The organism is Natrarchaeobaculum aegyptiacum (genome assembly GCF_002156705.1).
Classification (GTDB): Archaea; Halobacteriota; Halobacteria; order Halobacteriales; family Natrialbaceae; genus Natrarchaeobaculum; species Natrarchaeobaculum aegyptiacum.
Map to the genome: position 1 here is coordinate 57,672 of NZ_CP019893.1, position 113,673 is coordinate 171,344.

General features: G+C 64.2%; 102 protein-coding genes, 4 tRNA genes, 3 rRNA genes and 2 pseudogenes (2 of these 111 running past the window's edge). 58 read left to right on the forward strand and 53 right to left on the reverse strand.

Annotated elements, in window-relative coordinates; translation table 11 throughout:
- Together B1756_RS00265 and B1756_RS19495 are read right to left on the reverse strand one after the other, a co-directional pair.
- Positions 1-1,172: the 5' portion of an ATP-binding protein gene (locus B1756_RS00265; protein WP_228434425.1), read on the reverse strand. 397 nt of this gene lie to the left of the window's left edge; only the first 1,172 of its 1,569 coding nucleotides appear in the window; the start codon lies at positions 1,170-1,172; the stop codon falls past the left edge of the window.
- Positions 1,173-1,531: 359 nt separating this feature from the next.
- On the reverse strand, positions 1,532-1,699 hold the full coding sequence (locus B1756_RS19495) for a hypothetical protein (RefSeq protein ID WP_186336484.1): 168 nt from the start codon (positions 1,697-1,699) through the stop codon (positions 1,532-1,534).
- Positions 1,700-1,864: 165 nt separating this feature from the next.
- Here B1756_RS19495 and B1756_RS00270 point away from each other — a divergent pair, with 165 nt between their 5' ends.
- The 5 genes and pseudogenes from B1756_RS00270 (at position 1,865) to B1756_RS00285 (ending at position 5,897) form a co-directional block, all read left to right on the forward strand.
- A complete protein-coding gene (locus tag B1756_RS00270) occupies positions 1,865-2,404 on the forward strand; it encodes a macro domain-containing protein (protein ID WP_086886726.1) in 540 nt (179 codons plus the stop codon).
- A gap of 401 nt (positions 2,405-2,805) precedes the next feature.
- Positions 2,806-3,273 (forward strand): annotated as a pseudogene (locus B1756_RS19755) (tripartite tricarboxylate transporter substrate-binding protein); the annotation flags it as partial.
- A 199-nt stretch (positions 3,274-3,472) separates the two neighbouring features.
- A complete protein-coding gene (locus B1756_RS19760) occupies positions 3,473-3,832 on the forward strand; it encodes a type 2 periplasmic-binding domain-containing protein (RefSeq protein ID WP_228434648.1) in 360 nt (119 codons plus the stop codon).
- A 5-nt stretch (positions 3,833-3,837) separates the two neighbouring features.
- On the forward strand, positions 3,838-4,398 hold the full coding sequence (locus B1756_RS00280; protein ID WP_086886727.1) for a tripartite tricarboxylate transporter TctB family protein: 561 nt from the start codon (positions 3,838-3,840) through the stop codon (positions 4,396-4,398).
- On the forward strand, positions 4,398-5,897 hold the full coding sequence (locus B1756_RS00285) for a tripartite tricarboxylate transporter permease (RefSeq protein ID WP_228434426.1): 1,500 nt from the start codon (positions 4,398-4,400) through the stop codon (positions 5,895-5,897). The genes B1756_RS00280 and B1756_RS00285 overlap by 1 nt, the downstream gene beginning before the upstream one ends.
- On the opposite strand, the gene B1756_RS00290 is transcribed toward B1756_RS00285, so the two are convergent.
- The 5 genes from B1756_RS00290 to B1756_RS00310 all read right to left on the reverse strand — a co-directional run bounded on the left by B1756_RS00290 (position 5,886) and on the right by B1756_RS00310 (position 10,938).
- Complete coding sequence (locus B1756_RS00290; RefSeq protein WP_086886728.1) at positions 5,886-6,350, reverse strand: hypothetical protein; 465 nt, start codon at positions 6,348-6,350, stop codon at positions 5,886-5,888. The genes B1756_RS00285 and B1756_RS00290 overlap by 12 nt on opposite strands.
- A gap of 40 nt (positions 6,351-6,390) precedes the next feature.
- Entirely contained in the window at positions 6,391-7,107 is a 717-nt protein-coding gene (locus tag B1756_RS00295; RefSeq protein ID WP_086886729.1) for a phosphoadenosine phosphosulfate reductase family protein, read from the reverse strand.
- Between the two features lie 346 nt (positions 7,108-7,453).
- A complete protein-coding gene (gene purM, locus B1756_RS00300; protein ID WP_086886730.1) occupies positions 7,454-8,440 on the reverse strand; it encodes a phosphoribosylformylglycinamidine cyclo-ligase in 987 nt (328 codons plus the stop codon).
- A gap of 99 nt (positions 8,441-8,539) precedes the next feature.
- On the reverse strand, positions 8,540-9,166 hold the full coding sequence (locus tag B1756_RS00305; protein WP_086886731.1) for a zinc metalloprotease: 627 nt from the start codon (positions 9,164-9,166) through the stop codon (positions 8,540-8,542).
- Entirely contained in the window at positions 9,163-10,938 is a 1,776-nt protein-coding gene (locus B1756_RS00310) for a TraB/GumN family protein (protein ID WP_086886732.1), read from the reverse strand. The genes B1756_RS00305 and B1756_RS00310 overlap by 4 nt, the downstream gene beginning before the upstream one ends.
- Before the next feature lie 169 nt (positions 10,939-11,107).
- On the opposite strand from B1756_RS00310, the gene B1756_RS00315 reads away from it, so the two are divergent.
- Positions 11,108-11,551: an acyl-CoA thioesterase gene (locus B1756_RS00315; RefSeq protein WP_086886733.1), complete on the forward strand. Its 444-nt coding sequence runs from the start codon at positions 11,108-11,110 to the stop codon at positions 11,549-11,551.
- Positions 11,552-11,598: 47 nt separating this feature from the next.
- Here B1756_RS00315 and B1756_RS00320 read toward each other — a convergent pair whose 3' ends face one another.
- Positions 11,599-12,378: an HAD-IIA family hydrolase gene (locus tag B1756_RS00320; protein ID WP_086886734.1), complete on the reverse strand. Its 780-nt coding sequence runs from the start codon at positions 12,376-12,378 to the stop codon at positions 11,599-11,601.
- Positions 12,379-12,437: 59 nt separating this feature from the next.
- The gene (locus B1756_RS00325) at positions 12,438-12,836 is read right to left on the reverse strand and encodes an SHOCT domain-containing protein (RefSeq protein ID WP_086886735.1); all 399 of its coding nucleotides are present in this window, start codon (positions 12,834-12,836) and stop codon (positions 12,438-12,440) included.
- Positions 12,837-12,933: 97 nt separating this feature from the next.
- On the opposite strand from B1756_RS00325, the gene B1756_RS00330 reads away from it, so the two are divergent.
- The gene (locus B1756_RS00330) at positions 12,934-13,404 is read left to right on the forward strand and encodes a DUF7992 family protein (RefSeq protein WP_086886736.1); all 471 of its coding nucleotides are present in this window, start codon (positions 12,934-12,936) and stop codon (positions 13,402-13,404) included.
- Between the two features lie 6 nt (positions 13,405-13,410).
- Here the strand turns inward: B1756_RS00330 and B1756_RS18930 are convergent, their stop codons facing one another.
- From B1756_RS18930 to B1756_RS00345, 5 genes are all read right to left on the reverse strand, one after another.
- Complete coding sequence (locus B1756_RS18930) at positions 13,411-13,551, reverse strand: rubrerythrin-like domain-containing protein (RefSeq protein ID WP_120649684.1); 141 nt, start codon at positions 13,549-13,551, stop codon at positions 13,411-13,413.
- 252 nt (positions 13,552-13,803) lie between these two features.
- Entirely contained in the window at positions 13,804-13,980 is a 177-nt protein-coding gene (locus tag B1756_RS19500) for a DUF7501 family protein (protein ID WP_186336485.1), read from the reverse strand.
- Positions 13,981-14,157: 177 nt separating this feature from the next.
- Positions 14,158-15,990, reverse strand: a complete 1,833-nt coding sequence (locus B1756_RS00335; RefSeq protein WP_086886737.1) for an acetyl-CoA carboxylase biotin carboxylase subunit — start codon at positions 15,988-15,990, stop codon at positions 14,158-14,160.
- Positions 15,991-16,134: 144 nt separating this feature from the next.
- Entirely contained in the window at positions 16,135-16,479 is a 345-nt protein-coding gene (locus tag B1756_RS00340) for a DUF8022 family protein (protein WP_120649685.1), read from the reverse strand.
- 6 nt (positions 16,480-16,485) lie between these two features.
- Entirely contained in the window at positions 16,486-18,030 is a 1,545-nt protein-coding gene (locus B1756_RS00345; protein WP_086889974.1) for an acyl-CoA carboxylase subunit beta, read from the reverse strand.
- A gap of 504 nt (positions 18,031-18,534) precedes the next feature.
- Here B1756_RS00345 and B1756_RS00355 point away from each other — a divergent pair.
- Positions 18,535-19,794 (forward strand): ABC transporter substrate-binding protein, encoded by a 1,260-nt coding sequence (locus tag B1756_RS00355; protein WP_086886739.1) that lies wholly within the window; start codon positions 18,535-18,537, stop codon positions 19,792-19,794.
- Positions 19,795-19,968: 174 nt separating this feature from the next.
- Here B1756_RS00355 and B1756_RS00360 read toward each other — a convergent pair whose 3' ends face one another.
- Genes B1756_RS00360 through B1756_RS00375 form a run of 4 tightly spaced genes read right to left on the reverse strand, consistent with a single transcriptional unit; the run spans position 19,969 to position 23,969 of the window.
- Positions 19,969-20,673 carry an ABC transporter ATP-binding protein gene (locus B1756_RS00360; protein WP_086886740.1) on the reverse strand — a complete coding sequence of 235 codons (705 nt, stop codon included), beginning with the start codon at positions 20,671-20,673 and terminating at the stop codon, positions 19,969-19,971.
- Positions 20,673-21,530, reverse strand: a complete 858-nt coding sequence (locus B1756_RS00365) for an ABC transporter ATP-binding protein (RefSeq protein WP_086886741.1) — start codon at positions 21,528-21,530, stop codon at positions 20,673-20,675. The genes B1756_RS00360 and B1756_RS00365 overlap by 1 nt, the downstream gene beginning before the upstream one ends.
- Complete coding sequence (locus B1756_RS00370; RefSeq protein ID WP_086886742.1) at positions 21,523-22,851, reverse strand: branched-chain amino acid ABC transporter permease; 1,329 nt, start codon at positions 22,849-22,851, stop codon at positions 21,523-21,525. Before B1756_RS00370 ends, B1756_RS00365 begins: the two co-directional genes overlap by 8 nt.
- A complete protein-coding gene (locus tag B1756_RS00375; RefSeq protein ID WP_086886743.1) occupies positions 22,848-23,969 on the reverse strand; it encodes a branched-chain amino acid ABC transporter permease in 1,122 nt (373 codons plus the stop codon). The genes B1756_RS00370 and B1756_RS00375 overlap by 4 nt, the downstream gene beginning before the upstream one ends.
- 402 nt (positions 23,970-24,371) lie before the next feature.
- Between B1756_RS00375 and B1756_RS00380 the strand changes: the two genes are divergently transcribed.
- The 9 genes from B1756_RS00380 to B1756_RS00415 all read left to right on the forward strand — a co-directional run bounded on the left by B1756_RS00380 (position 24,372) and on the right by B1756_RS00415 (position 32,725).
- The gene (locus B1756_RS00380) at positions 24,372-26,021 is read left to right on the forward strand and encodes a 4Fe-4S ferredoxin N-terminal domain-containing protein (protein ID WP_086886744.1); all 1,650 of its coding nucleotides are present in this window, start codon (positions 24,372-24,374) and stop codon (positions 26,019-26,021) included.
- On the forward strand, positions 26,018-27,385 hold the full coding sequence (gene nrfD, locus B1756_RS00385; RefSeq protein WP_086886745.1) for an NrfD/PsrC family molybdoenzyme membrane anchor subunit: 1,368 nt from the start codon (positions 26,018-26,020) through the stop codon (positions 27,383-27,385). Before B1756_RS00380 ends, nrfD begins: the two co-directional genes overlap by 4 nt.
- Complete coding sequence (locus tag B1756_RS00390; protein ID WP_086886746.1) at positions 27,382-27,687, forward strand: hypothetical protein; 306 nt, start codon at positions 27,382-27,384, stop codon at positions 27,685-27,687. Before nrfD ends, B1756_RS00390 begins: the two co-directional genes overlap by 4 nt.
- Positions 27,688-27,875: 188 nt before the next feature.
- A complete protein-coding gene (locus B1756_RS00395) occupies positions 27,876-28,181 on the forward strand; it encodes a hypothetical protein (RefSeq protein WP_086886747.1) in 306 nt (101 codons plus the stop codon).
- 75 nt (positions 28,182-28,256) lie between these two features.
- Positions 28,257-29,348: an Mrp/NBP35 family ATP-binding protein gene (locus tag B1756_RS00400; RefSeq protein WP_086886748.1), complete on the forward strand. Its 1,092-nt coding sequence runs from the start codon at positions 28,257-28,259 to the stop codon at positions 29,346-29,348.
- An 88-nt stretch (positions 29,349-29,436) separates the two neighbouring features.
- Positions 29,437-29,772: a cupin domain-containing protein gene (locus tag B1756_RS00405; RefSeq protein WP_086886749.1), complete on the forward strand. Its 336-nt coding sequence runs from the start codon at positions 29,437-29,439 to the stop codon at positions 29,770-29,772.
- A gap of 263 nt (positions 29,773-30,035) precedes the next feature.
- Complete coding sequence (locus B1756_RS00410) at positions 30,036-31,214, forward strand: ICP22 family protein (protein WP_086886750.1); 1,179 nt, start codon at positions 30,036-30,038, stop codon at positions 31,212-31,214.
- A gap of 471 nt (positions 31,215-31,685) precedes the next feature.
- Positions 31,686-31,862 carry a hypothetical protein gene (locus B1756_RS19290; RefSeq protein WP_161493133.1) on the forward strand — a complete coding sequence of 59 codons (177 nt, stop codon included), beginning with the start codon at positions 31,686-31,688 and terminating at the stop codon, positions 31,860-31,862.
- Positions 31,863-32,044: 182 nt separating this feature from the next.
- Positions 32,045-32,725, forward strand: coding sequence for a LysE family translocator (locus B1756_RS00415; RefSeq protein WP_086886751.1), 681 nt, complete (start codon positions 32,045-32,047; stop codon positions 32,723-32,725).
- 67 nt (positions 32,726-32,792) lie between these two features.
- On the opposite strand, the gene B1756_RS00420 is transcribed toward B1756_RS00415, so the two are convergent.
- The 3 genes from B1756_RS00420 to B1756_RS00430 all read right to left on the reverse strand — a co-directional run bounded on the left by B1756_RS00420 (position 32,793) and on the right by B1756_RS00430 (position 36,065).
- On the reverse strand, positions 32,793-33,749 hold the full coding sequence (locus tag B1756_RS00420; RefSeq protein ID WP_086886752.1) for a TIGR03557 family F420-dependent LLM class oxidoreductase: 957 nt from the start codon (positions 33,747-33,749) through the stop codon (positions 32,793-32,795).
- Between the two features lie 96 nt (positions 33,750-33,845).
- On the reverse strand, positions 33,846-34,922 hold the full coding sequence (locus B1756_RS00425) for a GNAT family N-acetyltransferase (RefSeq protein WP_086886753.1): 1,077 nt from the start codon (positions 34,920-34,922) through the stop codon (positions 33,846-33,848).
- 96 nt (positions 34,923-35,018) lie between these two features.
- A complete protein-coding gene (locus tag B1756_RS00430) occupies positions 35,019-36,065 on the reverse strand; it encodes an aliphatic amidase (protein WP_086886754.1) in 1,047 nt (348 codons plus the stop codon).
- Positions 36,066-36,399: 334 nt separating this feature from the next.
- On the opposite strand from B1756_RS00430, the gene B1756_RS00435 reads away from it, so the two are divergent.
- Both B1756_RS00435 and B1756_RS00440 read left to right on the forward strand, forming a co-directional pair.
- Positions 36,400-37,479, forward strand: a complete 1,080-nt coding sequence (locus tag B1756_RS00435) for an ABC transporter ATP-binding protein (protein ID WP_086886755.1) — start codon at positions 36,400-36,402, stop codon at positions 37,477-37,479.
- Positions 37,476-38,249 carry an ABC transporter permease gene (locus tag B1756_RS00440; protein ID WP_086886756.1) on the forward strand — a complete coding sequence of 258 codons (774 nt, stop codon included), beginning with the start codon at positions 37,476-37,478 and terminating at the stop codon, positions 38,247-38,249. The genes B1756_RS00435 and B1756_RS00440 overlap by 4 nt, the downstream gene beginning before the upstream one ends.
- A 34-nt stretch (positions 38,250-38,283) precedes the next feature.
- On the opposite strand, the gene B1756_RS20325 is transcribed toward B1756_RS00440, so the two are convergent.
- The 3 genes and pseudogenes from B1756_RS20325 to trmB all read right to left on the reverse strand — a co-directional run bounded on the left by B1756_RS20325 (position 38,284) and on the right by trmB (position 42,024).
- Positions 38,284-39,720 carry a sensor histidine kinase gene (locus B1756_RS20325; RefSeq protein ID WP_479687232.1) on the reverse strand — a complete coding sequence of 479 codons (1,437 nt, stop codon included), beginning with the start codon at positions 39,718-39,720 and terminating at the stop codon, positions 38,284-38,286.
- 33 nt (positions 39,721-39,753) lie between these two features.
- Positions 39,754-40,917, reverse strand: a pseudogene (locus B1756_RS20330) (PAS domain-containing protein); the annotation flags it as partial.
- Positions 40,918-40,959: 42 nt separating this feature from the next.
- The gene (trmB, locus tag B1756_RS00450; protein WP_086886758.1) at positions 40,960-42,024 is read right to left on the reverse strand and encodes an HTH-type sugar sensing transcriptional regulator TrmB; all 1,065 of its coding nucleotides are present in this window, start codon (positions 42,022-42,024) and stop codon (positions 40,960-40,962) included.
- A gap of 263 nt (positions 42,025-42,287) precedes the next feature.
- On the opposite strand from trmB, the gene B1756_RS00455 reads away from it, so the two are divergent.
- Positions 42,288-43,262 carry a mechanosensitive ion channel family protein gene (locus B1756_RS00455; protein ID WP_228434641.1) on the forward strand — a complete coding sequence of 325 codons (975 nt, stop codon included), beginning with the start codon at positions 42,288-42,290 and terminating at the stop codon, positions 43,260-43,262.
- Between the two features lie 73 nt (positions 43,263-43,335).
- Positions 43,336-43,767: a universal stress protein gene (locus B1756_RS00460; RefSeq protein ID WP_086886760.1), complete on the forward strand. Its 432-nt coding sequence runs from the start codon at positions 43,336-43,338 to the stop codon at positions 43,765-43,767.
- Between the two features lie 32 nt (positions 43,768-43,799).
- Here B1756_RS00460 and B1756_RS00465 read toward each other — a convergent pair whose 3' ends face one another.
- Positions 43,800-44,210 (reverse strand): universal stress protein, encoded by a 411-nt coding sequence (locus tag B1756_RS00465; RefSeq protein ID WP_086886761.1) that lies wholly within the window; start codon positions 44,208-44,210, stop codon positions 43,800-43,802.
- A 180-nt stretch (positions 44,211-44,390) separates the two neighbouring features.
- Between B1756_RS00465 and B1756_RS00470 the strand changes: the two genes are divergently transcribed.
- Together B1756_RS00470 and B1756_RS00475 are read left to right on the forward strand one after the other, a co-directional pair.
- A complete protein-coding gene (locus B1756_RS00470; RefSeq protein ID WP_086886762.1) occupies positions 44,391-44,630 on the forward strand; it encodes a DUF5816 domain-containing protein in 240 nt (79 codons plus the stop codon).
- A gap of 228 nt (positions 44,631-44,858) precedes the next feature.
- Positions 44,859-45,173 (forward strand): DUF7116 family protein, encoded by a 315-nt coding sequence (locus B1756_RS00475; RefSeq protein ID WP_086886763.1) that lies wholly within the window; start codon positions 44,859-44,861, stop codon positions 45,171-45,173.
- Between the two features lie 44 nt (positions 45,174-45,217).
- Here the strand turns inward: B1756_RS00475 and B1756_RS00480 are convergent, their stop codons facing one another.
- A complete protein-coding gene (locus B1756_RS00480; RefSeq protein ID WP_086886764.1) occupies positions 45,218-46,426 on the reverse strand; it encodes a pyridoxal-phosphate-dependent aminotransferase family protein in 1,209 nt (402 codons plus the stop codon).
- Between the two features lie 164 nt (positions 46,427-46,590).
- Here B1756_RS00480 and B1756_RS00485 point away from each other — a divergent pair, with 164 nt between their 5' ends.
- Complete coding sequence (locus tag B1756_RS00485; RefSeq protein ID WP_086886765.1) at positions 46,591-46,791, forward strand: dodecin; 201 nt, start codon at positions 46,591-46,593, stop codon at positions 46,789-46,791.
- A gap of 4 nt (positions 46,792-46,795) precedes the next feature.
- Here the strand turns inward: B1756_RS00485 and B1756_RS00490 are convergent, their stop codons facing one another.
- The 3 genes from B1756_RS00490 to B1756_RS00500 are packed head-to-tail and all read right to left on the reverse strand — an operon-like array spanning position 46,796 to position 48,784.
- Positions 46,796-47,167 (reverse strand): HesB/IscA family protein, encoded by a 372-nt coding sequence (locus tag B1756_RS00490; RefSeq protein WP_086886766.1) that lies wholly within the window; start codon positions 47,165-47,167, stop codon positions 46,796-46,798.
- Between the two features lie 53 nt (positions 47,168-47,220).
- On the reverse strand, positions 47,221-48,525 hold the full coding sequence (gene hisD / locus B1756_RS00495) for a histidinol dehydrogenase (protein WP_086886767.1): 1,305 nt from the start codon (positions 48,523-48,525) through the stop codon (positions 47,221-47,223).
- A gap of 37 nt (positions 48,526-48,562) precedes the next feature.
- Positions 48,563-48,784, reverse strand: coding sequence for a hypothetical protein (locus B1756_RS00500; protein ID WP_086886768.1), 222 nt, complete (start codon positions 48,782-48,784; stop codon positions 48,563-48,565).
- A gap of 744 nt (positions 48,785-49,528) precedes the next feature.
- Between B1756_RS00500 and B1756_RS00505 the strand changes: the two genes are divergently transcribed.
- From B1756_RS00505 to B1756_RS00525, 5 genes are all read left to right on the forward strand, one after another.
- Positions 49,529-51,002 (forward strand): 16S ribosomal RNA (locus B1756_RS00505).
- 162 nt (positions 51,003-51,164) lie between these two features.
- Positions 51,165-51,236 (forward strand) — tRNA-Ala (locus tag B1756_RS00510).
- Positions 51,237-51,458: 222 nt separating this feature from the next.
- Positions 51,459-54,375: ribosomal RNA gene (locus B1756_RS00515) — 23S ribosomal RNA — on the forward strand.
- Between the two features lie 147 nt (positions 54,376-54,522).
- A 5S ribosomal RNA gene (gene rrf / locus B1756_RS00520) occupies positions 54,523-54,644 on the forward strand.
- Together the 16S, 23S and 5S rRNA genes with 1 tRNA gene alongside form the textbook arrangement of a ribosomal RNA operon.
- A gap of 184 nt (positions 54,645-54,828) precedes the next feature.
- Positions 54,829-55,194, forward strand: a complete 366-nt coding sequence (locus B1756_RS00525; RefSeq protein ID WP_086886769.1) for a DUF7344 domain-containing protein — start codon at positions 54,829-54,831, stop codon at positions 55,192-55,194.
- Positions 55,195-55,488: 294 nt separating this feature from the next.
- Here B1756_RS00525 and B1756_RS00530 read toward each other — a convergent pair whose 3' ends face one another.
- Both B1756_RS00530 and B1756_RS00535 read right to left on the reverse strand, forming a co-directional pair.
- Positions 55,489-57,363 (reverse strand): globin-coupled sensor protein, encoded by a 1,875-nt coding sequence (locus B1756_RS00530; protein WP_086886770.1) that lies wholly within the window; start codon positions 57,361-57,363, stop codon positions 55,489-55,491.
- A gap of 173 nt (positions 57,364-57,536) precedes the next feature.
- Positions 57,537-58,928: an NAD(P)/FAD-dependent oxidoreductase gene (locus B1756_RS00535; RefSeq protein WP_086886771.1), complete on the reverse strand. Its 1,392-nt coding sequence runs from the start codon at positions 58,926-58,928 to the stop codon at positions 57,537-57,539.
- A 192-nt stretch (positions 58,929-59,120) separates the two neighbouring features.
- Here B1756_RS00535 and B1756_RS00540 point away from each other — a divergent pair, with 192 nt between their 5' ends.
- Together B1756_RS00540 and B1756_RS00545 are read left to right on the forward strand one after the other, a co-directional pair.
- On the forward strand, positions 59,121-60,074 hold the full coding sequence (locus B1756_RS00540; protein ID WP_228434586.1) for an NAD(P)-dependent oxidoreductase: 954 nt from the start codon (positions 59,121-59,123) through the stop codon (positions 60,072-60,074).
- A 174-nt stretch (positions 60,075-60,248) separates the two neighbouring features.
- On the forward strand, positions 60,249-60,680 hold the full coding sequence (locus B1756_RS00545) for a universal stress protein (RefSeq protein WP_086889976.1): 432 nt from the start codon (positions 60,249-60,251) through the stop codon (positions 60,678-60,680).
- Between the two features lie 28 nt (positions 60,681-60,708).
- Here the strand turns inward: B1756_RS00545 and B1756_RS00550 are convergent, their stop codons facing one another.
- Together B1756_RS00550 and asd are read right to left on the reverse strand one after the other, a co-directional pair.
- The gene (locus tag B1756_RS00550; protein WP_086886772.1) at positions 60,709-61,089 is read right to left on the reverse strand and encodes a DUF7344 domain-containing protein; all 381 of its coding nucleotides are present in this window, start codon (positions 61,087-61,089) and stop codon (positions 60,709-60,711) included.
- 450 nt (positions 61,090-61,539) lie between these two features.
- The gene (asd, locus tag B1756_RS00560) at positions 61,540-62,574 is read right to left on the reverse strand and encodes an aspartate-semialdehyde dehydrogenase (protein ID WP_086886774.1); all 1,035 of its coding nucleotides are present in this window, start codon (positions 62,572-62,574) and stop codon (positions 61,540-61,542) included.
- Positions 62,575-62,772: 198 nt separating this feature from the next.
- Here asd and B1756_RS00565 point away from each other — a divergent pair, with 198 nt between their 5' ends.
- Positions 62,773-63,030 carry a hypothetical protein gene (locus B1756_RS00565; RefSeq protein ID WP_152031241.1) on the forward strand — a complete coding sequence of 86 codons (258 nt, stop codon included), beginning with the start codon at positions 62,773-62,775 and terminating at the stop codon, positions 63,028-63,030.
- A gap of 200 nt (positions 63,031-63,230) precedes the next feature.
- Here B1756_RS00565 and B1756_RS00570 read toward each other — a convergent pair whose 3' ends face one another.
- Positions 63,231-63,425: a 30S ribosomal protein S17e gene (locus tag B1756_RS00570; RefSeq protein WP_086886776.1), complete on the reverse strand. Its 195-nt coding sequence runs from the start codon at positions 63,423-63,425 to the stop codon at positions 63,231-63,233.
- A 342-nt stretch (positions 63,426-63,767) separates the two neighbouring features.
- Between B1756_RS00570 and B1756_RS00575 the strand changes: the two genes are divergently transcribed.
- The 5 genes from B1756_RS00575 to B1756_RS00595 all read left to right on the forward strand — a co-directional run bounded on the left by B1756_RS00575 (position 63,768) and on the right by B1756_RS00595 (position 69,497).
- A complete protein-coding gene (locus B1756_RS00575; RefSeq protein WP_086886777.1) occupies positions 63,768-64,454 on the forward strand; it encodes a PHP domain-containing protein in 687 nt (228 codons plus the stop codon).
- The gene (locus B1756_RS00580) at positions 64,451-65,635 is read left to right on the forward strand and encodes an asparagine synthase C-terminal domain-containing protein (protein ID WP_086886778.1); all 1,185 of its coding nucleotides are present in this window, start codon (positions 64,451-64,453) and stop codon (positions 65,633-65,635) included. The genes B1756_RS00575 and B1756_RS00580 overlap by 4 nt, the downstream gene beginning before the upstream one ends.
- Positions 65,636-65,701: 66 nt before the next feature.
- On the forward strand, positions 65,702-67,528 hold the full coding sequence (locus B1756_RS00585) for a S9 family peptidase (protein WP_086886779.1): 1,827 nt from the start codon (positions 65,702-65,704) through the stop codon (positions 67,526-67,528).
- A 153-nt stretch (positions 67,529-67,681) separates the two neighbouring features.
- Positions 67,682-68,353 (forward strand): molybdenum cofactor guanylyltransferase, encoded by a 672-nt coding sequence (locus tag B1756_RS00590; RefSeq protein WP_086886780.1) that lies wholly within the window; start codon positions 67,682-67,684, stop codon positions 68,351-68,353.
- Positions 68,354-68,477: 124 nt separating this feature from the next.
- The gene (locus B1756_RS00595; protein ID WP_086886781.1) at positions 68,478-69,497 is read left to right on the forward strand and encodes a lysylphosphatidylglycerol synthase transmembrane domain-containing protein; all 1,020 of its coding nucleotides are present in this window, start codon (positions 68,478-68,480) and stop codon (positions 69,495-69,497) included.
- 89 nt (positions 69,498-69,586) lie between these two features.
- Here the strand turns inward: B1756_RS00595 and B1756_RS00600 are convergent, their stop codons facing one another.
- From B1756_RS00600 to B1756_RS00610, 3 genes are all read right to left on the reverse strand, one after another.
- Complete coding sequence (locus B1756_RS00600; protein ID WP_086889977.1) at positions 69,587-71,308, reverse strand: acetate--CoA ligase; 1,722 nt, start codon at positions 71,306-71,308, stop codon at positions 69,587-69,589.
- A gap of 5 nt (positions 71,309-71,313) precedes the next feature.
- Complete coding sequence (locus tag B1756_RS00605) at positions 71,314-72,279, reverse strand: cyclase family protein (RefSeq protein ID WP_228434427.1); 966 nt, start codon at positions 72,277-72,279, stop codon at positions 71,314-71,316.
- A gap of 201 nt (positions 72,280-72,480) precedes the next feature.
- A complete protein-coding gene (locus B1756_RS00610; protein WP_086886783.1) occupies positions 72,481-73,542 on the reverse strand; it encodes an NAD(P)-dependent glycerol-1-phosphate dehydrogenase in 1,062 nt (353 codons plus the stop codon).
- A 209-nt stretch (positions 73,543-73,751) separates the two neighbouring features.
- On the opposite strand from B1756_RS00610, the gene B1756_RS19135 reads away from it, so the two are divergent.
- The 4 genes from B1756_RS19135 (at position 73,752) to B1756_RS00640 (ending at position 77,080) form a co-directional block, all read left to right on the forward strand.
- Positions 73,752-75,482 carry a hypothetical protein gene (locus tag B1756_RS19135; RefSeq protein WP_152031242.1) on the forward strand — a complete coding sequence of 577 codons (1,731 nt, stop codon included), beginning with the start codon at positions 73,752-73,754 and terminating at the stop codon, positions 75,480-75,482.
- 113 nt (positions 75,483-75,595) lie between these two features.
- Positions 75,596-76,009, forward strand: coding sequence for a GIY-YIG nuclease family protein (locus tag B1756_RS00630; RefSeq protein ID WP_086886787.1), 414 nt, complete (start codon positions 75,596-75,598; stop codon positions 76,007-76,009).
- A gap of 61 nt (positions 76,010-76,070) precedes the next feature.
- On the forward strand, positions 76,071-76,664 hold the full coding sequence (locus B1756_RS00635; protein WP_086886788.1) for a peroxidase-related enzyme: 594 nt from the start codon (positions 76,071-76,073) through the stop codon (positions 76,662-76,664).
- Between the two features lie 113 nt (positions 76,665-76,777).
- Complete coding sequence (locus B1756_RS00640) at positions 76,778-77,080, forward strand: hypothetical protein (protein WP_086886789.1); 303 nt, start codon at positions 76,778-76,780, stop codon at positions 77,078-77,080.
- A gap of 9 nt (positions 77,081-77,089) precedes the next feature.
- Here the strand turns inward: B1756_RS00640 and gltB are convergent, their stop codons facing one another.
- The 3 genes from gltB to B1756_RS00655 all read right to left on the reverse strand — a co-directional run bounded on the left by gltB (position 77,090) and on the right by B1756_RS00655 (position 83,684).
- Entirely contained in the window at positions 77,090-81,643 is a 4,554-nt protein-coding gene (gene gltB / locus B1756_RS00645; protein ID WP_086886790.1) for a glutamate synthase large subunit, read from the reverse strand.
- 607 nt (positions 81,644-82,250) lie between these two features.
- Positions 82,251-82,325, reverse strand: a tRNA-Glu gene (locus B1756_RS00650).
- Between the two features lie 81 nt (positions 82,326-82,406).
- Complete coding sequence (locus tag B1756_RS00655; protein ID WP_086886791.1) at positions 82,407-83,684, reverse strand: helix-turn-helix transcriptional regulator; 1,278 nt, start codon at positions 83,682-83,684, stop codon at positions 82,407-82,409.
- Positions 83,685-83,804: 120 nt separating this feature from the next.
- Between B1756_RS00655 and B1756_RS00660 the strand changes: the two genes are divergently transcribed.
- Entirely contained in the window at positions 83,805-84,383 is a 579-nt protein-coding gene (locus tag B1756_RS00660) for an MBL fold metallo-hydrolase (protein WP_086886792.1), read from the forward strand.
- A gap of 74 nt (positions 84,384-84,457) precedes the next feature.
- On the opposite strand, the gene B1756_RS00665 is transcribed toward B1756_RS00660, so the two are convergent.
- Positions 84,458-84,727 carry a DUF5827 family protein gene (locus B1756_RS00665; RefSeq protein WP_086886793.1) on the reverse strand — a complete coding sequence of 90 codons (270 nt, stop codon included), beginning with the start codon at positions 84,725-84,727 and terminating at the stop codon, positions 84,458-84,460.
- 324 nt (positions 84,728-85,051) lie between these two features.
- Positions 85,052-85,126: transfer RNA gene (locus B1756_RS00670), tRNA-Val, on the reverse strand.
- Between the two features lie 178 nt (positions 85,127-85,304).
- On the opposite strand from B1756_RS00670, the gene trpD reads away from it, so the two are divergent.
- Genes trpD through trpG form a run of 4 tightly spaced genes read left to right on the forward strand, consistent with a single transcriptional unit; the run spans position 85,305 to position 89,390 of the window.
- The gene (gene trpD / locus B1756_RS00675) at positions 85,305-86,327 is read left to right on the forward strand and encodes an anthranilate phosphoribosyltransferase (protein WP_086886794.1); all 1,023 of its coding nucleotides are present in this window, start codon (positions 85,305-85,307) and stop codon (positions 86,325-86,327) included.
- A complete protein-coding gene (locus tag B1756_RS00680) occupies positions 86,324-87,037 on the forward strand; it encodes a phosphoribosylanthranilate isomerase (RefSeq protein ID WP_086886795.1) in 714 nt (237 codons plus the stop codon). Before trpD ends, B1756_RS00680 begins: the two co-directional genes overlap by 4 nt.
- An 8-nt stretch (positions 87,038-87,045) precedes the next feature.
- Complete coding sequence (gene trpE / locus B1756_RS00685; protein WP_086889978.1) at positions 87,046-88,758, forward strand: anthranilate synthase component I; 1,713 nt, start codon at positions 87,046-87,048, stop codon at positions 88,756-88,758.
- Positions 88,755-89,390 carry an anthranilate synthase component II gene (gene trpG / locus B1756_RS00690; protein ID WP_086886796.1) on the forward strand — a complete coding sequence of 212 codons (636 nt, stop codon included), beginning with the start codon at positions 88,755-88,757 and terminating at the stop codon, positions 89,388-89,390. The genes trpE and trpG overlap by 4 nt, the downstream gene beginning before the upstream one ends.
- Positions 89,391-89,408: 18 nt before the next feature.
- On the opposite strand, the gene B1756_RS00695 is transcribed toward trpG, so the two are convergent.
- The gene (locus B1756_RS00695) at positions 89,409-89,588 is read right to left on the reverse strand and encodes a hypothetical protein (RefSeq protein ID WP_086886797.1); all 180 of its coding nucleotides are present in this window, start codon (positions 89,586-89,588) and stop codon (positions 89,409-89,411) included.
- 467 nt (positions 89,589-90,055) lie between these two features.
- On the opposite strand from B1756_RS00695, the gene B1756_RS00700 reads away from it, so the two are divergent.
- Positions 90,056-93,214 (forward strand): adenosylcobalamin-dependent ribonucleoside-diphosphate reductase, encoded by a 3,159-nt coding sequence (locus B1756_RS00700; RefSeq protein ID WP_086886798.1) that lies wholly within the window; start codon positions 90,056-90,058, stop codon positions 93,212-93,214.
- 101 nt (positions 93,215-93,315) lie between these two features.
- Positions 93,316-93,462 (forward strand): HVO_2523 family zinc finger protein, encoded by a 147-nt coding sequence (locus B1756_RS20125; RefSeq protein ID WP_323368199.1) that lies wholly within the window; start codon positions 93,316-93,318, stop codon positions 93,460-93,462.
- A 30-nt stretch (positions 93,463-93,492) separates the two neighbouring features.
- Here B1756_RS20125 and B1756_RS00705 read toward each other — a convergent pair whose 3' ends face one another.
- Positions 93,493-94,224 (reverse strand): TVP38/TMEM64 family protein, encoded by a 732-nt coding sequence (locus tag B1756_RS00705; RefSeq protein ID WP_086886799.1) that lies wholly within the window; start codon positions 94,222-94,224, stop codon positions 93,493-93,495.
- A gap of 97 nt (positions 94,225-94,321) precedes the next feature.
- Here B1756_RS00705 and B1756_RS00710 point away from each other — a divergent pair, with 97 nt between their 5' ends.
- The gene (locus tag B1756_RS00710) at positions 94,322-94,744 is read left to right on the forward strand and encodes a DUF5830 family protein (protein WP_120649686.1); all 423 of its coding nucleotides are present in this window, start codon (positions 94,322-94,324) and stop codon (positions 94,742-94,744) included.
- A gap of 28 nt (positions 94,745-94,772) precedes the next feature.
- Here the strand turns inward: B1756_RS00710 and B1756_RS00715 are convergent, their stop codons facing one another.
- Positions 94,773-95,939 (reverse strand): DUF7115 domain-containing protein, encoded by a 1,167-nt coding sequence (locus tag B1756_RS00715; RefSeq protein ID WP_086886800.1) that lies wholly within the window; start codon positions 95,937-95,939, stop codon positions 94,773-94,775.
- A 153-nt stretch (positions 95,940-96,092) separates the two neighbouring features.
- On the opposite strand from B1756_RS00715, the gene B1756_RS19140 reads away from it, so the two are divergent.
- Positions 96,093-96,244, forward strand: a tRNA-Met gene (locus B1756_RS19140).
- Positions 96,245-96,482: 238 nt separating this feature from the next.
- Here the strand turns inward: B1756_RS19140 and B1756_RS00720 are convergent.
- From B1756_RS00720 to coxB, 4 genes are all read right to left on the reverse strand, one after another.
- Positions 96,483-97,217 carry an SDR family NAD(P)-dependent oxidoreductase gene (locus B1756_RS00720; RefSeq protein WP_086886801.1) on the reverse strand — a complete coding sequence of 245 codons (735 nt, stop codon included), beginning with the start codon at positions 97,215-97,217 and terminating at the stop codon, positions 96,483-96,485.
- Between the two features lie 600 nt (positions 97,218-97,817).
- Positions 97,818-98,084, reverse strand: a complete 267-nt coding sequence (locus tag B1756_RS00725) for a cytochrome C oxidase subunit IV family protein (protein ID WP_086886802.1) — start codon at positions 98,082-98,084, stop codon at positions 97,818-97,820.
- A gap of 265 nt (positions 98,085-98,349) precedes the next feature.
- A complete protein-coding gene (locus B1756_RS00730; protein ID WP_086886803.1) occupies positions 98,350-100,821 on the reverse strand; it encodes a cbb3-type cytochrome c oxidase subunit I in 2,472 nt (823 codons plus the stop codon).
- Positions 100,818-101,855 carry a cytochrome c oxidase subunit II gene (gene coxB, locus B1756_RS00735; protein WP_086886804.1) on the reverse strand — a complete coding sequence of 346 codons (1,038 nt, stop codon included), beginning with the start codon at positions 101,853-101,855 and terminating at the stop codon, positions 100,818-100,820. Before coxB ends, B1756_RS00730 begins: the two co-directional genes overlap by 4 nt.
- Before the next feature lie 308 nt (positions 101,856-102,163).
- On the opposite strand from coxB, the gene B1756_RS00740 reads away from it, so the two are divergent.
- Entirely contained in the window at positions 102,164-102,454 is a 291-nt protein-coding gene (locus tag B1756_RS00740) for an amphi-Trp domain-containing protein (RefSeq protein ID WP_086886805.1), read from the forward strand.
- Between the two features lie 99 nt (positions 102,455-102,553).
- Positions 102,554-103,189 carry an adenylate kinase gene (locus B1756_RS00745; RefSeq protein ID WP_086886806.1) on the forward strand — a complete coding sequence of 212 codons (636 nt, stop codon included), beginning with the start codon at positions 102,554-102,556 and terminating at the stop codon, positions 103,187-103,189.
- A 2-nt stretch (positions 103,190-103,191) separates the two neighbouring features.
- Here B1756_RS00745 and B1756_RS00750 read toward each other — a convergent pair whose 3' ends face one another.
- Positions 103,192-104,673, reverse strand: coding sequence for a DUF7289 family protein (locus B1756_RS00750; protein ID WP_086889980.1), 1,482 nt, complete (start codon positions 104,671-104,673; stop codon positions 103,192-103,194).
- Between the two features lie 416 nt (positions 104,674-105,089).
- Here B1756_RS00750 and B1756_RS00755 point away from each other — a divergent pair, with 416 nt between their 5' ends.
- The 3 genes from B1756_RS00755 to B1756_RS00765 all read left to right on the forward strand — a co-directional run bounded on the left by B1756_RS00755 (position 105,090) and on the right by B1756_RS00765 (position 106,965).
- The gene (locus B1756_RS00755) at positions 105,090-105,350 is read left to right on the forward strand and encodes a hypothetical protein (RefSeq protein WP_086889981.1); all 261 of its coding nucleotides are present in this window, start codon (positions 105,090-105,092) and stop codon (positions 105,348-105,350) included.
- 84 nt (positions 105,351-105,434) lie between these two features.
- Complete coding sequence (locus B1756_RS00760; protein WP_086889982.1) at positions 105,435-106,262, forward strand: Nmad3 family putative nucleotide modification protein; 828 nt, start codon at positions 105,435-105,437, stop codon at positions 106,260-106,262.
- Positions 106,263-106,344: 82 nt separating this feature from the next.
- Positions 106,345-106,965 (forward strand): acyltransferase, encoded by a 621-nt coding sequence (locus tag B1756_RS00765; protein WP_086889983.1) that lies wholly within the window; start codon positions 106,345-106,347, stop codon positions 106,963-106,965.
- A gap of 193 nt (positions 106,966-107,158) precedes the next feature.
- Here B1756_RS00765 and B1756_RS00770 read toward each other — a convergent pair whose 3' ends face one another.
- Together B1756_RS00770 and rocF are read right to left on the reverse strand one after the other, a co-directional pair.
- Positions 107,159-108,328, reverse strand: a complete 1,170-nt coding sequence (locus tag B1756_RS00770; RefSeq protein ID WP_086886807.1) for an NAD(P)/FAD-dependent oxidoreductase — start codon at positions 108,326-108,328, stop codon at positions 107,159-107,161.
- 118 nt (positions 108,329-108,446) lie between these two features.
- Positions 108,447-109,364, reverse strand: coding sequence for an arginase (rocF, locus tag B1756_RS00775; RefSeq protein ID WP_086886808.1), 918 nt, complete (start codon positions 109,362-109,364; stop codon positions 108,447-108,449).
- A 114-nt stretch (positions 109,365-109,478) separates the two neighbouring features.
- On the opposite strand from rocF, the gene B1756_RS00780 reads away from it, so the two are divergent.
- From B1756_RS00780 to B1756_RS00790, 3 genes are all read left to right on the forward strand, one after another.
- On the forward strand, positions 109,479-110,165 hold the full coding sequence (locus B1756_RS00780; RefSeq protein ID WP_086886809.1) for a metal-dependent transcriptional regulator: 687 nt from the start codon (positions 109,479-109,481) through the stop codon (positions 110,163-110,165).
- Positions 110,166-110,322: 157 nt separating this feature from the next.
- On the forward strand, positions 110,323-111,258 hold the full coding sequence (locus B1756_RS00785) for a ZIP family metal transporter (protein ID WP_086886810.1): 936 nt from the start codon (positions 110,323-110,325) through the stop codon (positions 111,256-111,258).
- Positions 111,259-111,492: 234 nt separating this feature from the next.
- Positions 111,493-112,026: an Rrf2 family transcriptional regulator gene (locus B1756_RS00790; protein ID WP_086886811.1), complete on the forward strand. Its 534-nt coding sequence runs from the start codon at positions 111,493-111,495 to the stop codon at positions 112,024-112,026.
- A 231-nt stretch (positions 112,027-112,257) separates the two neighbouring features.
- Here B1756_RS00790 and gyrA read toward each other — a convergent pair whose 3' ends face one another.
- A protein-coding gene (gene gyrA, locus B1756_RS00795) for a DNA gyrase subunit A (protein ID WP_086886812.1) crosses the window boundary here: on the reverse strand, positions 112,258-113,673 show its 3' portion. Its footprint extends 1,083 nt past the window's final position; the window shows 1,416 of its 2,499 coding nt (coding positions 1,084-2,499); its start codon lies beyond the right edge, outside the window — the gene reads right to left on this strand; it ends in the stop codon at positions 112,258-112,260.

The window sequence follows — 113,673 nt, forward strand, 5'->3', positions numbered from 1 at the left end:
GTGTCGACCATCCCCCAGGCCTTCCACGCGATGGCCTCGAGGTCGACCCGGGTCACGTCTGCGGGGTCGACCGCGTCGTCTGCCCGGGCGAACGCGAGGAGGTCGCTGATCAGGACCTCCATGCGCTGGTGGGAGGCCTCGACTTCCGCGAGCGCGTCGCTGTCGCACGCGTCCTGTGCGACCTCGAGATAGCCCTGGGCGACGCTGAGCGGGTTTCGGAGGTCGTGGGAGACGATGCTCGAGAACTCCTCGAGGCGGTCGTTCTGGCGCTCGAGGGCACGTCGCTGACTGCGAAGTTCCGACTCCCTGTCGACGCGGTCGAGGACGGCTCCAGCCGCAGAGGCGAGGAGTTTGGCCGTCGAGACGTCGACGTCGTCGAACGCGTCTGGTTCGCGGGAGCCGACGTTGAGCACGCCGTGGGTTCCGAGCGGGAGGATCATCTCGCTTCGGACGGGCGTATCCTCGTTGTAACGTCCCGGCTCTTCTCGCAGGTCGGGGAAGACGTGCGTGGATCCGTTCTCGAACGCCTCCCAGGAGAGTCCCTCGCCGGCACGGTAGACCGGTGGCTCTTCGAAGACGGCGGCGCCATCGTCCGTGATGGCCACCGGATCGAGGGTGTTCGATTCCTCGTCGTAGAGCCACGCGGCGGTAAAGGGCATCTCGAGTTCGGAGGCCGCGAGGTCGACGATGAGTTCGCAGACGTCGTCGTGGGTTTCGGCCTCGACGAAGCGGCTGGTCGCCCGCTGGAGGGCCTCGATGCGGTCGGCCCGGCGCTGGTTACGAACGTCGTAGACGCCGACGAGGAAGCCGCCCAGTGCGCCGCCGGTCGCAGCAGTCGCGAGCTGGAAGCCGGCGTCGGCCGGGAGGTGGCCGGCCAGTAACTGGTGAGCGGTGATCGTCCCGACGACGGCGGTGATCGCGACAGCGCCGAGCGCGGTCCACACGCCGAGTCGGACGGTGTATCCGGCTGCAAATCGCCGTCGAATCGCCCAGACCGCGGCGTAGCACAGGACGAGTGAGAGTGCGAGTGGGAAGACGACACCGACGACGGTCGCGAGAAGCGGTTTGTCGTGGACGACGACGTGGGCGACGTGGAGACTCGAGAGGAGCAGTCCGAGCAGCCCAACGAGAAGAGCGGCGACGAAATCGGTCGGACGAATCCTCTCGGTCACTGTTGAACTGGACAATCGTACCCACGCACGGTATAGAAGTGTATCGACCGACGAACTGTCATCGAAGAAATCAGTCCGTTCGACAGCCGAGGACCATCTTCCATACGTTGCTCGAGCGTCCGAATCGGGCGAAACGCGACGGTCGAGCCGGTTCGGGACTCGAGTCGTCGCTGGACTGGGAAGTCGGCGTCGGTGGGCCGGATGTCACTGGAACTGTTGTCGGTGGTTCGAACGGCTCTAGAATCGGTGCTGTGGGAGGCGACGACGAACCGGGGGGACGTCCGCCGATGCCGAAGCGGTGGAGGACGGTAATCGCTCGACCTCCGCCTGAACACGGAGGTACGCGCTATCGGTCTGTATCAGGGCCAGCAGTCGACGGTCAGCGACGTTGCGATCCAGCCATCGGGGTTGTCACGTTCGACGAAGACGGCCTTTCCCGGACGGGGTTCGTGTCTCGTGACGATCGCCGAGGGCTCGCTGGGTTCGTCGTCGACGTCTCGGTCCTGCCGTGGGACGGGGGATTCCATCGAGATGAGTTAGGCTCCCCTAAATCTAAAAAGGTTTTGGTCAGCCTAAGAACTGGATTCTGGCTCACATTGTGTCCTGACAACGCCCGAGGCGGTTCGAACCCGCTCGAGGGGTTGGACGCGGCGGGACGAACTTTCAACCCGGTGCAGCGTGTACCGCCGCGCATGGAGTTCGACGTCATTCAGGGCGACATCGCAGCACAGTCCGCGGATGCGCTGGTCAACGCCGCCGGGACCAGCCTCCGAATGGGATCGGGCGTCGCTGGCGCGCTCCGTCGACGAGCGGGCGAGGAGCTCAACGAGGAAGCCATGGAGACGGGACCAGTCGACCTCGGCGACGTCGCGGTTACCGACGCCTACGAGCTGGACGCCGAGTACGTGATCCACGCCGCCGCGATGCCCCACTACGGAGACGGACAGGCGACCGAGGAGAGCATTCGCGACGCGACCCGGAACACACTCGAGACGGCCGACGACCTCGAGTGCGAATCGATCGTTCTCCCGGCACTCGGCTGCGGTGTGGCTGGCTTCGACCTCGCCGACGGAGCTGCGATCATCGGTGAGGAGATCGACCACTACGAGCCCGAAACCCTCGAGGAGGTGCGGTTGATCGCGTACAGCGACGAGGAGTACGACACCGTTCGGGCTGCCGTCGGGAAGGCAGAGCGATCCGAGATGATCGACGAGAGCGACGCGGATCGGTGACGGTCCGGAACTCGGGCGCGAGTGCAACTGCAGTTGGACGCGACTCGAGGAACGTATTTGGCCGACTGTCTCATTAGTGTGCCATCTGGTGTCGGTCGTTCAGTAATCGGGCCGCGGAACGGGTGATCAAGTTCAGTTTTTCGAGTCAATTGCCGGCTGGCCGGTGGCAGTATCATGCAGAATCTACAACCTCGCTTGAGTTGATTCGATTACACATAGTGGGGATGCAGTCAGGCGGCGACGACCGGGAGTGATCGATTCGGTGGGGGCAGCCGAACGCGACCACTCGGTGGTGGCTCGATCGTGTACTGACTGGGTACCCGGGTCGACCGAGTCCGTTCCGACGCGCCGGTGGTCTGGGCTGTCAGGTCGCGACCGTCCGACTGCGTTCGAACATCATCATGGCACTCGATACAATCGGCCGACGGGAACTCCTCGCAGCAGGGGTCGTGGGACTGTCCGGAGCCGGCGCGTACGGTGCCGAGGCGTTCGGCGTCACCGACTCGTTCGGCGGGAGCCAGATAACGGCCATCGTCCCCTGGGCGCAGGGTGGCGGGACGGATCGTTCGCTTCGAATCACGACGCCGTCGTGGTCCGATTTACTCGACGTCGAGTTCGTCGTCGAGAACTATCCCGGTGGGTCCACGCAGGTCGGCGGTGAAGAACTGTACTACGCGGAGCCAGACGGGTTCACGGTCGCGATGTGGAACATGCCTCAGATGCAGGCGACGTGGCTGTTTCAGGACGCCCCCTATCGAATGGAAGGGTTCGATTACCTCGGTACCCACCACTGGGACCCGACGATGTGGTTCGCACCGCCCGACAGCCCGTACGACGACCTCGAGGGATTCATCGAGTACGCCCGGACCGAGGGAGCGACGGTTGGGATCACCGCGGCGATCGGAAACACGGCCCTGTCGGCGCTGCTCGTCGAGGACGCGTACGACCTCGATCTGACAGTGGTCAATATGGAGGGGGGGGTCGGGCGTCAGGCAGGCAGTACTCGCGGGCGACGTCGACGCGGGCGTCAACCAGCCGTGGGCGTTCAACCCCGACCACGTCGGCGACGTGATCGCCCTCGGTTCACACACCGACGAGCCCCAGGAACTCTGGCCGGACGTCCCCTCGTTCGGCGAACTTGGGCTGGACGACGTTCCGCTGGTCGAGGAGGGGCTCGGACAGTGGAAACTCATGGTGTTACCGGACGGCGTTCGCGACCGCCACCCCGACCGGTTCGAGGAACTGTCGGAGACCTACGCCGCGGTGTTCGACGACGAACAGTTCCAGCACGAAGCCGAAGAGCAGGGAGGATTGGACCAGATCCTCGACTACCGCGGCCCCGAAGAGACGAGACGCGAAGTCGAAGAGACCTCCCAGTTCATGGAGCAGTACGCCGAGGTCGTCGAGGATTTCATCTACGATCGATAGAACGCATGACGAGTATCAGACCGCCGACCGTCACCGTCTCGCTCGGCCCCCGGACCGTCGACGTCGACACGGGAGAACTCCTGTTTCCTGTCCTGGTACTGGCGTTTTGCCTGTACTACTGGTGGGACACGATCGGGTTGCCTGACCTGTCGATGCTGTACGCCGGCCCGCTGCTGTACGCGACCGCCGCGCTCGCGGTCCTTACCATCCTGCTGCAGGCGGTATCGGTCGACGACGGCACAGAACGCAGTCGCGAACCGACGGCGACCCACGCGCCCGAACCGGAGCCGGGGCCCCACGCTGATTCCGAAGAGGACGCGGCACTCGAGGCTGCTGACCGGGAGTCCCCCTTCACCGTCCGGAACGCCATCGCGCTGGTCGCGCTCACGGCAGGGTACATCGTGGCACTCGAGCCGGTCGGCTTCCTCGCTGCGACCGTCGTCTTCCTCGCGACGACGCTGTTCCTGTTCGGCGAGCGCAATCCGGTCGCGATCGCGGCGTACTCGATCGGCTTCGCGTTCGTCGTCTGGCTCGTGTTCGTCTACTGGCTGATGGTCCCACTGTAATGGAGATTGGAATGCTACTCGCACCCGCGCTCTTCGACGGTGCACTCGGCATCCTCGCGAGTCCGACCATCCTGTTCGCGATCGTCCTCGGGACGGCTGTCGGGATCGTCTTCGGCTCGATTCCCGGGTTCTCCGCGACGATGACGATCGTCCTGTTCACGCCGGTTACGATTCCTTTCGAGCCGACGACGGCGCTGATCTTCCTGGTGTCGGCCTACGGCGGCGCAGTCTACGGCGGATCGATCCCGGCGATCCTCATCAACACACCGGGCGCACCGGGGTCGATCGTCACGTGCTGGGACGGCTACGAACTCACCAGACAGGGCCGGTCGGTGTACGCCCTCGCAGTGTCGGCGATCGTCTCCGGCTTCGCCGGCCTGATCGCGGCCGTCTTCCTGCTGGTGTTCGCGCCGCCGATATCCTCGTTCGCACTCAACTTCGGACCCCCGGAGATGTTCCTGCTCTCGGTGTTCGCGCTGACGATCATCCCGGCTGCGAAGGGGTCGTCGCTCTCGAAGGCACTCCTCGCCGGCGCGTTCGGCCTCCTGATCGGCACGATCGGAAACGATCCCCAGCTCTCCCAGTCGCGGGCGACGTTCGACCAGACGGCGCTGCTCGAGGGCGTCGACTTCGTGGTCGTCCTCATCGGGCTGTTCGTCCTCGCGGAAGTCTTCCGGCTGGCCTACCGGGGCAGCGTCGTCGCCAGTCAGGAGAACGTCCGGGGTGGGGCCTCGGAGGTGTACGAGGCGGCACGGACCGTCGCCTCGAAGCCCGTCGCGTTCGTCCGCGGGACGCTGATCGGGACGTTCATCGGTTCGCTTCCGGGTGCAGGTGCCGACGTCGCGAACTTCGTCTCCTACAACGAGGCCAAACGCTGGGCGGACGACGAACTGGCCGATCGGTTCGGCTCGGGCGCTATCGAGGGGGTCATCGCGGCCGACTCGAGCAACAACGCCACACAGGGTGGCGCACTGATTCCAACGCTCACGCTCGGAATCCCGGGGAGCGGGGCGACGGCTGCGTTGCTCGGTGCGGTAGCCCTCCACGGCCTGAACCCCGGGCCGGGACTGTTCGACGCGTCCGGCGACGTCGTCTACGCGATGATCCTCTCGCTGTTCGTCGGCAACCTGCTGATCCTGCTGTACGGCATCTCGGGATCGCAGTACTTCGGCAAGCTCGCGTACATTCCGATCCGGTACATCATCCCGGCGGTCGCGGTGCTTGCGATCGTCGGCGGCTTCGCGGTGCGAAACGCTCCGGTCGACCTCTACATCGTGCTCATCTTCGGACTGGTCGGGGTCCTGTTCGTCGCCTACGAGTACCCGCTCGTCAGCCTCGTGCTGGGAGTGATTCTCGGTGACATCGCCGAGTCCGGGTTCGTCACCGGTTGGCTGCTGACCGGCGAGAGCGTCACCGCCTTCCTGTTCAACAGCACCATCGCCGTGGGCCTCCTGGTCCTGATCGTGCTCTCGCTCGTCGCGACGGTGTTACAAAACTGAGTAGTCCTGCTGGTTCGAGCCGGAATCGTTGCCCACGGTCGCCTCGGCGTCGATCGCGGCGATCGTTTCGGACAGCACCTGCTCACCGAATTCTGTGGGCTCGTCTTGGTCTCCCGCGTCGGCGACCTCGTAGAACTGTACGCGCGAACGGTTCCAGGAACCGTGGTCGATCTCTTCGGCCGCGATGACCCCCTCACACTCGGGAAGCTCGAGTCGCTCGATCGTCTCCGCGCCGGCCTCGATGGCAAAGCGGAGGCTGCCACCGTCGACACCCTCGTCGACCGAGCTCGGGAGGTGCAGCGGCCGGCGGATCGACGCGCGAATCGTCGACTCGTCGGCAGTGGTTTCGGGGCCGGACAGCTTGAGGACCACCTCGTCGCCGGCGGTTCGCTCGAGTAACTGTGCTGCGATTTCGTCTGGCGTCTGTGTCGGTTCGTCGGGTGTGGTCGTCATCGTCTGGGATCTATCGTCGATCGCTGTGGGTTTCGTCGTCTCAATCGGAGGCTTCGTCCACGCCGTCGCCGACGCGGCGAATGCTATCGTAGGCGAAGAGGGCGTCCCCGTCGAGGGTACACTGCTTGCAGCCGAGGCACTCGAAGCCCTCCTCGTACAGTTCGTTGTACGGGATGTCCCGGCGCTCGTGGTACTCCCAGACGTCCTCGGTCGTCCAGTGGACGATCGGGTTCACCCGAACGACGTGTTCTTTCTGCTCGAAGTACTCGAGGTTCTTTCGCCACTCGTAGCTCTCCTCACCGTCGCCGAGTCCCTCGTCCATCCGGTAGCCGGTGATCCAGCCGTCGTGTCCCTCGATCATCCGCTCCATCGGCTTCGACTTCAGTGTCGTACAGCAGAGGTCGGGCTTGCGCTGGTTCACTCGCGGGCCGTGCTCGGAGACGAGTTCCTCGTAACTCGAGTCCGGACGGTAGGTCTCGAACTCGAGGCCGTACTCCTCCTCGAGTCGGTCTTTCGTCTCCCAGGTGGCTTCGAAGTGGTTCCCGTGGTCGAGAAACGAGAGCGTCGTCTGGGCGGCGACGTCGTCTGCCGCCCGGTCGATGAGGTCGAGGACGACGTTCGAGTCCTTCCCGAAGCTACAGGTGAAGGTGGGGGAGTCGAATCGCGTCCACGTTTCCTCGAGCACCTCGAGGGATGTGTCGATCTTTTCGTCGAGCGTCGCATCGTCGATGTCGTCGATGTCGAGTTCTACTGACATAGTGTCGGGTTGCGTGTCGGGGTGACCGACTACGCGCGGGACGTGGTCGGGTACTCGAGGTAATCGGTGAGATGGGGTTGGCCGTTGTGCCTGCACATCCGGGGAGGTGCCAGAACGAGCGTCGTCGGGTCCGGTATGCCCACCGTTCGGCCTCGACGGCGACGGTGACTCGTCAATCGGGGGCCGAAGACGACCGGTTCGAGCGTGACTCGAGGTCGATCGGGGACGAAAAACCGGGAGCGTTGCTCACTCGAGAACGTGGCAACGTCGCTCGCTCGAGACCGTCTGCATCGAGTCGAGATAGAGCAGAGGTCAACGATCGAACGGCGGAGGATCGGATTCGTGGTCAGGAGAGTGAGAGACCGCGGATCTCGACCGACTGGCCGTCCTCGACGCGGCCGATAATCTGGCCGTCGGTGTCGGCGACGAGGTCCTCGGCGGCGTCCTCGGGAAGCGCGACGACGAACCCGGTGCCCATGTTGAACGTCCGGTGCATCTCCTCGTCGGTGACGTTCCCCTCGGTCTGGACGAACTCGAAGATCGGCTGGGCGGGCAGTGGGTCGTCGACCACGTACTTGCGATCGCCCATCCGGAGGAGGTTGGTCCACCCGCCGCCGGTGACGTGGGCGGCTGCTCTCACGCCGTGATCGCGCATCGGCTCGAGCAGGGCCGTGTAGATCCGGGTCGGTCGGAGCAGTTCCTCACCGATCGTTCGCGACTCGTCGTGGGGGAACAGGTCGGTGTACTCGTGGTCGCGCGTGACCGCCTCGCGGGCGAGCGTGAGGCCGTTCGAGTGGATACCGTTCGAGGGGAACCCGACGAGCACGTCGCCGACTTCGGCTTCGCCCTCGAGGATCTCGTCTTTCTTTGCGAGGCCGGCACACGTGCCCGCGAGGTCGAACCCGGAGACGACGTCGGGCATGACGGCCGTCTCGCCCCCCAGCAAGGTCATTCCGGACTCCTCGAGGCCCACCGCGAGCCCTTCTCCGATCTCGTTCGTGAGGTCGTCGTCGGGTTCGTCGATCGCGAGGTAGTCGACGAAGGCGACTGGTTCGACGCCGGCGGCGACGAGGTCGTTGACGTTCATCGCGATGCAGTCGATGCCGATCGTCGAGAAGTCCTCGATCGCTTCGGCGACGAGGAGTTTCGTCCCGACGCCGTCGGTCGCCAGCGCGAGGTAGCGGTCGCCGATGTCGAGTAAGCCGGCGTACTCGGTCGTCAGGCCGCTGCCGAAGGCCTCGAGCAGCGCGGCGGTGGCGTCCTCGCTGGCCTCGATGTCGACGCCGGTGTCGGCGTAGGTGAGCCGGTCGACGTCGTCTCCGTTCTCGGTCATGTGCGTGAGACCGCGGGGGCCGAGCAAAAGGTCACCGGTCGAGAGCGAGCGAAACCGGGTCGGTTCCCGCGGGATACCGGAAGCCGACCGTAGGACGGATCACCAGAAGCCGAAGACGAGAATGAATCCCACGAGCGAGAGGACGCTCGCGCCGAACGCGAGCGCGAACACCGGCGTGCTCCACTCGAGGACGGTCTTCCCGTCGAGGGGGCCGAAGGGGATCATGTTGAACGCCGCGAGGAAGAGGTTGATGAGGACGCCCATGTGGCCGATCAGGCCGAGGAAGCCGGGGAAGATCATCAGCGGGAAGAACAACACGGCTAACACGAGGTTGGTCACGGGCCCGGCGAGGGCGATGTGGCCGTTTTCCTCGACGGTGATCCGGCCCCGGTGGTAGACGGCTCCCGGCGCGGCAAAGAGGAAGCCGACGAGGGCGAACATGACCGCGAGAAAGAGCCACTGGTAGTCCGCCCGGAACTCCGCGAGCTGGCCGTACTCGATCGCGACGACCTTGTGGGCGAGTTCGTGGAGCAAGAAGGCGACGCCGACGGTGACGAGGCTCAGGCCGATCATCAGTAAAAAGACGCCGGCGTCCGCGCCGCGATGGATCGGCGCGAGCAACAGGGCAAAGGCGATGCTCAGGACGATCCACGCGACGACGAGGTCACGAAGTTCGGTCCGGCTGAAGGTCAACTCGGGGTCGTGACGACGCGTGCCGACACTCACGTGAGGACACCCCAGATCAGCTCGAGGCTATTTCTGGCACCGGCGATCAGTTCGTCCATCAGCGCGTCGACCCCGCCGAACTCTGGGCCGGCGAGCCACGGCAATACGACGATCGGAAACAGCACCGTCGCGATCAGGCTTCCGATGTTGGTCAGCGCGACGATCATGATCAGTCGGAACAGCGGAACGTCGAACATCTCCGCGAACGCCTCGTCGATGGGTCGCTCGGTGTCTCCAATGATCTCGTTCAGTCGACCGATGTCGCCGACGTTGACCGGACGGTGTCTGAGTTCGACGTAGCCGGTGAACCACCCCGGCGCGAGCATCGGGTTGATGCTCGTCAGCCAGGCGACCAGTCCGCCAACGCCCGCACTCGTCCAGCGAGCGCCCGCAAGCCGTGCGAGCGAGAACGCGAAGATTCCGTTGAACAGGAACCACGCGACGAACAGCTGGAGCAAAAACGTGTTCTGAACGCCTGCCATCATCAACAGGAAGAAAAAGCCGAAAAAGCCGATCATGACGAGGTACCCAAAGAGCTTCAGCACCGAGAACCGGCGGCCCTTCGCCGTCGTCGAGATCGATTCCATCGACGGCAAGGCATCGGGATCTTCGAGGTAGCGCTCGATGCCGGCTTTGTGGCCCGCGCCGACGACGGCGAGCACGTCGTAGCCCTGCGTCCGAAGCTGGTGGAGGTTGTGTGCGATGTAGGCGTCGCGTTCGTCGATCAGGGCGTTGGCGCCGCGAGGGCTGAACTGCCGGAACTCCTCCATCATGGCTGCGACGACGTCGCCGTCGGTCATCTGCTCGATATCGATCTCCTCGACCTCCTCGACGTCGCCGCCGAGTTGCTCGAGGACGAGCCCGAGGGCGACCCCGACGAGGGTGCCGAGTCCGACGCCGGCCAGCAGTCCGACGCCGCCGCGGATGGTGTAGACGCCGGCACTCTCGAAGCGACCGGGTGAAATGGGGCCGACGAACGTCTCCGTCGAGACGAGTGCGAGACAGGCGACGATCCCGAGTCCCATCCCGCCGAGTAACCGAAGCGAGAGCCCGCTTGCGAGGCCGCCGGTGTACCGCTCGGCCGACTCGAGAGAGGGCATCACGAGGAGGCCCGCGAACAGGCCAACGAACGCGCCCAGCCCGACGCTCCCGACGAGCTGGAGGGTCGAGGGGTCGGTGACGCCGAGGAGGGTGAGGTCGCCGTAGCCGAGGAGGGGTGCGAACAGAAGCGAGACGATCAGGCCGACGATGGTGCCGATCGCGACGCCAGCGCCGATGCCGATCGTGCGCGGGTCGGTGACGCCGAGTGCGAGTCCGCCGACCATCTTCAGTTTCTCGATCAGCGAGAGTCTGCGCCAGAAGCGCTGGATCGTCACCTGGATGTCGCGGTCGACGAGGGCGACGCCGCTGCCGTTTCGCTCGGCGGCATCGATCGCCGCGCGCATGTCGGCGCCGGGTTCGATGTCGAATCGGTCGCCGAGGCGAGACTGGACGTACGAGAGCATCCAGTAGGCCAGAAACTGGAAGACCGTGTTCCCAGAGAGGAGATCTTTCGCCTCGATGTCGTCGGGTGTCCCACCCTGCATCTGTCTGAAGCGGCCTTCGTCGAGTTCGACCGCGACGACGTCGGGTTGCTCCCGATCGACGGTTTCGTGAACCTCGTCGACGCTCGCCTGCGAGACGTGTGCCGTCCCGAGGACCTGAACGGAGCCTCGTTCGTCCGAGGACGGTGACGGTGGCTCCGGCACGTCGGCGCCGCCTGCATCGCTCATTACCGGGTCAACTCGGCGACGACTTTTACCAGTATCGAAGCTGCGGGTGTGTGTGCACGTACCGTGATCTGTCTGCTGATTCGAATCGGTGCGCCATAGAGTCCGTGGCTGGTCGACGAGATGCAAACGGTTCGCAACGATCAACTATCCGCTCGCGGAACTGCGAGCAATGACCGACCTCATCGAGACGCTCGTCGAGAACCGCGAGATGGTCCAGCCGAATCACGCGAACATGCTCGGGACCGCCCACGGCGGCAACGTCATGAAGTGGATGGACGAGGTCGGCGCGATGTCGGCGATGCGGTTTTCGGGAGAGACCTGCGTCACGGCACGGGTCGACCGGATGAACTTCGAGCGTCCGATCGCGGTCGGCGACACGGCCTACATCACCGCCTACGTCTACGATGCCGGCGACTCGAGCGTCAAGGTCCGGTTGATCACCGAACGCGAGGACCTTCGGACGCGCACCCGCGAACAGACCACGGAGTCGTACTTCGTCTACGTCGCCATCGACGAGGACGATCGCCCGACGACGGTACCCGAGTTAACCGTCAGCACCGAGAAGGGTGAGCGATTACGGGAGGAAGCTCTCGAAGTCGAGTCGTCCACCTGAGCCAGCAGTTTCGAGTCTGCAGTGTTGCCCCAGCAGTAGCCACCCCGTCACAGCAACGTCTCGACTTCGGCCAGTGACTCGAGGACGTGATCCGGCTCGATGGGCGACGACGCGAGGGTCTCGCGGTCGGTGACGCCAGTGAGGACGACCGCGGTTTCCATCCCGGCCCGTTCGCCGAGGGCGACGTCGGTGTCGAGGCGGTCACCGACGACCAGCGTCCGGGCCGGGTCGGTCTCGAGTCGGCCGAGTGCGGCTTCCGCGGCGACGGTCGAAGGCTTTCCCAGGATGGCGTCGGGTTCGCGCCCGGCGACGGCCTCCATGGCGGCGAGGATCGCCCCCGAGCCGGGGATCAGTCCCTCGTCGGTCGGAATCGTCACGTCGGGATCGGTGCCGTAGAAGGGGGCGCCGTCGTCGAACGCTCGCAGGGACTCCCAGAGCGTTCCGTAGGAGAAGCCGGTCGTGAACGAACCGAGGACGACGTCGGCTGACTCCGGATCGTCGGTGAGGGTGACACCGGCGTCTTCGAGGATCGCCTCGAGTCTGGAGCCGCCGACGAGAAACACTCGATCGGCCGCGTGGGTCGACGCGAGGTACTCTGCGGTGACGGTCGCGGAGGTGAGCACCGACGAGGGATCGACGACGATGCCGTGGGGCTCGAGTCGCTCGCCGTAGTGGTCGCTGCCGCGTGTCGGGTTGTTCGAAAACAGCAGTCGGTCACAGCCAGCGGCGTCGAGGGCTGTCAGACCGTCCGTCGCGCCGGGGATGAGTTCGTTGCCGCGGACGATCGTCCCGTCGACGTCGACGATCGCCGCCTCGTAGGTCGTCATTGGCCGTCCTTGGGCGTGAGTCGGGTTGAGTGTTCGGGAGCGTTCGAGAAGCGGCCGACTCACCGCGAGCGCTCGAGTCCCAGATCGAGGTCGTCGGTCTCGATCCCGGCGTCGTCGGCCCGCTCGTTGGATTCGATCAACATCTCGAGTCGTTCCTCGAATTCCGACTCAGTAAGCTCGCCTGCGGCGTAGCGTTCTTGCAGCGTCGTCACGGGATCGACGGAATCGGTCTCCTCGTGTTCTGTGGCCGGCGCTTCACTGGCTCGTTCAGACGACTCACGGCCCATCAGGTACCACAGAAGAACGGTGCTGAGAACGAACAGGGCGGTCACGAGAACCGCGTAGACCGGCCCCGCAAGCAACAGGACCAGGATGATGACGACGTCCGCGAGGACGAACTTCAGGGCGAACAGCTCGACGGCGCTGTAACGCCGCCCGTCCCCGGAGTCACTACCCATATCCCCTGTTCGTGGGTCGACACAATATAACCACTGACGCCTGCAGCAGCGGCCGCGGGGAGGAATTCTTATCCCGCAACCGGCCCATCACACGCGTATGGGACTCGAGGTCGAACCCCCGGCACCACCGGAACTCTCCTTCGTCGATCCGAACGAGTACGAGGACGCGACGGTCGCCGCCGACGACCCACACGAGGTCGACTATCGGCGTGAGGAACTCCAGGACCTCCTCGAGGACGGGGCCTGGAACGAGGCGTTCGAGGAGTGGGTGGCGGAGACGGACCTCGAAGAGCGAGAGTACGAGATCACCCGGGACCTCGAACTCTTCGCAGAGTTCGACTTTTTCTGGGACGACTTCGCCGACCGCGTCGGCTATCACGCCCCGGGGATTCCCGAGGACTGGCAGGAACGGGAGTACCATCCCGACCTCGACACCTGGGGGACGGTCTCGGCGATCAACGCCGAGTTGACCGAGTTCGGTCAGCAAGTCTGTGTCATCCTCAAAGAGCGGTACATCGACTGGGAGGCATCTTACGAACCGCCAGAGGACCTGCCGGATTTCGATTGACCGTCGTCACTCCCGCGCGACGGCGATGTTACGCGTTCGCCCGCCACAGTCCGGGCACTTCGGAAGCTGTTCGGCCGGTTCGCGATATCCACACCGGGTACATTCGTAGTACGATTGCGATGGCGTGTACGGATCGAATCGTAGCATGCCCGGTTCGGGCCGCTGGAACGAAGTAACTGTTTGGCTAATATGTGTAACCGGGTACTCCGTGAATATTCTCACACCAGATTACCCTATATTCTGAACGACCGTGTGATTTTCTCTCGCTGACCGTACCCGTAACGAGCGTCAGTGGAAAGAGGACGCGAGAACGGTGTCGATGGCGACCGCCGGTGGCGATGCTCGAGCACGCCGGGCCCGGCGTGGCGAGACGAGAGAGCACGACCAGTGATCGAACAACTAGCCGCTCCACTCGCCAGCGAGGTCACTCGCCAGGTTCGACCGCCAGTGGTCGAATTCGCTCTCACAGGTATCACTCTCTTCGAGGTGGTCGACGAACCCCGCACCGGGGGATGCCAGCTGGGAACCACAGAACGGGCAGGTGATCGGGTCCGTCCAGGTTGCATTTACGGCCATGACTACTCGGATCTTTCAGGGTCGTTCATATAAACGCTTCCTGCATATAGTGAAAATAGTGGTGTGGGGTATAATGGCATTATATTACAATCGGCGAACGGTCTCACCAGCCGACAGTCGACGATCGACACACCGACGAAGGAAACGAGTCGCGAACGCGATCGAACAAAAGAGTGACTACTCGAGGACGACGAGCGTGTCTCCCATGTCGACGCTCTGGTCTTCCTCGACGGCGACATCGGTGACGGTGCCACCCTGAGAGGCGACGATGTCGTTTTCCATCTTCATGGCCTCGAGGACCACCAGCACGTCTCCGGCGGCGACCTCGTCGCCTTCCTCGACCTCGATCGACAGGATCGTCCCCTGCATCTCGGCGTCGACTGTCTCGCCGTCGCCGGCAACCTCGGCGCTCCCGCCGCTGTCGCCACCGGCAGGCTGCGGTGGGCCGGCCTGCGTGGCGCCAGCGTCGACGTCGCCGACCGGGATCGCCGGTGCGCCGCGTTCCTCGAGTTCGACCTCGAAGCGCTTGCCGTTGACCTCGACGGTGAACTCGCGTTCGACGACGTCCTCGTCGTCGCCTGCGCCGTCGCCGGTGTCGCCGCCCCACTGCTCCTGGGCTTCCTCGATACGGCTCTGATCCATCTCTTCGTCGAGGTACTTCGTCGTGTGCGTGCTCGCGACGAACTCCTCGTCGGTGAGCATCAGTCGGTGGAACGGAATGATCGTCGGGATGCCCTCGATCTCGTACTCGGTGAGAGCACGCATGGAGCGGTCGATACACTCCGCGCGGTCTTCACCCCAGACGATTAGCTTCGCGATCATCGAGTCGTAGTCGGTGACGAGTTCGTCACCCTGTTTGAGCGCGTCGTCGAGGCGGACGCCGACCCCACCCGGTGGATCGTAGGTCTCGAGCGTGCCACCCGTCGCGGGGGCGAAGTCCTCGGCCGCGTTCTCGGCGTTGATCCGGAACTCGATGGCGTGACCGTCGAGTTCGACGTCGTCCTGTTCGAAGTCGATCTCCTCGCCCGCGGCGACCCTGATCTGGCGCTTGACGATGTCGATGCCGGTGATCTCTTCGGTGACGCAGTGTTCGACCTGGATACGCGTGTTGACCTCGAGGAAGTAGAAGTTGGTGTCGGGGCCGAGCGGGCCGTCGCGGTCGGGGTCCTCTTCGACGAGGAATTCGACGGTGCCGGCGTTGGTGTAGTCGGCGGCGGCGACGCCCTGTCGGGCGGCTTCGCCGATCTTCTCGCGGAGTTCGTCCGTCAACGCGGCGGACGGGCCTTCCTCGATGACCTTCTGGTGACGCCGCTGAAGCGAACAGTCTCGCTCGCCGAGGTGGCGCACGTTGCCGTGTTCGTCCGCGAGGATCTGAACCTCGATGTGTCGTGGCTGTTCGAGGTAGCGCTCGAGGTAGACCGAGTCGTTGTCGAAGTAGGCCTCACCCTCGCGCTGGGCGCTCTCGAGCTGGTCTTCGACCTCGCTTTCCTCCCAGACGACCTTCATCCCGCGGCCGCCGCCACCGCCTTCGGCCTTGATCGCGATCGGGTAGCCGTGTTCCTCACCGAAGGTTTTGACCTCCCCGGGATCGGTGACGGGGTCGGTAGTTCCGGGAACGATCGGCACGTCGGCCTCGTCCATGATCGTCCGGGCTTTCGTCTTCTCGCCGAGTGATTCCATCGCCTCGCTCGAGGGGCCGATCCAGGTGATCCCCTCGGCAGCTTCGACCTTGGCGGCGAACTCGGCGTTCTCCGCGAGGAAGCCGTACCCGGGGTGGATGGCGTCGGCGTCGGCTCGACGGGCGGCGTCGATGACAGCCTCGTGGTCGAGGTAGGAGTCGGCCGCCCGGGCGGGGCCGACGTTGTACGCCTCGTCGGCGTATCGGACGTGTCCGGAATCCTTGTCCGCGTCCGAATAGATTGCGACGGTCCCGACGTTCAACTCTTCACACGCCCGCATCACTCGAACGGCGATCTCTCCGCGGTTTGCCACCAGAACCTTCCTGAACATTCCTGTGGAAAATGTCGACGGGACCCTACCTTACTTTTTCGCAACAGGCTGGCTGCGTCGATTTTGCCACGAATCGAAATCGGCAGGCAGTTGCCACGAACAGAACCAACCTGCGAGAAGAGACCGCGATCGAGTCCGCCCGGTTCAGAAGCGGTCCGTTCGCCCCGCAGCCGTCCACGGGTTAGTCGGTGCATCGCGGGGGACGCGAACGCGTCGCTGTTGCTGATCGCGGATCCGGCCACCGAAGGCCCACCGTCTGTCGTCCCACGTCTCCTCGCCGGAAGCCGCGGCCGCAGCAACGGCCAGCGCGTGATCGTGAAGGTGGGCACCGATTGCAGCGGTGATCGCCGCTGCTTCCTCGTCGGTCGCGTCCGCGGGCAGCGAGATCGAGACCGTCTCCAGTCCGGGGACGCTCGAGTCGACCGGCTCGTCGCGGGCCTCGCTCGGACCGTCGGCGTCGGCCACCTCTGCGTGATTCTGTGATGCCATCTCGGGTTACAGCGGAATGTTGCCGTGTTTCTTGTCCGGGTTCGATTCGCGCTTGGTCTCTAACATCTCGAGGTCGTCGATCAGCCGCGGACGGGTCTCGGTCGGATCGATGACGTCGTCCAGGAAGCCCTTGTCCGTGGCAGTGTACGGGTTGGCAAACTCCTCGCGGTACTCCTCGATGAGTTCGTCCCGCAGTTCGTCGGGATCGTCGGCTTCGGCGAGTTCCTTGCGATAGAGGATGTTGACTGCTCCCTGTGGGCCCATGACGGCGATTTCGGCGGTTGGCCAGGCGTAGTTGACGTCCGCGCCGAGGTTCTTCGAGGCCATGACGCAGTAGGCACCGCCGTAGGCCTTGCGGGTGATGACCGTCAGCAGGGGAACGGTCGCCTCCGCGTACGCGTAGAGGAGTTTTGCGCCGTGGCGGATGATGCCGCGGTGTTCCTGATCGGTCCCGGGCATGTAGCCGGGGACGTCCACGAAGGTGACGATCGGGATGTTGAAGGAGTCACAGAAGCGGACGAATCGCGACCCCTTCATCGAGGAGTCGACGGTAAGGGTGCCGGCGTTGACCCGGGGCTGGTTGGCGACGATGCCGACCGAACGGCCGTCGAGGCGGGCGAAGCCGACGACGAGTTCCTGGGCGTAGTTGTCGGCGACCTCGAAGAACGAGCCCTCGTCGACGACGCTGTCGATGACGTCGACCATGTCGTACGGTTTCTGCGGACTCGGTGGGACGATCGACTTGAGTTCCTCGTCGCGTCGGTCCGGGTCGTCCCACGAGGAGACGTTCGGCGGGTCCTCGACGTTGTTCTGCGGGAGGTACGAGAGAAGTCGCTTGATGTCGTCTAAGGCCTGCTCTTCTGACTCGCAGGCGAACTGGGCGACGCCCGTCTTGCCGGCGTGGGTCATCGCCCCGCCGAGTTCCTCGTGGGTGACCTCCTCACCGGTAACGGTCTTGGTGACCCCTGGACCGGTGATGTACATGTGGCTCGTGTCTTTCACCATGAAGATGAAGTCGGTGATCGACGGCGAGTAGACTGCCCCACCGGCACACGGGCCCATGATGCCCGAAATCTGGGGAACGACGCCACTCGCTTCCTGGTTTCGACGGAAGATCTCGGTGAATCCGGCGAGACTCTTGACACCTTCCTGGATGCGCGCACCCGCGGAGTCGTTGAGCCCGACGATGGGCGCACCGACTTCCATCGCCATGTCCATCACCTTGCAGACCTTCTCGGCGAAGACCTCACCGAGCGAGCCGCCGAAGACAGTGAAGTCGTGAGCGAAGACGAACACCGTCCGCCCGTTGACCTCTCCGTAGCCCGTGACGACGCCGTCGCCCGGGATCTTCTTTTCTTCCATTCCGAACTGACTCGTCTGGTGGGTCCGAAGCTGGTCGAACTCCGTGAAGGTGCCGTCGTCGAGGAAGTAATCGATCCGCTCGCGTGCGGTCATCTTCCCCTTCTCGTGTTGCTTTTCGATCCGCTCTTCGCCACCACCGAGGCGTGCCTCTTCACGAAGGTCCTCGAGTTCGTCGATACGGTCCTCCATCGTCATGCGGTGGACACCCCTGTCGGTTTCATATCGCCTGATGCGACGACCACCCGGAAAAGGATTCCGTAACTGTGTCACGATTAATAACCTATCTTGTGGCAACGATAGTGAGGGAAGCAAGGTTTTTATTCCAGCATCGTCCCTCGAGCAGGAACCGGGTGGCCGATGTCGTTCCTCGACTCGATTCGAGGAGCCAGCGGGAACGTTCTTCCGTATGCGTGTCGAATTTGACACGGTTCGTCTGCCGGTCGAAACCCCTCCGTCGAGGAACTCGAGGTGCGTGGATCCCGGCGCACGTCCGGTCCGAACGCGTTCTGCATGCCGCCACTCTTCGTGACGGAGTCGGCGACTCGTCGTGACGCCGAGAGAGTAGACGATATCACAACAGATCAATTGAACGCCAATATTTCCTTCTGGCGACCGTAAACTGAACGCGATGGACGGCAAAAAGTGACACTCACGTCCAACAATGCTTTATAGGATCGAGTGCCATCGTTCGCCATGGTCCGGGAAATCAACCGACGAAGGGTGCTGAGTGGAATCGCAGCAGGCAGCGGGCTCGCGCTCGCTGGCTGTCTCGACGCGAACGGAAACGGTGCCGGTGCCGGCGCTGGAGACGACCCCGACGCCGACGAGGTCGACGCGATGGTCGGGACGCTGCTGCCGGTCACCGGTGACCTGAGCGACCTCGGTGCACCGATCCGCGACGCTGCAATCCTGCCGGGAACCCAGCTCGAAGACGAAGGCGTTGCCTACGAGATCGACATCCGAGAGGAAGACACCGAGACCGACCCCGAAGCTGGTATCAGTGGCGCCGAGTCGCTGGTCAACGCTGGCTACCCGTCGATCACTGGTGCAGCGTCCTCGGCCGTGACGATCGCGGCTGCCCAGGACGTCTTCATCCCGAACGAGGTCGTCGCGATCTCGCCAGCCAGCACGTCGCCTGACATCACACCGATGGACGGCAACTACCTGTTCCGGACGTGCCCGACCGACGCGCTGCAAGGTCCGGTGATGGGCGAGATCGTCGTCGAGGAAGAAGGTGCACAGACCGCCTCGACGTTCTACCTGAACAACGACTACGGACAGGGACTCAACGACGCGTTCGTCGAGACGGTCGAGGATCTCGGCGGCGAAGTGCTCGAGCAGGTCGCCTTCGAACCGGAACAGCCGTCGTACTCCTCGGAACTCGAGTCGGCGCTGGCAGACGACCCCGACGTGCTGATGATCGTTGGCTACCCCGACAGCGGGGTCCAGATCTTCCGAGACTTCTACTCGGACTTCGACGACGGTACGCCGATCATCGTTCCGGACGGCCTCCAGGACGAGAACCTGCCGGCAAACGTCGACAATCCGATGGAGAACGTCTTCGGGACGGCTCCGGCAGCCGCTGGCCCCGGTGCCGATACGTTCACGGACATGTTCGAATCCGAGTACGGCAGCTCCCCGGGCGTGTTCACCGCACAGGCCTACGATGCGACGTCGATCCACATCCTCGCCCAGCTCCGCGCAGACGAGCTCTCCGGCCCCGCAGTGAGCGAACAGGTTCGCCAGGTCGCGAACCCCGGCGGCGAGGTCGTGACGCCCGACAACCTTGCCGACGGCCTCGATCTGGCTGCAGATGGCGAAGAGATCGAGTACCAGGGTGCCTCGGGCGAGGTCGTTTTCGACGACAACGGCGACCTCGAGGCGGCCACCTACGACATCTTCGAGTACAGTATGGACGGCTTCGAAGTCACCGACCAGTACGAGTACAACTGATCGCGGTCGTCCGGCTCGGTTTCGATTTTTTGCTCGGGGTCGATCCGTCCAGACGCATACGACGAGGCCAGTCGCGTCGGCACAGCCTCGAGACGGGAGAAACTGTGAGCTCGAGGGGGTCGTAAAACGAGAGAGAACGGATGGGGTCGCCAGCGGGATCGCCGGCTCGAGGCGTTATCCGCCGAGGAAGTCCTGCCTGACCTGTTCGTCGCCGAGTAAGGCGTCGCCGCTGTCTTCGTACCGGTTCCCGCCCTGCACGAGGACGTAGCCCCGGTCACAGCGCCGGAGCGCTTCCTTGGCGTTCTGTTCGACCAGCAGGATCGCCGTGCCGTCGTCGTTGATCCGGTCGATCCGGTCGAACATGTCGTCGACCAGGTCCGGCGCGAGCCCAGCGCTGGGTTCGTCGAGCATCAGGAGATCCGGTTCGAGCATGAGTGCCCGCCCCATCGCGACCATCTGCTGTTGACCGCCGCTCATGGTCCCTGCCTTCTGGTCCTGCCGTTCTTCGAGGATCGGGAATCGCTCGAAGATCCACTCGAGGCGGTCCTCCGGCACCTCGTCGAGGATGTACGCGCCCATCTCGAGGTTCTCGAGGACCGTCAGTGTCGGAAATACGTTGTCGTTCTGAGGGACGAATCCGATACCAGTCTCGATGATCTCTTCGGGGCGACGGCCGTGGATCGCCTCGTCGTGGAAGGTGACAGCGCCGCCCATGTACTCCGTCAGCCCGAAGATGGACTTCATCACGGTCGACTTGCCGGCCCCGTTCGGGCCGACGATCGTGACGTATTCGCCCTCGTCGACGGTCATGTCGACCCCGTTCAGGATCTGTAAGTCGCCGTAGCCCGCGTCGAGTGAATCCACCTCGAGTAGCGCCATCAGACGTCACCTCCGAGGTAGGCCTCGATGACTTGCTCGTTCGACTTGATCTCGGCGGCCTCGCCTTCCGCGAGGACGCTACCCTGATGCATGACGACGACGTGTTCGCAGTGGTTCATGATGACGTCCATGTCGTGTTCGACCAGCAGGAACGTGTAGCCCTGATCCTGCAGTTCGTGTACGTGTTCGAGTAGCTTCTTCTCGAGTGACGGGTTGACGCCGGCCATCGGCTCGTCCAGCAGGAGCATCTCGGGGTCGGTCAGCAACGCCCGGGCGAACTCGAGCAGTTTGCGCTGGCCACCGGAGAGGTTGCCAGCTTCCTCCTCGGCGAGGTGGTCGATCTCGAAGAACTCGAGCATCTCCCAGGAGCGCTCGCGGAGTTCTTCTTCCTGCTCGACGACTCGCTGTCGGGAGACGGGCGCGACCGACCGCCACAGTGACTCCCCGAGCTGGTCTTTCGGTGCCAGCATCATGTTCTCGAGGACTGTCATCTCGGGGAGTTCGCGAGCGATCTGGAAGGTGCGCACGAGTCCCTCGTTCGCCACCCTGTGTGGGGCGTTGCCGGTGATGTCGGTCCCGTCGAAGACGATCGAGCCCTCGTCGGGCGTGTGGACACCGGTGATGCAGTTGAACGTCGTCGACTTGCCGGCCCCGTTCGGGCCGATGAGACCCGTGATCGAGCCACGCTCGACCTGAAAACTCGCCCCGTCGACGGCGGTGATCCCGCCGAACCGTTTGACGACGCCCTCGAGTTCGAGGATCGGGTCGTCGAGTCGTCGGCGGCTGTCGGCCCCAGTGGTGGTCACTTCGTTCGACGCAGCTGACTCTGTGCTGGTAGTTGCGTCGGCGTCACTCATCGGTCTCACCTCCGTCGGTTGCGGTGGCGCCGTCCGTGGTAGCGGGCCGGCGCGAGAGGTCCGTCGCCGCGGCGATCTCGGTACGGTGACCGAGCAGCCCGTCCGGTTTCCAGAGCATCAGTAACACGAGGACGACGCCGACGAGGATGAACCGGATCTCGTCGAGCGAGCCAACCACGTAGCCGACCATCGGCATCACGTCGCCCGAGCCGATCGCGACGAACGCGTCGTAAACCGTCGCCGGCGACCGGACGTCGGCGTTTGCACGAACGATCGCCCGGATAAACCGCGGCCCTTCGTAGAGGAAGGCAGCGAAAGCGAACCCGCCGATGACGCTGCCGGTATTCGATCCCGAGCCGCCGACGATGAGCGCGACGAAGACGTAGAACGTGACGATCGGCATGAAACTATCCGGAGAGACGAAACTCCGGCTCCCCATCCAGAGGATGCCCGCCAGTCCCATCAGGCTACAGCCGACCATGAACACGATGAGCTTCACGCGGTCTGTGTTCTTGCCGAGCGATCGGGTCGCGAGTTCGTCCTCGCGGATCGCCTTCAGGACGCGCCCGAACGGCGAGTTTGCGATCCTGCTGAGGAAGACGTAGAACGCGATCACGAACGCGATCAGGACCGCGGTGTAGAGAGCGTTCTCGACGATCGACGGCTGGATGCCGAGTATCTGGGCGGCCGCGAACAGCTGGCCGAACGCCCAGTCGAGAACGGGTAGCTGGAGGTCGAGGACCCACCCCACGACGCTGTCGACGGGAGTGTATCGGATGCCGCTACCGCCGCCGGTCCCGTACTCGGTACCACCGATCTCCACCGTCCGAAGCGACCCCGAGAGGAGCGCGAGCCGGATGATCTCGGCGAGTCCGAGCGTCACAATTGCGAAATAGTCCGCGCGTACGCGCAACGCGGGCAGGCCTGCAACGAGTCCGACGAGCGCTGCGGCAACCATTCCGCCGATGATGCCGACCCAGATCGGAAGGCCGAGCCCGGCGGGCGAGGCGTCGGGCGACGCCGTCAGGATCGCCATCGTGTAGACGCCGACCGCCATGAAGCCGGCCACACCGATGTTGAACAGACCGGTGTAGCCCCAGTGGAGGTTCAACGCGAGCGCGACGAGCGCGAAGACGGCACCGAAGAACGTGATCGACTGGAGCGTGCCGACGATCTCGTTCGTCGAGACGCCAGTGAGCACGCCGAGGATCCCGAAGAAAACGTAGGTAGCGAGGACGAATCCGGCGATCAACAGCAGGTCGTTGGCCCACTGTGGGAGGCCGGTTTCCTCGAGTAACACGTCGAGTCTCGAGTCGCTCATGCGGTCTCCACCCCCCCGAACAGACCGTCAGGTTTGTAGATCAACACGAGGATCATCAGCGTGAAGGCTGCGATCTCGTTTAGGTCGGCAGGGATCCAGACCAGCGAGAGGTTGATCGTCATGCCGATGACGAGTGACCCGGCGAGGGCCCCGTAGATCGAACCGATCCCGCCGAGGATGACCGCGGCGAAGATCAGCAAGAGGAGGAACCAGCCCAGATTGATCGTGATCTGCCCCCGGTCGAGGACGATCAGATAGCCCGCGACGCCCGCGAGGCCGGCACCGATGACCCACGTCGAGAAGATCACGCGCTCGGTCGGAATCCCGGTGATGAGCGCGAGGTCCTTGTTGTCGGACATCGCCCGCATCGACTTCCCGAGTTTGGTGTACTGCAACAGCAGGTGGACCGCGACGATCAGCGTCAATGCCGAGATGACGAGCGTCGCCTCGTGGAGGTTGATCGATCCGCTTGGGAGCAGGCCGATCACCGACAGGTGCTCGTCGGTCAGCGACGGCGACGACGCGACGACCCCGCGCGTGTCCGACGTATAGAAGAACGCGATCACGTACCGGAGCGCCAGTGCGACGCCAACGCTGGCGATGAGTAGCGTGATCCCGTCTGCATTGCGGAGGTTCCGGTAGACGAGCCTGTCGATCGCGAGGGCGACGAGGATCGTGATGACCGCCGCCGTAACGAGTCCCAGCACGATCGCGACCGGCGACCCGAGGATGCTCATCCCGACTTCTCCAGGCTGTGCACCGCCGTCAGCCCGCAACAGGAGTCGACTGCTCAGTTCTGCGATACCGATCCCGCCGATGACGTAGGCGGCCGTCCACCCCGAGAACGCCCCCGTGGTTATCAGGTCCCCGTGCGAGAAGTTCGCGAACCGAAGGATGCTGTAGGTCATCGAGAGTCCGATCGCCGCGAGCCCGATGTACAGCGAGTCTACGAATCCGTTCCAGACGTATCGTCCCAGTCGTCCAAGCGTGAGGTCTCCTGTGAATAGTTGCCACACGAGATGGACCCCCAGAACGACGAGCCCGAGGATCAACACCCACCCGAGCACGTCCTGAGCCGAAACGTCGGCAAACCTTCCCCGTTCTGTGCCTGTACTCATACCTGCGAGTCTATCAGTCCGAGTTGAAATAGTTCACGACAGATCTGTTCATCAAATCACAGACACTACTGTGACGGGGCGGTGAACGCGACTCACCGCGAAACTGCACGACGACTCGGCCACCATCGGACGAAAGTGGCGGAAGGTGGACACCCGCTCGCGCGGGACGGTTCCAGCCGGGACTCGAGTGTCGTGTTCCCTGCCAGAGTCTCGCTTCCGTATTATTTATATATGACCGATCATGTTCGATTCCATTCTCACGCGGTGGAAATCGGCTCCGCAATTCATCGGGATCTAGTCGTGAGGGGGCAGTAGAGGAGCCACAAATGAACGTATTCAAGTATGGATCGGTGTGTAACTACTCGGTGACTGGATCACTATGACAAGAGGTGTTGTGCGGAAATGAGTGCGGACGACGAATCGTTCCATCCACTCGGGAGTGAGTGGGAAGGTCAGATGGAAGAGATGCTCGAGGACACCGAATACGACACGGACCTCGGGATGGAGATGGCCAAAGACGCGATGGCCGTCACCAAAGGCGACCTCTCCGAAGCCGAATTCCACGAGAAGTACCACGACGACGTGATGGCGGAGTTCGGCGAGGACGAGCGTCCGACCCAGGAGGCCTACGAGGAGGCCAAGGCCGTCGAAGAGGGAACGTTCTCCCGGATGCTCGAGAAGTTCGACGGCGACGGCGAAGAGGATCGCCGAAACGTCATGAAGAAGATGGGCGCTGGTGCAGCTTTCCTCGGGCTCGGCGCGTGGGCGACGGTCGACGAACCCGATGCGGACCCGGAACCGTCGATCGCGGCCGCCCAGGAAGAAGACGACGACGATGGTCTCCAGTGGGGGATGACCATCGACCTCGAGCGCTGTGACGGCTGTCTCTCCTGTGTCACCGCGTGTGCCGACGAGAACCAGCTCGACTCGGGCGTCAACTGGATGTACGTTCTCGAGTTCGACGATCCGGACAACGAGGAAGGAACTGAATCCTCGCTCGCCCGTGCGGCCGGTCCGGCCGCGAACCGTCTCGTTCGCCCGTGCCAGCACTGTACGGATGCCCCCTGTGAGAAGGTCTGTCCGACGACGGCCCGTCACACCCGTGATTACGACGGCCTCGTCCTGACCGACTACGACGTCTGTATCGGCTGCCGCTACTGTCAGGTCGCCTGCCCGTACGGCGTCAACTACTTCCAGTGGGACGAGCCGTCGGTCTCGACCGACGACATCGCCGACCACTACGAAGAGATGGGCATGGGCGACCACATGACCGACGACCGCGGGCGCTGGGTCGACAGCCGCGCACCGCGTGGGGTCATGAGCAAGTGTACGATGTGCCCGACCCGACAGGACGAGCACATGGGCGCGGACTTCCGCGGCACGACCGCCTGTATGGACGCCTGCCCACCGGACGCCATCCAGTTCGGGAACGTCAACGACGACCTGAGCGACCCGACGAAGTACCGCCGCAACCCGAGCCGCGGTCGTACCCTCTCGGCGCTCAGCATGCCCAGCCCAGACACCCTCGAGGAAGACCTCGGAGACGCCGACGCCGACCTCGAGTCGGTGCTCGAGGCGACCGAGGAACTCGACGAGGAGACGCTCGCGCTCATGCTCGCCGTCGAGATGACCGGCGAACACATGGGCGAAGCGCCAGAGGACGAACAGAGCATGATCGCCGAGTACGAGCAGGAAGTGCTCGATGCACTCGAGGTCCTCGAAGATCACGGCCTCGACCTCGAAGACGAGGAGTTCCTCGCCGAACTCGACCTCGACGGCGGCGAATCCGACGCTCAGATCGTCCTCGAGCGCTTCGCCGGGGCCCCGTCCTCGAGCTACCAGCTGCTCGAAGACATCGGCACCAACCCCAACATCCAGTACCTCGGCAACGAGCCCGGTCCGCGTGCCGAACAGCGCGAGCCGACCGGTACGGGTGCAAGCTACGAGCAGATCTCCTACACCACGGTCTCCGGTGAGGACATCGACCTCGCCGACAACCGCAAGGACGTTCTCGACGAGGGTACCGTCGGCTGGACGGGTGGTTCACTGTGAGCACCAAGACCCCCACCGAAGCCGACATCCTGCGACCGATTCAGAACACCTCGAAGAAGTACTTCCTGCTGTTCGGTGCCGCATCGCTTGCCTTTGCTATCTTCCTCGTGGGCTGGCTCTACCAGCTCCAGCAGGGGATGATCGTCACCGGTCTCTCCGACTGGGGATCCGGTGGCGGTGTCACGTGGGGACTGTACATCGGCGCGTTCATCTGGTGGGTCGGGATCGCCCACGGAGGGATCATCCTCTCTGCGGCAGTCCGCCTGCTCGGCATGGACCGTTACATGCCGGTTGCACGACTCGCAGAGATGCTCACCCTCGCTGGCCTCTCGGCGGCTGGCTTCTACATCATCGTCCACATGGGCCGTCCCGACCGGATGGTCACCAGCATCGTTGGTCACTACTACATCACGGTCAACAACTCGCCGCTCGTGTGGGACGTGACCGTCATCACGGCCTACTTCGTGTTGACGGCGACGTACCTCGGGCTGACGCTCCGGTACGACATCACCCGACTGCGTGACCAGTTGCCGGACATGTTCGAGCCGGTTTACAAGATGATGACGATCGGCTACTCCGAGAAAGAAGACGAGGTCATCGAGCGGATGGTCTGGTGGGTCGCCCTCGCGATCATCATCATGGCTCCGCTCCTCCTCCACGGCGGTGTGATCCCGTGGCTGTTCGCCCTGCTGCCGACCTACCCGAGCTGGTTCGGCGGCATCCAGGGGCCGCAGTTCCTCACGATCGCGCTGACCTCCGCAATTTCCGGCGTGATCATCGTCTCCTACGCGTTCCGACGCGCGTACGACTGGGACCACATCATCACCGACGACATCTTCCGTGGCCTGTTGCTGTGGCTGGGCTTTTTCTGCCTGCTGTTCCTCTGGCTGCAGCTCCAGCAGCTCACCACGGGTAACTTCTTCCCGCCGGTCGACGCCCAGCCGTCCTCGGCGTCGAAGCTCTCCCACCCGATGTACGTCGTCCCGATGTTGATGGTCTTCGGCGTACTCGCGTTCATCTTCGCGACGGTCCTCCGGCCGTCGCTGTTCACGAAGGCCCGCGCCATCGGCGCTGGTGTCCTCGTGCTGATCGCGACCCTCGTCGAGAAGACCTACTTCGTTCTCTCGGGCCTGTGGTACCCAACGTTCAGCATCTACGAGGCCACCCCCGGAGACTACTTCCCAAGCTGGATCGAGCTCTCCTCGATCCTGGGAACTATCGGCATGGTGACGCTGTTCTTCCTCGTGCTCGCCAAACTCGTGCCCGTGGTCGAACTCCACGCGATCGAACACCTGCGTGGCGACCACGGCCACGGTCACGACGAGCCAACTGACAGCGCAAGCGAGCAGGAGGTGAAAGCATGAGCCTGAGCGCAGCCGCACTCGAGTCCGTGCTCTACGCCGGCGTCGGCGGCACCGAAGGCCTGACCGGCTTCCCGAACATCGGGACCTACCTCATCTTCGGGGTTATCCTGGTGCCGGTGTACACGATGATCGTCGCCTGGTTCGTCGGCGAACCACGAGACACCAAGACGGCCGTCATGGGCGTCGTCTACCTCGTCGGGATCACTCTCGGCATGTGGGTGCCGATGTTCTTCCTGACCGTCATCATCGGCATCGTCTTCTTCGGCGGCGCGCCGGAGCCGATCAGTTCACCCGGTCCGTAACCCGGCCCACTGATCGACTCCAGCAACCGTACCCGAGCTACCGTTGGGACCTCGTCCGAACGCACGTGGTCCGCACTCCGTTCGTTCACCGATCCGATTTTCCGTCCGCTCTCGAGTGAGTCTCTCCTATAGCGTGCCTGCGTTCCCACGCACCAGCACCACCCCGGTACGAGGTGGAGTCGGCCAGCATGAGCCTCACAGCGGATCTCGCGATGGTTCTTTACCATGGCTACGAGGGGACGGCGGGCCAGACTGGCTTCCCGAACACGGGGACGTGGTTGATCTTCGGCGTCGTCCTCGTACCGATCTACGTGATGGTCATCGCCTGGTTCACCGGCACGCCTCGAGACACCAGGACCGGGCTGATCGGCGTCACCTATCTCGTCGGACTGGTGACGTCGATGTGGGCGAGTATGTTCGTATTGACCGTCCTCATCGGCATCGTCTTCTTCGGCGGCGCGCCGGAGCCGATCGGCCCGACGGGACCGACCTGACGACCTCCCGCACGACGTACGAACCATCACACGTATCCCGTTCGCCGACCAACTGATAGCCTAACGTAGACCTCTATGAGTATCACCGAGCACGAACTCAAGATTAGACTCGAGGAGATCGAGGACCCCGACATCGGCGAGGACATCGTCACCCTCGGGCTGGTCAACGACGTCGTCATCGAAGACGAGACCGCCCGGATCTCGCTGGCGTTCAACGCGCCGTACGCGCCCTCGGAGATGGAGATCGGTGGCAAGATCCGCGAACTGTGCGACGAAGTCGGCCTCGAGGCGGACCTGCGAGCACACGTCGGCGAGGAACACGGCTTCGACGATACCGTCTTGCCCCGCGTCCGCAACGTGATCGCGGTCGCCTCCGGCAAGGGTGGGGTCGGCAAGACCACCGTCGCCGCGAACCTTGCGGCGGGTCTCGAGAAGCGCGGTGCGATGGTCGGTATCCTCGATGCCGACATCCACGGACCGAACGTCCCCCGCATCTTGCCAGTCGAGGGCGAACCGGGCGTGATGCCCAACGAGGACATCGTCCCGCCGCGCTCGGACGGCGTTCGGGTCATCAGCATGGGCTTCATGATGGAAGACGAAGACGACCCGGCGATCCTCCGTGGCCCGATGGTCAACAAGTTCATGCTGAAATTCCTCGAGGGCGTCGAGTGGGGCCGACTGGACTACCTCGTCGTCGACCTGCCGCCGGGGACGGGTGACGCGACGCTGAACCTCCTGCAGTCGATGCCGGTCACGGGTGCCGTCGTCGTCACGACGCCACAGGAGATGGCGCTCGACGATACCCGGAAAGGCGTCCAGATGTTCCAGAAACACGACACGCCCGTCCTCGGTGTCGTCGAGAACATGAGTTCGTTCGTCTGCCCGAGCTGTGGCGACGAACACGGTCTGTTCGGCACCGAAGGTGCAGACGGCATCGTCGACAACTACGACGTCCCGCTGCTGGGTCGCATCCCGATCCACCCCGACTTCGGAGCCGACGGCACCTCTGGGCCGATCGTCAAAGACGACGACAGCCCCGTCCAGGAGCACGTCTCCGACCTCGTCGCAGAGATTTCTAACAGCGTCGGCGAGGCCAACCGCCGGACGGTCGCCGAGAACACCTCCGACGAACCGTTCGACACTCTCCCGACCGAAACCGAGGACTGAGGCCCGGGCAGTTTTCTGCGGTATCGAACTCGTCCAGCCGACGTCACCGGCAGGTGGCTTTAGGTCCCTCCACGGTCGAGTTCCCGGTATGGCACTCGACGAATACGCAGCCGCAATCGCCGACCTCGAGCCCGATGCGGGCGACCTCGAGTCGACGGAACTGGTCGTCACCGACGACGTCCTCGTGAAGGCGTTCGCACTCGGGCCGGGGGCGGAACTCGAGGCGCACGAACACGGTGACAGCACGAACGTCTTCCACGTTCTCGAGGGGACGGTGACGGTCATCAGGGATGACGAGACCGAGGACGTCGAGGCACCGGGTGTGATCCGGCACGACCGCGGCGTGGCTCACGGTGCACGAAACGAGACCGACGAGCCGGTCGTCTTCACGGCGTCACTGTCCCCCATGCCGGGGTCGGGGTAAGTTCGCCTCGCTCGATAGCCCGGGACGTACCGTCGTCCGTGAACTGGTTCTCCCGCCGCTCTGTAGCGCGATCCTACCGCGTTCGAGCGGCGGCGACGTCCCGATTTCCGGAGTGTGCGGTCGTCGAGCGCGCGTTCTGGTTGTAGGCCCGAGTTCCGGCCGACCGGAACTCCAGGCTCGTCCGTGATCGCGTGGCACCCGGAGTGCAAATGGTGCGGTTAACAAAGCGACCGGAGTCGCGTACCCTCGAGTCGGGAAACCACATGGAGGGTGCTGACGAACCGGACGTCGACGATGCTGGCTCGCGTGGTGGCGTCGATGGCGATAGCGGTGCTGGTGCCGGGACCGACAGCGATGCCGACGCCGGTGCCGGTCCCGGCGCTGCTCCCGGCCCAGATTCGGGTGACGGACCCGGCTCGGGTCCGGCGGCAACGGGCGGTGTTGATTCCGGACCTGCTGGCCCACACACGCTCTGGACGGTCCTCACCATCGCGCTCGTCTTGCTCGCCTTCGGCGCGACCGTCGCGCTCGTCGCCCCCGAGTTCCTCGCGACACAGGATACCCAGTCACAGGACACAAACGAGGCTCTCGAGGTCGACGACGACGCCCTCGAGTCGGCCGCGGATGGGGTCGCCGATGACGACGGCGACGACGTGGCAGAGAACGGTCTCGAGACGGCGACGGTCGCCGACGACGACGGCGACGATGGAACCGAGAGTGACGACGCGGAATCGGCTGCCGATAGCGACGATGCAGCCGACGCCGAGGAGGACGACGGAGACGACGTTGACGACTCCGACGGCGAAGACGACGACAGCGGGTTCTTCGACACCCTGTTCGGGGACGATTCGGACGACGAAGCCGAGGCGGACGAAGATGATTCCGACGGGGACGAGGCCGACGACGAGGCTGATGAGCAACAGGACACCGTCGACGAAGACGGTGACGGCGGTCCGTTCGATGACATCTTCAGTGACGATTCGGGCGACGAGTCGGAGAACGAATCAGCAGACGAGGGCCCCGGTGACGGCCCGCCAGACGAGCCCGGTGACGGCCCGCCAGACGAGCCCGGTGACGGCCCGCCGGGTGACGAGCCACAGGGCGACGGCCCGCCAGACGAGCCCGGTGATGGTCCGCCAGGTGACGAGCCACAGGGCGACGGCCCCGATGGTGAGGGACCGCCCGGGCAAGACCCGGGTGACCAACCGGGTGCCGACGGTGAACCCGACGACGAAGACGGCGCTGCCGAGACGGGTCCGGTCGAGGACGACGCCGAGGAGGCTGACCCGGTCGACGACTCCGGCGGCGAGCCTGCCGGTCCCGGTGACGACTCCGACGGCGGGCTCTTCGACGATGGCCCCGACGACGACGGCGTCGCAGACGACCCTGCGGAGGACGTGATCGACGGCATCGACGAGGTCCTCGAGGACGCACTCGGCTGAGGGACGCGCCACGCGAGACGCTTCTCCGGGCGATCCCGTCTGTCCGGCTGTTGCTCGAGTGTGGTCCTGAGCCCGCTCGAGGTGCGGACGAAGGGTTCGACGGGTTCGTATCGAAGATATTTCAATAGATATAAATCTCTACTTGGTGAATAAGAGCCCGGAAGTCAGCTCCGAGCCGACGCGGGGACGTGCGCCGAAACGTCCCAGGTGTAAGGGCACCTGAGACTGGCTTCCATAGCGACCTATGCAAGCCATGTTCCAGTTCCTGCTTCCGAAATATAAACGTCTCGCACGACGAGCGTATCGCTTCCTGATCGACACGGTCCTCGACGTCGGCGGGCGACCAGCCCGGCCGCTGTTTCGGGGATACGCTGCCGTTCGAGAGCCACCAGCAGTCGGTGACCCCGAGCGCCTGCGACCTCGCCAGCGCGGAGATGGCCGGCGACCACACGGCCACCGGAGGCGACGACGATGAGCGGTGGCTGTTTCTGGGCCGACGACCCGTTCGCGCTCCCCGAAGACGACCCGGACGCTACCCCATGTCCAACCTGTGGGACGCCGATCGAGGCTCTCGGGACCGCAGACCCGGACCAGCACGTCGCAGTCCCCTGTGGCTGTCCGGTTCCGGGTGACGTCCTCGAGGGGTAGTCTCGACCCCGCTACCCAGAAACGACCGACACGGTGTCTCGTTTCGATGATGGGGTCGGGGTGACGTCTTCATTCCACCGACAGGAAAACGCTTCCGCCACTTGTTCCACGTCCGACGTCGTCAGGCCAGACCGTCACTCGAGGCCGATGTGGTTTTCACGGCAGGTCACCGAGTAACGGGTGTGTTTACGACCGTCGGAACCCTCCTCGCGGGGGCGGTTTTCGGACTCGCACTCGCGGCTCCACCGGGGCCGATGAACGCCATCATCGCCGAGGAGAGCGTCCTCCGGGGGTGGCCCGCGGGCTTCAGGGCCGGCCTCGGGGCGATGGCTGCGGACGTCCTCTTCTTCGTGGGGACGCTCGCTGGCGTCGTCACCCTCGTCGATCGCTACCCGCCGGTGCGGCCGGCGCTGTACCTCGCGGGCGGCCTCCTGATGCTGTACTTCGCCGTTGGGGCGGTCCAGGAAGTACGGGCGGCCGCGTCGTTCACCGACGGCGGCACCACCACGGGGTCGGGCTTCCGGAAGACCTTCGCGCTCTCGCTGACCAATCCCTACCAGATCGGATTCTGGGTCACTGCTGGTGTGGGCCTGCTCGAGGCCGGTCGCCTCGACGTGTTCTCGTATCTCCCGGCGGTCGGTGAGGCGCTGGCAGGGACGCTCGTCGTCCAGACCGGGTCGCCGACGCTGTTGCTCGGCTTCTTCGCCGGGATCGCGATCTGGATCGTTACCTATCCGGCCGCACTGGTCGCCGCAGGGAGGCGCGTCGACGCCATGGCACCCGTCGTCGCCGCCCTGAGCGCGCTCGTGCTGGTCGGCTTCGGCCTGCTCTTCCTCGGGATGGGACTCGTCGCGGTGGCGTGAGTCGCCGTCGGAGTTCCCCCCTCGAGTCAGGATTCTCGACGCCCGAGCCCCCGCTCTCGGCCACACCTCACCGGAACTGTGGGATGATCTCCTCCTCGTAGAGTTCGATCGCGCGGTCTTCCTCGGGTCCGATCTGGTGGAAGTAGACGTGGTCGTAGCCGGCGTCGATCGCAGTCTCGATGCTGTCGACGTGGACCTGTGGATCGGGCTCGGTGATCGTCGCGGCGTCGGCGACGTCTTCGCGTTCGACCATCGACGCGGCCTGTGCGAAGTGGGCAGGCGTCGGGAGTTCCTGGGCGAGTTCGCCCGGCAACGAGCCGTTCGGCCAGACTTCGAGAACGGTGTCGATGGCCTCGTCCTCGCTGTCGGCGTGACAGCCGTGCAGTTGCGTGTATCGCGGCCCCTCGCCACCGGCGTCCTCGAAGGCGTCGACCACCTCATCTTTCGGCCCGGACGACCAGAGCCCGTCTGCGTTCTCGGCGACCCAGTCGGCGGTCTGGGGACCGAACGCGCTCGCGATGGTCGTCGGCTGCTCTTCGGGAACCGTGTACAGCCGGGCGTTCTCGACCGTGTAGTGTTCGCCGCGGTGACTCGTCGTCTCGCCGGTCCAGAGGTCGCGCATGACTCCCATCGCCTCGTCCAGCATCTCGAGGCGGACGTCGTGTTCCGGCCAGCGCTCGCCCGTGACGTGTTCGTTCAGGTTCTCGCCGGTGCCGACGCCGAAGGTGAAGCGGTCGCCGAACAGTTCGTCGACGGTCGCGACCGCGTGGGCGACGTTCACCGGGTGAATGCGGATCGTCGGACACGTCACTCCGACGCCGACGTCGATCTCGTCGGTCGCCTCGGCGATCGCCCCGAGGGTCGACCAGACGAACGGCGACTCGCCCTGTGCGGAGATCCACGGGTGAAAGTGATCGGAGATCGAGAGGAAGTCGAAGCCCGCCGCCTCCGCCCGGCTGGCGATGTTGACGAGGTCGCCTGGTGGATGCTCTTCGCTCGAGAGGGTATAGCCGAGTTCGACCATGCAGGAATCCTCCACGGTCCGTGGGGAACCGGTTTGGCCTGCACCGGCAACACGGCCGCCGCGGGGCGGTGCGATCGTTCCGACCCGGAATCGCCGTCAGTCGGTCACCTCGAGCATCGAGACGCGCCAGCGATCGGCCTCGGTCAGGTCCGGGAACGGGGGCTCCGGCTCGAGCGGGCGGACGGCCATGAACGTTGGCGTCGTGAACCGTGAGAGCAGGGTGAGTCGCGAGCTGACGAAGCCGAAGCGCCGACGCACGCGTGCCGGGAGCGTTCCGTCGGTGACGGTGAGGACGCTCTCGTCGGCGGCGTCTGCGACGACCGCGGCGAGCAGGTCGTCGAACGCGTCGTGGTCGACGCCTATCGGGAGCGCATCGAAGAGGTGGACCGTTCCGTCGCCGTGGTCGCGGGTGACGACGGCCGCGACGGGGTCGTCGTCCTCGCGAGCGAGATAGACGGTGTGCTCGCAGTCGGGTGCGTCACAGAGCCAGCGGTAGTACGCAGCCTCGCGACGGGCGTGCAACCGGTCGGGGACGTGCGATTCGTACAGCGACTCGAGGACGTCGACGGGCGCTGTGGGATAGCGCTCGATCGGGTGCGATCCGCTCCCACCGACGACCCGGTCGGCCGCCTTGCGAGCAACCTCGAGTCCGACGGAGAGAAGCCGGTCGAACCCTCCCGATTTCGGACTCGAGCCGAGGGCGTCTGGACGGTGGATCCGGTAGGACGTCGAGACGATGCCGACGGCCGACCAGCCGAGCTTTTGCTGGGCGCCGAGGGAGGCCTCGTTCGGGAAGTTCAGGAAGAAGGCGGGATCGCCGTCGCTGTAGCGGTCGATTGCGTGTTCGGTAATCCGTGTGTACAGCCCCTGCCGGCGGTGGTCGGAGTGGACGACGGCGTCGACCGGCTTGCGCGCGAGGACGGTCCGCTCCCCGCGGCGAATCCGACAGGGAACGTACCCCTGCACGGCGACGATCTCGCCGTCGCGTTCGGCGAGCGTGATCGGGACCGGTGAGTCGACGGGATCCTCGCGGTACTTCCAGTCGAACCACGCCGCACGCGGCCGGTCGCCCCACTGGGTCGCGAGCAGGTCGAGGATGCCCTCGCGGTCACCGGGCTCGAACGATCTGACGACGTACGGCTCCGCCGACTCGGAGCGAGACTCGAGTGCCATTTTTCGGTGACGCGACGACGACGGTCTTCGTTATGGGGCCGGCGGCCGGTCCTAGGCCGAGGTTTCGACGAGAAACGGTCGACCGCAGGTCGACGATCAGTCGTCCGCCGCGTCCGGCACCTCCGCTGGCGTCGTCAGCCCCTCGAGCGGCACCGACTCCGTACCGGTGGTTTCGCGAGTGATGGACTCCATCTGGGCTTTCGCCGCTTCAGGGTCGGTCACCCAGTCCTCGTAGAAGTCGAACGGACAGGCGGCCTCGCCGTCGCCCAGTCCGGCGTCTTCGGTCGAGGTGTATCCCCGGTGGAGGAGTTTGTAGAGGTGATTCTGGCTCTGCCAGTTTTCCCGTGCGTCCCTGATTGCGGAGACGGAGAGTTCGGCGTACTGCCAGACGTCAGGTTCGGCTCCACAGGACCCGAGGACGCGCCCGTCGAAGCCGACGAGGTTCGAGTTGCCGAAAAAGGAGTAGACCTCGTCCTGACCGGCCATGTTTGCGACGGCGACGTAGGAGGTGTTCGCCCACGCGGCGTGGCGAGCGACGAGTTCCTGTTGCTCGGCGGCGGGGTACATGTAGCCCTGACAGCGGACGATCAACTCTGCACCCTTGTAGGCGCAGTCACGCCAGATCTCCGGGTAGTTGCCGTCGTCGCAGATTATCAGGCTGATCTTCAGGCCCTTCGGTCCCTCGGTGACGTACGTCTGGTCGCCGGCGGTCCAGCCCTCGACCGGGCACCACGGGATAATCTTGCGATAGACCTGCCGGATCTCGCCGTCGTCGTCGATGAGGATGAGGGTGTTGTACGGGTTCCGGTCCGGGTGCTCAACGTGTTTCTCACCGGTCAGCGAGAAGACGCCCCAGACGCCGTGTTCGCGACAGGCCTCCGAGAAAATCTCGGTCTCCGGACCCGGAATCTCCGTCGCGAGGTCCATCATCTGGTCTTCGTCGTAGTTGATCCCCTGCGTGCTGTACTCCGGGAAGATCACCAAGTCGACCCCCGGTGCCCCCGCTTTGATCCCCGCAATCTTATCTGCCAGATTGTGACACTGCTCGAGTACCTCGGCTTTAGTCTCCGGGCTCGGCGCATCGGTCTGGTGAACGGCCACGCCGACGGTGTCAGCCGACGACGAGATGTCTCCGTGTCTCATTGTGCGATCGTGACGTGGCGAATACGACTCAAAAGTGTTCTTCTTATACAATAGTCGTCCATCTAGGAAACATCTACGGCCCAATGGTGCTAGATCATTACTCGATTGTTTTCTCATTCGTAGATATCTATGACGTGGTCGTCGCAACATTCGGACACGGTTGTAGATCACCACTGTTCGAGTGAGACGTTGCTACGTGCAGGCCGAACGACGATTGCCGCCCGACCGCTACCTGGCTCGTCGTTCTGTCCGACCGTCCACTCGAGTCCCGTCCACCGGGCCATCGAGCGCGGGAATCGAACCGCTTACCCGCGCCCGGTCGATACCGGGTCGTATGGAAGCCGAAGCCGTAGTCGAGGCCCGGGGACTCGAGAAAGCGTACGGCGAGACGGTGGCGCTGTCGGGGGCGTCGCTATCGGTCGAGCGCGGGGAGGTCTTCGGCCTGATCGGTCCGAACGGGGCCGGGAAGACGACGCTGGTCCGCGCACTGACGGGAACGACAGATCCCGACGCGGGCACGGCGTCGATCCTCGGCGAGTCGCCGACCGCGGTCGAACGGGACCGACTCGGCGTACTCCCACAGGACTTCTCGCCGCCGGATCGACTCACCGCACGCGAACTGCTCGAGTACTACGCCGGACTGTACGACGACCCGCGTGACCCGGCCGACGTGCTCGCCGACGTCGGCGTCGTCGATTCGGCCGATACGTGGTACGAGAACCTCTCGGGCGGCCAGCAGCGCCGGGTCTGTGTCGGCTCGACGCTGGTCAACGACCCCGACGTGCTCTTTCTCGACGAGCCGACGACCGGCATCGACCCGGCGGGCCGACGAACCGTCTGGCGACTGATCGAGGACCTCGCCGCCGCCGGAACGACCGTCCTCCTGACCACCCACGACATGGCCGAGGCCGAACGACTGGCCGATCGCGTCGGCCTGCTCGCAGACGGCGCGCTCGTCGCCAGCGGTACCCCCGGCGCGCTCGTCGCCGAGTACGGCGGCGCGAGCCGGCTGACGATCGAGACCGACGCTCCCCTCGAGGCGCTCGCCGATCTCGAGTTCCCGGTCGAGGCCGTCGAACTCGGTCGTCGACAGCGGTCGGTGGCAGACGCGTCCGACACCCAGGACTCCGAAGGCGGCGCGAGCGATGGATCGACCGATCGCGGTGCCACCGGGAAGTCGACGGCATCGCCGGAGGCCTCCGGGACGGGTGCGATCGTGGTCCGTGGCGTTACGCCCGGCGAGATCGCCACCGTCGTCGACTTCCTCGAGGCAGAGGGAATCGAGTATACGGGGCTGTCCTGGAGTGAGCCGGACCTCGAGGACGTCTATCTGTCGCTTGCCGACGAGACCGAGCGTGATCGCACGCGACAGGTCGGCGAACCCGATACCGCGCAGGCAGGTGAGACGGCGTGAGCCGCGTCGGACGCGTGCAGGCGGAGGTCGGCGCTGGCTGGCGATCGTTCGTCCGGCGCCGGACGGCCGTCTTCTTCACGTTCTTCTTCCCGGCGATCCTGATCGTGATCTTCGGCGCGCTCGTGCGGACCGATCCGGGAGAAGGCGGCCTGTTCGCCGAATCGGCGGCCTGGTACGTCCCGGGCTATCTCGCGACCGTCGTGCTCTTTACGCCGTTTTCGCGGATGGGCAGCGAGGTGGCCCGCCACCGCGAAGGCAACCGATTCGAGAAACTCGCGACGACGCCGGTCTCGCGCGGGGAGTGGCTGGCCGCCCAGACGATCGTCAACGCCGCCATCATCGGGCTGGCCTGCGTGTTGATCCTCGCGCTCGTCGTCGCGCTCACAGGTGCCGAGATCATCTACTCGCCGTGGCTCGTTCCCTACGTGCTGATCGGCGTCATCTGTTTCTGCGGCATCGGCTCCCTGCTCGGCAGTTACACCGACTCACGGGACGGCGCCGTCGCCGCCAGCAACGCCATCGCCTTGCCGCTTCTGTTCCTCTCGGAGACGTTCATCGCCCTCGACCAGCTGCCCGACTGGTTCGATCCGCTGGTGAACCTCTCGCCGCTGACGTACTTCTCTCGAGGGGTTCGGGCAGCGACCTATCCAGAGGCGAGCGTGCCCGCCGTCGCTGGCGTCGATCCGATCGTCGCCAATCTGGCGATCCTGTCGGTGCTCGCGGTCGCCACGTTCGCCTTCGGCGCGTGGTCGATTCCCCAGACCGACTGATCGACCGACTCGAGCCCCTTTCTGTCACTCTCAGTCACTCTTCTTCGGCGTCGACGGCCGGCAGCGTCAGGTAGAACGTCGACCCCTCGCCCGGCTCTGACTCGACCCGAATCTCGCCACCGTGACGTTCGACGATTCGCTCACAGAGTGCGAGGCCGATTCCGCTGCCGGGGTGTTCTTCGACGCCGTGGAGCCGTTCGAAGAGTCCGAAGATCTGCTCTGCATCGCCGGGATCGATCCCGATGCCGTCGTCCTCGACCGCGAGTTCCCACTGTCGGCCCTTGCGGTCGGCGGTGACCTCGATCTGGGGTGGATCCGCTCCCGCGTACTCGATCCCGTTCGCGAGGAGGTTCTGGAACACCTGTCGCAACTGATTGCCGTCACCGAGGACCGTCGGGAGCGGCTCGACCACGACGTCTGCGTCTCGCTCCTCGATGCAGACCTCGAGGTCGCGGCGGACGTCCGCGAGCACCTCATCGAGGTCGACCGGTTCGAACGGCGCTCCGCGGGACTCGACCCGAGAGAACTCGAGGAGGCCGTCGATCATCGCCCGCATCCGGTCGGCCCCGTCGACGGCGTAGGCGAGGAACTCTCGCCCCTCCTCGTCGAGGTCGTCCTCGTACCGCTGTTCCAGCAGCGTGAGGTAACTCGAGATCATCCGGAGTGGCTCCTGCAGGTCGTGAGAGGCTGCATGGGCAAACTGCTCTAAGCGTTCGTTCGACTCCTCGAGTCGCTGTTCGTACTCCCGGCGGTCGGTGACGTCCTGAGCCATGAGCATCCCGGCGAACACCTCACCGTCTGCGTTGCGAACGGGAATCGTGTGGACGAGCAGATCACGGTCGTCGTGGGTCAGTTCGAACGAATGCGACTCGCCATCGAGGACCGCCTCGAAGATCGACTCGAGTGTTCGGCGCTCGTTTTCCACGTCGTCGCCGACCTCAACGGTCGGATTGGCGACCTGTCCGTTTGCCACCCGCTCGACGGTCGCCCCGCCGGCAGACTCGCCGGGGGCGATCGTACAGTCGTCGATGTACTGTCCGCCGGCGAGGGTGTACTCCAGTTCCTCGTCGAAGAGTGCGACGACGCCGTTCGGGAAGTGATCGACCAGCGTCCGGTAGCGCTGTTCGCTCTCCTCGAGTTTCCGCTGTCTCCGTTTGCGCTCGGTTACGTCCCTGACCACGCCGATCCGTCGTTTCTCGCCACTCACGTCGTCGACGTGTTTCGTGACCGTCGCCTCGACGACCAGTGACTCTCCGTCGGCCGTCTCGACCTCGGCCTCGAGTTTGCCCCCACCCTCTTCGGCGAGCGAGCGAGCCCGCTCGACGACGTCGTCGTCGACGATCTCGGAGGCGTGTCTCCCCACCAGTTCCTCCCGGGAGAACCCGGTCAATTCGACGTACGCCTCGTTGACCATCCTGAAGTAGCCGTCGTCGTCGACGGTGTAGATACCGTCTTCGACCGTCTCGACGATCGTCTCGTATCGCCCGAGCGTTCGATCGCGTTCCTTGCGCTCGGTGACGTCCCGGAAGTACACCGACAGCCCCGTCTCGGAGGGATACACCGACACCTCGAGCCAGGCCTCGGCGACCGGCGAGTATTCCTCGAACGTCACCGATTCCTGTGTCTCCATCGCCCGGCGATACTCTCGTTCGAACCGCGAGTCGACCGCGCTCGGAAACGCCTCCCAGACCGACTCACCGTGGACGTCTTCCCTGTCGACGCCGAGTAACTCCGCGGCCCGCTGATTGACGTAGGTGAACCGCCAGTCGGTATCGAGTGCGTGAAACGCGTCGGTTACCCGGTCGAGCGTCTCCTCGAGTTCGATCTCCAGATGCTTGTGGTCGGTGACGTCCTGCAGGGCATAGACCGCGCCGTCCAACTCTCCCTCGTCGTCGAACAGCGGTCGACAGTGCATCGAGAGCCACACGCGCGTTCCGTCCGGCCGCTCGAGGCCGAGCACGTCGTCGTAGACCGGTTTCCCCGTCTCCTCGACGGTCGTGAACGGAAGGTCGTCGGTCGACAGCGAGTCACCCGATTCGTCGACGAGATCCCAGCGCTCGTCGCCGTGGACGTACGTTCGAAGCTCCTCGAGGGACTCTCCCAGCAACGTCTGTGCTCGCTCGTTGGCGTACTTCAGGGCACCGTCTGCGTCGACGAGCGTGATCCCGATCGGACTCGCATCGAGAATCTCGTCTCGCCGCCGTTGCTCGACCGTTCGCGCCCGGCTCGACCGGTCGCGTTCGACCGCGCCGGCGACGACGGTGGCAACGTTGCGAAGAAACGTTCGTTCGTCCCGGTCGAAGCGACGACCGGATCGGCCGTAGGTCTCGAGAGCACCCAGCGCGTTGCCGACGCTTCCGAGCGGGACCGCGATGCCACCGCCCCCGTCGAGCGTCGCGTCCGGTTCCGTCCTGGTTCGGTTTCGCTCGCCTGCGCCCGCCCCGGCGACCGCCAGCACACGTCCGGAACCGCCCGGTTCGAAGCACGTGATGACACAGGACGACGTCCCCAGCGTCGCGACGACGGCCTCCGCAGCGTCGTCACAGAGTGACTCGAGCGGTGCGCCCTCGAACGATCGATCGCCAAGCTCGGCGACGACCTGCTGGGGCGAGTCGCCGTCGAACACGTCTGTCGCGGCGGTGCGGTTCGCCGGGGCGGGCGGAGCCATTTCGATGCTGTAGACGAAGCCGGCCGTAAAACCTTTCGCCGATCAGTGTTCGATCGTCGGCGGTTCGTCCCGGCCGATGTGAATTTCGTGGGCTTCGACGTCTTCGAGTGCGGCCACGCGCCCACCGACGGAGACCGTCTCGCCGTCGTCGGTCTCGACGGTCAGCGACGCGACCTCCTCGCTGACCTCGAAGGAGACGTCGAGGACGCGCCCGCGGACGATCCGGGTACCGCCGACCTCGACGTCACGACCCTCGATCGTCGCGAAGAACTCTCCGCCCTCGTCTATCAGGTCCTTCACGCATCGGCGGATGGAGGCGTACTTCCGCGGGAACGGCCTGCTCGCACCGTTCTCGCCGAGGGTTCGCTCGGCCGTCGTCCACAGGACCGTGCCGAAGAACCCGGACACGAGGAAGCCGAGTGCCGACCGGTTGAAGATCACGCCGTAGCGATCCTGATCGTCGCGCAGTGCGTCCTGCGTGGCGTACACCGAGTAGTTCCCGTCGGCGACGGCGACGACCGGCGTCGTGATCCCGCGCCGGGCGCGCGCGGAGGTCGCCACCTCGAGGTAGTCGAACTCCTCGGGGTCCGGTGCCTCCGAGGCTGGCGTCACGATCAGGTCGACGCTGACGCCGTCGTCGACGGCCGCGGCGAGTTCGTCCTCGAAACGGACCAGGAGGTCGGGCGTCAGTGACAACGAGAGTTCGAACGCGGCGTCCTCGATGACCTCCTCGAGGTAGCGGAGGATCGTCGACCGGGACTTCACGAGCGAGACGGCCTCGGTCTCCCGGGCCGGTGCCGTGTAACGAACCTCGAGTTCGTCGATCATCTGTTCGAGTGAGGACTGGACGTCGTCGAACGCTTCGGCAGGGTCGATCGCGACGACTTTCATCGGGCGGGATTCGCGGAGTTCGACCAGCCCGCGGTCGCTCAGGCTGCGGACGGTGTCGTAAACCCGGGGTTGGGGGATATCCGTCCGGTCTGCGATCTCGCTCGCCGTCAACTGGCCCTGTTCTAAGACCGTGAGGTAGGCGTCGATCTCGTACTCGCCGAGGTTGAACCGATCGCCCACCCGCTCGACGGTCGAGCGCAGTTCGTCTGGTGCCATGGCTCACCTCACGGTCTCGACGAATAAATGATTTATTATGGCTCGAGTTGCACCCGTTTTCGAAATCGGGTAGTTATCTCCCTGGCGAGAAGTGACGGTTCTCGACGGGGCTGCTGGGCGTCGGCGAGACGGTTCGTTCCCCGCCGGGTGAGGTGACTCGAGCGGTCAGAACCCTTAACCACCACCCCCGTGAGTCTACCCGCATGGCCGGCCTCCCGCTCGTGACCACCGAGGACCCCACTGGAAACGGGGAAGAAGAGGCCATGGAATGGCTCCCCGGCGGGCTGCCGGAGCCCACCGAATTCGGGATCGCGTTCGTCGTCCTCGTCATCGGCTGGTTCCTCTCGAAACTCGTCGTCAGACTCGCCGGCCGGACCGTCGCCCGACGAATCGAGCGACCGAGCGTGACGCGATCTGCCCTGCGAGGAATTCGGGCGACGGTCCTGGTGATTACGCTCGCGGTCGTCGCTGCCATCCTCGGCTTCAGCGGAACGAGCATCCTCCTGTCGGTGACCGTCATCTCCGCGGTCGTCGCCGTCGTGCTCGCACCCCTCGTCGGAAGTTTCATCAACGGCCTGTTCGTCCTGGCCGACCAGCCCTACGAGATCGGCGACATGATCGAGATCGTCGACGAAGGCCACCGCGGATTCGTCGAGGACATCACGATCCGCTACACCAAGATCTTCACCCTCGAGAACACCTTCATCGTCATCCCGAACTCGGAAATCCAGCAACGCGACGTCGTCAACTACTCCGCCGAAGACGAGCGAACACGCCTCTCGATCACCTTCGAGATCACTTACGAGAGCGACCTCGAAGCGGCCCGCCGCGGAGCTGCACGTGCCGCCCGGCAGGTAGACAACGTGATCACCGGCGGTCCGGAGATCCGCATCGGCAGCGCCCGGTACCCCGCCTCACCGACCTGCACGGTCGCCGAGTACGCCGACGACGGAATCGTCCTCGAGCTGTACGTCTGGCTCCAGCATCCCTACAACCAGACGCGAGACCTCTCTGCCGTCCGAACCGCCGTCCGCGAGCGGTTCCAGTCCCTCGACGTCGAATTCGCTTACCCCCACCGCCACCACGTTTTCGACGAGACCAGCGGCGTTCCGGCGCTCACCGGCGACGGCGGCGAGTTCGTCGATGCCCCTGCCGACGCCGCCTCACCGTCCGGGTCCGATTCCGACCTGAGCCGGAACCCAGACGCAGACGCAGAATCGAATCCCGACTCGACCTGAGACGGGCTCCCATCGACGGGGCACAGCCGTTGCGTTTTATACGGTCTCCGCCCGAACTCGAGACGACTCCCAGATGTACGACGACATCCTCGTTCCCACGGACGGAAGCGACACCGTACCCGAAACGCTCGAGCATGCACTCCCGATCGCCGAGGACAACGACGCGACGATCCACGCACTCTACGTCGTCGACAGTCGGATCACCACGGCCGCAAAAGACGTCACCGACCTCGAGACGTCGCTCACCGACGAAGGCGAAGCCGCCGTCGAGGCCGTCGAGCAGCGAGCCACAGACGCCGGCGTCGACACCGAAACGGACGTCAGAAACGGCACACCGGCAAAGACCATCCTCGAGTACGCAGACGAGCAGGGAATCGACCTGATCGTCATCGGAACCCGGGGGAAGAGCCCGCGCGAGAAGGTCACCTCGCTCGGAAGCGTCTCCGAGCGCGTCGTCGACAGCGCGTCGGTGCCGGTGTTCGTCGTCCGCGACGCCGGAACCTGAACGGTCCCGACCTCGTGGCGCGGAGACACCGATCAGGCCGGCTTGCTCTCGACGGTGATCACTTCACACTCGAGGTGATCCCGGAGATATCGGTCGATGTCCGGGTTATCCGTGAATCGCCGGAACAGCCGGCGGACCCTGCTCGCCTCTTTGTTTCCGATCACCACCGCGTCGGCTTCCTCCGCGGCGACTTCCTCTAGGATGCTCTCTTCGACGAGAAAGCCAGATCGGACGACGTACCGGGCGTTCTCGAGGGTTCCAAACGACCGTTCGACGGCCTGTTTGAGGTCGATCCGGGTCACCTTCTTGCCCCGCTGGTAGAGATTGACGTGGAGAATCGTCAACGTCGCGTCACGCTCGCGGGCGATCTGGATCGCCTGCTCGAGCGTTCGCCGAGAGTGTCTCGTTAGTGGATATCGAACGGGGACCACGACCAGCGCCATTATCCTCTCGAACGATACCCGCCCGGGTAAAGGTTTCAGTCGGGGCTGGTCGTGAGTAAGCAACCCATACGCGCACACGGCGCGCCGTTATAGCCGCCGGGCGCTCGCGGGCGACCGTCGTCCAGTCCTCGACGATCCGGGACAGACAGTCATTTACTCTGCGCGACGGTACGTCCCCCCATGCGATCGATCTCGACTACGGACGGAACGGAGATCTACGTCTCCTCGGCCGACGGCGTCAGAGGCTCGGATGGACCGTTCCTCGTCGCCTACGAGTCACCCGCCGCCGACCGACGCTACGGCTGGTTCTGTACGAACTGCGAGAGCGTCGACAACGCGATGGACGCGATGGGCCGCATCAAGTGCAACAACTGCGGGAATTTCCGAAAACCGACCGAGTGGGACGCAGCCCACGAGTGAGCCAGTTCCTCGAGTCAACTACCGACGCTTCGACCCGGATTTGGTATCTAGTGGCACCGTCCTGTAACGCGCCATTACTCCACCGGAGACCGGGAGGCGGGCGACCAATTGTTCAGAATCTCTCCAGACTAGTTGATCCTTCGTCCTATTTGCCGCCAGATAGTCGGTCGAGTGGCAACCTTTATGATGTCCCGGTGTGTATAGACGTATCGAATGGGTCCTGTTAACATGCGACTGGTCGAGCAGGCTCGGTCGATATTCGCAGACCTGGGATACACCGTCGAAGGAACCGGCCCGGCATTCCGCGCAGAACGTGCCTGGAAGGTCGTCCACGTAAATACTGTCCTCGAGAACGAGACGCTGCCACCGGCGAGCGCCGGCAGTGGACAGTTCCACTGCTTCGTCGCTCACCCCGACGACGCAGACGACCTCGAGGCCCGACTCGAACGGCAAAACCCGGGATACGAGTGGGCGATCATCGTCGTCGACGGTGAAGACTATCAGGTCGAACGGGCCCCGCCAGGACCGCGCGTCTCGGCGTAAGTCCGAACTACCGTTTTCGACGCCAGAAAAACAGCAAACGAGCGTCAGCGCTCTTCGAGCGCCCGCCGCGTCGCCGTCACGCCAGCACCGGGGTCGACGTCCGCACCCATCGACTCGAGGACGTCACCCAGCGCCGTCACCACGTAGATTACGTTCTCCGGGCGTGCCGAGTGGCCCATACAGCCGATGCGGAAGATTTCGCCGGCCAGATCCCCGAGGCCGCCGGCGACCTCGAGGTCGTAGCGCTCGAGGAGTTCGCCACAGACCTCACCGTCGTCGATTCCCTCGGGAACACGGACGGCGTTCAGGCTGGGCAGCCAGTACTCGTCGGGGGCGTTCATCTCGAGGCCCATCGCCTCGACGCCCGCCTTCAGGCCACCGGCCAGTCGTTCGTGACGAGCCCACCGCTGCTCGATCCCCTCCTCGGCGACGAGACGTAGCGCCTCGCGGATCGCGTAGACGTTCGTGATCGGTGCCGTGTGGTGATAGGAGCGTTCGTCACCCCAGTAGCCCTCGAGCAACGAGAGGTCGAGGTACCACGAGCGTGGGTCTTCCTCACGCGAGAGGACCTTCTCCATCGCCTCGTCGGAGAGCGTGAGCGGGCTGGCACCCGGCGGGCAGGAGAGACACTTCTGGGGACCCGAGTAGGCGACGTCGATCCCCCACTCGTCGACGCGCAGTTCCACCCCCCCGAGGGAGGTGACGGTATCGGCGATCACGAGCGCGTCGTGGTCGTGAGCCGCCGCAGTGAGGTCGGCGACGTCGGGCTGGAGCACGCCCGTGCTCGTCTCGGCGTGGACGAAGCCGAAGACGTCTGGGTCGTGGTCGGCCAGCGCATCGGCGACGTCGTCGGGCTCGAGGGGTTCGCCCCACGGAGCCTCGACCTCGACGACCTCGCCACCGGCGCGCCGGGCCATCGAGGCCATCCGGCCGCCGAAGTAGCCGTTGGTCGGGACGAGCATCGTGTCGCCGGGTTCGACGACGTTGCCGATCGCCGCCTCCATCGCAGCGGAACCGGTTCCCGAGACCGGGATCGTCCACTGGTTGTCGGTCCGGAACGTGTACCGAAGGAGTTCCTGAACCTCGTCCATGATCTCGACGAACGAGGGATCGAGGTGGCCCACGAGCGGCGTACTCATCGCCCGTAACACGCGTGGGTGAACGTCGCTCGGGCCCGGTCCCATCAGCGTCCTGTTCGGCGGCGTCAGTTCGTCGATCTCCGAAACGTCGATCGCGTCGTCGGCACCTGCCATACCCCATAGGTGGTATCGGATCCCTCAAAAGCGTTCACGAACACCGCTCAGCGACGCCGGCTCACGTCGAGCCGATCGGTTCGCGCACGGTCGGTTCAAAATCAGTGTCAGTTACTATCACTAGGCATATATTGAAGGGCGTCGCCGTGGTAGTTCGGCGGGCAATGGTCTTCAAGAAGATCACCCTGATCGGCACCAGCACCGAAAGCTTCGACGACGCCGCAGACGACGCCATCGACCGGGCCGAAGCGACCCTCGAGAACGTCTACTGGATCGAAGTCGACGAACTCGGCGTCGAAATCGCGAGCGCCGAGAACCGCGAGTATCAGGCCGAAGTCACCGTGGCGTTCGAACTCGAGGACTGATCGATCAGGTCCGGAACGACTCGCCACAGCCACACTCGCTGACCACGTTCGGATTTTCCACGTGGAAGCCCTGTGACTGCAGGCCGGACTCGAAGTCGAGGATGCTCCCCTCGATGTACTTCAGGCTCGCGGGGTCGACGAAGACGCGTAGCCCGTGGTGGTTGTATATCGTGTCGTCTTCGTCAGGACTGTCGTCGAACCGCATCCCGTAGGAGAGGCCGGCACAGCCACCTTGCTGGACGAACAGTCGCAGTCCAGCCTCGTCGTCGTCCATCCCCTCGCTCTCGAGCAACGAAAGTGCCTGCTCGGCCGCCGCCTCGGTTACCTCGATCTCGGGACGGGTCGCCGCCCCGCCGTCTGCGCTGTCCGTGCTCATACCCCATCGTACCGGCGCGACGATGTTAACTGTGACGCCAGCCGACGGATAGGCTAGTCGCTCGTGGTTTCGTTCTCGTCTTCCTCGAGTCTCACCCTGACGCTCTCGGCGTGGGCCTCGAGTCCCTCGGCCTCTGCGAGCGTCGTGATCGTCTCGCCGATCTCGGCCAGTCCGTCCCTCGAGAGCCGCTGGACCGTCGTCGACCGGAGGAACGTCTCGACGGAGAGCCCACCTGTCACTTTCGCACCGCCGTTCGTCGGCAGAACGTGGTTCGTCCCGCTCGCGTAGTCGCCCGCCGCCACGGGCGTGTGCGGGCCGAGGAAGACGCTCCCTGCACTGTCGATACGCTCTACGATCGCCTCGTCGTCGTCGGCGACGATCGTGAGGTGCTCGGGGGCGTACTCCTCGGTAAAGAGGATCGCCTCGCTCATCGACCGGGCCAGCAGGACGCCGCTTGCGTCGTTCGCGACGGCCTCCCGAATCACGTCTTCGCGCTCGCGTGCGCCCGCCTGCTCGTCGACGGCAGCCGCGACTGCCTCCGCAGTCGCTTCGTCGTTCGTAATCGCAACGACCGGCGCGTTCGGGTCGTGTTCGGCCTGTGCGACCAGGTCAGCAGCGACGACGTCGGGATCTGCCGTCTCGTCTGCGATCACCACGATCTCGCTCGGGCCCGCGAGGAAGTCGATCTCGACGTCACCGCGCACCTCGGCTTTCGCCGCGGTCACCCACCTGTTCCCCGGCCCGACGATCTTCTGGACCCGGGTGACCGTCTCCGTCCCGTAGGCCAGCGCACCGATGGCCTGCGCACCGCCGACGCTGTAGACCGCGTCCGCGCCCGCGAGGTGAATCGCCGCGAGCGTCACAGGGTTTACCTCCTCGGCAGGTGGCGTCACGACCGAGACGTGGTCGACGCCCGCGACCGTCGCCGGAACGACCGTCATAATCGCACTCGAGGGATAGGCTGCCGTCCCACCGGGAACGTACGCGCCGACGCGATCGAGCGGTCGGAACCGTCGCCCCAGCTCTCGACCGTCGTCGAACTCACGGCGCCAGTCCTCGGGCAACTGGGCCTCGTGGAACTCCCTGACGTTCGCGATCGCCATCTCGATGGCTTCCAGGAGCTCGTCGTCAATCTCGTCGACCGCGCGCTCGCACGCGTCCGTGATCTCGAGGTTCCCGACCGTGACCCCGTCGAACTCCTCGGTAAACTCCCTGACTGCGACGTCACCTTCCTCACGAACCCGGTCGACGATCTCACGAACGTCGTCACGGATCGCCTCGATGCCCGCGTTGCGATCGAACAGCGCCGCGCGCTCGTCGGGACCGAGGTCGGCGACCGCCCGCACGTCGATACTCATGTCTCTGGGTTTGCGTGGCGCTCGAAAAACGGTTTCCCTACGCGTCCGGGTTCTCGATCGTCCAGATCCCGACCACGTCGAGCGTCGCGCGCACGAAGAGATACACCAGGACGGCAAAGCCCAGCAGAATGATCGGTGCCTGGAGCATCTCGGCGACGGGACGACCGACCAGTAGCTGTCCGAACCCACGCACGAAGAAACTCGCGACGACGAGTCCGAGTCCGATCACCGCGAGCTTGACGAATCCCGAACGGTCCATACGCCTCCTACGGACGCCACCGCAAAATCCTGTCGGGTCTCCCCGCTGGTCGGGACCACGACCGACGCGTTACCGACGACGAGCACCGTGGGCGTGACGACCTCCCATGAGAACTCTCCCCTCGAGAGGACCCAACGTAGCCCAGACCGACCTCGAGACGACGGCCTTATGTATGGACCCGGGACTCTGATAGAATGCAAACGACGTGGCCCACCCGGGCCGCGTCCTCCGGCCTCACCGGCACGGAGGTGGAAACGGTATTCGACGCTCGAGGATGCCGATCGACGGCGTGCTCGAAAAACGGATCGAACTGTGTTCGTCGCCACCAGTTGGCGACGTGAAGTACGACGCCCTTATATACTCGGGGCGCGTACTGAGTAATACGCAGAAATCGGCTGCCGGATGCGGTTTCCGGGGCCGAACCCGATCCGTAGCCCTTAAGTGTATCAGGGCACTCGGATACGGTTACACGACGCGTGATGGCGAGGCCTTCTGGGCCTCGTCGTCGGGCCGATCGCGAGTCCGAAGACGAAGGGGTTATGTACCCCGGACGGACTACGATCAGGTCCGAAGGAAATGAGGATCCTACCCCTGCGGTCTTCCGTACAGATGGGATCTGATGTTAGCCTTGGTAGTTCGGTGACGCCCGATCGGTCGACGGTTGGTGTCATCGAACGTGGACCTTTGTGTGAGTGCATTGCATTCACCGCCAAACTAGACCTCCCCGCAGTAGCGGGGAAGAGCATTCCGGTTGATCCTGCCGGAGGTCATTGCTAGTGGAGTCCGATTTAGCCATGCTAGTCGCACGAGTTCAGACTCGTGGCAGATAGCTCAGTGACACGTGGCCAAACTACCCTCTGGACGCGGATAACCTCGGGAAACTGAGGCTAATCCGTGATAGCGCTTCCATGCTGGAACTGCAGGGAGCGTGAAACGCTCCGGCGCCAGAGGATGTGGCTGCGGCCGATTAGGTAGACGGTGGGGTAACGGCCCACCGTGCCGATAATCGGTACGGGTTGTGAGAGCAAGAGCCCGGAGACGGTATCTGAGACAAGATACCGGGCCCTACGGGGCGCAGCAGGCGCGAAACCTTTACACTGCACGCCAGTGCGATAAGGGGACTCCATCTGCGAGGGCATATCGTCCTCGCTTTTTCCTACCGTAAGGCGGTAGGCGAATAAGGGCTGGGCAAGACCGGTGCCAGCCGCCGCGGTAATACCGGCAGCCCGAGTGATGACCGCTCTTATTGGGCCTAAAGCGTCCGTAGCTGGCCTCGCAAGTCCATCGGGAAATCCGCGCGCTCAACGCGCGGGCGTCCGGTGGAAACTGCGTGGCTTGGGACCGGAAGACCCGAGGGGTACGTCTGGGGTAGGAGTGAAATCCCGTAATCCTGGACGGACCACCGGTGGCGAAAGCGCCTCGGGAGGACGGATCCGACGGTGAGGGACGAAAGCCAGGGTCACGAACCGGATTAGATACCCGGGTAGTCCTGGCCGTAAACGATGTCTGCTAGGTGTGTCACAGGCTACGAGCCTGTGATGTGCCGTAGGGAAGCCGTGAAGCAGACCGCCTGGGAAGTACGTCCGCAAGGATGAAACTTAAAGGAATTGGCGGGGGAGCACTACAACCGGAGGAGCCTGCGGTTTAATTGGACTCAACGCCGGACATCTCACCAGCACCGACAGTATGCTGTGAAGCTCAGTGTGATGAGCTTAGTGGAGCTACTGAGAGGAGGTGCATGGCCGCCGTCAGCTCGTACCGTGAGGCGTCCTGTTAAGTCAGGCAACGAGCGAGACCCACGTCCCTAATTGCCAGCAACACCCTCGTGGTGGTTGGGTACATTAGGGAGACTGCCAGTGCCAAACTGGAGGAAGGAATGGGCAACGGTAGGTCAGTATGCCCCGAATGTGCTGGGCGACACGCGGGCTACAATGGTCGAGACAGTGGGATGCTACGCCGAGAGGCGACGCTAATCTCCGAAACTCGATCGTAGTTCGGATTGCGGGTTGAAACTCACCCGCATGAAGCTGGATTCGGTAGTAATCGCGCCTCAGAAGGGCGCGGTGAATACGTCCCTGCTCCTTGCACACACCGCCCGTCAAAGCACCCGAGTGAGGTCCGGATGAGGCCCCTGTACGGGGGTCGAATCTGGGCTTCGCAAGGGGGCTTAAGTCGTAACAAGGTAGCCGTAGGGGAATCTGCGGCTGGATCACCTCCACAGACCGGGATCAGGGCGACGCCCTGACCCACCTAAAGTCGTGGCCTGACGGGCCGCGCACTCCACGTTCGATCGACCCACCGTTGGCCGATCGGGCACCTTTGAACTACCAAGGCTAACGCAAGCTCCCTCGCCCGACCGATGGTGGTCGGGGCGAGGGATGGGCCCATAGCTCAGTGGGAGAGTGCCTCCTTTGCAAGGAGGATGCCCTGGGTTCGAATCCCAGTGGGTCCATGTCTCGGAGCGAATCGAGATCCGTGCCCTTAAGTGTGGCAGGGGACTCTGATTCAATCCGAACGCAAACCGATGCACCACCTCGCGCAAGCGGAGGTGGGAAGGGTTGATGCAGCCCCGTTTGTCAGCGGGGGTGCGGATGAGACCGTGTGTACGTGTAGTCCAGGCGTCCACTGGACCCGTTCCCGGGTCACAATCGTTGCATCTGCAACGTCGATCCGATGAACGTGGCTACTGTGCCAGCTGGTGGATCGCTCGGCTTGAGAGCTGAAGAAGGACGTGCCAAGCTGCGATAAGCCCAAGGGACCCGCACGGAGGGGAAGAACTTGGGATCTCCGAATGGGAATCCCCACCGCAATTGCTTCGCGCAATGGGGAACGCCGAGAACTGAAACATCTCAGTATCGGCAGGAAAAGAAAGCAAACGCGATGTCGTTAGTAACGGCGAGTGAACGCGACGCAGTCCAAACCGAAGCCTTCGGGCAATGTGGTGTTCGGACTGACGATCACTCTCCGACCGTCTACAAGAAGTCTCCTGGAACGGAGCACGAAACAGGGTGACAGTCCCGTACTGTAGACCAGTAAGAGACGAGTCAGCTCCAGAGTATCGGGGATTGGATATTCCTCGTGAAGATCGCGGGCATCGACCGCGAAGACTAAACACTCCTCAAGACCGATAGCGAACAAGTAGTGTGAACGAACGCTGAAAAGCACCCCAAGAAGGGAGGTGCAATAGGGCGTGAAATCAGTTGGCGATAGAGCGACGGGGCTTACAAGGCCCCGAGAGAAACGACCGAGGTGCGAACCTCCAGTAGGAATCTCGGGGAGCCGAAGTTCCGTCGTACGTTTTGAAAAACGGACCAGGGAGTGTACCTGTTTGGCGAGTCTAACTCGATCATCGAGGAAGGCATAGGGAAACCGACATGGCCGCAGCGCTTTGCGTGAGGGCCGCCGTCTTCAAGGGCGGGGAGTCAAACGGGTACAACCCGAAACCGGATGATCTAGGCGTGGGCAGGGTGAAGCGTGCCGAAAGGCACGTGGAGGCCCGTTAGCGTTGGTGTCCTACAATACCCTCGCGTGACCTACGTCTAGGGGTGAAAGGCCCATCGAATCCGGAAACAGCTGGTTCCGACCGAAACATGTCGAAGCATGACCTCTGCCGAGGTAGTTCGTGGGGTAGAGCGACGGATTGGGAGATCGCACTCCGAGAGGAGTGTGCCTCCCTGTCCAACTCCGAACCTACGAACGCCGTTCGACGCAGGGAGTCCGGTGCGCGGGGTAAGCCTGTGTACCGTGAGGGAGACAACCCAGAGCTGGGTTAAGGTCCCCAAGTGTGGACTAAGTGCGATCGAAGGTGGTCGCAAGCCCTAGACAGCCGGGAGGTGAGCTTAGAAGCAGCTACCCTCTAAGAAAAGCGTAACAGCTTACCGGCCGAGGTTTGCGGCGCCGAAAATGATCGGGGCTCAAGTCCACCACCGAGACCTAGCCGCACCCATCAGGGTGATCGCGTAGGTCGGCGTTCTGTTCGGGCGGAAGCACGGCCGAAAGGTCGTGTGGACCGTGCAGTAACGAAAATCCTGGTCATAGTAGCAGCGTGAGTCGGGTGAGAACCCCGACGGCCGAACGAGTAAGGGTTCCTCAGCAATGTTTATCAGCTGAGGGTTAGCCGGTCCTAAGTCAGCCCGTAAGTCGAAGCTGACGAAAGGGAAATAGGTTAATATTCCTATGCCAGTGTGCACTCAAAGCCGACGCTTTGGGGCCGCCTCTACTGGGCACTCGCCCAGTCGAACAGTCGAAGTTCGTGGAAGCCGTAATGGCAGGAAGCGAACGAATGGCTGGATAGCGCAAGAGAGGTCAACCTAGAGCCCGTGAAAAGGTGAGCACACTGTCCGTACCGAGATCCGACACAGGTACTCGTGGCGGCGAAAGCCAAGGCCTGTCGGGAATAACCGACGTTAGGGAATTCGGCAAGTTAGTCCCGTACCTTCGGAAGAAGGGATGCCTGCCACGGAAAGTGGCAGGTCGCAGTGACTCGGACGCTCCAACTGTCTAGTAACAACATAGGTGACCGCAAATCCGCAAGGACTCGTACGGTCACTGAATCCTGCCCAGTGCGGGTATCTGAACACCCAGTACAATGGGACGAAGGACCCGTTAACGGCGGGGGTAACTATGACCCTCTTAAGGTAGCGTAGTACCTTGCCGCTTCAGTAGCGGCTTGCATGAATGGATGAATGAGAGCGTCACTGTCCCAACGTTGGGCCCGGTGAACTGTACGTTCCAGTGCGGAGTCTGGAGACCCCCAAGGGGAAGCGAAGACCCTATAGAGCTTTACTGCAGGCTGTCGCTGAGACGTGGTCGCTATTGTGCAGCATAGGTAGGAGGCGATACACAGGTACCCGCGCCAGCGGGCCACCGAGCCACCACTGAAATACTACCCGATAGTGACTGCGACTCTCACTCCTGGCGGAGGACACCGGTAGCCGGGCAGTTTGACTGGGGCGGTACGCGCTTGAAAAGATATCGAGCGCGCCCCAAGGTTTCCTCACTCGGGTCGGAGACCCGAGGAAGAGCGCAAGAGCAAACGGAAGCCTGACAGTGACGGGCACAACAACCGTCGCTGACGCGAGAGCGTGGTCTAGCGAACCAATTAGGCTGCTTGATGCGGCCAATTGCTGACAGAAAAGCTACCTTAGGGATAACAGAGTCGTCACCCGCAAGAGCACATATCGACCGGGTGGCTTGCTACCTCGATGTCGGTTCCCTCCATCCTGCCCGTGCAGCAGCGGGCAAGGGTGAGGTTGTTCGCCTATTAAAGGAGGTCGTGAGCTGGGTTTAGACCGTCGTGAGACAGGTCGGCTGCTATCTATTGGGGGTGTTATGGTTCCTGACGGGAACGTTCGTATAGTACGAGAGGAACTACGAATGGGTGCCACTGGTGTACCGGTTGTTCGAGAGAGCACGTGCCGGGCAGCCACGCACCACGGGGTAACGGCTGAACGCATCTAAGCCGGAAACCCACCTGGAAAAGAGGAACCACCGAGATCACTCGTAGAAGACGAGTTCGATAGACTCGGGGTGTACGCACCGAGGCAACGAGGTGTTGAGCCCGCGAGCACTAACCGATCGAGCCACACACTCATACTACAACGCATCTGGATCGGACCCGAGAACGGGTCCAGACGCAAACTGGACTACACGTAGACGCGGTTTCTGAGTACGCAGCATGTCGTACCACCGGACGACCGATACTGGTATCATCACGGTTCGAATCCGTGAATCGGCGTTACGGCGGCCAGAGCGGCGGGGTACCTCCCGTACCCGTTCCGAACACGGAAGATAAGCCCGCCTGCGTATCGGCAACTACTGGAGTGGGAGACCCTCTGGGAACGTCGATTCGCCGCCGACTCCTCATACTTCATTCACAGGCCCACACAGCACACGCTGTGTGGGCCATTTTCAGTTCGGATAGCGAGCGATAGCGTCGCGGATCCCGTTCGAAACCGACCACGCTCGATCGTCGTTCGATCGGCAATTAGTATACCAAATTATTTTGGAGTGACCCTTAACCGCCCGAGTAAGAACGTCTACCCATGCAAACCGTCGGGGCCGACTGGCTGGACGCGATGTACGACGTACTGTCCGACTCCCGTCGCCGAGACGTCCTGTACGAACTCGAGTCGGTCGGGGAAGTGGACGTCGACGGGCTTACAGAAGCGGTCCACAGGCGGGAGCGAGCGCGGGTGGAGACGTCCGCCGTTGATCCGAACTCGATCCGGCTCTCGTTGTGTCACAACCATCTGCCGCTACTGGCTGAACGAGGGATAATCGAGTACGAGCCAGCGATCGACCGCGTGGCACAGGGAGATCGGTTCGACGAGGTCGAGCCAACGGTAACGAAAGCCAGACAGTGTGAGGATCGATCGACCGAGGCGTCGATGGACGGCTGGGAGTGCTAATTTTACCGCGTCTCCACGACGCCTCGAGTGCCGGCAGATGGTTCTCGAGTGTTCGAAATGTCACCCGGAACACTAACGTCCAGCGTCATTCCGTGGCGGCGTGCCGCGTCGGCTGGCTAACCCTCGTGCCGGGTGGAGAGCGATCGTGGGTGCTCTCGGCCCTGTCGCGTGCCCGGGTTCGCCGCACTGTCATCGCACCCGGATGGGTGTACTCGGGCGGGGACTAAAGGCACGCATCGGTTCTAGGGGAGGACGTCGTATAACGGTTTCACTCGCGTGGCGCCCGTCCACGGCTTACGTGTCGTCGGTTTCGAAACTCGAGATCTCGGTGCGGATTCGTTCGGCGATCTCGAGCTGGTCGTCGACGAGCGAGGCGGTGTCTTCGGCTGCTGTGAGGGCAGCGGTCGCGTGCTCGGCGTACTCTTCGGCCATGGTGGCCATCTCGTCGACGCTCTCGACCTGGTCGTCGTTTGCGGCAGCGATTTCGTCGATGCCGGTGGCCGCTTCGTCGACGATGGTGGCGATCTCTTCGAGCGACTCGAGGGCGTCGTCGATGTCGCCGCTGGCGCTCGAGACGGTGTGGCTGGTTTCGCGAGCGGCGTCGACGGTGCGGTCGCTCTGGGTCTGTGCCTGTTCGATCCGGTTGGTGATCTGTTTGGCCTGGGCTTTCGTTTCTGTGGCCAGCGACTGGACTTCGTCGGCGACGACGGCGAACCCGTCGCCTGCCTCACCGGCGTGGGCGGCTTCGATGTTGGCGTTGAGTGCGAGCAGGTTGGTCTGGTCGGCGATCTGGCTGATGACGTCGACGATCTCGTCGATCTCGTCCATCCGCTCGTGCAGCTGAGTTGCCGTCTCGAGGAGGTCGTCGACGGTTTCGACGACGTCGTCGACGGCGGCTTTCGCCTCGGTGCTGGCTTCGAGTCCTGCGTCGGCCGTCCGTTGAGACTCTTCGGCGGCCGTAGAGACGTCTCTGGCGCTGGCGGCGACTTCCTCCATAGTGGCACCGAAGTCGTGGAGTTCGGCGCGCATCTCGTCTGCCATCGCGACCTGTTCGGTAGCCCGGGACTCGAGGTCGGCCATGGTCTCGGCGATTTCGCGGGCGGTCGATTCCTGCGTGGTGGCGAGCGAGCCGATTTCGTCTGTGACGCGGGCTCTGGTTTCGGCGAGTGTGCGTTCTTTTTCACGGAGTTCGGTGACGTCGCGGATGACGGAGACGGCGCCCATGAGATCGCCGTGTTCGTCGTACATCGGTGCGTTCGAGAGGACGACGTCGACGAGTTCGTCCCGGTGGGTGAGAACCTTGACGTCGAAGTCGCGGATGGGGGATTCGGTCTCGAGGACGCGTTCGATGATGGTGTCTGTCGTGTCGTGGGTTTCGTCGGTCCGGAACAGTTCCCAGAGTTCCATCCCTTTCGCCTGCGATTCGGGGACGCCGGTGAGGTCTGCCATGGCCTCGTTGTAGACCACGATGTCCTCGTCGTCGTCGATGACGATGACGGGATCGATCATTTCGTCTAGAGCGTTGATCCAGACGGATTCCGACTCGCTCTGGTTGTACGTGTCCATCGCGACCTGGAGGTCGAGGTTCGTCAGTCGGAGGACGGCGAGGGCGTCCGCGAGGGTTTCGTCTGCGCGGCGCTCGACGAGGTCGTGGGCTTCCTCGTCGAGGGCTCCTTCGAGGTCGGAAACGAACTGGTCGAACAGTGCCGACAGGAGGTGTTCGTGATAGCGGACGTAGGTACCGATGTACTGTTTGGCGGGCATGTCGAGCAGGCTGTGGAGTTTGCCGATCACTGCCCGCTGGCGGACGTAGTCCATGCCGTAGCCCGGATTCGCGTCGTCGTCGTAGGCGTATTCCCCCAGACTGCGCAGGTATTCTGCCTGCGAGGCCTCGAGTGCCTCGAGCGATCGATCGGAGCGTTCGAGGACGGCTCTGGAGTCGTCGAACGACTGGAGGTGCTCGTAGAAGTCGGCGGCCACCTCGTCGGCGATCGAGTCGAACAGCGGCGTCAGGTTGGCCAGTCGTCGTTCGTCGCACTCGTCGAGTCCGATGAACGACTTGCGCCACTCGAGTTCATCCTCGTCGAGACCGATCTCCGCGACCAGTTCCCGTTCGTCCACCTCGCTTCTACGCCCCACCCTCGACTGGGCTGCACCACGTGAGTCCATACCACGTATATCTCATTAATCGTGACTCTTAGCCGTTCGGGCAGGTTCCACCCCGTGGGAAGTGGGCGTCGAAGAATTGATGACGACCGCTCGCTCGGATCATTGTACGCGTTCGGTTGGAAGTGTGAGGCGTTCGAATCGGATCTGTGACTCGAGTGGCAGTTTACTCAGAATCAGTAGATGTACTTGTCCTCGGGGAACTGGACGTACCGCCCGTCGCGGTATTTGAACTTCCGTTTCTTGTATGCGCCGAGGATCTTCATCGCGTCGATGCCCGCGGAGTAACGGTTCGAAACGAGCACGTTGTCGTTGGTGTCGCCTTGCATGTCGGTGACGACGTCGAAGGCCCAGTCCCAGTCGTCGGGCGTGTAGTCTTCGACGATGTCTGCGAAGGCGACGTTGCGCAGAATCTCGTCGCCGATGGCGTCTTTCCAGAGATCGTTGTAGTGCTCGAGTGAGTCAGTTGCGGCGAGGCGGCCGGCGATCTTGCCCGAGCGAACGGCGACGTGGTAGCCGCCCTCGTGGAACGCGGAGGTCGTGCCCATCGCACCGCCGGCGACGGCGATGTTCGCGCCGACGGGCGAGTCGATCGGCCGGGTCGAGGAGATGGGGTAGGTCTCGGTCCCCTTCGACTTGCCGCGGTCTTCGACGACCGGGATCTCCTCGTCGATATCGTACTCGTCGCCGTACTCGAGTTCGAGCAGGCGGCGGATGTACTCGGAGCCAGAGGGGAGTCGATCGTCTTCTGGTCGGAGGAGTTTGTACGCACCGGGGTTGTCGACGTCGGCGAGGTCCATCCCGATGGGCATCGTGAGGCCAACACGGGCGACCGTGCCGTCGTTGGGGAAGACCCACGGGTAGGCGGTCTCCCCGGGGATGTAGCCCCACCAGAATTTGAGGGTGTCTTCGAACTCCTCGAAGAGTTCCTCGGGGAACTCGCGGTACTCCTGGTAGGCGATGTGGTTTGCCTCCGGCGGGGAGAGGTAGTCGGAGATCGACCTGCCCGGCGGGGTGAACTGGTCGAGGGCGTCGAGGGTGATCCGGCGCTGGGGGCCGTCGGCGAGGATCACGTACTGGGCCTCGAGCTGGTCACCGTCGGCGAGCGTGAGGGTGTGGGTCGGTCCTGCCGGCCCTTCGGCACGGAGGTCGGTCTCGAGGTCGGTGACGCTGGTGCCGATCCGGAGGTCGGCGCCGGCGTCTTCGGCGCGCTCGTGGAGCCAGTCGTCCATACGTGCCCGGTGGAAGGTGTAGCCGAACTTGTCGTAGCTGGCTCCCATCCCGGTCGTCGTCAGTTCGACGGCCGTGCTGGGGCCGATAAACTCCGTCCCCCCGAGTTCGCGGTGGATAACGTCGTCGGGGATCTCCCGGTAGTCGAAGTCCATGATGTCGATCCAGTAGTCGAGCATGCCGGCGGCGTCCGTCGAGTCCGGACCGAGGGCCTCACGGTCCTCCCGGGGGACGCCCTGCTCGAACAGCACCGTCTCGGCGCCGTGGGCGGCAGCCCGTTCTGCCGCGGCGGCACCGGCGGCCCCTCCGCCGACGATCGCGACGTCAACGCGTTTCATACTGGGTTTGGTCTCAGTGACTCGTAATAAACTACCTGCATTTCTGATCCGTCGCCGGGCGTGACGGTCCGAGATCACATTTGACGAACGTTTTTGATCGTTTCCTGCGTGGATTCGGTCGTGACGGGGAGCGACGCAGAACACGTCGACCGCGAGACAGATGGTGGTACAGACACAGCCGGCGAGCCCCACGTGCTCGTCCTCAGGCGGGGAACCCACGGGATTCCCGTCGAACAGTACGCAGACGCGATCCGCGACCGATTACCGGGCGGGACGGTCGACCTGGCGCGAACGCCCACCGAAGAGCGCGAGGCGATCCGGGACGCGCGGTTCGTCACCGGGATGACTCTCGACGAGTCGCTGCTCGAGGCCGCAGAGAATCTCGAGGTGTTCGCGTGTGCCTACGCCGGGACGGGCCACCTGCCGCTCGAGGCACTCGAAGAGCGGGGCGTCCGGGTGACGAACGCCTCCGGCGTCCACGGGCCGAACATCGGCGAGCACGTGCTGGGGGCGATCCTCCACTTTACCCGACGGTTCCACGTGGGCGCACGCCGGCAGCGTCGTCGCGAGTGGCGTCACTATCAGGCCCACGAACTCCACGGCTCGACGGTCACGATCGTCGGCCTCGGCGCGATCGGACGGGCGGTCGCCGACAGACTCGAGCCGTTCGACGTCGAGACGATCGGTGTGCGGTATACTCCCGAGAAGGGTGGGCCGACCGACGAGGTGGTCGGGTTCGGCGACGAGCCGTTCCACGGCGCGCTCGCACGGACGGATTATCTGGTGCTCGCCTGTCCGCTGACGGAGACGACCCGGGGGCTGATCGGTCGTGACGCCCTGACGACGATCGACCCCGGGGCGGTCCTTGTGAACGTCGCGCGCGGGCCGGTCGTCGACACGGACGCGCTCGTCGAGGCGATCCGTTCACACCAGCTCCGGGGTGCCTCGCTGGACGTGACCGACCCCGAACCGCTCCCGGAGGACCACCCCCTGTGGAACTTCGGCAACGTCCAGATCACCCCCCACAACGCGGGCCATACCCCGAAGTACTACGATCGGCTCGCGGACGTCGTCGCCGAGAACGCCGAGCGACACGCCACAGGGGGTGGCGAAGCGTCCCTCGAGAACCAGGTGCTACCACGCTGAGACACGACCCGGCGACGGTCGGCTGTCGCGCGCGGACTCGCAGCAACCGATCCCGGCCGGCGCTCGAGAGTGGTTTTTTGACAGTCGCCGCCGATGTTCACCTATGAACCGATCGACAGCGTTCCTGAGGAGTCGAAGGCTGGGACCGAGCGCGCAGCAGGCGGGGGTGAGCCGATGACGCTCACGTTCGACGGAACCGTCGTCGTCCCGGCTGCAGATCCCGACGATGGCGAGCGAACGGCGACGGCGCTCGCGGCTCACCTCGGGGAGTCGAGCACCGTCATACTCGTGAACGTGATCGAGAAAGGCGGCGGGTCGATCGACAAGGCACCGATGGAACGTCGCAAGGAGTACGCCGACGAGATATTCGAGCGAGCGCGCGAACCGCTCGTCGACGCACCGGGAACCGTCGAGACGGCGACACTGTTCGGCACCGACGTCGTCGGAACGATCTTCGAGGCAGCAGACGACCGCGATGCGGACGCGGTGGTCTTTACGGCACGAAAGAGCAACCGACTGGCAGAGTTACTGACCGGCGACGTCGCTCGCAAGATGGTAAAGCGAGCGGCCATCCCGGTCGTCGCGTTGCCACTCGAGCAAAACTGAGCGCGGACGCCGTGACGACCAATAGAGATCAGTCGAGCCGGTAGTCGGGTGCGTCCTCGAGGTAGGAGAGTCCGTCAGCGCGGATCGAGACGACCTTTTCGTACGGATCGTAGTCGATGACCGACGCGTCGTCGAGGCGTGGCAGGTGACTGTGTCGGAGCCCGATGTGGATGCGCCGGCGCGTGCCGACGAGTGCGTCGCCCCACTCGGCGACGGTCGATCGTTCGGCGCCCGAGAGGGACGACGCGAGGTGGTCGGCGAGTGTTTCGACCGGGACCCGACCGCGGGATTCGAGGTACTCGAGGACGAGTCGGTCGCGGTCGCTGAGGGTTGCAGTCGTCGAGTCAGCGTCCGTCGTCGACGAGCCGGGTGGTCGCAGCGTTTCCGGATCGCCAGTGACTGGAAGCATTACCCCTGCTTGGGACTGGACGCAATAGTAGCCACCGCCAACGTACAGTGGTATTCTGGAGTGGTCGGCTGTCGGATCTCACGATTTCGATGCCAGCAGTCGCTATTGGTGGCGATTCTAGATCCGATCTGCAGGCGAGAACGTCGCGACTCGAGGAGTGTTTCGTCGGATTGAGACTCGAGTGCGGTGGCGAGTCCGAATCGGCTCGAGAACTGGCCGTGACGAACGACCTGCGAGCACCCCGACGGCAGGCTCGAGAATCGGACTCCAGTGAGGCCGGGACTCGACTGGCAGACGGGATCCCACGAGCCGTCGCTACGTGACCGTGGGTAGGTGTTCGTGAGGGAAAGTCACGGAACAGCCGACCTGGTGGCGGTCCAGGCCTGAACTGCGGGGCCGCATCCGTCGCCGCAGGCCAGTTCCACCCTGCAGTCGACGCCCGGAACGGTACTAGAGGTAGCCGTTCTCGAGGAGCAGTTCGCCGTTGAGGACGCTCGCGCCGGCAGCGCCGCGCATCGTGTTGTGAGCGAGACAGTTGTACTGGAGGCCGAAGGTGGACTCGCGGAAGCCGCCTGCGGAGATGGCCATGCCGCCGCCGAGGGTGCGGTCGAGCCGGGGCTGTGGTCGGTCAGGCTCCTCGAAGACGTGGATGAGCTGATCTGGCGAGGAGCGCAGGTCGAGCGACGGGTACGCTTCCATCGCGTCTGCGGCGTCTTCGGGGGTCAGTTCTTCCTGGGCTTCGACCCAGACGTTCTCGAGATGGCCATCGAGCGTTGAGATGCGGTTACAGGAGGCGGCGACCTCGACGCTGTCGTGGCTGAGTTCTGCACCGTCGAACTCCCCGAGCAGCTTGCGGGACTCGGTCTCGAGTTTCTCCTCTTCGCTGCCGATGTAGGGGATGGCGTTGTCGATGATCTCCATCGAGGTGACGCCGTCGTAGCCAGCGCCCGAGACCGCCTGCAGGGTCGAGACGTGAACCCGTTCGAGGCCGAACTCCTCGAGTGCGGCGAGCGTCGGGACGAAGGTGATCGTCGAGCAGTTGGGGTTCTTGACCATCGCGCCGTCCCAGCCGCGCTCGTCGCGCTGGACCTCGAGCAACTCGAGGTGGTCGGCGTTGACTTCCGGGATGATGAGCGGGACGTCCTCGGCCATGCGGGCGTTCGAGGAGTTCGAGGACATGACGTAGCCGGCCTCACAGAACGCGGGCTCGACCTCGGCGCCGATAGACGAGGGGAGCGACGAGAACAGGAGGTCGACGTCGTCCGGGACCTCGTCGGGGTCGGTTGCGGTGACGGTCATCTCGGCGACGTCCTCGGGAATGGGACTGTCGACGCGCCACTTGGCTGCCTGTCGGTACTGTTTGCCTGCACTCGAGGCGCTCGCGGTGAGGGCTGCGATCTCGAACTCCGGGTGGGGGTCGAGAAGTTGAATCAGTCGCTGTCCGACCGCACCAGTCGCGCCGAGTACGCCAACTCGTACTGCCATTTTCCCGCACTCGGTGATGGGTCCGCAAAACCGTTTGGATTTGGAGTGCAGCGGTGTCGGGATCGACTGCGCATCGCCGGTCGACGGTGATAGAAGGGATTAAGAAACCAGGGTGATACAGTGACAGACAATGTACGCACACCGAAACGTGACGAGAGCCGAACCGCAGTCGGGTCCAGCGAACGGGCGGTGGTTCGCGTGACCACTTCGGAGACGACGTCCGACGGCCTCTCCCTGTTCGATTCGCCGTTCAACATCGCCTCGACGATCGTCGGCGTCATCGCGCTCGTGGCCGCCCCCGTCTTCCTCTGGACGGGCTACCAGGATTCGACGCTGCCGGTCGTCGGAACCGAACTGAACATCCTGAACGGGTCGATCGGATTCATGCTCCTCGCGCTGGTTGCCGTCACCGCGTTCGTCATGGCGGCGTTCATGGAATCCGGCTTCGGTCGCTAGGTCGGATCTCCGCTCGTCTTCTCCCGTCTTCGACCGATCCACACTGGTGAGCCACCGCCCGAGCCCCGGCCCCGGTCGAGAGCTGTCACTGGCCAGCGACTGTGCGCGACGGGACTGACGATAGCTGGCGACCGCCCTGTGACCCCGACGACAGGGACAGCTACCGCTCGAGTGCGGGTGAGATCGAGGACAAAACTGCCTTACGCGGTCGCCGCCTGCGAACTCTTCTTTCGGGTGACGTAGCCGGCGATGCGGTTGCGAACGCCTTTCGATTCGACGTTCGTGAGCTTTGCGACGCTCTCTTTGTTCTGTTCGAAGTCGGTCGTGAACGCGTCCGGGTACCGTTCGAGCAGGAGGTTCCCGGTCTTTTTGACGTAGGCCGGTTTGATTGCCATATCGGAGAGTCCGTCCAGAGGCTCTTAGGTACTACGATACGGGGCGCTCTGGCAGCCACTGCGCGTGAGTCCATCAGGGATCACACGATAGCGGCGTGATTTCCGTTCGCGCCGGTCGCTCTGGACCGTAAAATAGCGACAGGTGTCGCGAGCGCACGGGCAGGTGTTCGGAAACGGTGGTCCATCGAGAAGCGTCGCTCGAGGAGCCGGCGACGGTGTCACGGCACACTGTCTCGAGCGGAGATCGAGCCGGGCAGAAACCCAGCGTGTGCCGTGAGATCACGGCGCTCGGGCGTGGTCGGGACCGGGGCGCTTTTGATCGGTCGCCGTGAAGGAAGAGACGTGCTGTCGGTCGAACTCCACGTGCACTCGGCGCTGTCCTACGACGGTCGTGACCCCGTCGAGCTCATCTTAGAGCAGGCCCAGGGGGTCGGCCTCGACGCCATCGCGATCACCGATCACGACGAGATCGACGCCAGTCTCGAGGCTGTCGAACTGGCCCCGGAGTACGGCCTCGTCGCGATTCCTGCGATGGAAATCTCGAGCAAGGCGGGGCACGTCCTCGGGTTCGGACTCGAGGAGGCGGTCCCGCCCGGCCTCTCTTACGAGACGACGATCGAGGAGATACACGCACAGGACGGACTGGCGGTTATTCCCCATCCGTTCCAGGAGTCCCGACACGGCGTGATGGCCCGCATTTCGCGGGCCCAGCTCACGAAGGCCGACGCGATCGAGGTGTACAACTCCCGGTTGCTCACCGGCCGTGCGAATCGCCAGGCCAGGCGGTTCGCCGAGTCCCACGGTATGCCAATGACGTCCGGCAGCGACGCCCACATCAGCGAGATGGTCGGACAGGCGGTCACCCGCGTCGACGCCGAGGAACAATCGGTCGACGCGATTCTCGAGGCGATCCGTGCCGGACGTACCTCGGTCGAGGGGAAGCGAACGCCGTGGCACATCAGTTTTCGACAGGCTGCCGGCGGCGTCTCCCGGCGGGTACGAAGCGGGATCGTGGGGTTGTTCGAATGACCGCTGGGCTCCGCGGCAGCGACAGCGATCGCGTCCAGCGAGCCATCGCCGACGACGAGCCGTTCCCGGGCGGAACCGGCTTTGCGGGCGAACTCGAGGGCCGACTCGTCCGCGACGTGCTCGGGCGCGTCCCGCTGTACGTCGACCGCACCGGTCCCGTCACCGCTACCGATGGCTGGGCGTTCAGTCCGACCGCGCTCGAGGATCCGGTGGCCGTTCCCGCCGGAACCGTGACGCCGGTCGAGGACCTCGACGCCGCGGCGCTCGAGGCTACAGCGGTCGACCCGGACACCCTCGAGCCCGACGCAGTCTCGTCGTCCCCGTTCTATCGCCACTGGACACTCCCCGATCCAGCTCCCGTCGAGCCGGACGTCGCACTCGAGGCGCTGGAGGAGGCGATCTGTGACTCGGTTGCGTGCGTCCGAGAGAGCGATCGGGAGGTCGCCGTCGCCTTCTCCGGCGGTGTGGATTCGGCACTGGTCGCCGAGTTACTGGACGCACCGCTGTACGTCGTCGGATTCGACGGCTGCCACGACGTCGAGGCCGCCCGCGAGGCCGCGGCGGTGATGGGACGGGAAGCCGACCTGACCGTCGTCGACCTCGAGCCGGCTGACATCGAGCGCGCGGTCCCCGGCCTCGCCCGCGCGATTGGGCGAACGAACGCGATGGACGTCCAGATCGCGCTCCCGCTGTTTCTGGCGGCCGAGCGCGTTGGCGCCGACGGGTTCGACGCGCTGGCGGTCGGCCAGGGGGCCGACGAACTGTTCGGCGGCTACGAGAAGGTCGTCCACCTCGATCACCGCGTCGAGGCCGAGACGACCCGGGAGGCGGTCAGAGAGCAGATCCGGAGCCTCGCCGAGCAGCTTCCCCGTGACGTCCTCGCCGTCGAGGCGGCGGGCGTCGACCCGGTCGCGCCGTTGCTCGACGACCGCGTGGTCCGGGCTGCATTCAGACTCCCCGACACCTTGCTCGCCGACGAGGAGATCCGGAAACGCGGGCTCCGGACGGTCGCCAGCCGGCACCTCCCCGAGTCGGTCGCGACGAGAGACAAGAAGGCCGTCCAGTACGGTAGCCTCGTCGCGCGCGAACTCGACCGGCTCGCCCGCCAGAACGGCTACAAGCGCCGGATGGACGACCACGTCTCGACGTACGTCAGGTCGCTACTCGAGCCCGGACGCTGAGCGTCGGCCCAGTCGATTCTGCGGGGAACCCAAACGCCTACCGGCTCGAGGCACGACGCCTCTGCTATGGCCTACGACATCGAACGCTACCTCAACGTCCGGAGCGCCTACGGCGCGTCGTTCGGCCCCGACGGCGAACGGCTCTCGTTCCTGATGGACACCACCGGGACGCCGCAGGTCTGGACGCTCGAGGGGTCCCGGGAATGGCCCGAACAGCGAACCTTCTACGAGGAGCGGGTGACCTTCGCCTCGTGGTCGCCCGAGCGTCCCGAGTTGATCTTCGGGATGGACGAGGGCGGCAACGAGCGCGCCCAGTTGTTCCGTCTCGACGCCGAATCGGGCGAGATTACGAATCTGACCCGAAAGCCCGATGCCAAGCACCGCTGGGGCGGCTGGAGCCACGACGGCGAGCGGTTCGCCTTCGCTTCCAATCGGCGGGACGAGGCCGTCTTCGACCTCTACGTTCAGGGCCGCGAGGAGACCGGCGATGCGGCCGAACTCGTCTACGAGGGCGACGGCTGGCTCTCGCTCGCCGGCTGGAGTCCCGACGACTCCCGGCTGCTGGTTTCGCAGGCCTACTCCAACTTCGATCAGGACCTGTACGTGCTCGACATCGAGGCCGACGAGCCAGCGCTCGAGCACCTCACCCCCCACGAGGGCGACGTCCGCTATCAGAGCGCGTGTTGGGCACCCGGCGGCGAGGGGATCTATCTGGTCACCGACGAGGGCGACGCCGATACGCTCTATCTCGCCTATCTCGACCTCGAGCGCGGCGAGCTCGAGACGGTCGCCGACGGGAACGGGTGGAACGTCGACGGCATCGCGCTGGACGACGAGACGGGGCGGTTCGTCTACTCGCGCAACGTCGAGGGCTACACCGACCTGACCGTCGGCGAACTGGACCCGGAAGAGCCGACAGCGTTCGAGACGTTCCCCGGGCCCGAGTTGCCGGGCGGCGTCGCCGGCGGCGTCAGTTTCGGTCCCGACGCCGAGCGGTTCGCGCTGTCGACGACGGGCGATACGGTCAACACGAACGTCTTCGTGGTCGACGTCGAGACCGGCGAGGCCGAACAGTGGACCGACGCACCCACGGCCGGCATCCCGCGGGCGACGTTCGACGAGTCCGAACTCGTCCACGTCGAGAGCTTCGACGGACTGGACGTGCCGGGCTTTCTGACGTTGCCCGACGGGTCCGACGACTCGAGCGACGACGGGGTCCCCGTCATCGTCGACATCCACGGCGGCCCCGAGAGCCAGCGTCGGCCCTCGTTCTCGTCGGTCAAACAGTACTTCCTCGATCGCGGCTACGCATACTTCGAGCCGAACGTCCGCGGCTCTGCGGGCTACGGTGCCGATTACGCCGCACTCGACGACGTCGAGAAGCGGATGGATTCGGTCGCCGATATCAGGGCCTGCGTCGAGTGGCTGCAGGATCATCCCGCGATCGATCCCGACCGGGTCGCCGCCAAGGGTGGCTCTTACGGCGGGTTCATGGTCCTCGCGGCGCTGACGGAGTACCCCGACCTCTGGGCGGCCGGCGTCGACGTCGTCGGCATCGCCAACTTCGTCACCTTCCTCGAGAACACCGGCGACTGGCGACGTGAGCTTCGAGAGGCCGAGTACGGAAGTCTCGATGAAGACCGGGAGTTCCTCGAGGAAATTTCGCCGACGAACAACATCGAGTCCATCGAGGCACCCCTGTTCGTCCTCCACGGGGAGAACGATCCACGAGTTCCCGTCGGGGAGGCCGAACAGATCGCCGAGAAGGCCGAGTCCCAGGGTGTCCCCGTCCGTACCCTCATTTTCGACGACGAGGGTCACGGCTTCTCGAAACTCGAGAACCGGATCGAGGCCTACTCGGACATTGCGGACTTCCTCGACGAGCACGTCTGATACGGTCTGCTGTACCTCATTTCCGGAGCAACCGCGACCCGTCCTGCGGTCTCCAGTACATCGTCACAGCAAACCGTATGAGTGCTGGAGATGGACGTGTCGAGAACGTTCGCCGAACACCACACCTATTCTTGCGACCCCCGAAGACCGCGTATGGTTACGGGGGCGATCATCGCAGGCGGGCGCTCGACCCGATTCGGTGAGGCGGACAAGGCCGTCGCACCGCTGGCTGGCACGCCGATGATTCGACGCGTTGCGAACCGACTCGCCGGCACGGCCGCGTCGGTCGATCCCGGCGGGGACGCAGCCAGCGACGGCGATCCGGTCGTCGACAACCTGCTGGTCAACTGCCGGGCAGACCAGCGCGCGGCGATCGAGGCGGCGATGGGGAGGTACCCGCTCGAGGTGCGCTACGTCGAAGACGACGAGCCGGATCTCGGGCCGATGGCCGGTATCCGACACGCCTGTCGGGGGGCCCCGGACGACCTCGTCGCCGTCGTCGCCTGTGACATGCCGTTCGTCGATCCGAGCCTGCTCGAGTACCTGTGTGAACGAGCCGCCGACGCGGAGGCGGCGGTCCCCCAGTTGAACGACGAGTGGTTCCAGACGACCCAGGCCGTCTACCGCGCCGAGCCGATGGCCGACGCCTGCGACCGCGCGCTCGCTCGAGGGGACCGACGAATCATCGAGCCGCTGTTCGACCTCGAATACGTCGTCGTCGACCACGACGCCCTCGAGTCGGTGACGAGCGAGCGAACGTTCGAGAACGTCAACACCCGCGAGGAACTGGACCGGGCAGCACGGCGCTACCGTGACGTGGCGTAGAGCGCTACCGTGACGTGGCGCTGGTGAACAGCGCGCGCAAGCAACGGTAGAACGGACGCGACGTGACCCATCACGGGCTTTCCGTTCCGATGGCATTAACCGCCCGTCGGACCCTACTCCGGCCATGCGCTGGCGACGAGCGGCGGCTGGTCTCACGCTCGCGGTCGCGGTCGTCGCCCTCCTCGTCTACGGGGTCGGCTGGGAGGAGGTCCTCGAGAACGTCCGTCGGGCCAACCCGGTCGCGTTCACGGTCGCCGTCGTCGTCGGGCTCGGGATGCTCGCACTCCGGGCGGCGCTCGTCTACCGGCTGCTCGCGCCGGTCGACGGCTCGGCTCGCGGACTCACGTTCGTCACTGCCTACCTGACCGGATACTTCGCCCGGAGTGCGTTACCCTGGAGCCGGTCGACCGGGACGCCGATCACCGCCTACCTGCTGAGCCGGCCGTCCGAGTCGGAGTTCGAGGACAACCTCGCGGTGGTCGCTGCCGCGGAAGCGTTCAACGTCCTCGCGAGCCTCGTCGTCGCCGTCGTCGGCGTGATCCTCGTCGCAGCCGTCGGCGGCGGCTCGCTCTCGGGCGTCTCGACGAGCGTCGCACTCCTCACCGCCGGTGGCCTGGTAGCCGTCGTCCTCGTCGCGGTCGTCTTCGAACGCGGCCTCGCACGCTCGCTTACCGTCGGCGCGACGAGCCGCCTCGAGTCCGCCGCAGGCCGTGTACCCAAACTCTCCCCCGAACGCGCCGACGGGATTCTGACGGCTCGAATCGAGGGATTCTTCCGGACGCTCGAGGCGATTCAGGCCTCCCGGCGAACCCTCGCGGCGGCGTTCGCCATCGCCGTCGTCAGCTGGTTGTTCAACGCCGCGCCGCTGTATTTCGTCCTCCTCGCGCTCGGGGTCGACGTCCCGTTCGCGCTGGTGCTCGTCTGCGCGCCGCTCGCATCGTTCGGCGGGGTCGTCCCGCTTCCGGGAGGTAGCGGCGGGGTCGAGATCGTCCTCGCGGGGCTGCTCGTCGCGACGGCGGGTGTCTCCGCGGGCGCTGGGACTGCGGGCGCGATTCTCTACCGGCTCTCGACGTACTGGGCGCACCTCGTGCTCTGCGGGATCGTCGCCGTCTATCACACGCTCGTTCCGCCAGAGAGCCGGTGAGTCTCTGGGAGCTGTCCCAGCGCCCTGGTGTGACTGTCCGCTGGAACCCGTGAGAAGGTGCCCGCAAAACGAGCACGAGCGATCTTCCGTCAGGGCTCGAGGCCCTCGCGGTCGCGCAGGTCCGCCCGGCGAACCTTCCCCGTCGTCGTCTTCGGCAGTTCCGCGACGAACTCGAGTTCGCGGGGGTACTCGTAGGCCGCCAGTCGTTCTCGGACGTGGGTCTTCAGGTCGTCCCTGAGGGTCGTCCGGTCGTCGTCCGTCTCGGGCGTCGCCCCCTCGGCCGGGACGACGTACGCCTTGGGGACTTCGCCTCGTTCGTCGTGGGGGACGCCGATGACGGCCGCGTCGGCCACCGCGTCGTGGCCGGCCAGACTCTCTTCGACTTCTTCGGGGCCGATGCGGTAGCCGGCGCTGATGATCACGTCGTCCGTGCGACTCTTGAACGCGAAATAGCCGTCCCCGTCGACGGTCCCGAGGTCTTCGGTGAGTAGCCAGCCGTTGCGGACCTTTCGAGCCGTGCGTTCGGGTTTCCCGAGGTACTCTTTGAAACAGACCGGGTTCCCCTCGTACCGGACGGCGATCTCGCCGACCTCGCCCGGTTCGACGGTCGCCTCGGCAGTCTGGGGATCGACGATCCTGACGTCGTGGCCCGGTGCGGGACGTCCCATCTTCCCCTCGCGGAACTCGGCGAGGGCCGTACAGTCGCCGACCAGCAGGTTGGCCTCGGTCTGGCCGTACCCTTCGTGGACGGCCGCACCGTCGAAGGTCGCCTCGGCCCAGTCGACGATGCTCTGGCCGAGCGATTCGCCGCCGCTCGGGATGACGCGGACGGAGTCGACGTCGAACCGATCTCGGGGCTCCTCGACCTGCATCATCATCCGCAGGGCCGTTGGTGGAGCGAAGAAGTTCGTCACCTCGTAGCGCTCGATCACCTCGAAGGCCGCGTCGGGGTCGAACTCGCCGCCCTCGTAGGCAACGACCGGCCTGCCGTAGTAGAGCCCGGGAACGACGACGTCGAACAGCGAGGCGATCCAGGCCCACTCCGCCGGCGTCCAGTAGACGTCGTCTGCGCCGATCTCGAGGTTACAGAACGTCGTCAGGAACAGCGGCAGGTGCCCGAGGAGCATCCGATGGGCGTGGCGAACGCCCTTCGGGTCCCCGGTCGTCCCGCTGGTGTAGATGACGATCGCGTCGTCCTCGGCGGCCGTGTCGACGGTCTCGAACGCCGACGGCTGTGCCTCGAGTGCCTCCCAGAAGTCGTCCTCGAGGTCGTCGTGGTCGTCGTCGGGCGGGTCGACGTCGCCGACAGTGAGCACGGACTCGAGTGTCGGAACGTCGGCTGCGACCTCCCGGAGGGCGTCGACGTTCGACTCGTGGACGACGCAGACCCGGGCCTCGCTGTCTGTGAGTCGGTAGGCGAGGGCGTCGGGGCCGAACAGCGTCGACAGCGGCACCGAGACCGCGCCGAGTTTCCACGCGGCGACGTGTGCGAAGACCGTCTCCGGCGTCTGCGGGGCGTTGACGCCGATTCGGTCGCCCCGTTCGACGCCGGCGTCTGCGAGGGCGTTCGCCAGTCGGTTCGTCACCTCGTGGAACTCGCCGAAGGTGTACTGGTCACGCTCGCCGCGCTCGCCGTCGACGTAGAGGGCGACCCGGTCGCTCGTCTCCCCGTCCTCCGCCCACCGATCACAGACGAACGTGGCCATGTTGAACCGGTTCGGCACCTCCCACTCGAACGCCTCGCGAAGCTGGTCGTAGCCGTCCCACTCGCGCTCGTGGAAGTGATAGGCCTCGAGTCGTTGTCCTTGCATGGTGATCACTTGATGGCGACCGGGTTGACCGGCGAGCCGGTTCCGTGGACGATCTTCAGCGGCGAGCCGACGTAGAGGAAGTCGTACTTGCCGTCGTCGGCACAGTCGTCGGCCAGTTCGTCGAGCCTGTTGATCTCGTTGAACGTCACCCCCTGATCGCGCAAGAGCGCACCGTGTAACGGGAGGAGTGTCTCGGTTTCGTCGGAGACGGTCTGTTCGTTCGCGATGGTATCGGTCCCGAAAGCCGGGATCTCCATCTCGTGGAACCACTCGACGAGGTCCTCGGAGTAGGTGATCCCCGGCTCGTCGAACTCGTCGCCGTAGAACGCCTCGTCGCCTTCCTCGTAGTAGAGTTCGATCCAGCCGGTCCTGATGATGGGGATGTCACGGGGCTGGAGTTCCACCCCCTGCTCGTCGGCACACTCGAGCAAGTCCTCGAGTTCGATGCGCTCGCCGCGGACGAGCCAGTCTTTGTCCATGTACCGGGCGATATCGAGCAAGACCCCGCGTCCGATGACGCCGTGGTCGGCGATCGGCTCGATACTGCACTTTTCCATTCCACCCTTGGTCGTCCCGGCGTCGAAACCGTTGTACAGCGTGTCGTCGTACCAGACGTGGCCGAGGGCGTCGAACTGGGTCGTCCCCTGCAGGAACATGTAGATGACGTCGTCTGCGTACTCGAGCCCACCCGATCCGGCCAGTTCGAATTTTCCGGACTCGAAGTGACCCCTGTCGAGTTCCATGTAGTGGTCTGCGCCCGTCCGTCCCGGCCAGACCGGATCCCCTTCGGGCCGACCGATCGGGACGCCGAGGGTGAACGTCTTCCCGTGTTCGACGGCTTCGACGCCGCGAAGAACCTCGTCTGCGGTGAGGTAGTTCAGCGCGCCGATCTCGTCCTCGTCGCCCCACTTCCCCCAGTTGCTCGGTGCATCCTCGAGTACGTCCGCAATGTCTCTGGACATTGGTACCATTCGACAGTGCCCACGATGTGAGAGATAAACGTTCTGGTCGCATCGAAGCCGAATCCGTCGTGACTGGCCGTTTGAGCCGACGTGGTAGGCGGCAATCGGTTTCGTCCCGATGCCCACGCTGGGAGGATGTGGATGGATTCGGGCGGATTTCCCGTTACCGACTCGAGCGAGACAGTCGGCTCGTGCTCTGGCGGTCGGCTTTCAGGCGATGACGCCGGTCTTCCTTGCGACCTCTCGAGCGGCGCGCTCGTCCATGCCGTCGCCGAGGATGGTGTACCGATCGCGGATCGCGTGGCACGTCGCGAGCGCTTCGACGACGGTGTCGTCGTCGATGCCGAGTTCCGACGCGGTCGTGGGGGCGTCGATGCTCGCGAGCGCGTTCCGGATGTCCCGCCAGATGCCGGCTTCGCCGCCGTGGAGGTAGGCGGTGAGGATCGATCCGACGCCGACCTGGTGGCCGTGCAGTGCCACACCGGGCGCGAGACGATCGAGCTGGTGGGAAAAGAGGTGCTCGGCGCCGCTTGCCGGTCGCGAGGAGCCGGCGATGCTCATCGCGACGCCAGAGGAGACGAGCGCCTTGGTGACGATCCAGGCCGACTCCTCGAGTCCGGGCCGGACGAGGTCGGCGTTGTCGACGAGGATCTCGGCGGTCATCTCCGAGAGGGCGGCAGCGTACTCCGAGTACTCGACGTCCTTGAGACGGTGGGCGAGTCGCCAGTCCATCACTGCAGTGTAGTTCGAGATGATGTCGGCACAGCCCGCGGTCGTCAACTCCCACGGAGCCTCCGCGAGGATTCCGGTGTCGGCGACGACGGCCAGTGGCGGTTCGGCGGCGACGCTGTGACGCGTGTCGCCGTCGGGGACCGACCCCCGGTTGCTCACGATCCCGTCGTGACTGGCCGCCGTCGGCACGGAGAGAAAGCCCATCTCGAGGTGGTCGCTGGCCATCTTCGCGATGTCGATCGCCTTCCCGCCCCCGACGCCGATCAGGTACGACGGGTCGGTCTCGTCGGCGACCTCGATGACGCGCTCGACAGCCTCGAACGTCGCCGTTTCGATGGTCACGACCGCTGGCTCGACGCCAGCGGCTTCGAAGTCGGCGACCATTGGCTCGGCGGCGACCTCCCGGGGCGTCGGACTGGTGACCACGAGCGGCTGGCCCTCGAGGTGGAGGTCGGAGACGACCTCGACGACCGCGTCTCGAACGCCGTGACCGACGACGACGTTCCGCGGGAGCCGTATCCACGTCGACTTCTCGAACATAGCTATTCTGTCACACCCACGGGCTTTACGTGTTTTTCTCTCGCCGACGGGTGCTGGCTGGTCGTCGCGGGTCGGCCGACCTGCAAGCGACCGCGCGCCCGTTACTTTTCAGCGTCGTGGGCGAACCGCCGACCGCGAACCGAGAGCAGCGCGTAGCGGAGCACATCGGCGCCACGGCACGCGACCCCGGAAGACGACGTCCCAGAACCATGACTGACAGACACGACGATCGACGAGACCGACGAGAGCGCGGTACAGAACGATCGACCGACGAGGACCGGCGAGCGACGCACCCACCGGACGACCGTCGCGGCGGTCGTGACCGTGAGGGCAAACGCCACGGCCGGGACGACGCTCACCACCGGGACGAGCGATCGCGCGACGCACCGCCGGAGCGAGGCTACGGCAGGCGAGAAACCGGCGACCACGGACCCGCCGACGATCGACAGTTCCAGTCTCGCCGGTCCCACCGGGGGCCACAGCCCCGCCAGGACGACCGACGATCCTCGACGCGCCGCGAGCACCACGGCGATCGCGACCGACAGACCGAGTCGCGACCGATAGACAGCGGTGAACGACCGCCACCTCGAGGCGGCCACCAGCCGTCGGATCGATCGACCGACGCGAAGTCCCGGTCTGGCGAGCGGTCTCGAGACCGGAACCGACGGCGGACGGAGCAGGCCGGTGACCAGCGAGGCGAACACCGACGCGACGGGCGCTCGGACGAGTTCCACACCGACGCGCGGCGGGAGGCGAACCTCGAGTACGGTGGGAGCGCACGACACGACGACCGTCGGGGACCGCCGCCGCTCGAGCCCGGCCGATCGGAGTCCGGGCGAGGTCGGAAAGAGCAACGCGCACAGTCACCCCGGCGGGCGGAGAGGTCGCAGGCTGAATCGTTCGACCGTCAGGAGTCCGACCGCCGAAGCGATCGCCAACGCGGCCGTCGGCAGGAACGACCTCGAGGAGAGCGATCGGAAGGACGCGGACAGCCCCGAGACGCGGAGATGGGTGACGAACGCCGCGGTGGGGACCGATTCGACGACCGGTCTCGCGATGGTCGACCCGGCACTGATCACACCCGGTCCCGCGGTGGCAGGCGACGTGACGCGGGGAGTCACCCCTCCCGAGAGGGCGCCCGAGAACGTTCTCGACAGGGAGACGTGGACGACCGTTCCTCCCGGGGCGAGGGACACGAATCTCGGCGGCGGCCAGAACCCCGCGGTGAGGGGCGCACGTCGCCGCGTCGGGAGACGGCCGGCAGGGAGCAACGGCGTGACCGCCACTCGAGCGACCCGGCGTCCACCCGGAGCGAGCCCCGCCCCCGGTGGCAGGAGGGTCACGAGCACGAACAGGAGTCCCAGCGTCGGCCCCACGGACGATCCGAGCAGTCTCCCGACCGATCACGGGCGAGCGCTCCCCCGGCGGAGCGTCGAACCGGGACACCCGATACCCACGGTGGCGAAGCCGGGGGACGGACGGGCTCCCCCGTCGAAGAGGGGCTCGACCGCCAGCGTCGTCGCACCGAACGCGGCGGGCGCGGTCAGGAGCGAGAGCGGTCGACCAGTACTGACCGGCGCGACGCCAGCGTCGGCAGATCCGACCGGGAGCGACTCGAGGGTGAGGACCACGATCCACGGGGTCGCCGCGAGATTCCCCACTACGTCGGCGAGGACGACGTCAGGACCCAGGAACGCTCCGGCGGTGGGCTAACCCACGAACAGCAGCAACGCCGGGACGAGCCGACGACCTGGACCGAAGGCGACGCCGAACGGCGCGAGGAGCGCGGCGTCGAGCGTGACCAGCCGCGAGCACACGCCCAGCAACCCGGCCAGCGCGAATCGACCGACGCTGGCGACGACCGGCGCAACCGCCGACACGTCCACGAGGGCGATCAGGGTGACGACGGAACCCGACACGATCACTATCGGGACGAGTGATCGCCCGCGGACTGGTCGAACTCTTCTTGCGTACGTCACCGACTCCGCCCCACGAGCAACCGCCGCGCGACCAGACGGTAGCGCTTTTGCCCGATCGATCCCACCACGACCGCATGGGCGGAACCTACCTCCTCGTGATCGACGTTCCGCGAGCAGTCAGCCTCGAGGTCGGTGCGCTCGGTGACGTGACGTTTCGGGCTGGTGTCTACGTCTACGTCGGGAGCGCGTTCGGGCCCGGCGGGTTCGCCCGCATCGACCGCCACCGCGAACTTGCACACGGCGAACGGGAGACGCGCCACTGGCACGTCGACTACCTGCTGGGTCACCCCGACACGACGCTCGAGGACGCGATCACCTTCCCCGACGCCGACCGGGAGTGTGAACTCGCAGGCTCACTGCCCGGCGAGTCCGTCGACGGGTTCGGCGCGTCGGACTGTGACTGTCCGGCCCACTTGCTCGCGACGGCGTCGGCCGACGCGGTTCTCGAGGCGGCCGTCGACGCGGGTGGCCACCGAGTGACCGAGTAGCTCGAGACTCACGCCTGCACCGACCCGATACGTTATCACGGACGGTTGCGATGTGGTACCTATGTCCGATACCGATTCGACGCCGACGCTCGCAGACGACGCGATGATGCGGCTTCCCGTTCCGTCGTTCGAGGACCTCCCCGAGGACCTGCAGGATCGAATCGCAACAGAGACCGAGCGCAGTGGCTTCACGCCGAACGTGTTCGCCGCACTGGCGTACAAGCCCGCTCACTTCCGCCCGTTTTTCGACTTCCACGACGCCATCGTCGACGAGAGCGCCCTTGAGCGTGAGGAAATCGAGATGATCGTCGTTGCGGTCTCCGGCGTCAACGACTGTTACTACTGTTCGGTCGCCCACGGCGCGCTCGTTCGCATCTACGCCGACGACCCACACCTCGCAGACCAGTTACTCGCCAGCCACCGGATCGCCGACGTCGGGGCGGCCCACCGCGCGATGCTCGATCTGGCGGTGAAACTGACCGAAGAGCCGGCCGCCGTCGAGGAGGGCGACCTCGAACGGCTGCGCGAGGCCGGCTTCAGCGAGGAAGCGATCTGGGACATCGCTGTCGTGACGGCGTACTATAACATGAGTAATCGACTGGCCTCGTTCGCGGATATGCGGCCTAACGAGGAGTTTCACACGCTTGGCAGGTAGTCCACGGACGGTGGCAGTTCTGTATCCGAACCTTCATCTCCGTCGTCGTCGAACGCTCACAGCGAGATGGTCGACAGCGTACCAACGCGCTGGTCACGTTCGATCTGGATTCGGTGGCAGACGACGATCCAGAGAGGGAGGATTCCGGAAACGTGGTGAGCGGGAAGACGAACGGATCCGAGAGACAGTCTTCAGGGAGCAACCCACGCCTCGATCGGCTGCTGGTTCTCGGACTGGTCGTCGGCGTCGGTGTGCTCGCGGTCGTCGCGGCAACCGGCGGCGACGACCCGCGAGCAGGGCGGTTACTCGTCGTCGCCCTGACCCCGCTCAACGGTGCGCTGGTTGCCTACGGTGTGGCACACACCCAAGAGCAATCGGATTCGAACGGCGACACGGCGTCGAGCGGGGAGGACTGACGACGGCGGTCAGTCGTCGCTCGCGGCGAAACTCGCTGACTCGACGTCTGCCTCGGTTCCGGGTGCTGCCGGCAGTTCGTTGCGCACGTCGTCGCTTCCCTCCTCGGTGATCGCCGTGTAGTAGGCCTCGGGCATCACCTTCACGAAGCACTCGAGGGCGCGCTCCCACTCGTCGAGGAGCCGCTGGCCACGCTCGGAGCCGGTGTAGGCGACGTGGTTCTCGACGAGGCGACGCAGCATCTCCTCGTCTTTTTCTTCGAGTTCGTCCTCGATGGAGACCATCTCGGAGTTCGCACGGCGGGCGAACGTCTCGTCGGGATCGTAGACGTAGGCGACGCCGCCGGACATGCCCGCGGCGAAGTTCGTGCCCGTCTCGCCGAGTACGGCGACGACGCCGCCGGTCATGTACTCACAGCCGTGGTCGCCGACGCCCTCGACGACGGCCTTGGCGCCGGAGTTGCGGACGGCGAAGCGCTCGCCGGCGACGCCGTTGACGTAGAGTTCGCCGCCGGTCGCCCCGTAGAGGGCGACGTTGCCGATGGCGACGTTCTCGGTCGGGTCGTAGGCGGCCGTCTCGGGCGTCCGAACGGTGACCTTGCCACCCGAAAGGCCCTTGCCGACGTAGTCGTTCGCGCTGCCCTCTAGGTGCATCGAGACGCCGCTGGCGAGGAACGCACCGAAGCTCTGGCCGGCGGTGCCCTCGAGGTCGACCGTGATGGTGTCCTCGGGGAGGCCGGGTTCGCCGTAGCGGCTGGTGATGCGATTCGAGAGCATCGCGCCGACGGTTCGGTCGACGTTCGTCACGTCTGCCGCCAGCGTCACGGGCTGGTGGTCCTCGATGGCGTCCGCAGCGGCCTCGATCAGGTCGCGGTCGAGCTGGGCCTCGAGTTCGTGGTCCTGTTCGCGGATCTTGCGCCGAACCTCGCTGCCGGGGTCGGCGAGCACTGCGGCGAGGTCGACCTGCCGGGCCTTGGGGTGGTCGACGTCGTCGCGCTGTGCCAGGACGTCGACCTGGCCGATCATCTCGTCGACGGTCGCGAAACCGAGTTCGGCCATGATCTCGCGCAGTTCCTGGGCGATGAACGTCATGTAGTTGATGACGTGGTCGGGTTCGCCGGGGAAGCGCTTGCGGAGGTCCTCACGCTGGGTGGCGACGCCGACCGGGCAGGTGTTCTTGTGACACTGCCGGGCCATCACGCAGCCCTCGGCGACGAGGCTCGCGGTGCCGAAGATGTACTCCTCGGCACCGAGGAGGGCGGCGACGGCCACGTCGCGGCCGGTCTTCAGCCCGCCGTCGGTCGAGACGCGGATGCGGTCGCGCAGACCGGTCTGACAGAGCATCTGGTTGGCCTCGGCGAGACCGAGTTCCCACGGGAGACCGGCGTGTTTGATCGAGGTGCGGGGCGAGGCGCCGGTGCCGCCGGAGTGACCCGAGATGTGGACCACGTCGGCGTTGGCCTTCGCGACGCCGGCGGCGATCGTGCCGATGCCGGCCTCGGAGACGAGTTTGACGTTGATGTCGGCGTCCTCGTTTGCCGCCTTCAGGTCGAAGATCAGCTGTTTGAGGTCCTCGATCGAGTAGATGTCGTGCAGCGGCGGCGGCGAGATGAGCCCCACGCCGGGCGTGGACTTGCGCACGTGGGCGATCATCTCGTTGACCTTCGAGCCGGGGAGGTGGCCCCCCTCACCGGGCTTGCTGCCCTGTGCCATCTTGATCTGCAGTTCGTCGGCACTCGAGAGGTACGTCGAGGTGACGCCGAATCGGCCCGAGGCGACCTGCTTGACGTTACATTCGCGCTCGGTACCGAAGCGTTCCGGCGGTTCACCACCCTCGCCGGAGTTGGACTTGCCGCCGATGCGGTTCATCGCGATCGAGTTCGTCTCGTGGGCCTCCGGCGAGAGGCTTCCGAGACTCATTGCAGCCGTCGAGAACCGTTCGACGAGGTCCTCGACCGGTTCGACCTCCTCGAGCGGGATCGACTCCCGGTCAGAATCGAACTCGAGCAGTCCGCGAAGCGTCTGGAGGGACTCCTGCTGGTCGTTGATGAGTTCGGCGAACTCCTGGTAGCGGTCGTAGTCGCCCGATCGAACCGCCTGCTGGAGCGCGCCGACGGTCTCGGGGTTCCAGTGGTGGGAGATTCCCTCTTTGCGGTGGTTGAACTCGCCGGTGCGCTCGAGGGCCGATTCGTCCTCGGCGAATGCGGTCTCGTGGCGCTCGCGGACGTCGGCTTCGATCTCGGCGAGGCCGATGCCTTCGGTCCGGTTCTCGGTGCCCTCGAAGTACTCGGCGACGAGGTTCGAATCGAGGCCGACGGCCTCGAAGATCTGGGCCCCCTGGTAGCTCTCGACCGTCGAGATGCCCATCTTGGCCATGATCTTCAGCAGGCCGTCCTCGAGTGCGCCGACGTAGGCGTCGACGGCGACCTGCGTGTCGGCGCCGTCCGGGCCGGCAGTGAGGTCCTCGATGGTCTGGTAGGCGAGGTACGGGTTGACCGCGCCCGCACCGTAGCCGACGAGGGTCGCAATGTGGTGGACCGTCCGCGGGTCGGCGGATTCGACGACGAGGCCGACGTGGTTCCGAAGGCCGTTTCGGACGAGGTGATGGTGAACGGCACCGGTCGCGAGCAGGCTCGGAATCGCCACGCGCTCCGGGCCAGTGTTCCGGTCGGAGAGGACGATCACGTCGTGACCGCCCGCCTCGATGGCCTCGACGACGTCCTCGCGAACGCGCTCGATGGCCTCTTCGAGATCCGGCCCGGGCTCGTCGCTCGTCGGCTCGTAGGTGACGTCGATCGTCGCAGCCGTGATCCCGTTTGCGGTACAGTCGCGGATCGACTCGAGTTCGGCGTCGGTGAGCACCGGCGAGTCGAGGACGAGCTGGCGGGCATGTGCCGGTGACTCGTCGAGCAGGTTGCGCTGGAAACCCAGCCGGCTCTCGAGGCTGGTGACCAGTTCCTCGCGGATGTAGTCGAGTGGCGGGTTCGTCACCTGCGCGAACAGCTGTTTGAAGTACGAAAACAGCGGACGGTTGTACTCCGTCAGGACCGACAGTGGCGTGTCGTCGCCCATCGAGCCGACCGGGTCCTTGCCCTTCGTGACCATCGGCTCGATCATGTTCTCGAGTTCGTCGTGAGTGTAGCCGAACGCTGCCTGGTGGTCTCGCAGGTCGTCGACGGCGTGCTGTGGCGAACTGTCGGCAGTCGTCCGGACGTCGTCGAGATGAACCTGTTCCTGCTCGACCCACTCGCCGTAACGGTCGTCGGTGAGGTCCTCGAAGACCTCCTCGTCGGGGACGACGCGCCCTTCTTCGGGATCGGCGAGGAACAGCTGACCGGGCTGGAGACGACCGCGTTCGTCGATCTCCTCGGGTGCCAGCTCGAGCGCGCCGGCCTCGCTGGCGACGATCAGTCGGTTGTCGGTCGTCACGTCGTACCGGCAGGGCCGGAGGCCGTTACGGTCGAGGACCGCCCCGACGCGCTCGCCGTCGGTCGCCGCGACGAGGGCAGGGCCGTCCCACGGTTCGACCAGCGAGGCGTGGAAGTCGTACCAGTCCTTGCGATCTGGGTCCATCTCCTCGTCGCCACGCCAGGCCTCGGGGACGAGCATCCGGAGGGCGTGCTCGAGGTCGCGTCCGCCCTGCATGAGAAGTTCGAGAGCGTTGTCGACACTCGCGGTGTCGGACTGGTCGGGATCGTCGATGATCGGTTTGACGGCCTCGAGATCTTCCAGGACCTCGCTCTCGATGTCCGTCTCGCGGGCGCGCATCCAGTTGATGTTGCCCTGAATGGTGTTGAACTCGCCGTTGTGGATGATGTTCCGGTACGGGTGGGCGAGGTGCCAGGCACCGAGGGTGTTCGTCGAGAAGCGCTCGTGGACCATCGCGAAGGTGGATTCGACGCGCTCGTCGGTGAGGTCGGGGTAGTATGAGGGTACCTGTTCGCCCTTGAGCAGGCCCTTGTAGACGATCGTCTTCGAGTCGAGCGAACAGACGTAGAAGCGCTCGCTGTTTTCGATGGCGGCCTCTTCGACCGAGTTCTCGAGGGCGCGTCGGGCGACGTAGAGACGTCGATCGAACGCGTCATCGGAGACGTCGTCCTCGGGTGTGACGAGGACCTGCCAGACGTCGGGTTCTGCGTCCACCGCAGTCTGGCCGAGCGAATCGTTGTTCGTCGGAACGTCGCGCCACTCGAGGGCAGTCAGATCGTAGCGTGCGAGGGTCTCCTCGGCGAGTGCGACGAGCGCCTCGCGTGCAGCGTCGTCCTGCGGGAAGAAGATCGAACCAACTGCGTAGGTCTCGGGGAGTTCGGCGTCGAAGACGTCCCCGATAAACGAGTGAGGGAGCTGCAGCAAGATGCCGGCGCCGTCGCCGGTGTCTTTCTCCGCACCGGTCGTTCCCCGATGCTCCAGGTTCTCGAGTAGTTCCAGACCGTCGGCGACGACGTCGTGGCCTCCTGCTCCGTCGAGGTCCATGACGACGCCGACACCGCAGTTCGACCGTTCGTCCGCCGGGTCGGCGAGACCCTGCGACCGACCGGTGGATGAGGCTCCGTGTGGCTGTGGCATACACACTTCTTGTGGGAACTGGTATATGAGGCTGACCCATAATGACTAAGTGTATTATGTACACATATAATTAGATATAAGGCGTAAAAGTTCGCCGAGTTTGGCCCGGATTTGCGTTGCAAATGTCCATGATGTTTCCAAATACTAAATACTGGATGGACGATCGTCCACCGGCAAATTTTGGAGATCGAATGTCATTTCGAAGACACAATTCGGCCAGCCCGACTCGTTCAACCCGAGTGGACAGTCTGCCAGCAGGCACGGACAGTTCGATCGGTCGTCCGGGTAGCACTCTCGGTGCCACCAGTCTGGCCGTCACCACTCGATAACTCGACTCACCGAACCCGTCGCTGGCGCTCGAGCACCTGAGACGAAAGCAAATGTCAGAGGCACGTAGTGTCCACCCCGGCAGAGTGAACACCACGGGATATTATTACGCGGTACCCGATAAGCAACCTTGGGTTAAACGATTAGGTTAGTGTGTGGCTCACACGCATTCCGTTTCGCGATCGATGCTCCCTCGAGGAGGGAATCGACGGGACTGCGTCGACCGAATAATCAGCTATCGCGACCGTAGACTTCGCTCGCGAACTTGTATGCGAAGAAGTGCTCCGACAGGGATTCGAACCCTGGTCATTGCCGTGAGAGGGCAATATGATTGGCCGGACTACACCATCGGAGCAGTCGTCTGCATTCGTTCGTTACGCGGGTCGATGTTTAAGGATTCCGTTTCGAGTTGCGATTGCGGTGTCGTAGCACGGGTTTACTCCTCGAACGGGGACCTGGTTGCCTCGGGTTCGAACCCCTCGAGGCTGATGATGTTCTCCCGGCCGACCCGAAGTTTGCTGATGGTGCCGTCGTCTTCCATGTCCGAGAGGAGCATGCTCACCTTCGATTTCGACCAGCCAGTTTCCTCGACGATGTTGACCTGTTTCATCCGTCCGCCGTTGTCCTTGATCAGCGAGACGACGCGGTCTTCGTCCGACAGGAGTTCGTCGTCGGGGAGTGGCCCGCCCGGGGACCCGCTGGCTCTCTCGGGGACCGGATCGGTATCGCCCCTGCCGTCGGCGTCGTGGTTCGACGACCTGCTGGACTCTGAACCGAGGTCGGCGGTCGAACTCGTGTTTCGATCAGGGCCGGGGCCCACCTCCGGATCCCGTTGATCCTCCACGATTACGTCTCGATATCGATACCAGACGGCTCCGAGCACCAGTCCGACCGCGAGGACGATGGCGGCGACGACCGGCCAGGATACGACGCCGTCCTCGAGCGTTCCATTTGCGGAGACGGACGGAACGCCGATCGACGAGTCGGGTTCCGATCGCTCGAGGACGACGTACGGGTGGCCGTCGAGGAACTCCTGCTCGCCACTCCACTGGACCGAGTCGGCGTCCTCGAGAGACTGGCCGACGTACGATGGATCGGGTTCGGCGTGCTGGAACGCGAGTCCGTCGCCGGCCGTGATGACGATCGACTGTCGGTCGGTGAGGTAGATGTTCTCGAAGACGTCGCTGACGACGATCCGATCGTTCTCGTCGTCGATTTCGGCGAACCCGTGCCACGTAAACGACATTTCGACGACGCCCATGGGGTTGAACTGTCGTTCGACCGAGGCAGACCGGTTGAAGTTGGTCGCCTCCATCTCCCGCTCTTCGGAGACGCCGTCGGTTCGGTCGACCATCGCGTGTGCCTGCTCGGTAAACTGGACGTACATCCCGGTTTCTTCCTCCTCGAACGTCTCTGCGAACGACTCGAAGTGGTCGCGCTCGTCCCCGTTCTCGTCCGGCTCGAGTCGTTGTTCGTATCGGAACGTCCACGTGGCACTGCCGTTCTCGTGGACGGTAATCTCGAACGAGGTCGTATCGAAGTCACCGGCGTCGATCTCGTTCGGCGTCGACCACGACGGCGAGGCCTGAACTGGGGTCGACGATGCCGCAGGAGAGACCCCCTCGTCTGCACCGACCGTGCCTGCCATCCCCGACCCGACGAGCCCGACACTGAGCAGGAGGACGACGAAGACGACAGAAAGCGGCCGGGTCATTCGTCCGAGTAGTACGTGCCGGAGCTAAAAATCCTTGTGAATACGGTAGTGGCAGGTGACGATCCGACCGCGTCAGGTCGTGTCGATACGCACAAACCCCTCGATAGCGAACGCCTCGCCATGGTCGATAATCTCGCGCAGGGCGTCCGCGCGTTCACCAGTAACGTCTTCCTCGTCGATGGCGAGCGAACTGTCCTCGTCGACCCGGGTGCGAACTTCGACGTCGTCAGCCCGATCCGTGAGCGCGTCGGTAACCTCGACGCCGTCGTCCTCACCCACACCCACCGGGACCACGTGGGAAACCTCGAGTCCGTCGTCGAGGCGTTCGACGTCGACGTCTGGGGCTTCGACGACTCGCTCGACGGCGTCGATCACGGCATCGAAGACGAGGATCGGATCCAGCTCGGCGACGACGAGTACGTCGCTCTCCACACGCCGGGCCACAAAAACGACCACCTCTGCTTTTATGCAGAGCAACCGGAGATCCTCTTCGCCGGTGACCTCGTCTTCCAGAACGGGAGTTTCGGTCGAACGGATCTCCCCGAGGGCGACCGCCAGACGCTGGTCGAGAGCATCGACCGGGTGCTCGAGTGGATCTCACCGGATCTCGCGGAACTGCACACGGGACACGGCCCGAGCGTCGTGAATCAACCCTACGACCACGTGGAACTCGCGAGTCGGATGGCTCGGCAGGCCTGAACGCTCGATCGGGCTGGTCCGATCGGCGAACAGCCTGTTTCCCTCGCTTCTGTGCTCGATCCAACCCGGATCGACTACTCTTCTTTCAACCCGTAGTACCCCGGCTCTTCGTCGCTGCGCGGCTCCGCGACCACGAGATCGTCCGCGTTCGTCATGATCCACGGAATCGCCCAGTCGAGCAGGATGTCCTCTGTCTCGGCCTCGAGTTCGGCCTCCGGCTCCAGCCCCTGCAAGAGCCGCGCGATCTCGTAGACGGTGTACATCTGGTCGGCCTCGAGCAACTCCGCTGGTGTGTAGAAGTCACACGGTGGGAGCCGATCGAACTCGGATTTCGGAACTGGCATCTATCTGGTGCTAGCGCGCGCTACGTTCTAAACGGTTCGTTCCGCACTCGTTCCCGACTCGAGCGACATGCTCTGTTCGAGGCAGACTGGACACACAGTTGTGCGTGTGGACAGCCCCGTGGTGGTTAGTTGTCACCCCCTGATCCTCGTCGGTCACCAACTGATCTCGAGGGGTGTACGTTTCTCGTCGGTCTGATATCGGAAAAAGGGGTGGGGCAGATTTGAACCACGGTCGCAGCGAAGCTGCTCCCTGATTCAAATCTCCCGACAACAATTTCTGACGAACGGTCTCCTCACTCCGTTCGTCGTTGTGTTCGTCAGAAATGGGTTGGGGCAGATTTGAACTGCCGGCCTCCTCCATGTCAAGGAGGTGTCATAACCAGACTAGACCACCAACCCGTCTGGTACTTCCCGTGGCCTTCGTCGCCACGTCCTCTGCACTCGTTCGTAGCCGGCCACCGTAATTGAAGGTTTCGAATCGGTCGCCGTACGCGACACGACACCACGGCCTCCGACACGCTTAAGCCGATGTACTCATTTGGGCAATACAAGACAACTACGTACATTGGTGTTCACTATGCAGGAGTACGTCGAACGCGTTACGGACGGAGAGGACCTGACCCAGGAAGACGCTCGAGCGGTCTCGGCGGCCGTCTTCGAGGAGGCGACGGAGGCACAGATCGGGGCGCTGCTCGCTGCGCTCCGGGCGAAAGGCGAGACGAAAGCGGAGATCGCCGGGTTCGCCGAGGGAATGCGCGGCGTCGCACGAACGATCACCCCGGATCGGGAGCCGCTGGTCGACATCGTCGGCACCGGTGGGGACGACTACGACACGATCAACGTCTCGACGACGAGTTCGATCGTCGCCGCGGGCGCAGGCGTTCCGATCGCAAAACACGGCAACTATTCCGTCTCTTCTTCCTCGGGCAGTGCCGACGTCCTCGAGCAGGTCGGCGTCGACATCGAGGCCGAACCGCCGGCCGTCGAGGCGGCGATCGAACGCGACGGCATCGGCTTCATGCTCGCGCCGGTGTTCCATCCGGCGATGAAAGCCGTCATCGGGCCGCGCAAGGAACTCGGAATGCGGACGATCTTCAACATTCTCGGGCCGCTGACGAACCCCGCCGGTGCCGACGCGCAGGTGATCGGCGTCTACGACCCAGACCTCGTCCCAGTCCTCGCGAGCGCACTTGCGCGAATGGACGTCGACCGCGCGCTGGTCGTCCACGGTGCCGGGACCGACGAGATCGCCATCCACGGGGAAACGGAGGTCGCCGAAGTCGACGGCAGCGACGTCGAAACCGACACGGTCACCCCCGGCGACCTCGGCCTCGAGGAGCGAGACATCTCGTCGATCGCCGGCGGCACGCCCGAGGAAAATGCCGCCGACATGCGCGGCATCGTCGAAGGCGACGTCACCGGCGGCAAGCGTGACGTCATCCTCGCGAACGCGGGGGCAGCGGTCTACGTCGCCGGCGAGGCCGACTCGCTCGCGGAGGGTGCCGAGATCGCCGCCACGGCGATCGACGACGGCGACGCGGCGGCGAAACTCGAGCGGCTGTGTGCGACTCCGGCCGGGCCTGAAGCGGAGGCACGATGAACCGGAGCCGAGGTCGAACGCGCGTCAAGGTCTGCGGACTCACCAACGAGGACGACCTCGGGGCGGCCGTCGATGCGGGTGCCGACGCCGTGGGGACGATCTGTGACGTTCCAGTCGAGACGCCCCGGGAGGTCGACCGCGACCGCGCGAAGGAACTGGTCGCCGGGACGCCGCCGTTCGTGACGTCGGTCCTCGTGACGATGCCGACGGACGTCCACGAGACGATCGATCTCGTCGAGGCCGTCGGGCCGGACGCACTCCAGCTCCACGGCAGCGTCGATCTGGACGCCCTGGAGACGATCCGGGCCAGCGTCGACGTCTCCCTGTTGCTCGCGGTCGACGCCGACGACCTCGCGGCCGCCGACCGGTACGACGAGGTCGTCGACGGCTTCGTCGTCGACACTACGGACGAGGAAGGTGCAGGCGGCACGGGCGAGACACACGACTGGGAGAACACTCGCGAGGCAGGCCAGGGCCTCGAGTCGCCGGTGGTCCTCGCCGGTGGGCTGACGCCCGAGAACGTCGCCGATGCGATCGAGACCGTCGATCCGTTCGCCGTCGACGTTGCGAGCGGTGTCGAGCGCTCGGGCGGGGTCAAGGACCCCGATGCAGTGACTGCGTTCGTCGAGCGAGCGACGGCGGCCGGCGACGCGGCGAATCGAGACGACGAGCAGCGACGAGCGGCACCCGACCTGGAGCCACAGCCGTGACCACGACCATGACCGACGCAGATCCCACCGACGAACCGGCCGAACTGGTGACGCTCGAGACCGACCGAGATCGCTTCTGCGAGCACGCAGCCAGCGACGACGACCGGCCGGTCGTCGTTCGCACGGTCGCGACGCTCGAGGTCGAGACGACGCCGCTTTCGGCCTACGCCGCGCTCACCGGCCGGTCACCGAACACCGACCGCGACCGATCGCCGTACGCGTTTCTGCTCGAGAGCGCCGAGAAGACCGCCTCGAGCGACCCCGACGGTGCGTTCCGGCCACGGTCGTCCGACGCAGATCGCCACGCGCGGTTCTCGTACGTCGGGTACGACCCGGACGCGGTCGTGACCATCGACCCGGACGGCACCGAGGTCGAATCTCTCGGCACCGACGGCCGCTTCGAGTCACTCGAGGCCAGCGTCGGCGATGAAGACGACCGTTCCGACCGGGACGTCGTGGACGTCCTCCGGGCGGCGATGCCCGACGCTCGCCTCGCGAACTTCCCCGACCACGACCGCCAGCACTTAGAAGGCGGGCTGGTCGGCTTCCTCGCCTACGACGCGGTCTACGACCTCTGGCTCGAGGAGGTCGGCCTCGACCGCCCCGAGTCGCGGTTCCCGGACGCCCAGTTCGTCCTGACGACGAAGACGCTCGCGTTCGACGAACTCGACGGGACGATGTCGCTGGTCTTCACGCCGATTCTCGACGCAGGCGACGATCCCGGAGCCGTCTACGACGATCTGGTCGGCGAGGCCGAATCGGTCGCGGAGACGCTCCGGGACGCCGAGTGCCCCGAAACGGGTGGCTTCGTCTGTCACGGCGAGTCGGCCGGGTCGAGAGAGACCTACGAGGAAAGCGTTCGACGGGCGAAAGAGCACGTCCTCGACGGGGATATCTATCAGGGCGTCATCTCCCGGACACGCGAACTCCGCGGGGAGGTCGACACCCTCGGCTTCTACGAAGCGATGCGCGACGTGAACCCATCGCCGTACATGTACCTCCTCGAGCACGACGACCTCACGGTCGTCGGGGCCAGTCCCGAGACCCTCCTCTCCGTGCGCGGCCGCGAGATCACGTCGAACCCGATCGCGGGGACGTGCGACCGCGGCGAGAGCCCGGTCGAAGATCGGCGACTCGCCGGCGAGATGCTCGCCGACGGCAAAGAGCGCGCCGAACACACGATGCTGGTCGACCTCGCGCGAAACGACGTCCGCCGGGTCGCCGAACCCGGCTCGGTCGACGTCGCCGAGTTCATGAACGTCCTCAAGTACAGCCACGTCCAGCACATCGAGTCCACCGTCACGGGGACGCTCGCGGCCGACGCCGACGCCTTCGACGCCACTCGAGCGGCGTTCCCCGCCGGCACGCTGTCGGGTGCCCCGAAGATCCGGGCCATGGAGATCATCGACGACCTCGAGACCGAGCCGCGAGGGCTCTACGGCGGCGGCGTGGGCTATTACTCGTGGACGGGCGATGCGGACTTCGCGATCGTGATCCGGACGGCGACCGTCGAGAAGGGCGCTGACGAGCCAGCAGACAGAATCCGCGTGCAGGCCGGTGCCGGCCTCGTCGCCGACAGCGACCCGGCCGCCGAGTACGAGGAGACAGAGAAGAAGATGGGCGGCGTACTGGCCGCACTCGAGGCGATCGAACTCCCGTCTGCCGGTGAAGACGTCAGTGGCGACCCCGACGAACTCGAGCCCCCAGAGGTGAGCCGATGAGCGCAACGGTGACTGACGAGGCCAGCGCAGCCGACGATGGTGAGACCCTATCCGTGCTCTTCGTCGACAACTTCGACTCGTTCACCTACAACCTCGTCGAGTACGTCAGCCAGCTCGAGGGCACCGAGACGACCGTCCTGAAAAACACCGCGACCCTCGAGGACGTGCGTGCAGTCGCCCCCGATGCGATCGTCATCAGTCCCGGACCGGGACATCCAGAGAACGACCGCGACGTCGGCATCACCATGGACGTCCTCCGGGAATTCAGTCCCGAAATACCGACGCTCGGCGTCTGTCTCGGGCTCGAGGCCGCCGTCTACGAGTACGGCGGCACCGTCGGTCGGGCACCAGAGCCGATCCACGGCAAGGCCTCGGCCGTCGACCACGACGGCGAGGGCGTCTTCGCCGGCCTCGAGCAAGGATTTCGTGCCGGGCGGTATCACTCGCTCGTGGCGCTCGAGGTGCCGGCGTGTTTCGACGTGACGGCGACGACGGAACACGACGGCGAGACCCTCGTGATGGGCGTTCGTCACTGCGAGCACCCGATCGAGGCCGTCCAGTTCCATCCGGAGAGCGTCCTTACGGGCGTGGGACACGACGTGATCGAGAACTTCCTCGAGTCAGTACGATAGCTTCGCGTTCATCCGGGGCTAGAAGAACGGAACGTCGACGATACCCGTCACGGCCAGTGCGACGAGGATAATCGCAGCGACGATCCCGACGCGAATCGCGATCTTGATAGCGATTTTGATCGCGACGATCGCTACTGCGATGGCGGCCAGGACCGCCAGGGCGAGCAAAATCGTTCCCGAGGAGACTGGGTCGACCATACCTGAGCACCCGTACCGAATCGACGTAATCTTTCTGGATATCGTGATAGATTCGTTTCGTGACAGCAGTTGCGAACGACGGGTGGCCTGACGGAGTTGAGACGACAACGTTGGGCCGAGTAGCCTGCTCACGGCGGCGCACCGTTCTCTCACCGCGAACCGGCCTGATCACCGGACAGTTCACTTTCACTGTGGTCTGAAAATCATTAAGACCATCCGCGCCGTAGGTCCACACGACGCGGTACGGGGCCGTCTGGCTGGCCCCTCGAACCGACACCGGAACCGAAACAGTACAGAGACTTCTATACAAATGAGTTTTCACTACTACAAGAAAAGTAGGACGACAACACCACGTTTTATGAGGGACCGATGATTACCGAACCTTCGTCACGAATGATGAGAGTCAGGATTCGGAACCAGACGAGAATCGCAACCCGGCGGGGAGCTACCGGCGAGGTGACCCGCGCATGAGCCAGCAGGACCTCTCTGCGGCCGATCTTACACTGCCGATCAAGCGCACCGAAGGGGAGACCCTAGAAGAGCGCATGACGGCCAACGCCTACCACAACATCCTCCCGGCTCGCTACCTCCGCAAGGACGCCGACGGCGAGCTCATCGAAGAGCAAGAGGACCTCTTCGAGCGCGTCGGGCGAAACATCGCCCTCGCAGAAGCCGTCTACGAGGCCGAAAAACGCGACCTCGAGGTCACGGTCACGCCCGACCAGCTCAAGCCAGACCACCCCCGGCGTGACGAACTCGCCGAGGAGGTTTTCGGAGAGGGCGTCACGACCGACGACAGCGAGGAATCGGAGATGCCTCGAGCAGACGGCGAAGCCGTCGACGCCGAGGTTCCCCTGACCGAGGAGAACGTCAACAAGTTCGCCTACGAGACGGTCGTCCCCGAACTCCCGGCAGAGGTCCGCGAACACGTCGAGGACGTCGCCGACACGTTCATCGAGGGGATGGAGAGCCTCTCCTTTATGCCGAACTCGCCGACCCTGATGAACGCTGGCGACGAACTCCAGCAGCTCTCGGCCTGTTTCGTCATGAGCCCCGACGACGACCTCTCGGACATCCACGAGACGGCCAAGAAGGCCGCCGAGGTGTTCCAGAGCGGCGGTGGGGTCGGCTACGGCTTCTGGCAGCTGCGCCCCTTCGGGGACTCGGTCGGGTCGACCGGCGGCATCGCCTCCGGGCCGATCACCTTCATGCGCACCTACGACCAGCTCTGTGAGACCATCGCCCAGGGTGGCACCCGACGCGGCGCCCAGATGGGCATCATGCGCGTCTCCCACCCCGACGTCATCGAGTTCATCCACGCGAAGAACAAGGACGTCTCGCTCGCCCACACGCTCCGACTCAACGACCCCGACGACTACACCTACACGACCTTCGCCGAAGCGCTCGAGGAAGCCCGCGAACTCATCGACGAGGAAGGGCGCGTCCCCAAGCACCTGCGCAACGCCGTCGAGGGCCACCTCTCGAACTTCAACATCTCCGTCGGCGTCACCGACGAGTTCATGGAGGCCGTCCTCAACAACGAGGAGTACACGTTCACGAACCCGCGGACGGAAGAACCCCACATCGCCACCGAGGAAACGAAGGAGATGTACGAGCGCTACGACCTCGGCGAGCACGTTGAGGTCGGCGAGCCGCTCTCGATCCCTGCCGAACTCATCTGGGAGCGCATCGTCGAGGGCGCCCACGAGAACGGCGAGCCCGGCGTCATCTACCTCGAACGGGTGAACAAGGAACACTCCTTCGATACCGATAAGCATCCCGAACATACAATTCTAGCGACAAATCCCTGCGGGGAACAGCCGCTCGAGGAGTTCGAGGCCTGTAATCTCGGGCACATCAACCTCTCGACGCTCGCGGACTTCGACGCCCCCGACTGGCGCGTCTGGTCCGAGGAGCACGCCGAGGAGTACGACTCCCACGAGGAGGCCGTCGCGGCCTTCCTCGAGGAAGCCATCGACTTCGAGGAGTTCGACGAGCGCATCGAGTACGGCACCCGCTTCCTCGAGAACGTCGTCACCATGTCTGACTTCCCGGTCGAAGAGATCGAACGGAAAGTCCGGGACATGCGCAAGATCGGCCTCGGGATCATGGGGCTGGCACAGCTGTACATCCAGCTCGGCATCCGCTACGGCTCCGAGGAGGGCAACGAAGTCGCCCGCCAGCTGATGACCCACATCAATCACGAGGCCAAAGCGACCAGCCACGAACTCGCACTCGAGCGTGGCTCCTTCGCCGACTGGGACGATTCGAAGTACGCCGCTCCGACGGAGTACCGCGAGTGGTTCGAACACCAGACCGGCGAGGACGCCGACGACTGGGACGATGGCTTCCCCATCCGCAACCACAACGTGACGACCATCGCACCCACCGGAACCACGTCGATGGTCGGCAACACGACCGGCGGCTGTGAGCCCATCTACAACGTCGCCTACTACAAGAACGTCACCGACGACGTCCAGGGCGACGAGATGCTGGTGGAGTTCGACGACTACTTCCTGCGCGTCTTAGAGGCCAACGACATCGACGTCGACGCCGTCAAGGAGGAAGCCCAGGAGCAGATGGCCACCAACCAGTTCGCAGGTGTCGAGGGCCTCTCGACGGTGCCAGACTCGATCGGCGAACTGTTCGTCATCACCGCCGACCTCTCGGCGAAAGACCACGCTGCGGTCCAGTGTGCCTGTCAGGAAGGCGTCGACTCGGCTATCTCGAAGACCGTCAACGCACCCAACGACTCCACGCTCGAGGACGCCAAGGAGGTCTTCGAGTGGGTCTACGAGAACGGCGGCAAGGGCGTCACCTACTACCGCGACGGGACCCGTAGCAAGCAGGTGCTGACCACCCGAGCGGACAACGCCGACTTCGCCGACGAGACCGAAGCCGCCGAGGCGCTGGTCGAACAGATCGACGAGATCTTCGGCGGCCTCGAGCAGTTCCTCGAGAACGAGGACGTTCGCGAGGTGCTCGAGGCCGACGTCGACGCGTTCGTCGCCGACGAGAGCAAACCCGTCCAGGTCGACTTCACCGAGAAGCGCGAGCGGCCCGACGCCCTGCAGGGTGTCAGCCAGCGCATCGACACCGGCTACGGCAAGGTCTACGTGACGATCAACGAGGACCCAGAGACCGGCCAGCCGTTCGAGCTGTTCGCCAACATCGGCCACTCCGGTGGCTTTACCAACTCCTTCACCGAGGCGCTCGCGAAGGTCATCTCTACCTCGCTGCGCTCGGGCGTCGACCCCGAGGAGATCGTCGACGAACTCTGTGGCACGCGCAGCCCGAAAGTCGCCTGGGACAAGGGCGAACAGATCCAGTCGATCCCTGACGCCATCGGTACCGCGATGCGCCGCTATCTCGAGGACGAGATCGACAAGCCGTACCCGACCCAGCAGACTCTGGAAGAGTCTGCCGACGCGGGTGCCGAACCAGACCACGCCGAGCACGTCGACCACGAGACCGACGGCGGGGCAGCGACGATGGATAGCACCGACGCCACTCAGGATCTCATCGACGCCGGTGAGTCGCCGGAGTGTCCCTCCTGTGGCGCACTCTCGCTGTACTTCTCCGAAGGCTGCAAGACGTGCGAATCCTGTGGCTGGAGCGAGTGCTGATCGACTGCACCTGACTCACCATCGCTGACCACTCGATTTTCTTCTCGCGGGTAGACCGCATCGACAGAAAGCATTACCAGTCTCCGAACCCAGCTACAGACATGAGCGGTGACGACGACGCACGTGTCGTAGCGGCTGGTTCTGGACCTCCATGCCCGTTCTGTGAGGCCTCGATGTACAAACGCCACTGCAAGTACGTCTGCCCACAACACGGTGTTGTCGTCGACTGCAGCGATCCATTCCTGTGACACACCGCTGGATTCGTCTCTGAAATTTTCTCAGTCACCCGTCGACGGGTGGCGTCGTGCACTCGACTCTTCGCGTCGCTGCAGGATCCGATAGACCGGGCCCGCGAGAAGAATTGCAGCCGCAGCGACGCAGGCCACCGTCAGGGCGAGACCGAGATCGCCCATGCCATCTGCCGTGATCGTCGCTGCTGAGGCCCCGACGACGACCGCAGCGACCGTCCACGGAAGTTCGCCGATCGCCGTTCCGACGAGGAGGTACCGGAGCCTGACACCGCAGGCTGCGGCCGCACACGTCGCCACGTCAGACGGGATCGGTGCCAGCCGAGAGGCAGTCACGCCACGAACCGGCCCCGCAGTCCGGTAGTAGCGCGTCGCGACGTCACCGGCGCGCTCGAGCGTCGACTCGAGACGACCTGTCGGTCCCGGTTGCATCGTCGTCGCCGGCGAGTCGGCTCCTCCCACGAACCACCGGGCCGCCAGAAAGGGCGGGACGACCGTCACGAGGACGCCGACCATCGCGACCGGAATCCCCAGCGTGACGCCGAGGCCGTAGCCCACGACGATCGCCAGCGGCGTCGTCGGCCAGGCGAACAGCGGCCTGACGAGGTAGAGTCCGGCGACGACGAAGCCGAACGTGACCGGATCGGCGGCGAGGGTCTCGAGCGTTTCGAACGTCGCCGACGGCGAGACGAGCACGCCCGCCGTCAGGACTGCGACGACGAGGAGAACTCCGAGAAGCGCTCGGCGCGAGACCGGCTGCATCGATCCACCGTTTCGCTCGAGAGTATGAAGGTTTTGTGTCTGGCAGACCGGCGCGCCGGAACCGTTAAGCGCCCCGCGCCGACAGAACGAGGCGACGATGGTCGGCGACGGCGACAGAGACGGCGACGAGGCTCGAATCGGCGGCGCAGACGTTCAGGACGACCCAGTCGCGCGTCGGGTCGAACTCGGCTGTGCCCTCCTCGAGCGACTCGAACACGAGGAACTCTCCCTCGCGGCTGCCGTCGACCGGATCGAGACGATCACGAGCGATCCGGCGGTGACGCGAACGATCCTCGACGAAGCCGAACTCCGCGGGATCATCGAACGCGAAGATGGAATTATCCGACCCCGGAGCCGCCAGTACGTCCGGTTCGGGCAGGACGTCTATACGAAAGAGGGAGAATTTACCTGCCGACGCTGTGGCTCCTCGCTCTCGACCGGCCACTTCGTCGACCTCGACGCTGGTGACCTCGGCCCCTTCGGCTCGTCGTGTATCAGGAAAGTGACTGGGAGAGAGTGAGGTCCTCTGAACCGTTCGAAGACGTCAGTCAGCGTCCCTGCCTGAGTTCCGCGATCAACTGCTCGATCGTCTCCTGCTGGGCTTCGATCTGAGCAGTCTGGCGCTCGACGGCTGCCTCGAGCGTCTCGAGGCGCTCGAGGATCACCGGATCGACCGCAACGGAGTCCGACTGGTCGTCGTCGATGGGGGTCGACGCTGTCTCTCCGTCGAGGTCGGGTTCGGCCTCGAAGACGTTCCCCGTTTCGACGGTCGCGGTCTGTGCACCGTCGTCGCGCCCGGCAGTTCGTGAGTCGTTCGTCCACGATTCGGCGGCAACGCTACGGTCCTCACCCGAACCTGAACCGCTCGCGGCGCTTCCGGCCGTCGTGGCTGACGCCTCCGCGCCGGCGTCGGCCGCCTGAGCGACGTCGCGGTCGCGCAACTCGGCGTCAGGAGACTCGTCGGCTACGTTCTCGAGGACCTCGTCGTCAGGTTCCGGCGGGTTGGCATCGAGCGGTTCGACCCCTTCGCCGAAGTCCATGGCTGCCCGCGGCTCCTCGTCGTCCCCGTCGTCGTCATCGGCGTTCAGGGCGTTCAGCTCCTCGAGCGAGTCGACGTCGTGGAATTCGAAGAGGGCACGCTTGAGGCGTTCCCGAAGGTCGTCTGCGTCCTCGTTCGGGGCTTTGATCCGCTGTGGGCGGCCGTCGACCTCGAGGACGATCTGAGTGGCGACGCTACCGGCTTCGAACGTGAGTTTCGTTACGTCGGCAAAGTGGTACTCCTCGTACTCGTCGTCCCAGACGGCGCTCCCGATGTGTTTGACGAGCCGTTCGCTCGTGACGATCAGCGTCAGTTCGCTAAAGCGGTAGGTCTGGACGACCGTTTCCCCGGGATCGGTGATCTCGTTGCCGTTCAGGACGCCCGCGAGAACCGGATGTAACGCCGCGTCGGTCTTTTTCGCGGGGATGGTGAACTCCTTTGTTCCCTCGAGTGGGTACTCGAGTGTGAACTTGGTTTTGCGACGTCCTTCAGAGAGGACGAGTCGGTCTGCACCGTGTGGGAACTCCTCGACGGATTCGTCGCTGAGGAGTCCTTCGGCGCGGTAGACGAGGGTTCGCGTAGGGGTGATGAAGAGTTCGTCTTCACCGCCAAGCGGGACTCTGGCCGCGATCTCCTCGTCACCGAGGGAAGACTGGACGATACCGGGAACGCTCATGTCCGGGTAGTTAGAAAGGCCATGTGATAAATCCGTGGGTCCCCGTTGCACGGTCGCTGTCCCGTGGTTTTACACGAGTCGATCGTGTGGAACGGTTACACGGCGGGGTCGAATGGGAAGGTTAAAGAAATACACGCCACTACACCCGAATGAGCCCGGGTGGCTTAGCTGGACATAGCGCCGCACTCATAGGGTTTAGAGATTCGGTGCGGTTTCGCCTTGGAAGCCTCCCATCCCACACGAGGACCGCCGAGCCTCGAACCTGGGATATGCGGAGATCGAGGGTTCGGAGCCCTCCCCGGGCATTTTCGAGGAAGTCACGAACGTAGTAAGTGACGACGCTGAACAATGCCCGGGGAGGCAGAGAGCCCGGTAGGTCTCACGCGAACGCCAGTGAGCGTGAGGCAGGAATTTGCGCGGTTCGGAGCCCTCTCCGGCACTGGCTTTCGACACAGCAATTCCGGACGGCGAAGGTACCGGGTCCGTCGGATGCCGACGTTTCTGAACCAGAACATAAACTCGTCTACCCGCACTCGAGTCCGATCAGCGGAACTGCATTCCGCCGTTTACCGAGAGAATTTCACCCTGAACGTAGGGATTCTCGAGCAGAAACTCGACGGCGTGAGCGACGTCGTCGGGCTGGCAGGCGTACTGAGGAAGGTGCGTGTCGATCTCCTCGTGGCCCTGAAAGTCGACCGACTCGAGATAGTCGACGATGTCGTCGTTCAAATCGGTCTCGACGGGGCCCGGTGCAACTGCGTTCACCTGAACGCCGTCGTCGCCCAGTTCTCGCGCGAGCGCGCGAGTGAGTCCGTGCAGGCCGGCCTTGCTGGCAGCGTAGGCCGGGTCGACGGTCCCGGCGGTACCGCCGATACTCGAGACCATGATGGCATCGCCGGCTGTCTCGCGTAAATCGGGAGCCGCAGCTCTGGTAACGGTGAACGCACCGACGAGGTTGGTCTGCAAGACATCCAGAAACGTCCCGGGATCGAGGTCCTCGAGCCGTTCGGGACGGACGATCCCGGCGTTGTTCACCACGGCGTCGATCTGCCCGAACTCCTCACGGGCCTGGGTGACGAGGGCTTCAGCGGCTTCGGGATTTCCGACGTCGGCCTCGATAGCGAGGGCCGACGAGCCAGCGGCTTCGACCTGTTCGACCACTTCCCGAGCGGCTGCTTCGTTGCTCCGGTAGTTGACGACGACGTTTCGACCGGACGCGAGTCGCTCGACGATCGCTCGACCGATACCCCGGCTCGAGCCGGTTACGATGGTTACCATATAGGTCGTTTATACTACCGACCTATACCGGTAACGGTCCCGTAGACGGGACACCGACCCGGAATATCATTCGTTAGGTGGTACTTCCACGGTAGCAGCGATGCCTAGATAGACCGGGACGAGCCTGCCGTGAACCGCCTCGGGGTCAGGCTCCGAAGCGTGGCCCAAATTCGGGATGAACACTCCCTGCGAACCATCGGTCGGATAGCCGCGAACGGTTCACGAGGAATGCGGTCGGCCTGTCCACGAGGCCCGACACCACCCGCCGCAACCGCAATCCGGTACCACGGTGTTTCGAGAGGTAGCGCATTCCCTTCGGACGGACGATTTCGTGAAGACGTTTACCGCCTACTGCGCCCGTTATCTGCGTTCCATTCCTGTGGCAAATCAAGTGTTGTCACGGGCTTTATCCCCGAGGCTTGACCTCGGGGAACTCGCCCTGTACGGCCTGTAGAACGGACTGACCGTCGGTTAGCTGGACTGGACACCAGCCATCGCAGGTGCGCCGTCATCGGCCGAGACTCGAGGAGAAAAGTCAGTTCCGCCGTTCGTCTGGCTCGAGTGGCGCTGCAGATTCGAGACGCGGTAGCGGTCGAACCGTTACTGGATCGAGTACCCTGCCGCGATGGTCAGCAGAAGGACCATGAACAGCGCGGTGACCATCATGTAGGTGACCGAACGCGGCTCCTCGAGCAGGTGCATGTAGTACCCCGAGATCAGCAGTGTCTTTGCGACCGCGAGGACGAACGTCCCGGCCAGTGCCATCTGGTACGTGAGCGGACTCGCGTCCATGAAGAACAGGAACTTGCCTGTCCCCAGCGCCAACAACACGACGTAAATGATGGTGTAGGTTCGAGCGTCAGCCATTGGTACACCGTGAGAGTGACTTCCACTTATAGCTTCCTCATACGCTCCGTATCGACGGTCGGGTTCCAGTTCGACCCGCACCAGTGGGTCTCGAGGACCGGACGTCGTTCGTCTCTATTACGCTCTCGATCGGAATATGCCAGCTCGGGCAGTCGGGTCTCAAGCGCACGATTATCGGCAGGTGGAACGAGAAAAGAACTGACAGAACGGGCCGCGAGACGCGGTTACTGCGTGTCGAGAAACGAAGAAAATCCAGACCGAACGCCTACATCAGGTAGAACAGTGGGAAGAGGAACACCCAGACGATGTCGACGAAGTGCCAGTAGAGGCCGAAGAACTCCACTGGGCGGTGGTCCTCGAGGTAGGCGTCGATGCTCACGATCCGGTAGATCATGAACAGCGCGATGAGCACGCCGATGATGACGTGCAGCGCGTGCAGTCCGGTGGTCACGAAGTAAATGGAGTATTCGATGCTACTCCACCAGTACACGCCGTCGGCGAACTTCGCACTGTACTCGTAGGCCTTCACGCCCATGAACGTGAGTGCGAGCGCCAGCGTCGCGCCCATCGCACCGAGCAGGCCCCGCTTGCTCCGGCGTTCCGCGAACACCAGCGCCAGAATCACCGTGAAACTCGAGGTGAGCAGGACGTAGGTGTTCAACAGTCCGGCCCACTGGATCGTATCGAGTTGCCAGTTGCCCCAGCCGAAGTGCAGGCGCATGAAGATGAACGCGCCGATGATCGCACCGAAGACGACCACGTCGGAGGCCAGGAACACCCAGACACCGAGTTTGGTGTTGCCGATGTCCTCGAACGGCCAGCGCTCGGCGATCGGCATCTCGGGTGCGTTGAACTGCTCTTTCCCGAACTTGAACAACGTCACACCGAGGGCAATGAGCCCGACTGCAGTCAGGATCGGATAGATGATGTTGGCCTCGGGCGTGACCGGGACCGAGTGGCCACGCGCCTCGGCGAACTCGGCCACGTAGGCCGTAATGCCCGAGAGACCGAGGAAGAACACGAACGTCGCCACGCCGATGCCGAACGGCCAGATGCTCGCGTGATCTGCGTGTTCCTCTTCGTGTCCGTGTGCACTCGTCCCAGCGGCGTCACTCTCCTTGGCGACACCGCCGTCGGTTGCCGCAGCGGCGTCGTCGACGAACTCGAGTCGGCCCGTCGCGTAGGATGGCCGGCCGCTCCAGTTCTCGAGTGGCGGCGGGGACGGGATCGTCCACTCGGCGGTGCGTGAGTACTCCCACGGGTTGTCCGGCGCGTCGGGACCGTACTTCAGGCTGTACAGCAGCGTTCCGATCAGGATGAGGAACGAGAAGCCGAAGACGAACGCACCGACGGTCGACAGCTGGTGGTAGATCTCCATCGACGGGTCGAAGTGGAAGACGCGCCGCGGGGTCTCCCACGCGAGGAACTGCGGGAAGTACAGCAGGTTGAAGCCGACGAAGAAGACGGCGAAGTTGAGCTTCCCGAGCGTCTCGGAGTACATCTTACCGGAGATCTTTGGCCACCAGTAGTAGAGACCGCCGATCAGTGCGGTCGCACCCGAGACCATCACGTAGTGGAAGTGGGCGACGACCCAGTAGGTGCCACGGAACTCGTAGTCGAGCACGACGGCACCGAGGAAGACCCCGGTGATGCCGCCGAGGATGAACAACACGAGTGCGCCGAGGCTAAAGAGGAACGGCGTGGTAAACCGGACCCGTCCCTTGACCATCGTGTAGATCAACGCGAAGACCATCAGGTCGAACGGTAACGAGATCCCGATGGTCGTCGCCATCATCAGCGTTTTGATCTCCAGGTTGATGGTCGTCAGGTACATGTGGTGCATCCAGACGAGGAACGACTGGACGGTAACCAGCACCATCGCGATGATGACCCACTTGCGGCCGACCAGTCGTCGACCGGTGAACGTCTGGAACGTCTCGAACATGATCCCCAGCGCGGGGAAGAAGACGATGTACACCTCCGGGTGTCCGAAGAACCAGAAGATGTGTGCCCACAGCAAGCTCGAGCCCTGTTCGGCCGTGAAGTACAGCGTGAGGAACAGGCGGTCGGAGAGCTGCAGGAGCAGCGCCGCCAACAGGGCCGCGAACGCGAACAGCATCATCCAGACGGTCAGGAGCCACGACCAGGTGAAAAGCGGCATGTTCCACAGGCCGAGGCCCTCGGCGCGCGAGCGGTGAATCGTCACGAGGAAGTTCACCGTCCCGATCGTGATCGAGATTACGAACAGGGCAAGTCCGAGGATGGTCGCGTTACCACCTGCCTCTGCACCGCCCATCGCCGGCGTGTACGTCGGGACGTTCAGCGGGGCGTACATCGTCCATCCACCGGAGAAGGTCCCGCCCTGGAAGAACGAGATACCGATGAGGAGCCCAGAGAACAGGTAGAACCAGTAGCTCAGGGCGTTCAGACGAGGGAACGCGAGGTCGTCTGCGCCGATCTGCAGCGGTACAAAGTAGTTCGCAAACCCGGCTGCAAACGGCGACAGGAACAGGAAGACCATCGCGAGTCCGTGGGCCGTGACGGCCTGGTTGAACTGATCGCCGTCGAGCAAGCCGATACCGCCGGCTTCCCATAGCTGGATTCTGAACAGCAGTGCCAGCACCCCTCCCAGCAGCAGGAAGAAGATCGCTGTCGAGAGATAGAGGATGCCGACGTCTTTGTGGTTCGTGGTGACGAGCCACCGTTTCACCGAGGTCATCGGCGGAAGGTCACTCATTCGTCGTCACCTCCATCGGTCTGTTCCTCGTCGGTGTCGTTCGATTCGTCGTCATCGTTGTCGTCATCAGCTTCGTCTTCGTCCTCGTCGGCCCCGTCGTCAGCGTCTTCGTCGTCTGCTGCGTCGGGGTCCTCGAGGGTGAAGGTCTCGTCGGTCGGTCCGGTGAAGCTGATGGTGTCCTCGACGTCGTCGTACTGCTCGCTCGTGACGACGATGTCGTAGGTGCCACCCTGTCCGAAGTCACCGATCTCGACCGTTCCGTTCTCGAAGTCCTCGGGACCGAGAGTCGCAGAGAGGTCCTCGTCGAACTCGGCGTTGTCCTCGTGCTCGAGTTCGACCTCGAAGTCCTCGGTCACTGGCTGTTCGTCCTGGTCCTCGAGCGTGATCGTCAGGGTCAGCTGGTCGTCGACCCAGGCCTCGTAGTCGTCGGGTTCCATGACGGTCACGTCGGAGGTCATCCCGGAGTGGCCGAAGCCACAGAGTTCGAAACACTCAGCGGTGTGATTACCGGTTTCTTCGGCCATGAACCAGGTTTCGTCAACCTCTCCGGGGATCGCGTCTGCTTTCACCCGAAGATCGGTGATCCCGAAGGTGTGCCACACGTCGCGTGCGGTCACTTCGATCCAGATCGGTTCGTCAGTCGGGACGACGAGTTCGTTGGTCTCGATCCCGTTATCGTACGTGTACGCCCATCCGAACGCAAACCCTTCGACGTCGATTTCGATGGCGTCTTCAGGATTGTTGTCGGGCCCATCTTCGACGTACAGCAACATCCCGTAGGTCCAGACGACCAGCGAAATAACGATGATCGCACTGATCCCGAACGAGAGGAACAGTTTCTTTCCGCCCTTTCCACCTGTCGGTAACTCTCCGAGCGTTGGCAGCTCTTCGTCGTCGGCAGGCTCACCGTCGTCCCGATACTTGTACGCGTTGTACAAGGTATACGCGACGACAACCACGCCGACGAGCGTCCCGAGTCCGAGGAATACGAGGAAGATGTCCTCGAACACGTCGACGCGCGTCTGCACTTGCATCGGAGTCGTAAGTGCGTTGTAGATTGTATTCACCTCTATTTGAAGTCCGGCTATACGTCGGCCGATGGTCTCCGGGGCCACTTATCTATTTGGAAACTGCCCTACTCGGGCGACGTTTCTGCCCCGACGACCGATTGACCGTCGTTTGGTACGACTGCACAGTCCTCATACGAATCGATGGAACGATGCCTCTTTTCTCTATCGGTTCCCCACGATCGATTTACCGGAAATTGGCCGAACGGGTTCGGTTGGGGCCCTCGTTTGCGACGGACGGCAACTTTCAAATCCGCCGACTCTGTAGAGAGTGTATGCCAGAAGAAGTACTCTTCAAGTTCGAACGTCGGATGGATCGGTCAGACATCTCCCAGTACCTCCGTGCTGTCGCCGACAACTTAGAACAGGGAGAGGCGATCACGATCGAAGCCGGCGACGAGTCCGTGACGATGGACCCCCCAGCTCAACCGACGTTCGAAGTGAAGGCCGAACGCGAAACCTCGAGTTCTGGCGGTGACGCAGAACTCAGCATCGAGTTCGAACTCGAGTGGGACGAAGGCGAGTCCGGGGACGGTAGCGACGACGGATCGTTGCAGATCGAGTGAGTCCTCGCAGGTCGGGGTCGACAAACCGGTTCGTCCACCGGAGACTCTTCCCCAGCGGCATTTCTTTAAGCCTTTATGCGGGGCCGGAGAACCGCCGGTATGGCTCAGCCACGAATCTTGATCCTGGGTGCGCCCGGCGCAGGTAAAGGAACACAGAGTGCGAACATCACCGAGGAGTTCGACGTCGAACACGTCACCACCGGTGATGCCCTCCGATCGAACAAGGAGATGGACATCTCCGACCTCGACACGGAGTACGACACGCCTGGTGAGTACATGGACCGTGGCGAACTCGTCCCGGACGAGGTCGTCAACGCCATCGTCGACGAGGCCCTCTCTCAGGCCGGCGGCTTCGTTCTCGACGGCTATCCACGCAACGTCGATCAGGCCGAAGAACTCGAGGACATGACCGATCTCGACGTCGTCCTCTACCTCGAGGTCAGCGACGAGGAACTGATCAACCGGCTGACCGGCCGCCGACTCGACCCCGAGACCGGCGACATCTACCACCTCGAGTACAACCCGCCCGAGGATCCGGAGGTCGAGGAACGACTCGTCCAGCGCGACGACGACACCGAGGAGACGGTCAAAGAACGACTCCGCGTGTTCGAAGAGAACACCCAGCCGGTCATCGAGTTCTACGACGACAGGGGTGTACTCGAGCGGGTCGACGGCGAGCAGGCTCCCGCCGACGTCTGGGAGGACGTGAAAGAAACGATCGAAGAAGCAGCCTGAGGTTAGTTTCTGACGTCGATTTCGTGGTGTGCGACGTTGAGGTAGGTCAGTTGTGGCGGCAGCGTGTACTTGTTGGGGTAGAGCGAAATGTCGTTATTCTCGAGTGAGTCGTCGTACGTGAAGTTGACACCGGCCGAGTGAATGTTACTCGAGGATGCGATTACCGCTCCAGTGAAATCGACGTTCGACTGCATGCAGACTTGCTCGGTACAACCTGGTCCGAAGACCTCGTTTTCCTTGTCGCCCCACTCGTCTGCCGCCGCGTAGATCGTTCCGGTGTACGAACTTCCGCCAGGACCGACCGCAATGTGGGTATCCGAACTTCCATAGAGTTGTAGGGAGGCAGCATTTCCGTCGGTAACAAGGACGTCGCCGTTATCTACGTGGAAGTTTCCGGTCGTGTAGATCTTCAATTCGTTATCCGAGCCGTTCGGCGTGGCCTCGAGCGTTCCGCCTACCGTTATATCGCCGTCAACGACCAGAGTCACGTTGTCTGAAGACGTATCGAAGACGAGTTCGTCGGTATTGTGGAGATCGAGGTCGTCGTCGGTCCAGTAGGTTCCTGGCCCATGGGTTGTGTCAGTGTCTGTTATTTCGGTGCCATCGTCTTCCGCGTCCTCGACGATTTCGTCGATCACGGGATCGAGTTCCGGCATGGATCCGTGAGCGACCGTAGCGTTAACCTCGGCGTTCTCGAAGTCGTCGAAGTTCTCAGAGACGAGAATTCCATCCTCGTAGGATTCTTCGACGTCCAGGTATCCCACCAGAACCTCGATCGTCTCGTTCTGATGATCGACGTCCTGCACCGAGGTGTCTCCCGCTTCTGACCGGAAGAACGTCTCCCAGCCACGGTAGTACTCGCTCTGGATCGTAATTGTGACACTTCCGTTGACAACGGTCGCTTCCTGATAGGCAGTTGTCTTGGCAGACGAGAGCGTCACGTCACCTGTCCCGAGGTGTTCGTCACCCGTCGCCGTGAGGACCGGCAACGTCAGCGTGTCGGTCGAGTGCTCGTAACTGATTGCCGGTGCAGAGACGACCTGCGTTTCGTTCCCGCGTTCCCTGAAGACTGCGCCAGCTTCGTATGCGAGCACCGAACCATCGGTGTCTTGCCACTCGATCGTCCCAATCGTCAGGTCCTCGATCTCCACGCCCTCGGACTCGTTCGAAGAGACGTTGATCGTCCCGGTCTCTTCCCGGACGACGGTACCCTCTTGCCCGACGTCGAGGTCGATCGTGCGTGCGACGCCCGATCGGTTGTCCGATGCCGCCGCCATCTGATGGCTGAGCTCGACGAACGCGGATTCGACCCGTTCGCGTTCCGATTGTTGCTCGAGACTCGAGACGGCCTCCCCGCCGACGAGGAAGAGGCCGACGCTGAGCGTCCCGACCATCCCGAGGAGCAGCACGATCCCGACGAGTGTCGACTGGCCCCGATCCGACACCCAACCCGTTGACGTTCGATCACCACCGTGCCCTGACATACCTCCGACGGGGACGGGACTCATCAATAATCCGTACAGTCGATCAGACCGTTTTCGAACCGTTCATTCCGTTCATTTCGCCGTTCTGAGAGAGCAAGCGAGTCGGATGCGAGCGAAACCAGCGCCGTCATCGTTCACGGTTGATCCCCGGTCGAAATCGTCCGGATCACCAGACTGCGTCGATTCGGGACGATTCTATCAGAAGTCGTCATGCTACTCCTCCGACCAATTTCAGCTCCGCTCGTGCAGAACGTCCGTTGTGGAAACATTAAAGTCAGGACAGGAGAATATTAACGTGATTTCCGATTGAACCGTCATCGACTCCGACGGATACCGTCGGCACCGATCGCCGTCGATCGGAGACGACACACCAGAAACGCTAGCCTGTGGGGACAGGCCCCGGGGAGGGTGAACAGATGATTCGAGCACTCGACGACCAGTTTCCGGCCGAGATCACCCGGACGACCCTCTACCACGTGGTCCGTCTCGGACTGCGGCTGTACGTCGCAACGATCGTCCTCGTCAGCATCTACAGCGTCTTCTGGCTCGCTGAGATCGCCGGACTGATTCCAGAACGCCTGCTCTCGACGATCTGGATCGCAGTCGCCGTGATGGGGGCCGTTTTCGTGGTGCTTCTCGTCGCGCTCTTCTACGGCGCTCGCTCGAGCAGCCGATAACCTCGTCTCGCCGGTTCCGAGGCGGCCGTCCGTCATCACGACGAATCGGGAGCGTTATCGCCCCGTCGCCGAATGTCTCGCGTGATGACGGTCGTTCTCGCTGGCGTCGGTGCAGACAGTACCAATCTCGGGACGCTGGCCCCGCTGTACGACGACGGGCACTTCGAGTACGTCCCGATTCCGGAGAAAACCAGCCAGACGAGCGAAGAAGCGACCCTTGGGTCGTGGCGCCTCGAGCACGATCCGGGAGGACGAACCGCGGCGGACCTGACCACGCGAATCGAGCCGACGCCGGTCAGCGGCGAGTACGAACCGGTCACCGGCCCGGACCTCGAGTCCTGGCCGCTGCACCGCGATCCGAATTTCGAGGCGTTGACCTACGGCGAACACCGCTCGAGCGGGTACGTCAGCCGGTTGCGCCGCCTGGAGCCGGGCGACGTTGTCGGCTTCTACGCCGGATTGCGACGACCGGAAGGCGAGCGGGCTCACCGGTACCTGATCGGCTATCTGACCGTCGAGCGGGTGGACGTGATCGAGCCGGAAACGCCGGCAGACGAGCGCGCGTCGATTCTCGCGCACCATCCCGAGAACGCTCACACGAAACGCGCTGTCGGAGACGAGTTGTTCCGGTCGGAGAAACCGGTCGTCCTGGTCGACGGCCGCGAACCTGGCGGCCTGTTCGACCGCCACCCGATTCGGCTGAGCGAGTACGAGGTAAAGCCGGGCAACGAGCGTGCCCAGTACTACCTGCGACCGGAAGTGACGTCGACACTCGAGGTAACCGCTGGCGGCGAGAACATGATGTTCAAACCTGCCTACGAGTGCGCACTCGAGGGCGAGCAGTTCAGACGGCTCGTCGGGCCGCTCGAGGGGCGCACCGCTTCGAACGGTGAGATCGACCGGACCCGGTGACTGGAACTCACCGGGAGGGTGCCAGTTCACCGGCGGCGAGGAACCAGTCGGTTTCTTGTGGCGTTCGGTCGAACCATCGGCAGTGACAGAGGATCGATCGCGACACGACCGCGTTCGCCGCCATCCGACGCCGGGTGCGGGAAACTCGCTGTCTCACTGGACGAACGCGAAGTCGCCGCTCCGGGTCGCGTACAACTACGTGCTCGTCTGGCTCGCCCGGATCGCCCCCAGCCTGCGGCTTCGTCGCTGGTGCCTGCGACGACTCGGTGCGACCGTTGGAACGGGCGTTTCGTGGGGACTCGAGGCCACTCCGGACGTCTTCTGGCCGGAGTTGATCACCCTCCGTGACCATGCCATCGTCGGGTACGACGCGACCCTGCTGTGTCACGAGTTTCTGCAAGACGAGTACCGGACCGGCGAGGTCGTCGTCGGCGAGCGCGCGATGATCGGTGCTGGAGCGATCGTTCTGCCGGGCGTCGAGATCGGTGCCGGGGCGAGCGTTGCGGCGAACTCGCTCGTGACGCGGGACGTGCCACCCGGTGAGACGGTGGCCGGCGTCCCCGCGCGGCCGATGCGATCGAGTGGGGATGGGCAGCTGGCTGGCCTCTCTCGAGTCGAGGCCGACGAGACGGGATTCGAGGGTGAGCGCGACGATTCTCGAGACGGGGAGGACGATGGGTCGCCTGTATCGACCGAGGACTGAGTCAGCCGAATCGGTCGGGGAACTCGACGTACTATAGTAGCCACTGCACGTCAGTGCACACCTGATCGCCAGACGAATCGGCGATCAGTGTGGGAATCGTTGCAGTTGTTACTATAGATAGAAGTCCGGGTGGTCGCCCGAAACCTTCGATAGACAGATCGAGCAGGAGAAAGCTGAGTCGTCGACGATCGCCCTAGAGCGACGACCAGGACTTGCGAGCCTCGCCCCACGAGGTGATGGAGGCGATCCAGCGAGCGGCGATGAGTTTCTTCAGGTTCTGAGCGGCGATTCCATCGAAGGTGGTGACGGGAAGGGTGAGCCCGAAGGCTGGCTTGATCTCGTGGGCGACGGCCTCTTCGCCGACCGAGACGACGGTCCCTTTGTCCTCGAACTCCCAGGTCTTCAGCGGTCGGCCCTCGATCGCACGGGCGATGTTTTCGCCAGCGACGTCGGCGGCCTGCCAGGCGGCCTGTGCCGTCGGCGGTGCAGGCTGGTCGCCCTGATCGACGATCGCGGAGTCGCCGATGGCGAAGACACGGTCCTCAGAGGTCTGGAAGGTCGCCTCGGCGTTGACCCGGTTGTGCTGATTCTCGAGGTCGACGCCGTCCATCGCGTCGCGGCCGGTGATGCCGCCGGTCCAGACGAGCACGTCGTGGTCGAGGGGCTCGCCCTCGTCGAACTCGATGACGTCTGCTTTCGCTTCCGTAATCGGATCGTCGGTGTGTATCTGGACGCCGGCGTCTTCGAGTTTGTCGCGAAGAGCCTGCTGGATTTCTGGATCGTTGCCGGGGAAGATCTCGTCGAGTGCTTCGACGAGGTGGATCTCGAGGGGTGCACGGTGGATGTCGCGGAACTCCGCGATCTCACCGGCGGTCTGGATGCCCGAGAGGCCAGCGCCGCCGATGACGATCTGGGCGGGATCGCCGCGGGTGGCCTCCTCGCTCGCTTCCGTGACCGCCTCGTGGATTTCGAGGGCGTCGTCGAGGCTCTTGAGGGTCAGCGAGTGTTCCTCGAGACCGGGGATGCCGTAGTAGGCAGTCTGGCTGCCGAGTGCGACGAGCACGTAATCGTACTCGACGTCGTCGCCGTCCTCGAGTTCGACGACCTGTTCGTCGACGTCGAGACCGGTGACGGAGTCTTTGATGAACCTGGTCGACGGCGAGGCGATTGCGTCGACGGGGAAGGTGATGTCGGTTCGGACGTCGGGATCGCGGATGACGCGGTGGGATTCGTGGAGAACGAGGTGGTAGTCGACGTCGGCGATCCACGTGAGTCGCGTGTCCGCCCCGAGTTTCGATTGTAGCGTGTTGACCGCACCAGTACCGGCATACCCGGCACCGAGCACGACGACCTTCTCAGTCATGGTAGACAGTCTGCAACCCTCGGTTACAAAGGTGTTGAATTGTACACTGCCCTGTCTAGTACTGTCACACCATGTCGTTCATGCGATGCTGGTGTCACCCTCGACGTGTTATCCTCGGCTAGAGAATTCGCGTTCCGAACGCGCTCGCGGTGAGTTCGGCCGCGAGTGACGCGGTCTCGTTTCGCTCGTCGAGGATCGGATTCACCTCGACGACGTCCATCGACCGGACGACGTCCTCGCGGTCGTTTCTGCTGGCGATCGTCTCGAGTGCCGCGTGGGCCTCGCGGTAGGTTACGCCGCCGCGGACGGGGGTACCGACACCGGGTGCGGCCCGTGGATCGAGCCAGTCGAGGTCGAGACTGAGGTGAACGCCGTCGGTGCCGTCGGTGGCGACGGCCAGTGCCTCCTCGACGACGCTTGTCACGCCGCGATCGTCGATGTCGGCCATCGTAAACGCCGTGACGTCGCTGTCCCGGAGCAGTTCGCGCTCCCGGTCGTCGAGGCTCCGGAGACCGACGTACGCAATCGACTCCTCACTCACGGTCGGCGCGTGCGCCCACGCCATGGACTCGGCTCCCTCACGACCAAGTACGGCACCGAGTGACATCCCGTGGACGTTCCCGCTGGGTGAGGTCTGGGGCGTGTTCAGGTCCGCGTGGGCGTCGAACCAGATCACTCCGATCGTCGCATCTCGAGCCGAGCCGTTCATCGACCCGATCGCAAGGGAATGGTCACCACCGAGGACGAGTGGGAAGGCACCCTCGGTGAGTGCGGCCGCGACTTCGTCGGCGAGACGAGTGCAGACCGACTCGATCTCCCGGAGGAACTTGGCGTTTCCACGGTCTGGTTGGCTCGCGTCCGGATCGCGTTCTTCGGCCCGCGGGACGAACAGATCGCCCGCGTCGACCGGTTCGACGCCCGCACGCTCGAGTTCGTCGCTCAGGCCAGCATAGCGGATCGCGGAGGGGCCCATGTCGACACCTCGCCGATTCGCGCCGAAGTCCATCGGGACGCCGATGATCCGAACGATCGTCATCGACCAGGTGTACGAGGGCCACGGATTTGGTCGTACCGGGACGAACGACCGGGGGATCGAACTCGGCACCGTCCCAGCGACAGGTTTAGGGTTAGACGAATCTAATTGCAGACGATGATGCTGAGCGACGTGATGGAAGACTACCTCAAAGCCATCTACCAGCTCCAGCGAGAGCGTGACGACCGGATCAAGACCTCCGAAATCGCCGACGAGCTGGACGTCACGTCGCCGACGGTCACCAGCATGGTCGAGAAGCTCGAGGATCGCGAACTGGTCGACCGAGAAAAGTACCGCGGCGTCACCCTCACCGAGGAAGGCGAGACCGTCGCCCTCGAGGTGATCCGCCACCACCGACTGCTCGAGGCCTACCTCACCGAGCACCTCGATTACGACTGGTCGGAAGTCCACGACGAGGCCGACCGCCTCGAACACCACATCAGCGAGGACTTCGAGGCCCGCGTCGCGGACGTCCTCGGCGAGCCCGAGGTCGATCCCCACGGCTCGCCGATTCCAGGCGCCGACCTCGAGCCGCCGGAGCGAACCGACGACGATCCCGTCTCGGAGTTTGCCGAGGGTGACACTGTCGTCGTCGAGGAGGTCGCCGACCACGACGCAGAGATTCTCTCGTATCTCGCAGACCACGGCGTCGAGCCGGGAGTCGAACTCGAGATCGTGGAGGTCGCGCCGTTCGGAATGGTGACCGCTCGGCCAGCCGACTCGGAGGAAACGGTCTCGCTCCCGGAGACGGTCGCCCACCACGTCCGGGTCGGTCGCGTGAGTCCTGCTGAAGTCGAATCGTGAGCAGACCGGCCCGTTGCAACGGGATTCTGGGATGTGAACCGAGGATTTAGACACGCTCTAGTGGCGTCTGTGGCTGGAAAGGTATAAGTTTAGACGCGTCTAATACACTCGTAATGAGAACGCTATTCGATCTTCGACTGACGGTGGGTGGTGACGAATGAGTCGGCGCGTGCTGTCCGATCTTCCACGGTGGGTGCTGGCGCTCGGCCCAATCGCAATCCTCGTTGCCGTCTTCGCCGTCCTCTATTTCACGTCTCCGTTCGGAACTCTCGACTCGGTTGGCGACGCGAGCACGCTCGAGATCCTCTGGATGCTGACGATCATCGGCTCCATCGCGGGGATCATCCCCGTCGCGATCGGGATGCTCTGGTTCCCGTTTATCCGCGATCTTGAGACGCGCTATCTCCACGCATTCCTCGCGCTGGCAGCCGGTGTGCTGGCGTTCATCGCCCTCGAGATGACCGAGGACATGATATTCGACTACGGCGTCAACGTCGAGAACACGGCACTGGCCGCATCGGCCGTGATCGTCGGCGTCGGTGGCACGTTCGCCGTGATGTACGCTGCGAGTCAGTGGCGCCAGCGAAAGATGACCGCAACCGACAAGAGCGGCCTCGAGATTGCCTACCTCGTCGCGTTAGCGCTCGGTCTCCACAGTATCGGTGAGGGACTTGGAATCGGTGTCGCCTACATCAACGAGGATCCGACACTGCTGATGTTGCTCGTGCTCGCGTTCATCATGCACAACGTGATGGAGGGGCCGACAGTGGTCGCCGCCGTCGCGCGCGACCGGAAAACGCCACCCCTGCGTCACTTCGCTGCTATGGGCGTCATCGCGGGCGGCCCCGTCATCCTCGGGGGCTGGATCGGGAGTTTCGCCCAGTCTGACCTGCTCGCCGTCCTGTTCTTCGCGATCGCAATCGGCGCGATCTTGCAGGTGCTCATCGAAGTCGCAGACCTCATCCGGTTCGACGCGGAGGCCATCCTCACGCGGATCAACGCCGCCACCTTCGCCGTCGGCTTCGTGCTCATGTTCCTCCTCGAGGACGTCCTCACGGAGGTGCTCCTCGAGGGGTGGCTGTTCGCCGGCTGACGACGAACTCGTCGTCGCGCGGGCCCTCTCCGCTCGATTCGACCGGCCACTCCACGTCGTCGACCGCGTTGCTGACGTTCGCCCAACAGTTCACCCGGTCACTGGGCATTTCTATCGACTTCCCCGTCGGTGATTTTACGGGCTCGAACGTCAGAACCGGTTCCACTGGGAATTGCCAGCAACCGGGAGTGGTAACCCGTCGGGTTTAAGGAATCCAAATACGAATAATTCGCTATGTCATCGATCGAATTGACCCCGAGTCAAAAAAAGATTCTCCGCGCATTGACGAATCTCCACAAGGAGTCCGAAGACGCCATCAAAGGTGAAGACATCGCCGATCAGGTCGACCGCAACCCCGGGACGATTCGCAATCAGATGCAGAGTCTCAAAGCACTGCAACTCGTAGAGGGTGTCCCCGGCCCCAAGGGTGGATACAAACCGACCGCGGCCGCCTACGAGGCCCTCGAGATCCAGCAGATGGACGACCCGGCGTCGGTCCCGATCCAGCACGAAGGCGAACCCGTCGAGGACGTCATCGTCGAGGAAATCGACCTCTCGAGCGTCCACCATCCGGAACTCTGCCGCGCAGAGATCCACCTGCAGGGAACGATCGGCTCGATCAGCGAGGACGATTCGGTCATCGTCGGTCCGACCCCGCTCTCGAAGCTCGTCGTCGAAGGGAGCGTCGACGGCAAGGACGACACGAACAACATCCTCATCTTGCGCATCGACGACATGGTCGCTCCCGCCGAAGAGCCCGAGCACTGAGAGTCGCCCGACCGACTCGCTCGACGCACTGCCGCCGTAGACGTCTCTGACGGTCGTTTTCTCAGCTTCTCCGCGTAATGCTCACCGGAAGTTCGCTTCGCCTTCGAGTCCGTACCACACGAGGCAGTCCCGGGAACGTCGGCTTCTCTCGAGTGCCCTGCTGTACTGTGGCGGAATTCGAACCGTCGAAACCGTTGCCAACGGAGTTACTGCGTCGAAAACGAGTCTCCGTCAGTCGTCGTCGCTGGTGTCGGCGTCGCCGTCCTCGTCTGCGGCCATCGACGCAGCCGGAATCGTGTCCACGCTCGCGACTGCGTCGCCGGCTTCGACGTCCATGACGATGACGCCCTTGGTGTTCCGACCGACGGTCGAAACTTCGTCGACGCGCGTGCGAACGATCTGTCCGTTTTCGCTCATCAACACGAGGTGGTCGTCGTCGTCGACGGCCTTCACGGCCGTCACCGGGCCGTTTCGTTCGTCGGTCTTGATGTCGATCAGTCCTTTCCCGTACCGCGACTGGGTGCGGTACTCACTGAGGACCGTCCGTTTCCCGTACCCGTTCTGCGTGACGGTGAGCAGCGCCCGCCCGTCCTCCTCGTCGGTCGCGACCAGCCCCGCGACGGCGTCGCCAGCCTCCAGATCGATGCCGTTGACACCGCGTGCGGTTCGCCCCATCGCACGGGCTTCGGTCTCGTCGAACCGGATGGTCATCCCGCCCTCGGTGGCGATCACGAGGTCGGTGGTCCCGTCGGTCACTTCGACGTCGACCAGTGCGTCGCCGTCCTCGAGCGAGGCAGCGATCTTGCCGTTGGACTGGATGCGTTCGAACTCCTCGCCCGCGGTGCGTTTGACGTAGCCGTGCTTGGTGACCATCGTGACGAACTCGTCGTCGTCGAACGTGTCGGTGTCGACGACGGCGGTGATCTCCTCGCCGTCGTCTAGGTCGAGGATGTTGACGGCCGACTTCCCGCGAGCGGTCCGGCCCATCTCCGGGATCTCGTAGGTCTTGAGCCGGTAGACTTTGCCCTGGTTGGTAAAGCAAAGCAGGTAGTCGTGGGTGTTCGCCCGGAAGACTGCCGAGACGCGGTCGCCTTCCTTGACGTCCGCGCCGATGATGCCCTTGCCGCCGCGACCCTGGGGGTCGAACCGGGAGATGGGCATCCGCTTGACGTAGTCGTCTTCGGTCATGACGACGAACACCTCCTCCTCGGGGATGAGGTCCTCGTGGGTGACCGTGCCCTCGTCCTCGATGATCGAGGTGCGCCGATCGTCGTCGTATTCGGCGTCGATCTCGCGTAGTTCCTCCTTGATGACGCCGAGCAGTTCCTCCTCGCTCTCGAGGATGGTCCTCAGGCGTTCGATCTCGGCCTGAACCTCCTCGTACTCGGCTTCGATCTCGGCGGCCTCCATCGAGGTGAGACTGCCGAGTTGCATCCGGACGATGTGATCGGCCTGGTCGGACGAGAAGTCGAACTCCGTCTGAAGAGCTTCTTTGGCCTCCGTCCGGTTCTCGCAGTTGCGGATGAGTTCGACCACGTCGTCGACGTTGTCGAGTGCTTTCAGCCGCCCTTCGAGAATGTGGGCCCGGTCTTCGGCTTCCTCGAGGTCGTATTCGCTTCGCCGGCGGACGACCTCCCGGCGGTGGGC

Bases quoted from the DNA above. Each gene is read 5' to 3' on its own strand.
- B1756_RS19495 (WP_186336484.1), bottom strand. From the start codon at position 1,699: ATGGAATCCCCCGTCCCACGGCAGGACCGAGACGTCGACGACGAACCC.
- B1756_RS00270 (WP_086886726.1), top strand. From the start codon at position 1,865: ATGGAGTTCGACGTCATTCAGGGCGACATCGCAGCACAGTCCGCGGAT.
- B1756_RS00280 (WP_086886727.1), top strand. From the start codon at position 3,838: ATGACGAGTATCAGACCGCCGACCGTCACCGTCTCGCTCGGCCCCCGG.
- B1756_RS00285 (WP_228434426.1), top strand. From the start codon at position 4,398: ATGGAGATTGGAATGCTACTCGCACCCGCGCTCTTCGACGGTGCACTC.
- B1756_RS00290 (WP_086886728.1), bottom strand. From the start codon at position 6,350: ATGACGACCACACCCGACGAACCGACACAGACGCCAGACGAAATCGCA.
- B1756_RS00295 (WP_086886729.1), bottom strand. From the start codon at position 7,107: ATGTCAGTAGAACTCGACATCGACGACATCGACGATGCGACGCTCGAC.
- purM (WP_086886730.1), bottom strand. From the start codon at position 8,440: ATGACCGAGAACGGAGACGACGTCGACCGGCTCACCTACGCCGACACC.
- B1756_RS00310 (WP_086886732.1), bottom strand. From the start codon at position 10,938: ATGAGCGATGCAGGCGGCGCCGACGTGCCGGAGCCACCGTCACCGTCC.
- B1756_RS00315 (WP_086886733.1), top strand. From the start codon at position 11,108: ATGACCGACCTCATCGAGACGCTCGTCGAGAACCGCGAGATGGTCCAG.
- B1756_RS00320 (WP_086886734.1), bottom strand. From the start codon at position 12,378: ATGACGACCTACGAGGCGGCGATCGTCGACGTCGACGGGACGATCGTC.
- B1756_RS00325 (WP_086886735.1), bottom strand. From the start codon at position 12,836: ATGGGTAGTGACTCCGGGGACGGGCGGCGTTACAGCGCCGTCGAGCTG.
- B1756_RS00330 (WP_086886736.1), top strand. From the start codon at position 12,934: ATGGGACTCGAGGTCGAACCCCCGGCACCACCGGAACTCTCCTTCGTC.
- B1756_RS18930 (WP_120649684.1), bottom strand. From the start codon at position 13,551: ATGCTACGATTCGATCCGTACACGCCATCGCAATCGTACTACGAATGT.
- B1756_RS19500 (WP_186336485.1), bottom strand. From the start codon at position 13,980: ATGGCCGTAAATGCAACCTGGACGGACCCGATCACCTGCCCGTTCTGT.
- B1756_RS00335 (WP_086886737.1), bottom strand. From the start codon at position 15,990: ATGTTCAGGAAGGTTCTGGTGGCAAACCGCGGAGAGATCGCCGTTCGA.
- B1756_RS00340 (WP_120649685.1), bottom strand. From the start codon at position 16,479: ATGGCATCACAGAATCACGCAGAGGTGGCCGACGCCGACGGTCCGAGC.
- B1756_RS00345 (WP_086889974.1), bottom strand. From the start codon at position 18,030: ATGGAGGACCGTATCGACGAACTCGAGGACCTTCGTGAAGAGGCACGC.
- B1756_RS00355 (WP_086886739.1), top strand. From the start codon at position 18,535: ATGGTCCGGGAAATCAACCGACGAAGGGTGCTGAGTGGAATCGCAGCA.
- B1756_RS00360 (WP_086886740.1), bottom strand. From the start codon at position 20,673: ATGGCGCTACTCGAGGTGGATTCACTCGACGCGGGCTACGGCGACTTA.
- B1756_RS00365 (WP_086886741.1), bottom strand. From the start codon at position 21,530: ATGAGTGACGCCGACGCAACTACCAGCACAGAGTCAGCTGCGTCGAAC.
- B1756_RS00370 (WP_086886742.1), bottom strand. From the start codon at position 22,851: ATGAGCGACTCGAGACTCGACGTGTTACTCGAGGAAACCGGCCTCCCA.
- B1756_RS00375 (WP_086886743.1), bottom strand. From the start codon at position 23,969: ATGAGTACAGGCACAGAACGGGGAAGGTTTGCCGACGTTTCGGCTCAG.
- B1756_RS00380 (WP_086886744.1), top strand. From the start codon at position 24,372: ATGAGTGCGGACGACGAATCGTTCCATCCACTCGGGAGTGAGTGGGAA.
- B1756_RS00390 (WP_086886746.1), top strand. From the start codon at position 27,382: ATGAGCCTGAGCGCAGCCGCACTCGAGTCCGTGCTCTACGCCGGCGTC.
- B1756_RS00395 (WP_086886747.1), top strand. From the start codon at position 27,876: ATGAGCCTCACAGCGGATCTCGCGATGGTTCTTTACCATGGCTACGAG.
- B1756_RS00400 (WP_086886748.1), top strand. From the start codon at position 28,257: ATGAGTATCACCGAGCACGAACTCAAGATTAGACTCGAGGAGATCGAG.
- B1756_RS00405 (WP_086886749.1), top strand. From the start codon at position 29,437: ATGGCACTCGACGAATACGCAGCCGCAATCGCCGACCTCGAGCCCGAT.
- B1756_RS00410 (WP_086886750.1), top strand. From the start codon at position 30,036: ATGGAGGGTGCTGACGAACCGGACGTCGACGATGCTGGCTCGCGTGGT.
- B1756_RS19290 (WP_161493133.1), top strand. From the start codon at position 31,686: ATGAGCGGTGGCTGTTTCTGGGCCGACGACCCGTTCGCGCTCCCCGAA.
- B1756_RS00420 (WP_086886752.1), bottom strand. From the start codon at position 33,749: ATGGTCGAACTCGGCTATACCCTCTCGAGCGAAGAGCATCCACCAGGC.
- B1756_RS00425 (WP_086886753.1), bottom strand. From the start codon at position 34,922: ATGGCACTCGAGTCTCGCTCCGAGTCGGCGGAGCCGTACGTCGTCAGA.
- B1756_RS00430 (WP_086886754.1), bottom strand. From the start codon at position 36,065: ATGAGACACGGAGACATCTCGTCGTCGGCTGACACCGTCGGCGTGGCC.
- B1756_RS00435 (WP_086886755.1), top strand. From the start codon at position 36,400: ATGGAAGCCGAAGCCGTAGTCGAGGCCCGGGGACTCGAGAAAGCGTAC.
- trmB (WP_086886758.1), bottom strand. From the start codon at position 42,024: ATGGCACCAGACGAACTGCGCTCGACCGTCGAGCGGGTGGGCGATCGG.
- B1756_RS00455 (WP_228434641.1), top strand. From the start codon at position 42,288: ATGGAATGGCTCCCCGGCGGGCTGCCGGAGCCCACCGAATTCGGGATC.
- B1756_RS00460 (WP_086886760.1), top strand. From the start codon at position 43,336: ATGTACGACGACATCCTCGTTCCCACGGACGGAAGCGACACCGTACCC.
- B1756_RS00465 (WP_086886761.1), bottom strand. From the start codon at position 44,210: ATGGCGCTGGTCGTGGTCCCCGTTCGATATCCACTAACGAGACACTCT.
- B1756_RS00470 (WP_086886762.1), top strand. From the start codon at position 44,391: ATGCGATCGATCTCGACTACGGACGGAACGGAGATCTACGTCTCCTCG.
- B1756_RS00475 (WP_086886763.1), top strand. From the start codon at position 44,859: ATGCGACTGGTCGAGCAGGCTCGGTCGATATTCGCAGACCTGGGATAC.
- B1756_RS00480 (WP_086886764.1), bottom strand. From the start codon at position 46,426: ATGGCAGGTGCCGACGACGCGATCGACGTTTCGGAGATCGACGAACTG.
- B1756_RS00485 (WP_086886765.1), top strand. From the start codon at position 46,591: ATGGTCTTCAAGAAGATCACCCTGATCGGCACCAGCACCGAAAGCTTC.
- B1756_RS00490 (WP_086886766.1), bottom strand. From the start codon at position 47,167: ATGAGCACGGACAGCGCAGACGGCGGGGCGGCGACCCGTCCCGAGATC.
- hisD (WP_086886767.1), bottom strand. From the start codon at position 48,525: ATGAGTATCGACGTGCGGGCGGTCGCCGACCTCGGTCCCGACGAGCGC.
- B1756_RS00500 (WP_086886768.1), bottom strand. From the start codon at position 48,784: ATGGACCGTTCGGGATTCGTCAAGCTCGCGGTGATCGGACTCGGACTC.
- B1756_RS00525 (WP_086886769.1), top strand. From the start codon at position 54,829: ATGCAAACCGTCGGGGCCGACTGGCTGGACGCGATGTACGACGTACTG.
- B1756_RS00530 (WP_086886770.1), bottom strand. From the start codon at position 57,363: ATGGACTCACGTGGTGCAGCCCAGTCGAGGGTGGGGCGTAGAAGCGAG.
- B1756_RS00535 (WP_086886771.1), bottom strand. From the start codon at position 58,928: ATGAAACGCGTTGACGTCGCGATCGTCGGCGGAGGGGCCGCCGGTGCC.
- B1756_RS00545 (WP_086889976.1), top strand. From the start codon at position 60,249: ATGACGCTCACGTTCGACGGAACCGTCGTCGTCCCGGCTGCAGATCCC.
- B1756_RS00550 (WP_086886772.1), bottom strand. From the start codon at position 61,089: ATGCTTCCAGTCACTGGCGATCCGGAAACGCTGCGACCACCCGGCTCG.
- asd (WP_086886774.1), bottom strand. From the start codon at position 62,574: ATGGCAGTACGAGTTGGCGTACTCGGCGCGACTGGTGCGGTCGGACAG.
- B1756_RS00570 (WP_086886776.1), bottom strand. From the start codon at position 63,425: ATGGCAATCAAACCGGCCTACGTCAAAAAGACCGGGAACCTCCTGCTC.
- B1756_RS00580 (WP_086886778.1), top strand. From the start codon at position 64,451: ATGACCGCTGGGCTCCGCGGCAGCGACAGCGATCGCGTCCAGCGAGCC.
- B1756_RS00585 (WP_086886779.1), top strand. From the start codon at position 65,702: ATGGCCTACGACATCGAACGCTACCTCAACGTCCGGAGCGCCTACGGC.
- B1756_RS00590 (WP_086886780.1), top strand. From the start codon at position 67,682: ATGGTTACGGGGGCGATCATCGCAGGCGGGCGCTCGACCCGATTCGGT.
- B1756_RS00595 (WP_086886781.1), top strand. From the start codon at position 68,478: ATGCGCTGGCGACGAGCGGCGGCTGGTCTCACGCTCGCGGTCGCGGTC.
- B1756_RS00600 (WP_086889977.1), bottom strand. From the start codon at position 71,308: ATGCAAGGACAACGACTCGAGGCCTATCACTTCCACGAGCGCGAGTGG.
- B1756_RS00605 (WP_228434427.1), bottom strand. From the start codon at position 72,279: ATGGTACCAATGTCCAGAGACATTGCGGACGTACTCGAGGATGCACCG.
- B1756_RS00610 (WP_086886783.1), bottom strand. From the start codon at position 73,542: ATGTTCGAGAAGTCGACGTGGATACGGCTCCCGCGGAACGTCGTCGTC.
- B1756_RS19135 (WP_152031242.1), top strand. From the start codon at position 73,752: ATGACTGACAGACACGACGATCGACGAGACCGACGAGAGCGCGGTACA.
- B1756_RS00630 (WP_086886787.1), top strand. From the start codon at position 75,596: ATGGGCGGAACCTACCTCCTCGTGATCGACGTTCCGCGAGCAGTCAGC.
- B1756_RS00635 (WP_086886788.1), top strand. From the start codon at position 76,071: ATGTCCGATACCGATTCGACGCCGACGCTCGCAGACGACGCGATGATG.
- gltB (WP_086886790.1), bottom strand. From the start codon at position 81,643: ATGCCACAGCCACACGGAGCCTCATCCACCGGTCGGTCGCAGGGTCTC.
- B1756_RS00655 (WP_086886791.1), bottom strand. From the start codon at position 83,684: ATGACCCGGCCGCTTTCTGTCGTCTTCGTCGTCCTCCTGCTCAGTGTC.
- B1756_RS00660 (WP_086886792.1), top strand. From the start codon at position 83,805: ATGGTCGATAATCTCGCGCAGGGCGTCCGCGCGTTCACCAGTAACGTC.
- B1756_RS00665 (WP_086886793.1), bottom strand. From the start codon at position 84,727: ATGCCAGTTCCGAAATCCGAGTTCGATCGGCTCCCACCGTGTGACTTC.
- trpD (WP_086886794.1), top strand. From the start codon at position 85,305: ATGCAGGAGTACGTCGAACGCGTTACGGACGGAGAGGACCTGACCCAG.
- B1756_RS00680 (WP_086886795.1), top strand. From the start codon at position 86,324: ATGAACCGGAGCCGAGGTCGAACGCGCGTCAAGGTCTGCGGACTCACC.
- trpE (WP_086889978.1), top strand. From the start codon at position 87,046: ATGACCGACGCAGATCCCACCGACGAACCGGCCGAACTGGTGACGCTC.
- trpG (WP_086886796.1), top strand. From the start codon at position 88,755: ATGAGCGCAACGGTGACTGACGAGGCCAGCGCAGCCGACGATGGTGAG.
- B1756_RS00695 (WP_086886797.1), bottom strand. From the start codon at position 89,588: ATGGTCGACCCAGTCTCCTCGGGAACGATTTTGCTCGCCCTGGCGGTC.
- B1756_RS00700 (WP_086886798.1), top strand. From the start codon at position 90,056: ATGAGCCAGCAGGACCTCTCTGCGGCCGATCTTACACTGCCGATCAAG.
- B1756_RS20125 (WP_323368199.1), top strand. From the start codon at position 93,316: ATGAGCGGTGACGACGACGCACGTGTCGTAGCGGCTGGTTCTGGACCT.
- B1756_RS00705 (WP_086886799.1), bottom strand. From the start codon at position 94,224: ATGCAGCCGGTCTCGCGCCGAGCGCTTCTCGGAGTTCTCCTCGTCGTC.
- B1756_RS00710 (WP_120649686.1), top strand. From the start codon at position 94,322: ATGGTCGGCGACGGCGACAGAGACGGCGACGAGGCTCGAATCGGCGGC.
- B1756_RS00715 (WP_086886800.1), bottom strand. From the start codon at position 95,939: ATGAGCGTTCCCGGTATCGTCCAGTCTTCCCTCGGTGACGAGGAGATC.
- B1756_RS00720 (WP_086886801.1), bottom strand. From the start codon at position 97,217: ATGGTAACCATCGTAACCGGCTCGAGCCGGGGTATCGGTCGAGCGATC.
- B1756_RS00725 (WP_086886802.1), bottom strand. From the start codon at position 98,084: ATGGCTGACGCTCGAACCTACACCATCATTTACGTCGTGTTGTTGGCG.
- B1756_RS00730 (WP_086886803.1), bottom strand. From the start codon at position 100,821: ATGAGTGACCTTCCGCCGATGACCTCGGTGAAACGGTGGCTCGTCACC.
- coxB (WP_086886804.1), bottom strand. From the start codon at position 101,855: ATGCAAGTGCAGACGCGCGTCGACGTGTTCGAGGACATCTTCCTCGTA.
- B1756_RS00740 (WP_086886805.1), top strand. From the start codon at position 102,164: ATGCCAGAAGAAGTACTCTTCAAGTTCGAACGTCGGATGGATCGGTCA.
- B1756_RS00745 (WP_086886806.1), top strand. From the start codon at position 102,554: ATGGCTCAGCCACGAATCTTGATCCTGGGTGCGCCCGGCGCAGGTAAA.
- B1756_RS00750 (WP_086889980.1), bottom strand. From the start codon at position 104,673: ATGTCAGGGCACGGTGGTGATCGAACGTCAACGGGTTGGGTGTCGGAT.
- B1756_RS00755 (WP_086889981.1), top strand. From the start codon at position 105,090: ATGATTCGAGCACTCGACGACCAGTTTCCGGCCGAGATCACCCGGACG.
- B1756_RS00760 (WP_086889982.1), top strand. From the start codon at position 105,435: ATGACGGTCGTTCTCGCTGGCGTCGGTGCAGACAGTACCAATCTCGGG.
- B1756_RS00770 (WP_086886807.1), bottom strand. From the start codon at position 108,328: ATGACTGAGAAGGTCGTCGTGCTCGGTGCCGGGTATGCCGGTACTGGT.
- rocF (WP_086886808.1), bottom strand. From the start codon at position 109,364: ATGACGATCGTTCGGATCATCGGCGTCCCGATGGACTTCGGCGCGAAT.
- B1756_RS00780 (WP_086886809.1), top strand. From the start codon at position 109,479: ATGATGCTGAGCGACGTGATGGAAGACTACCTCAAAGCCATCTACCAG.
- B1756_RS00785 (WP_086886810.1), top strand. From the start codon at position 110,323: ATGAGTCGGCGCGTGCTGTCCGATCTTCCACGGTGGGTGCTGGCGCTC.
- B1756_RS00790 (WP_086886811.1), top strand. From the start codon at position 111,493: ATGTCATCGATCGAATTGACCCCGAGTCAAAAAAAGATTCTCCGCGCA.